Raw genomic sequence first — 115,343 nt, forward strand, 5'->3', positions numbered from 1 at the left:
TTGGCAGATACCATAAAGAAATTTGATGAAATGATCTTTTTCCACGTACCTGGCTCTCTGGATCCGGTTGAGATCATTAAATCATTTAAAAAATTCACTAAAGATTTTAAGGTAAACGCCAGGATATTAAACGAATATGAGCCCGGCAGCGTAGAAAAGGGAAAGGTTTATTTTACCCTAAACAACTCCGAAATATGGAAAATACTTAAAGATTGCGAGGCAAAACAGTTACAGCCTGGCAAAGACATAGGCATCCTGTCGCACAACGACGAGGTGGTTAAAGAAATCATTGGTGGTGGCATCACCACCTACTCTGCAGATTTCTCTTTAATGGGTATAAAAGTGGCGCAGGCGGTATTGAAAAAGGAAAAAGTACAGGAAACAATTCCTACCGTACTGATCAGAAGAAAATCGCTATAACCTGCAAAAATGAATGCGACAGCCTTTATCACCTTTATTGTTGTTACCTTTCTTGTAGGGGTGATTTCCTGGTTCAAAACCAGAAGGCATAAAATAACTACCTCTGCAGGTCTCTTTCTGGCCAACCGAACCTTAAGCTTTACCGCTGTAGGCAGTGCTTTGTTTTTTACGAACATCAGCGCCGCAGAATTTGTTGGCAGCAGTGAATCGGTATATGTGAACAACATGACGGTAATGGCCTGGGGAATAAGCTCAGTATTTGCCATGCTGGTTGTTTCTGAATTTGTGATCCCCGTTTATTTAAAGGGTGCCATGTCTACCACTCCCGATTTTCTGGAAAACAGGTATGATCCGGGAACAAAGAAATTGGTTTCCTTCCTGTTCCTGATCAGCTACATGGTAAATCTGCTTCCTATTGTGCTTTACAGTGGCGCTGTAGCATTGAATGGCTTGTTTCATTTTTCTGATATATGGCACATCAGTTATGGAAGCAGCATCTGGATTCTGGTATGGTGCATAGGTCTGGTCGGCAGTTTATATTCTATTCTGGGAGGTTTAAAGGCCATCGTGATCTCTGACCTGGTTTTAGGCATCTGTATGTTTACCGGAGCATTATTACTGGCTTACTTCGGACTAAGCCATGTAGGCAACGGTAACCTTCAGGAAGGCATACACACCATCCTCACTTCAAAAACGGAACATTTTAATTCCATAGGGACATCTGCAGATGCAGTCCCTTTTTCTACCATATTTACAGGCATGATCCTGATGAACCTCTTTTATTGGGGAACTGAACAGGTTATTGTGCAACAGGCATTGGCGTCGTCTGATCTCGAAACCAGCCAGAAAGGCATTGCCCTTGCCTGTGCCGGAAAGCTGCTTGGGCCCCTGCTTTTTATTTTGCCCGGAATAATTGCCGTTCATATGTACAGCAGCATGCAAAACACTACCGAGGTATTTTCAAGGGTGGTAAGTGATGTATCTCCGCCCATACTAAGTGGCTTTATTGCCGCAGTTATTTTTGGCGCTGCAATCACTTCCTTTTCGCCTGGTTTAAACAGCGCCAGCACCCTGTTCACCTTAAATTTGTACAAACCTTTTAAAGAGAAGAAAGGAAGAAMCGTTACAGAAGCCGATTTGCTAAGAAACTCTAAAAGATTTGAGATGTTTGCCTCTTTACTGGCTATGTTCATTGCCCCGCTAATCATTTTCTCAAGCGATACCTTCTACACCTTTATGCAGAAGATAAATGCGGCCTTCAGCATCCCCATTTTCACCATTATGTTTGTAGGCTTTGTAACTAAAAAAGTTCCTCCGATCGCTGCTAAAGTAGGTCTTGGATTTTGTTTTACCGGCTACATCCTTACTCAGATTGTATTCGATACAGGCATCCACTTCCTGCATATCTTGGCCATCCTCTTTTTACTAACAACCACCATCATGCTAATCATCGGAAAACTGTTTCCTATGGAAAAGGCTTATATGGCACAGAACAAACAGGTTGTAGATCTAAAACCATGGAAGAACCGCCACTGGGTTAACGGGCTGCTATTACTGATCATGATTCTTTTATTTGTGCTGTTCTCCAGATCAGGAATTGCAACCTAAATTAACGGTTTTCAACAGTCAGGTAAGCACTTCCACAGTAAGCAAACCGCCAAGAGAACTGCGCAACTGACTTAATGCTCTGGTCATATGGTTGTCAACCGTCTTTGTCGAATGTTCAGCCTTTGGGCAATTTCTTTGTGACTCAGGTTTTTTTCTTCCCTGCTGAGTTTATAAACTGCACTGCACTTCTCTGGCAAAATTCCCACAATTGAGTTGATCTGCTGAAGCAATTCTTTATGCGCTAAACTTCCATAGGCTGAGGGATCTCACACATTCCCGTTATCTCGACGTTAGGAAATCCCCAAGCCTTACTAATCAAAACAACACAATTACAGATTTATGTATATTTGATATACAAGCCCTAAACCAATGAACCACAAGTCATTAACCACAACCATCCAAAAGATCTTTATAATCCTGCTTTTGCTTGTCCCATACCTTTCTTTTAGCCAACAAACAGATTCAACCCATCTCGATCAGTTTATTGCAAAACAGGTAGCCGACTACAAAATCCCTGGCCTTGCCATCGGCATAATCAAAAACAATAAAGTAATCTTTAAAAAAGGATATGGTGTAACCAGCACAGCAAAAGGATTTCCGGTAAACACCCAAACTATTTTCCCCATATCATCCTGCACAAAAGCCTTTACCGCAGCTGCACTGGGCATACTTGTAGATGATGGAAAAATCAACTGGGATGACAAAGTCATTAAATACCTCCCGGATTTTAAATTGAGCGACCCATGGATTACCAAAGAAGTTACCATTACCGATATTTTAAGTCACAGATCTGGCTTAAAAACATTTGATGGCGACCTGCTTTGGTACGGCACAAAAAATACCAGACAAGATATCGCAAGGTTAATCCGTTACTCACCAATCCGAACCAATTTCCGCACAGATTTTGCTTACCAGAATATCATGTACCTTGTAGCGGGGCTTGTTGTTGAATCCGTTACCGGAAAAACATGGGACGAATTTTTAAAAGAAAGGATTTTCAACCCCCTCAAAATGACGGGCACCGCTACCAACAGGGATTCCATAACCAGCGAAAGTAATTTTGCCCTGCCACACATCCAGAATAAACCGATTAAACCACTCAACATGTACAACATCAGCCCTGCGGGCGGTGTAGATTCAAATATCGACGACATGCTGATCTGGATGCAGATGCTGCTTGCACATGGCCGAATTGATGACACCACCATATTAGCCGATGGCACCATTAATACCTTAACAAGTGTCAAAACACTGTTCTCCATTAATAAAGACGATGGCTATGGACTAGGCTGGTATATTAAACACACCAAAAACGGTAAAGTAATTAACCACAACGGTGGGATGCCGGGTTATATATCCAGCGTAGTGTTGCTTCCCGACAGCAGCTCTGGAATAGTCATCCTTACCAACAAAATATCTCAGATCAACGATGAGCTGGTCAAAGCAATTACCGGCTACATGACYCGAAATAACACATTTGACTGGAAAGAAGCCGACAAAGAAATGTCTGGAAAAAACACCGTTTTCGATTGGGATAAGAAAAGAAAACCTCAGCCTAAAAAGAGTGCTTCAATACCCAATTTTAGCCGCTATGAAGGGGAATACGAAGACATAGCTTATGGCAAAGCGGTGATCAGACGAGAAAAAGGAAAACCTTTTCTGGAATTGCTTCCCACAAAGGAGCTCTTTTCGGGCTTTTTACATCACATAGACGCAGATCACTGCAAAATCATCTTTAACGATCCCTTTGTACCCGAGGGTGAAGTAATTTTTATAAGGGATACGGAAAAAAAAAATAACCGGGTTCAAGCTAAACATCGATTCAAACGACTTCCTCTTTGACGATCTGGAATTTGATAAAATCCCTTAATTTTTCGCAAACTTGTCTGCTATTAGATTCAGATTGATGCCATGCTCCAGATAAGCCTTCAGCCCATCTACCACAGTAGTAAAGCCACCGCTTGCGCCGTTGATCTCTGCAAGCAGTTCATCACCGGTTGTCTGAAAACCATACTGCGTAATGGTAACATACGTAGTGCCTTCAGTCAATGCCTCAAATTCAAAATCTACGGGAGTTGAATATTGATCCCACTCAACAGCTATTTTTTTATTCGGCACAATTTCTTTAACCCGCACAGCGCTGGAAACACTATACATTTCCCATTCCCAGGTAATTGTTTTGCCCTGCTCTAGCCTGCCACTTCCTTTGGTAAACCAAAAATGCTTGGTGATCTCAGGATCAACAAATGCTTCAAATACTACAGCCACCGGCCTTCTGATTAGCATCTGCGCCTGTACGCTTGGTATTTTATTTTCCTTCTCCATATTATAAATATAACAATTATCCGCGCCAGGTCTGTAGAAAACTGCTTAGGTTTAAGAACAAAAAAATACTTGTCCTGTTTTCGGTTGTTCGCTACACCCAACTAAGCTAATTTTGAAGAAAAAGAAACAGAATGCTGACCAACGAAATCATGTACAACGCCATCCTTAAAAAAGACATCACTTTTGAGGGGACTTTCATAACGGCAGTTAAAACTACAGGCATATTTTGCAGACCTACCTGTACCGCAAGAAAACCAAAGGCAGAAAATGTGGAGTTTTTTAAAACGACCAGCGAAGCCATACGCAAAGGCTACAGACCTTGTAAAGTGTGCAACCCCCTTGAAAAAATTGGAGAGACCCCTGATTTTATTAAATCGATCCTCGACGAATTAAACGCAGATCCATCTTTAAAATTTAAGGACTGGGACCTCATTCAAAAAGGTATTGAGCCCAGCAAAATCAGAAGGTGGTTCCTTAAAAATCATGGCATTACCTTTCATGCCTACCAACGGATGTTTCGGATCAATTCTGCATTTAAAAGAATCCAGGATGGCCAAGCCATTACCACCGCCGCATTTGATGCCGGGTATGAATCGTTAAGTGGTTTTGGTGATTCCTTTAAAGCGATCTTTGGCGTTTCTCCTTTAAACAGCAAAGATAAACAGGTCATTAATATCACCCGATTAGAAACACCACTGGGAACTATGTTTGCCTGCGCCGTTAAACAAGGCATCTGCMTTTTAGAGTTTACCGATCGAAAAATGCTGGAGACGGAATTCAAAACACTCGCAAAACAATTAAATGCCACTATCATTCAGGGCAGCAACCACCACTTCGATCTGCTAAAGCAGCAGCTTGATGAATATTTCGCTGGCAACCGAAAACAATTTTCAGTGCCCCTGTTTTCACCCGGAACAGAATTTCAGCAGTCTGTATGGCAAATTCTGCAGGAAATCCCTTATGGCGCCACGCGCAATTATAAGCAACAAGCCCTGGCTTTAAATAAACCCGAAGCTGTTCGCGCAGTGGCAAATGCCAATGGAATGAATAGAATCTCAATCCTGATTCCGTGCCACAGGGTAATTGGCACTGACGGAAGCTTGACCGGCTACGGCGGTGGACTGGCCAGAAAAAAGTGGCTGCTCGAGCTCGAAAAATCAAACTCCTGATTTCTTAATTAAAAATGCATTTCGTTCATTCATATCAGAATGAGCGGGATCTGCCGTGCCTAAAAAAAAGACCAGACTATCATGAAAAAGAAAAAAAATAACTCAAAATGGCTTGCATTGGTAATCGTTTTAACCGCGCCAATGCTCTATGTAATAGATATTTTCATCATCAATATGGCAATACCGGGTATTAAAACCGGAGTGAATGCTAGCGACGGAGAAGTACAGCTGGTGATAGCAGGCTATTTGCTGGGAAGTGCGGCTTTTCTGATCATTGGCGGTCGCGCCGGAGACTACCTTGGCAAAAAGAAAGTACTGTTCTGGGGCCTTTTCCTCTTCACATTAACCTCCTGCATCTGTGGCATTACACAAACGGCCCTCCAACTTAACATTGCCCGCTTCTTTCAGGGCATCAGCTCCTCTATCATGGTTCCTCAATCCATTGCTTTTATACAAGTGCTGTTTACCGATCCTCAGGAGCGGGCAAAAGCAATAGGCTGGTACGGTGTTACCCTCAGTATTGCTGCTATTATAGGCCAGATATTGGGCGGATACCTGGTAGACAAATCTTTCTTGGGAATTGAGGGCTGGCGGTTGATCTTTTTGATAAACCTTCCCATAGGAATTGCAGCGTTATGGGCAATATCGAAGTATCTAACAGAGACAGTTAAAGACACCATGCAAAGCTTCGATTATTCCGGCGCAATGATTTTAACTGCAGGACTATTTTGCCTGATCTATCCGCTTGCAGAAGGCCGCGAAGCTGGATGGCCCTTGTGGAGTATAATCATGATACTGTCGTCGGCCCTTATTTTTGCCTGCTTCATTCGCAATCAAAAGAAAAGGCTGTTGCTTAACAGCGCTCCTTTAATAGATGTCTCGCTTTTTAAACTAAGGGAATTCAACATTGGCCTGCTCGCGGTATTGTTCCATTTCATGATGCATACGGCCTTTCTACTAATGAGCGCGGTGTATCTTCAGAACGGTCTTGGCTTATCTGCCTTAGATTGCGGTTTGTATTTCGTATTGCATGCAGTGCTTTTTATGATATCGGCAGTGCTGGCGTCTAAGCTGATCGTTAAATTTGGGAAACGCGTCTTGCAATTGGGCGTGGCCCTTATCATGGTATCCTTTATGCTCCAGATCCTGATTTTTAAACCGCAGGTAAGCGGGTTATACGTCATTTTACTCATTGGACTCTACGGTCTGGGCAACGGACTTGTCCTACCCTCTCTGCTTACCATTGCATTAGGAAGCATCCCAGCAAAATTTGCAGGCGTTGCTGCCGGCATCTTTTCCACCTTCCAGCAAACCGCTTCAGCCCTGGGGATCAGCATTTTGGGGGGTGTATTTTATTACGAAATCAGCACAAATAAGGCCAACCCCGATTACCTTAAAGCTTTCGATTATGGTATTGCCGCCAACATGGCCTGCCTTTGCTTAGTATTATACATGCTTTACCTCATCCCTAAACCCATTAAAGCCAAATAATGACGGGATAACCATTAATATTGATATCTTTGAGTAGGCAGCGATAAGTGTATCGTCGTCGAATTTGACTTCATGACCAGACTAAAAAAAACAGAACTCGAAATTTCTGATGATCAGTTCCCTGTAGTGGGAATTGGGGCTTCAGCAGGAGGACTAAAAGCCATAAGTCGATTTTTAAAGGCCATCCCGCCGAAGTCTGGAATAGCTTACGTATTTGTTCAGCACTTAAGTCCTGATCATGAAAGTTCCCTACCGGAATTGCTTCAGAAAATATCAAAAATCCCCGTACATCAGATAACAGACGACATCCATTTGGAACCGGACAACTTTTATGTTATCCCAGAAAACAAGATCGTAACCGCTACAGATGGAGTGCTTAAACTCTCATCACTCGACGATAAACGCTATAAAGTAAAAGTAATAGACCGCTTTTTCTCTTCACTGGCCATTGTGCACCAGGGTTATGCAATAGGTGTAGTCTTATCGGGCTCATTAAACGACGGCACCCTGGGTTTAGAGGCAATTAAGGCCTATGGAGGAATCACCTTTGCACAGGATGAAGATTCTGCAGAGTATAACGAAATGCCTGCAAGTGCGATAAAAGCTAAAACAGTAGATTTTGTATTAAACCCTGAAAAGATTGCAGTGCATCTTCTTACCATTAATGCACCTTTTTACAATAATCATATCAATCCCTCCGAAGATAAAGGTTCAAGGGACGAAGCGGTTTTCAAGCAAATACTTACATTACTTCGGGTACGCAGGGGGGTAGATTTTTCATTCTATAAGTCAAGCACTTTAAAAAGGCGCATTGTACGTAGAATGGCATTAAAGGGAACTGACAAACCGGAAGTCTATTTATCCGTTCTGCGCGAAAAAAAGGACGAACAGGACGCGCTATACAATGACATGCTCATTTCTGTTACTAATTTTTTCCGTGACCCGGACATCTTCGAAACCCTGTGTACCACTGTGCTCTCTTCGATCATAGATCAGAAGAAAAACGGTGAACCCTTACGGATCTGGATTGCAGGCTGCGCGACCGGAGAAGAAGCGTACTCTATGGCAATCTGTTTAACAGAACAATTGGGTGATAAAGCTTCTGCAATGAAAATACAGATCTTTGCTACTGATATTTCTGAAACGGCAATTAACAAAGCACGTACCGGCGTTTACAGACCTACCGATATTGAGGGTGTTTCGGAGTCTCGTCTGCGTCAGTTCTTTAATAAAATTGACGGCAACTATCAGGTCAGAAAAAGCATCCGGGACATGTGTGTTTTTGCACATCATAACTTCTTAAAAGACCCACCTTTCTCCAGACTTGACTTAATTGCCTGTCGCAATGTTTTAATCTATCTCGAACCGGTATTGCAGAAAAAAGCAATTACGGCCTTTCATTATGCCCTGGCCAATCATGGTTTTTTATTGTTGGGAAAATCAGAAAGTATTGGCAAAGACTCAGATCTTTTTCTGCCATACAACCATGCAAGCAAAATTTTTCAGCGGATCGGCATTCCCGGCAGGATTATGCAGGTAACCACACAGGGTAGTGAGCAGAATTTTAAAAATGTTGACACCAGTGCACGTAAAGGAGCCGAAGAACCGGATATTTCTAAACTTGCCGACCAGGTGGTACTGGCTAAATTCTCACCTTCTGGAGTGCTGGTAAGCGATAACTTCGACATTATTCAGTTTAGAGGAAAAACAGATGCCTGGCTCGCCCCGTCCCCTGGAAGAGCTAGCTTAAACCTGCTAAAAATGGCAAGGGAAGACCTGGTTTTTGAACTCCGGAATTTATTGCAGCAGGCAAAGAAAAATCAAACTCCTGTGGGAAAAAAGAATGTGATCTTTAACCTGAATGAACAGCAGGAATTTGTTGATATAGAGGTTACCCCGCTTATAAAACCTGAAAGTGTCCATTACCTGGTCTTGTTCCAAACCAGTTTTTCAGCGGTCCGTAAAAGGCCTTTATCAAAAGCCGGAAAACGGGTTGAAAGTGACAAAGACCTGAGGTTAAAGCAGCAGGAAATGGAGCTAACCCAGCTTAGGGCAGAAATGAGGAATGCAACAGAAGAACAGGAAGCGGCACATGGGGAACTGCAAAGCGCAAATGAGGAGTTGCTTTCTGGTAGTGAAGAGCTACAGAGCTTAAACGAAGAACTGGAAACTTCAAAAGAAGAGCTGCAAAGCACAAACGAAGAGATCAACATCATTAACAATGAACTCACCGGACGTAACCAGGAACTAAACAATGCAAGGGTATACACAGAAGCCATCATAAATACAATTCGTGATCCGTTGATTATTCTGGATAAGGATTTAAGGGTAAAAAGGGCTACGGATGGATTTTACACCAAGTTTCATGTCACTAAAAAAGAAACGGAAGGTGAATATTTCTATGATCTTGGTGACCGGCAGTGGAACATTCCACTACTCCGCGATCTGCTGGAGAACATCTTGCCGGAGAAAAAAATCTTAACTGATTTTGAGGTGAGCCATATTTTCCCAACAATTGGTCTGCGCATCATGAGTTTAAACTCAAGACTACTGGATGGCTTAATATTATTGGCAATTGAAGATATTACGGATAAACGTAAGGTTGAACAAGGCCTGGCTGAAGTGGAGTTGCTATTTAAAGAAAGTAAAGAACGGTTAAAACTTGCCGTAGAAGCCGCAGGTTTAGGCACCTGGGATTACAATACACTTACCGACGAATTGATATTTGATGGCAGGTCTAAAGAACTTTTCGGCCTTAAGCCTAATCATGACATCACTTATCAGCAATTCATAAATATGATCCATGTTGATGATCGTGCTGATGTAGACAAAACCCTGAAACAAGCGCTCACTGGCATCAATAATGGCGAGTACGAAAAGGAATTCAGAACATCAGAAAACCTAGATAAAAAACTCAAATGGGTTAAGTTTAAGGGTAAAGCGTATTTTAATGCAAAAAACGAGCCTTATCGCTTTGTTGGAACATCATTAGATATTACTCCCCAAAAGATGCATGATCAGGCGATAAAAGAATTGTTGCAACACAAAGATGATTTTATCAGTATTGCCAGTCATGAGCTAAAAACACCGCTGACTAGCTTAAAAGCATCGATGCAGCTGATCAACAGGTTAAAGGACGATTCCTTTTCTGACAAGCTGAATTCATTGATTGCCATGTCGACCAGGAGTTTAGACAAAGTAAGTATATTAATAGAGGACCTGTTAAATGCCAGCAGGATTAACCAGGGTCATCTTGAGCTTAACAAAACGCAATTCAATATTGCTAAAATGGTTGATGATTCGTGTTATCACATTCGTGCAGCAAATAAATATTCGATAATTACCACAGGTGATTTAACCCTGGAAATTTATGGAGATAGCGACAGGCTTAGTCAGGTAGTGATCAATTTTGTGAATAACGCCATTAAGTATGCCCCCGAAAGTAAAGACATTACCATTTCTATTGACAAACTAAAAGAGAACATTCGGGTTTCTGTAAGCGACAAAGGGCCCGGCATTCCTGAAGAAAAAATACCTCATTTGTTTGAACGGTATTACCAGATAGATGGCAAAAATGCCGCTTACTCTGGCCTGGGGCTAGGCTTATTCATCTGTACCGAAATCATCAAGAAACATGATGGAAAAATAGGCGCTGACAGTAACCTGGGCCAGGGCAGCACATTTTACTTTACACTACCTATAAAATAGCGTTAGCGAGTGTGCTGTAGCACACTCGCTTGCAACATGGCAACTTTACCCTAATGCCCGTGCCCGGCCTCTTCACTGTTTTTCAATTTCGACAGCAAATCATAAGTTCCTTTTAAAACCACCTTTCCATTTACAGCGACACCTTCCGGAATCTGGACCTCTAAATACCCGCCATCATTTACCCCAATACTTACTTCTACCATTTTAAAATAATACATCCCTTGTTTCTCCGAACCTTCTGAAACAAAGATGTATTTCTTACCTCCAAAATCAACTACAGCACTATTCGGCAATGCCTGCACTTTACTAGTACCCGTTTCAATATATGCTTTAAGGTATGCTCCCGGAATAAAGCTGGTGCTTCCTTTTGAAATGGCATGAACAGTAATCGTTTTATCGGAATTAATTTCCCGACCAACCAAATCTACCACTGCAATTTGCTCTTCCGTATCATTGGCCATAGAAAAACGAACCCGTTGACCTGCCCTAACTTTCGAAGCGTCTCTTTCAAATACATTCAATTCAACATGCAAATTAGCGCTATTTACGATCTCAAACATCGCATCATTCGGATTCACAAACTTTCCTGTATTCACATTTACTTTAGTTACATAACCCGTAATTGGCGAATAAATATTGATCTGGCTCCTAATATTAGCGGCCGACAAACTTGCCGGATTAATGTTGATCAGCTGCAACCTTTGTTTCAACGCACTTTCTCTTGMCAGCATACTTTGAAACTGCGCACGTGCCTGCTGCAATGTTTTCTTTGCATTTACATTCTGCTCTGCAAGTGTTTGTTGTCTCTTATATTCCGAATCGGCAAGTTCCAGCTGGCTCTTGCTTTCCAGGTAATCTTGCTGTAACAAGACATATTCCTGATTTTGCAAAACGGCAATCACTTGTCCTTTACTAACGGTGCTTCCCTGCAGCAACGGAGTCGATTTTACGATTCCTCCCATTTGCGTAGTAACACTAACCAGATTTTGTGGCGGCACATCAATAAAGCCATTAACCTTTAACAAGCCACTTAAATCTTTCATTTCCGGCGACCCTAGTGCGATGCCTGCAGTCTTATATTGTGCAGAGGTAAATTCCACGGTATTTTCATCCTCATGGTTTACGCTTGCTGTTTCTTTAACTGCTGTTGTTTCTTCTGATTTCGGTGTATTCCCTCCGCATGAGGTTAAAACCGCAGCAAATAGGACGTAAATGGTCACTTGAATAGTTCTTTTCATTTTCTTAATTATAAACCACTGAGGTATTGAAGTGTATAAACTGATTGATTGTATTGATTGATAGCCTGCAAATAGCTAAAATGTGTTTCCGAATACGTCCTTAATCCCTGAAGATATTCTACATAACCGATCTCTCCGTTTTGAAACGCGATTTGCGATTGCTTCAAAATCAGGTTGGCATTCGGCAGGGCACTTTTTTTATAATAATCGATGCTCCGTGAGTTTTTAAGCAATGCCTGATTCGCCTTATTGTATTCGCCCTGCAAATTGGTCTGAAAAAGTTCATACTGACTTTCCGTAACCTGTTTTTCTATTCTGGCTGCTTTTATACGGGCCGAAAAAGGTTTAAAGAATAACGGAATGGCCACTCCTGCCTGTACCCCCTGAAATCTTTTACCACCATTAAAGTACTGGTCCTGTCCGTTTACCGTTTGCGTACCGATAATGGACTGGTTAAAATAACCAACAGTAAAATCAGGTCCTGAACGGGCTTTCTCTACACCTAGTGCTTTATCGGCAATATCAATCTGCTGTTTTTGCAGGGCAAGTTGCGGGTTTGCACCAACACTATTGCCAGCTGCAACATTCCATTCGGCCTGCGTAAATTGATCCTTAACAATTTCAACGGGTTGCTGCGTATTCAGCAATCGCTGCAGTTCAGAAGTATAAGCCAGTATATCTGATTCATTTTCACTCATCTGATTTCTTACTTCATTATACTGCGTTTCGGCAGTGGTTTTCTCCAGCAGGTTCGTCTCGCCTGTTTCATACCTTAAGGAAGCGGCTTTTAAGAAATTGCTGTATACGGAATCCTGACTTTGATACAGATCTTTTAAAGCAATAAAATAAGCAAGGTGCATATAAGTACTTTTAACCTGATAGCTCAGTTCGTTTTGCGTAACGGCCACATTAATCTCTGCACCCTTGATCTGCGCATCATACAGATTACGCTGATTTTTAAACAGTCCGGGATTCGGAATACTCTGGGAAACACTAAAATTATTGTCCTTTTTAATTCCATTAATTTGTCCATACTGCACATCAAGATTGGTTTTTCCTAAGTCGGTCGAACTGCCTCTCAATGCCTGTTGCTGATTTACCTGAAGGCCTGAAGATTTCATGGCCTGGTTGTTTTTAAGAGCAGTTTGCACGGCCTGTTCCATTGTAAGCGGAATCCTTTTTAAAGACGTTTGTTGTGCATTTGCCGCAGCAGGTACGGTAAAAGTGAGCAAAGCAATAACGACAATTATTGCAACTGGAACACCTGTTTTAGGCTTACGTTTATAGCCTTCGAAATAAGTATATAACACGGGTAATACAATTAAAGTTAAAATAGTAGAGGTAATGAGACCACCGATTACAACGGTAGCAAGTGGCTTTTGAACCTCTGCGCCCGCCGCTGTTGAAATGGCCATAGGCAAAAAGCCCAACGAAGCCACGGTTGCGGTCATCAATACTGGTCTCAAGCGGATGGCTGTACCTTTAAGCACAATTTCATCCAATCCATATTTATTAAGTTTCCGGAGCCTGTTAAACTCGGTGATCAGTACAATCCCATTTAATACCGCAACACCAAAGAGCGCAATAAAACCAACTCCTGCAGAAATACTGAAAGGCATTCCACGAAGCAGCAGCGCAAAAATACCACCTATTGCCGCCATTGGAATGGCAGAAAATATAAGTACCGATTGCTTAACCGATCCAAATGAGAAATACAATAAAAGCAGGATTAGCGCCAGGGCAACAGGAACAGCAATAGAAAGCCTTTGAGTTGCTTCTTTCAGGTTTTCAAACTGACCGCCATAAGTGATGTAATAACCGGTTGGCAACTTGATCTGTGCGTTGATCTTTTCTTCAATCTCGGTTACCACACTGGCAATATCGCGACCTCTTACATTTAATCCAACAATGATCCTTCGCTTGGTATCTTCACGCTGGATCTGATTTGGCCCCACCTTAAATTCTACATCAGCAAGCTGATCAAGGGGAACCTGATTGCCGTTAGGTGCCGATACGTAAACATTTTTTACATCGCTGATGTCTTGCCTGTTCTGTTGCGACAAGCGCACCACCATATCATAGCGCTGCTCACCCTCGTAAACTACTCCGGCAGACTGGCCCGCAAAGGCGGTATTAAGGGCTTGGTTTACCTTATCAACGGTTAAGCCATACTGAGCAATCCTATCCCGGTTGATCTTTACAACGATCTGCGGAAGACCCGTAGCCTGCTCCAGATAAAGGTCTTTTGCACCCTCAACTGTAGAAACAATTTTGCCGATCTTTTGCGAAATATCGGTTAAAGCACTTAGGTCATCTCCAAAGATTTTTATTCCGATATCCTGCCTTACTCCCGAGATCAGCTCGTTAGAGCGAAGCTGAATAGGCTGAGAAAAACCAAAGCTTACGCCAGGCACATCCTCAAGGGCTTTACCCATAAGTTCGGCCAGTTCTACCCTGTCATTAGTGGTTGTCCAGTCTTTTTTATCTTTTAAAATAATGGTAAGATCACAGGCCTCCATAGGCATTGGATCGGTCGGAATCTCGGCTGCACCAATCTTTCCGATCACCTCTTTTACCTCTGGAAATCTCTTAACCAGGATATCAGATGCCTGATTTACTTTATCTATGGTCTGCGAAAGCGAGCTTCCGGTAAGCAAACGGGTTTCAACAGCAAAATCTCCTTCTTCGAGGGTTGGAATAAACTCTCCTCCCATTCTCAAAAACAGCAATATACTGATGGCTAAAAGTATTATAGACGACGCCACCACAGCCATACGTTTACGCAAAGCGGCACGTATAATCGGTGTATACTTCCTTTGAAAGAAATCCATCATACGGTCAGAAAAATTCCTTTTATGCGTTGCTTTTTTACTTAATACCAGCGATGATACCATGGGCACATAAGTAAGCGATAGCAGGAAGGCGCCAAGAATAGCAAATGAAACAGTTTGCGCCATGGGGCCAAACATTTTCCCTTCTATACCCACCAACGCAAGAATGGGCAGATATACAATCAGAATAATGATCTGACCAAAAGCAGCAGCACTCATCATACGCACAGAAGATTTCTCCACCTCTGCATCCATTTCACGTTGGGTATAGGCCCTGCCTAATTTATTGCCTGCCAAAATATGCATGGTGGCTTCCACGATAATTACAGCCCCATCTACGATCAGGCCAAAATCGATAGCACCCAGGCTCATCAGGTTTCCTGATACCCCGAAGAGGTTCATTAACGAAATGGCGAAAAGCATGGACAGCGGAATAACCGAGGCGACTACCAATCCGGCCCGGAGGTTCCCTAAAAAGAGCACCAATACAAAGATCACAATTAACGCTCCCTCTATAAGGTTTTTAGCTACGGTACCCATGGCACGGTCTACCAATGCACTTCTGTCTAGAAAAGGTTCAACAACAACCCCTTCGGGCAGGGTTTTATTGATCCGCTCTATTTTAGCTTTAACCTTTTTAACCACATCGTTGGCATTGGCACCTTTCAGCATCATTACGATACCGCCAACGGCTTCGCCATGGCCCTTGGAGGTTGCCCTGGTCAGTGCTCCATAACGGATAGAACTGCCCAACTGAACGGTGGCAATGTCGCGGATAAGCACCGGAATCCCATTGGCATTGTTCTTAACCACTATTTTATTGATATCATCTAAACTGCCAATTAAGCCCTCACTTCGGATAAAATAAGCAGTCGGTTTTTTATCAATATAAGCACCTCCTGTATTTTGGTTACTGGATTCTAAAGCGGTAAAAACATCAGCAATACTTAAATTAAGGCCTCTTAACTTATCAGGATCAAGGGCAATTTCGTACTGCTTTAATAAACCGCCGAAACTGTTTACTTCGGCAATACCGGGAGTTCCCAGCAATTGTTTCCTCACAATCCAGTCCTGAATACTTCGCAGGTCACGGGCATTGTATTTCTCTTCAAAGCCCGGTTTTGCATGGATTACATACTGATATATTTCGCCCAGTCCGGTTGATATCGGAGATATTTCGGGATTCCCCAATCCTGCCGGGATGTTGTTCTTTGCTTCGGCAAGCTTTTCATTAACCTGCTGGCGCGCCCAGTAAATATCCACATCATCATGAAAAACGATGGTTACTACCGATAAGCCGAATCTGGAAATAGAGCGTACCTGTTCAATTTCGGGTATGGTAGACATGGTTTGCTCCACCGGATAAGAGATGAGCCTTTCTACCTCCTGAGTAGCCAAAGAGGGGCTGAGTGTGATGACCTGTACCTGGTTATTTGTAATATCGGGTACGGCATCTATAGGTAATTGTTTTAGCGAATATACACCCCAGGCAATAAGCGCGAGGGTAAATAATCCTATAACTAATTTGTTCTGTATAGAAAACTGAATGATTTTTTTCAGCATTGAATTTTAAATTAGGTTAAAGAAAAAACAAGGCAATGCATAACGGAATCATTCCATGAGGATAGATCCGGTGCAATAAAACCTGAAATTTAAATTAACCTAACTTAGGTGGCTGCCAGACTGAAGGATCATTAGACGCGATATGGCCGGGAGCGATATCTGAATACTCTTTATCAATAATCAATGAAACCGTACTGGTTAATAATGTTTGCGTTACAACCGTTGGTGTACTGCAGCAACAGCATACGCAAAACGGAGAGCAATCGTCATTTGCCAGGCTGTTGTGATCATCGGCATGCCCTGCTTTTGAAACGCTGGTCTGTTCAGAAACTTTGGCGTTGGCGAAATCCTTGCAAGGCGTAAAGCTCACAACAATAATGATCAAACAAATAAGCCAACTGAAGAATTTCACAGCAAACAATTTTTCCAAAAGTATAAAAAATTCTAATATTCCGTATCTTATCCACAAATTCAAACCTGTTACTTTTTAAGAAGATATGATAAGATCAGTCATTTTTTGGAGTGTCGCCTGCATACTTGCAATATTGGCAAGCCTAAAATTTATGGGGTCAAAAACCAAAGCTACCCCACAGCCATCAGATCAACCCAATATCATTGTAATTATTTCCGACGACCATGCTTATCAGGCAATTGGCGCCTATGGCAATAAAATAGCACATACACCAAACATAGACCGGCTTGCCAAAGAAGGCGCATTGCTAACAAATCAGCTGGTTACCAATTCCATATGCGGACCAAGCAGAGCCTGCTTTTTAACCGGCAAGTACAGTCATATAAACGGCTACAAAGCAAACGACGGCAAGTTTAACGTGGATCAGCAACTGCTACCGCGACTATTGAGCAGTGCCGGCTATCAGACCGCATGGATTGGCAAATGGCATTTAGGTACTTTACCGGGCAAGGCATTTGACCATTGGGAAATTATGCCCGACCAGGGATTTTATTACAACCCTGATTTTATCAATAAAAACAACGATACCACCCGAACCGAGGGATATGTTACCAATATTATTACCGATAAGGCAACGCAATGGCTAAACTCACGTGATAAAAGCAAGCCTTTCTTTTTGGTAGTAGGCGAAAAGGCTACCCACAGGGAATGGTTACCAGATATTCAGGATCTAGGTGCTTATGATGATATAGATTTTCCGCTTCCCGCAACATTTTTTGATGAATACGAAGGAAGGCCCGCAGCCAAACAGCAGTACATGACCATTGCAAAAGCAATGGAACTTGATCGCGACCTAAAGGTTAATGTGGATTTTAACAATTTCAATCTTTATAAAAGGATGAACCCTACTCAACGTAAAGCCTTTGCAGATTATTACCAGCAAAAGGTCACCAAAGATTTTGAACAGAAAAAACCATCGGGCAAAGCCTTAGCCACCTGGAAATACCAGCGTTATATGAAAGATTATTATGCTACTGCAAATTCGCTGGACCGGAATATCGGTGAAATCCTTAATTACCTTGATAAAGCAGCGCTAAGCAAAAATACCATTGTAATTTATGCCTCAGATCAGGGTTTTTACTTAGGAGAGCATGGTTGGTTCGATAAGCGTTTTATGTACGAAGAATCTTTAAAAACACCCTTCATAGTAAGATATCCCGGTAAAGTAAAAGCAGGGAGTACCATTAACAATATAGTGGCCAACATAGACTGGGCACCTACTTTATTGGACATTGCAGGTGCTAAAGTACCAGCCGACATACAAGGAAAATCTTTCTGGCCTTTGCTTAAAGGCAACAAAACCGGAAAACCAGATAAGCCTGTTTATTATCACTACTATGAATACCCCGGTCCGCATTTGGTAAACCCTCACTTCGGCATCAGAACCAATCAATACACGCTGATCCGTTTCTATGGAAAGCTTAATTACTGGGAGCTTTATGATGTAAAAAAAGACCCCGGCGAATTGAAGAACCTGGCTGATCTTAAAGAATATGCACTGGTCATGGCCGATCTAAAGAAAAAGCTAAACTCAGCTACCCACGAATACAAGGACGAGGAAGCCGAACAAATTATAAAAAATTTATAATTTGACATTTATTTGATAATATTCCTTATATTCCGTTATTAAAGGGGAAATTATGAGGTTATTATTMATGTTTACATTTTGCCTGTTTGCTATAACTGCAGTAGGCCAAACCAGTCCGGTATCTGATAAAGTAAATGTTGTTTATGAAAAGGATGCTAAGAAGCTGCCAGCGGGAATCCAGCCTAAGTATTTTCTGGATAGTGTGCTAATCGGTTCCTGCCTTCCGCTCTTCAGTCAGGAAGAAATTAAAAACATTAATGTAAGTACTGATAGTAAAATCGGTGAAGTTTATGTAATGACTAAAAATCCCGGGGCATTCAGGTTCATGACCTTAGATGAGATCAAAAACAAATATGTAAAATCTCCATCGCCTGCCACCTTGTATATGATAGATAATGACCTGGTAAAGGGCAATATAGCCAACCTTAAAATTGATGAGAATTACATTCTAAATATTAATATTTTGTCTGAAAGTGATTTTGGTTCTTTAAAAGGAGCTGTAAAAGACATCGACATCATCAAGATCACCACTAAAAGCAAAGAAAACCTGGAGAGAGCAGGCCAGGTTTATATAAGAGGGACTGAGTTTCAGGCAGGGTTATAAAGCTGGGTTACCAGCTATCCGTCCTAAAGGGTTCAGCAGGCAATCCTTCTACGTTATACAAATTTCCCTCTGCTCTGTCTTTAAAGGCATATCTAACAGCGACCGGGCTTTTAACCGACTCACTGCTTACTACTACCGTTTTGCCTTTAATTAATGCTTCGGCTGGATAAAACACCTTATCAATACCGGCGATCTCGAAAGAAATCAGCTTCTGATCATAAGCGGTCAGTCCGTTGGGGATTTCATCAAAGCTCAGCACCGCCTTGTCGCCCGTTATTTCTAAAGATTTATAAACCGGCCCCCTGAATACAATGCCTTGTTTGCCATAAGTATTGTTAAGTGCCCAATAAGCCAGCCTTTTACTGATAATGGTTTTATCAGGCGGATGGATGGTAGTCATACTGCCCACATCAACACTAACCACCATTCCGGAGTTGGGTATCAGTTTCATTGCTCTTGATTGCGCTTCATACAAAAGCGGTATCTGATCCGCATGGTCCTTATACACGTTTGGTGCAATCTGCACATAGTAAAAAGGCCATTCACCGGAGTTCCATAGCTGTCGCCACTGCTTAACCATAGCCGCCATTTTTTTATCGTAAGTAAGTGGGTTCATCCTGTTATTTTCTCCCTGATACCATAATGTGCCTTTAATGGAATAACCAATAATCGGGTTGATCATGGCATTAAATAATACCCCCGGGTTGTTCTTGGCAATTTTAGCGGTATCGGCCGGAATTTTAAAATCATTGAATCCCTGCAGGCTGCTTGTGGTCATCCATGCTTCGATGTCTGTACCCCCAAATGCCGATTGGATAATCCCAACAGGGACTTTTAGTCTTTTCTGAAGTATCCTTGCAAATTGATAACCAACCGCACTAAACTCTTTAACTGAGGCTGCATCGGCACTTTCCCATTTGGCATCCAATTGTGTTTGCGGGGTTTTAGACATTTTCTTTTCTACTCTGAACAACCTGATGCCCGGCTCATCGGCATCCATTAATATCTCGTTAGAATTCAAAATTGGCTGATTGGCATATCCCTTCACGGGCATTTCCATATTTGACTGGCCAGAGCACAACCATACTTCTCCAATAAAAACATCATCCACTACCAGTTTACTGCCATCGTTAAAAGTAATTTTGTAAGGCCCACCGGCTTTAGGAGTGGCTACAGCCAGCCTCCATGTTCCTTCCTTTGTGGTGTTAACGTTGTATACTTTTTGGTTCCAGGAGGTCTGTACGGTTACTTTTGCATTGGCTTTGGCTGTACCCCATAAGGTAACATTGCTTTGCTGCTGTAATACCATGCCACTGGAAATGATGGCCGGCAAGGTTACATTTGCTTTAAGGACTGTGGTATTCCATAAAAGCATTACAGATACCAGGACAATAAAATGTTTTTTCATACCACTAAATTTATACATTATTCTTTTTTAGTTTCACCGCAAATAACGACCATGTGGCCAATAGCATTGCAACTGCTGAAACCTGATAAACAATAGAAAGATCAACCTGAGCATCTTTTAATGCACCACCAACATACACCATTAAACCACCAATAATTGTACTTAGAAAATTAAGGAATCCATAACCTGTGGCGATGTATCTTCCATCGGCCACTTGTCGTAATATCGGCATTAAATTCGCGTCATTAAACCCTCTTGCCAAACCAAAGACAAGCATGGCAATAATGGCGATGCTGAAGACATTTGTAGAGGCCATTAGAAACAAGAAAGGCGCACCAAGTGTAAAACCAATGATGAGCATGTACAAACGGCCCCTGTTATTTTTTCGGGTCCATCTATCGGCCAGAATCCCCCCCACAATTACGCCCACAAAGGAACCGATCTGGATATAACCTGTTGCCGAAATACCGGCCTGGCCAAGATTAAGGTTAAAATGGTCTTTTAGAAACGTTGGCAGCCAGCCATAAACAAGCCAGTTTACAATACCCAATATGGCAAAATAGAACAACAGGATAAAGAAAGAGGCTTCACTAAAAAGTACTTTTAAAGCTCCTGTAAGGCTAATTTTCGGCATTACCTCTTCTTCTCCTTCTGTAACCACAACAGGATCAGGCTTATGGTCCCTCAACACATACAACAGAATYAGGGAATACACAATACCTACAATTCCAAAAACATGGAATCCGGAACGCCAGCCCCACAATTCGGCAATATATCCGCCTAAGCCACCAAGTGCCAGACCTGCATATAAACCACTCATATGCAAGCCCGTTGCAAGGGAACGGGTTTTTCCTTTATGATAATCGGTAATTAAAGCCAGTGCCGCAGGGATATAGCAAGCCTCGCTTACGCCCATTAAAAAACGGGCAGCCAGCATTTCGTGAAATGAGGTGGTAAAGCCGGTCCATAAAGTAACCACCGACCAAACCATTACACTAAAAACAATTACCTTTTTTCTGCTGTACCTATCGGCAAAGTAACCGCCAAAAGGACTTAAAAAACCGTACGACCATAAGAATACAGAGGTAAGCAATCCAAATTGTGCATCAGTTAAATTGAAATCTGTAACAATAGGATCGCGCATCGAGGTAATTAAAATACGATCCAGATAGTTTAAAAAAGCCACTATCCATAGCATGGCTACAATGATCCACGAGTAGAAGGAGGTAGTTTGTCTGGAATTCTTCATTTGTAAGTTGCGATTAATACGTTAGGGGTTCTCACTGCAGGTCTGATTTCGCCACCGGGAATAATTACATTTCCGTTCCAGACTGTTAAAGTTGTAGTTACAGGCGGCCGGGTAGCAAATGCCTTTCCATCAGACGTCCAGGTATTGGTAAGCGTATTATAATTTAAAATTCTATTTGAAAAGCCAGGGTGTTTTTCTTTTAATACCACTGCGCTTGCGGCTAGTTTACCATCATCGCCACCAAATATTTGTAATGAGGATTGCCCTAAAGCATAAGCAGGCGTTGGAGCCGCCGCTACCGAAGTTGGAAGGTCTGCTATCTTCTTCCATCCTGTTTCGGGCTGATACCGATAAGCATCTTTTAAATACTCGCGGCTGCCATCGATCAGTGCTACCCCGCTAAACAGGTAAAATGCATCACCTTGTGCACCGGCAACGCTAAGCATTCGTGGGGCGCCCAGCCAGGTTGGCAATACCTTCCAGCCCTTTTCAATTGCATTAAGATCCAATGCCCAGAAATTAGCTCCGGCAACCTTATCATCTGGTTTCTCAATTCCGCCGGCAACATAAATTACACTTCCAACCAGCGCCGCCGATGTATTTGCAATTGCATGAGGCAGGTTTGGCAAGTTGACGGTTTCAATTTTCCCGTTCTTATAATTCAGCATAAACACTTCTGCACGGTGGCCTTTTTCATTACTGCCTCCAAGAATAATTACGGCATCTTTCCAGTTTATGGAAGCCCCGTAGCCTAATGGATAGGGTAATTTACCTGCTTCTTTCCATTTCCCTTTTGGGTTTTCGAGAACAAAAATATGATCATGCCATGCCTTGGCAGAGCCCGTCCACGGTGCACCGCCATCGGGGAAATTTGCACCACCGGCAACCAGTAATGCGCCATTGGAAACACCGGCAAAAGAACCTGCAAAACCAACGCGATCAGGAACCGGCGGCAGGCTGCTCCATAATAAGCCAGACCTGGAGACCTGCTGCGCCAGCCCTTTATTTAAGAGTATAGTCATAAAAAAAATAAGAAGAAGATTAAAGTACCTGTTCATCATCAGGATTGTTTAACGATATCGAAAAATCCGATCTCATCAAGGGATGTTTTAAATTGTGCCGCTTGTGCATCTGAAAGAGGCTCAAGAGGTAATCTGCAAGCACCTAACTCCAGTCCCTCCATTTTCATGATGGCCCGCTGTGCAGGAATTGGCGGATATTTAACCAAAGCGCGAACCATATTTACCGAATGCAGCTGCATGGCTGCTGCTTCCTCCTGCTTTCCTTCATTGTAAAGCTTTATTACTTTCAAATACAGTGGAGCAGCGAAGGTATAGGTGCTGCCAATAGCCCCCTTTGCCCCTACTGCAAGTGCAGGAAGCAACATTTCATCGTAACCAAAAAGGATATCAAATTTTCCGTTCTTATAATTCAGACAGGCCTGGTATTCATGCAAGGTAGAGGCGGTATACTTAATCCCGGCAAGGTTAGGAATTACCTTTTCTGCCTGCTCCAAAAAGGTGATCATATCCATACCTACCCCGGTAAGGGTTGGGATGCTATAGTAATAAAATGGTGTATTGGGTGCGGCTGATGCAATCTCCGCCATGCTCTTAACAAGATTATCAACACTTGTTGGTTTAAAATAAAAAGCGGCAACAGAAGAAATGGCATCGGCACCAATCTGCTCCGCATGAGCTGCAAGCTTGCGGCATTCCTGAATGGAGCTATGCCCTACATGCACCAGTACAAGGATACGTTTGGCCGCAGCCTTCACATAAGCTTCGGCAATAGCCATCCGCTCTTCAATTGTTAGGTTTGGCCCTTCGCCATTGGTGCCGCAAATAAAAACGCCAGATAATCCATCAGCTATCATTTTGTCGACTATCGTTGGGATAATGTCTAAATTAATTGTTCCATCTTCACGATAAGCCGCAAAAGTGGCGGCTATTAATCCGGTTATTTTGTTCATATATATTAGATTGTTTGTTGATTATTTATTTCTCGTTGGGAGTTGTAAGCCATTTAGCGTTAAACCTTTTAAGCACCATGGAATAATTAAAGTCGTTGCTGGTATTGGTTTCGTACAGGCAATAAATGGTTCCATCTGGTGTAACAGCCACATCAGAATAGCCTGATGAACCCGCATTGATCACTTTCTTTACCGCCCAGGTTTGTCCTTCATCATAACTAACTCTGGCAGTAAGGTTTTTGCGTGGCGGTTTAGGTACGTCTTTGGTATCTGGGTTGATAAAAAGCATACCGGATTTCTGTTTATCCTGCAACCTGATGATGGTAGCCATGCATATTGGCTCGTATAATTCTTCGTCAAATACAGGCTTTGTCCATCCGCTTATTCCATCATTGCTATAGCTGATTCCTCTGCGGTGCTCATCAGAAGTATTTCTGATGTTTACCATCACACGGCCATCATTAAGTTCAATTGCCATGGTTTCACTTGGGTTTTTAAACTCCGGGGTGTTGCCGGCAATGATGGCACCACGTTTCCAGGTCTTACCCAGATCATCACTATAAATTGTAGCAATGCAAGATGGCGCATGGCTTCTTCTTGGTGTAGTTTTAGCAGGATCGCTTAACCATACAGGCACCAGCAGCCGACCATTTTTTAACTGTATGCTGTGGCCCGGGCCAGGTGCCAGTACTTTCCAGTTATACTCTGGCTTGAAGGCCTCAAACGCATAGGTAATGTCTATTGCAGGGCTCCACGTTTTACCCTCATCTGTAGAACGGGTATAGTAAGCAGTAGCATAATCACGCTGATACAGCAGGTGAATGGTACCATCGCGATCTACAATTGGTGTAGCATTACTTGTTGGCTGTCCGCTTTTCCTTGCGGCAATCACTACATTACTTTCCCAGGTGCGTCCTCCGTCAGTGCTTCGGCGCATCAGTAGGTCCATATCAGCCCAATCGCTGGCTGTACCTATCCTTCCCTCACAAAATGCAAGCAATGTTCCTTTTTTGGTTGCTACCAATGCAGGTATCCGCATGGAGGCATATTCCCCTCCGGGTGAAAAGACCAGGGTACTGTCAAGCAATGCCCGATCGGCAGCGCCTTTTCTTGTTTTACATCCATTGCCAATCATGAGCAATACCAAGCTGGTACAAATTAGGATAAAGCAGTTTCTTAGTGTTTTTTGCATTTGGGAAAATATTAAACTTGGTTAGTAAAAACTTCAGGTAAAAGTTCAGCACATTTTTCTCTTACCGACAGTACCTCTGCCTGTGGTATCCATTTATAGGGCCAGCGCAGGCGGGTACTTATAGGCGTCCAACCACCTACAGCCGCCATAAATTTATCAACAGCCTGATTGGAGTATCCTTTATCTCTAATATAAGGAACAATACACTCCTCCATAAATTGCTGGATTCGGGCCTGCAGCTCAAAGGGATCTCCGCTGTGGTTTGCAATGTTATTATACCAGCGCTGTGCAAGCCCCGGATTTAAACAAGCTACATTGGAATAAGCACCATGGGCACCGTTTGCAATTCCCGTGGCCAGATGATGGCCGGGAATAAACACAGAAAACGGGATATTTATTGCATTCATTTCCTTGTACCACTGCTCATCGCCACCAGCAACTTTGCATCCTGCCAGAGGTATACCTGCTTCAAGTATTTCTGCAAATTCTTTCGGCAGAAGTTTTCTTTTGGCATGCGGGGGGTTGTATAAGATCAGCTTTATGGGATCGGCGGCCGCGCATATCACCTTTAAAAAGTCAATGATCTCTTCCATGGATGGCACAAACCAATCGGGCAAAATGATCTGTATGGCAGAGGGCTGCAGTGCCTTAGCGCGCTTAACCCTTTCCAATGATATTTTAGGGCTCATATGCGAGCAGCCAATTTGAAATGGCATACCTGCAGCATTACATTTTGTTGCAAGGATGCCGTTTACTTTATCAAATTCCTGCTCGGTCTGGTTATAGAATTCGCCGGCCGTACCATTAGAATAGATTCCATTTACGTTACTGGCAATCAATACATCAATTTCACTTTCCAGCTGTTCATAATTGATGCCGTCGTCATTGTTGATCGGAAGCAGCAAGGTTGCCCAATTGCCATAAATTTCATCTGCCTTTAGTGGAGTCATTTTATTCTGAATTGCTATAAATTAATATCCTTCTGTTTGTTTAATGTTAGGATTATTTGCAAATACCGTAGTATTTAGCGGCCAGAACAACGGAGTAGTTTTACCAACCAGGTTAGGAACATAGGTATACACATTAATGGTTCCCCCTTTATGAAAACGGACAAGATCGTACCAGCGCTTGTTCTCAAAAAACAACTCACGACCACGTTCATCAAGGATTTCACGCTCTACGTCGCTCTTAATGGTAGATGCTGTATAGTTCCCTGTATTGGCCCTTTGTCTTACTTTGTTCAGGTATTCAATTGCCAATGGTATGTTATTTAATCCGGCGTAAGCCTCTGCCTTCATCAAAAAGATATCCGACAAGCGATAGATGATCAGGTCATTATCAGAAACACGGCCATCGGCGTAGATGTTTCCGGAATATTTGGTGATCCATGAAATTTTCGGACCGCTTGCCTGCAGCTCCGTAATCCAGGTATATGGGATTCTTTTATCATCAGGGTTGGTAAATAAAGCTTTTGATTTTGGGCTAATCTGATAAGCACCCTGTCCATTTGCTGAGGTTTGCGCATAAGGGATTTTATMCAGATTCAATGCCCCATCAACCCCTGTTAGATAAGGAAGTGCATTTACACCATAATTGCCCCCAGCCTCATCCCTTTGAAAGTAAGCTGCCAGTGCCACCTCAGGATTGGTAGCTGCCCTTACCCCGGTTACATTTTTATAATCCTGGTTTAGGGTTAATCCCGATGCTTCTACCTCAGTAATTGCCGCAGCGGCAGCGGTAAGGTCAGCATCGCCACCACCAAGTACTTTTGCATTCCATAAGTATGCATCTGCCTTTAGTGCCATTGCTGATCCATATGCAAAGCGATATTTAGAAGGATAAGCGGTTTTTGAAAATCCACTTATAGCAGTAAAATTCTGGATGGCCAGATCCAGATCTGACTGGATCTGCTTCAAAACATCCACAGCTGTTGCCCTTGGCAGCAAAGGCACATTTTCATCTTCAACTGCGGTAAGCATTAAAGGCGCATCGCCAATGATGCGGGTAAGGTTAAAATAGAAATAGGCCCTTAAAGAATAGGTTTCTGCAAGGATCCTTCTCTTCGCATCCGGATTGCTTGCAAAAGAAAATCCTTCGATCTTTTTTAGCAATAAGTTGCAATGTCCGATGGCTTTGTACCAATCGTTATAATTAATTGCGCCTGAAGAAGGTGTAATGATCTGACTCCACGATACTCCAAACCTGGAATTAAGCGCAGCAACCAGTTCCTCGCTACGCTCAGTGCCGTACACAATATTATTGGCAAACAAACGCATATAAGTATAGATACCGGTAACGTATGGTTCAAAATCATTCTCATTTTTAAAGAATACCTCATCGGTGATACTTGATTGAGGATCTACTTCGAGCAGCTTTTTACAACCAGGAGATATGGCTGACAGAGATACTATGGCTATTATAATTAATGTAATCTTTTTCATAATTGGTTTTTTTAGAATTTCAATGTGGCCCCTAATAAAAATTGTCTTGGTCTTGGATAACCACCCGGATCAAAACCGGTATATACTTCAGGATTTAGCCCTTCATATTTGGTTAAATAGCCCACATTGTATACCGTAGCGAAAATATTAAGCCCCGAAGCTTTTATTTTTTCAAGTACTTTTTTTGGAACATCATAAGAAATTGAAATCTCCCTAAAGGCCAGGAAATCGCCTTTAGAATACATTGCAGATACATCTGAATTGTAACTATTGTTATTTCCAAGCGGCGCGTTGCGTAAGTAATTGCGCTGTCCGAAATCATAATCTGCAAAAGAGAAACGGGCATATTTTTTACCCTCATCACCTTGTTTMTGCCAGATATCCGGACCAATAGCGATTGATGGTGCACCTTCGTTAAATGCCCTGCCCTGGCCTAGTGAACGGGCTAAAGCGCCATTACTGATCAGGTGCCCCATGGCATAATCCACTGTAAACCTTAATGAGATGTTTTTATAACTAAAGGTATTTTGCATACCTCCCATTTTATTAGGATTTCTATAACCCATAAAAACCTGGTCTTTTGTATCAATCACCCCATCACCATTCACATCATCAAAAATATAATCGCCACCACGTTTCCCTACTGTTATCCCCTGCGGAGAAGCAAGGTTATCTTTTACCTTGGCATTCCAGGCTTTAGCCTCCTCGTCTGTAGCAAACACACCCGTTACCCGGTATGCATAGATTGGGTAAGGACGCTCCCCTTCTGCAAAACCTCCTGCTTCTACCAATGAATTGGAAGCCGGATCGAAGATCATATCACCACCTTGTCTGTTCTTCGCGCGACCATTATCAGGCAGTTTAGTAATTAAAGCCTGGTTGTATGCAAAAGAAAAATTAGCGTCCCATTTAAAATCATTTCCTTTAATGATGGCTGCACCAAGTTCAATTTCCACACCTCGGTTGCGCAGCTCGCCGTTGTTAAATGCGATTGACCCAAAAGGAGATTCCGATGGCAAAGGTTTAGAAGCCAGCCTGTCTTTGGTTCTTTTGTTATAATAATCTACAGTCAGGTTAATGCGGCTGTTTAAGAAAGAAGCATCAAATGCCAAATCAGTAGTTTCAGTTGATTCCCAACGCAGGTTATAGTTTGCCAGGTTGGACCTTAAAATACCGGAGCTTTGTCCATAATTAGCTGTTCTGTTATCCAGAACCGAAGCATAGCCCCCATAGGTATCAGTAATACTCAGGTCGCTAAGCCCCGCTGCACCCCAGCTTGCTCTTAGTTTTAAAGCATTAATCGCTTTTACGTTCCAGAAATCTTCTTTATGAACATTCCATCCAATGGAAGCCGAAGGGAAGAATGCGTATTTGTTTTCAATGGCAAAGTTCGAGAAACCATCGTAACGAAGTGAACCACTGAACAGGTATTTAGCTTTGTAATCATAGTTCACCTGTGTAAATGCACTGGCAGATCTGGATTCGCCAATGGTAGTAGCAAAGTTGGTAACATTACTCATCACCACCCCATTGATTACGGTTGTTGGTGGTTCGTTTATGGTATAGATATAATCGTTGCTTCCTCTTTGAGAACCTAAGCTGGCCACGTGATCTGTGTTCCTGATAAAATTAACCCCACCAAGGGCAGTAAAATTATGCACATCTTTTATACTAAAATCGTATTGCAAAACCTGATCGATCATCAGCTGTCTTGCGTTTTTGGTATAGTCATTTTTCTGACGCTGTGTGGACGGCTGCACCTCATCGGCAGGTGTTCCCTTTCTCATGAACAGTTCTTTATAATCATCTATCAGATAAGAAAAGGAAGGTTTAAAATGCAACCCTTTGGTGATGGTCAAATCGCCGGCAACCCTGGATACCAACCTTTCACTTGAGGTACGGGTATCATCATACATCAATGTATGGAAGCGGTTACGAACAGTATACAGCTCACCCGGCATTGGATTTCCATCGTCCTTAAAAGTACGGATCAAAGGCGTAATGCGTGTACCTCTAACCAGCTCATTTTGAAAACCATCTACATAATTAGGCATTACGTTCTGATAGTTTAACATCACATCGATGCGGAAATTATCTGCAGCTTTGAACCCGAAATTTCCAAGTCCATCATAACGTTTGTATTTGGTTCCCACAAAGGTACCTGCCTGATTGGTATACCCCATCGACAGGTTAAAGTCAGATTTTTCGCCACCCCCACTGATAGACAGGTTTTCGTTACTGCTCAAACCAGTGTTCCAAAGCATATCCTGATAGTTGTTATCCGCATATAATAGTTTTGTACCCGGGTTAATGGGATCGTCCATTACTTTCCAGCCTTTGGACAACAGGTTGTCTACGTAAGATTGTCCTTCTACAGATACGATATTATCATATAAGGCAGTAAGGTTAATGTTTTTACCATACTGGCCTTTTTGTGTATAAACACGAGTACCTGCAGAGAAACCACCATTGTTTAACAGGTTGTTTTTATCAAGTGCATCAGCAGTATTTTTAACTGTGGTACGCGCCAAACGCAGGTATTGTTCGGCATTCAGGTAATCGTAATCCCTTGCTGGCGTTTCCCATGTGGTTCTGTGGTTTAGCGCAATGGTCATTTTACTATTCGCTTTACCACCTTTTGTTTTGATTACAATAACCCCATTTGCACCCCTTGCCCCATATATTGCGGTTGAAGCTGCATCCTTCATCACCTGCAGTGATTCTATATTATCAGGATTCACATCATTCATAGACCTGAATACCCCATCAACAATTACAAGCGGAGAACTGCTGTCGGAAGCACCTGTTGAACTACCGCCATTGTTACCCAAACCAGAACCATAAGCGTTAGGTTTGGTACCACCCCTGATGATGATGTTTGTAGCACCTACCCCGGGCTGCCCGGTGGTAACCGGTACCGAAACACCTGCAATTTTACCCTGCAGGGCCTGTACGGGATTTGGACTGGCGATGTTTTTTAGCTCATCGGCACCAAGCTTTGAAATGGCAGCTGTGGTTTTGGTTCTCGACTGCTGTGTATAACCCACAATCAAGACTTCTTCCATTGAAGTTACATCAGATTCCAGCACCACGTCAATTTGTTTTTGCCCGTTTACAGGCACCTCCCTGGCTTTAAAGCCAAGATAAGAGAATACCAAAATCCCTTGATCTGATGGTATTCTAATGGCGTATTTACCGTTCACATCGGTAGATATCCCGATAGTACTACCCTTAAGTTTTACACTAACACCCGGTAGTGTTTCCCCCCCTGCACCCGAAGTAACCTTCCCGGAGATTTGCAGTTCGCGTGTCTGCCCAAAGAGGTTTTTAGTTGCGAAAAAGCAACAGAGAACGGATAGAAAAATAAAAATCCTTTTCTTCATAACTGGTTTAATTTTAATATTTGGTTTATGGTTGTGATGTGCTCAAGGGATGATAAAAACACATCGTATTTGGTTTTATGGTTCTGTACTGCCGTTTAAGRTCCAGGCGAGATTGAACTTGTTAAATTCAATAGATTTATTGCTGCTGGCTGAATCATGAACATTTTCATTGTATTCTACTAAGGCACCAATGCAGTAATCGGCGGTTTTTACCATGCTAGAGTAGCCACCGTAAGCTACAGTGCTGTTGGTATAATCGCAATTAGCAGTACTATAAAGTGCACGGCTTCTTGGCCAGGTAACCCCATCATCATAACTGATGCGCACGGTCATGTTACAACGCTGACCGGTTCCGTTGGGATTAAGGAATATGATCCTGTTCGGGTCGTCGGTATTATATCTTAACATGGAACCTTCGCACTTTGGATCGGGCAATGCAGTTACCGTTGAAAAAGCGGGGAAACCGCCGGCAATAGAACCCACTGATTTCCTTCTGGTTTTTGATAAATTCCACTCGGTAGTTCCCGGCCTGTCATTTCTCATCAGGCTTCCATTCATCAATTCCACTATGGTACTTTCATCTGTACCACCGGCAGTTAATTCATATTGCCATGTTGCACCATGATCATCACTATAAATATTTCTTCCGTATGCCGGAACAATCAACCTGCCGGGGTGATCGTATGCTGTTCTGATACCTATACCCGGACCAACACAATCCCATTTGTACGAAGGTGGCGTTAGGCTGCTCGTACGATCTAAGGGAACAGACCAGGTAACACCATCATCATCGCTATATGAAGTATGAATTTTTCTATCGCCCCATGCCTGAAAATCTGACCATTGGGCTTTAAACTCATCATTCCACTCCAGAAACAGCCAGATTCTTCCGTTTACGCCCTGAGTTGGGTCGTAAACAGCTGTTGGATTGCCCCATGTACCAGCGCCACTCCCAACAACTTCACCTAAGGTAGACCAGCTGGTTCCGTTGTTTACAGATCTTTTATATACAACATTGATATCGCCATAATCACTTGGGCTCCATCTTCTGCCTTCGGCAAAGGCAACCAGAGTTCCGTTCTTTGTTTTTATGATTGAAGGAATTCTGAAAGAATGGTATATACTTTCATTGCCTCCGTTAAATACGACCACACGCGTATTCACTGGAGCGGCCAGTACGGCAGCGGCTACCTTGGCTGTGCCTGAGGCTGTTGGTTTTTCAATGGTACTTGCACTTATTGAGTTTTTAGAACACCCGATGGCAAGAGAGACGATGAGAAGGAGACAGCAAGATACGATGACAAGATATTTGCTATCATTTTTTTTGAAGTGATTCATAGCGGTCATTTAATATTTGGTTATAAGCCCTTATGTAGGACATATCAAATGTGGGAACTATTTTTTATAAAAGCAAATATTTAAATTTCATTTATACAGGAACGGCCTCCAAATATAGTTTGAAGGCCGTTCCTGTATAAAGATGTAAAGCAAAAATTACTTTAACCGATCGAAATGAGGCTTAAGATGTGCCTCCATTCCCTTTTTAAAATCAGCTTTTGATCCTGTTTTCAGGATCTGAACCAGGTCCATATGGTTAATTTTTCCTCTTGTTGGCTTCTTTTCCAGGGTAACAACATAGTCGAAAATAGGAAGCAGCATGATTTGAAATCTTTTCAGTGTATCGTTGCCCGACATTTCGTAAAGCTTACCATGAAAAGCAATTTCATTTTTAATTCTGAATGAATTATCAAGGTTCACTTCTTTTTTAGCTATACTTTCCAATTCGGCAATATCCTTATCGGTTTTTCTGATGTAAATCAGATCAGCCAATCCCATTTCAAGTACAAGTCTGAGCTCAAAAATATCCTGAAGCGTTTCCTTATCTATTATCAACGGGTCAAGAACACGCTCAAACGTTCCCAGAATATCTGGTCTGGCCAGCACCATCCCTCTTTTCTTTTTAGTTTCAATCATGCCCAGCATACGCAGTCTGCTCAGTGCTTCTCGTAAAACATTTCTGCTTACACCTAAAGCTTCTGCCAGCTCCAATTCTTTTGGCAACGCATCGCCGGGCAGGAAGGACTTCTTTTTTAAATATTCTCTGAGTTTTACTTCAACAACATCTGCCATCGTAATTGACGCGATGGGAGCCAGATCTTTACTTAAATCGTTAATTGCCATAATGCATCAAAAATGAGATATTTTTTGTTAATATGTACTACAAGATAAAAATATTCTCACTCCACAATTTCGGCAAATTACTTTTTCTCAGCTTAATTTAAAGGCGGTGTATTCAGTGTAAGTATAGGCCAAACACCCGGTCTAGGGTAACTTACTCCTTTGGTTTCGCCTTTCGCAGCATCTGAACCAAAATAGTAGAGCGGATGACCTTTGTACGTTAGCTGATTTTTACCAACAGAAGTTATTACTGTAAAATCTGCTTTTTTTAGTACAGAGGGAATGTTTAAAATCTCCGATTCAAATATTGGCCATACGGCATTGTTACTAAGATCAGGCTTGGTAAAATTGTTTTTGTTAAAAGTATCGGGCGTAAAGGCATACAGTGTGCGGCCCTTTGCATCGGTTAGGTAAACGGTTATCCCCACTCCTTCTTTTGAATCGGCAGTATAATTTTTACCATCGTGACCAACTAATTGCTGGCTGGCCATCATGACAGAATAATCTGGTTTGGCAACAAACCAGATGCCACCTACCCCATCTCCTTTGATCTCGTCTTTGCCCTTATCGCCGGCATAATAATACAGTGGCCATCCTTTATAGGTAGTTTGTTTTGTACCATCGGCCCTTGTGATGGTGGCAATATCCGCAGCATTTAATCCTACGGGAGGGGTCGCATTTTCCGCATAATATACCGGCCATGTGATTAAGCAGCCATCAACACAAGTGGATGCACTATTGGCATCTTTTACAAAACAATAAAGGGTTTTACCTGTACCATCCGTAATAACACTACCGAAGGTTGCCGATGCTGCAAGTTTAAGGTCCAAAGAAACTTCTGGTTCTTTGATCACATCATCTTTTTTCTTTGAGCAGGCAGTAAAAAGTACTGCAGCTAAGCTAAACAGCACAACTTTTTTTTTGAATAAGGGTGACATAGTTGTTTTTTTTAAGGTGAATTAAAGAATTGATTGATAACTAATATGGATTACGGGAAGGCAGCATAAATGGTTGCGCAGAGATCAGAAAATAAATATTTATTTTTAAAGCAACCTATTGCGTAACTTCAACGTACTATAGTTAGTATAGGTGAAAATGGCCAATGTAAAATCGAAAAAATAGGTGCAGGAAATTATTGAAGGTTGCATCAGGAATGACAGAACAAGTCAGTATTTGCTCTATAAAGAATTTTATAGTTATTGTATGGCCATATGCCGACGGTACGCTTTGAATGACGATGATGCGGCAGATGTATTGAATAGTGGGTTCATGAAAGTGTTTACACATATTGAAAAATATGACCCCGAAAAGCCCTTTAAATCATGGCTTGGAAAGATTATAACCAATACCGCCATTGACCATTACAGGAAAAGCCTGAAGTTTTCAAATCACGACGAGCTGAGTGAACACGAAGACATGGGCGGGCCTGCGCAAGTATACGAGCAAATGGCCTATAAAGATCTGCTGGTACTGGTTCAGGGATTGCCCCCCGCATACAGAACTGTATTTAACTTATTTGCCATAGACGGATACTCACACGAAGAAATTTCGGAACTTTTAAATATATCGGTAGGGACATCGAAATCAAATTTATTTAAAGCAAGACAAAAGCTGCAAGAAAGGCTTAGTTCCGCGGGTGGAACCAGGTCTGGGGACGTATATTTTAATAACTTTAGTACTCAAAATGAAGTGCCTTTACAAAACAAAATAGCTGTAGATGGAAAAAGATAATGGAATAGATAAGCTGTTTAGAGATGGGTTGAATGATCCTGAAATCCCTTTCAATGAATTGGACTGGGCAAAGATGGAACAGAAACTGGACGCGGGTGCTAAGAAAAGGGTTATCCCATTTTGGTTGTATGCTACAAGTGGCATTGCCGCTGCATTGGTTGTTGGTTTGTTCTGGTATTTTTCGGGGTCAGACCATGTAATTAAGGAACCTAAAAAAACGGAAATAGTTGAATCAAAAAAAGAGAAACCTGCAAACAATAAGCCCTTAGGCACAGATACCGGCGTTGTTGTGAAAACAAATCCGGAAGCGGTTGCTGTTGAACAGATTATTAAGCCGCCTGTTAAAAATATAGATCATAACTACGTTGAGACCCCGCAGGTTATAAACCGCAGTCAGGATCTTATTATTACTCCTGACACCTCTTCAGTTAAAGAAAACAAGAAACGGGAACTCATTGCTGAGGCAGTAACACCAAAAAGAGAAGATAAACAAACTGTTACTCCGGTTGACAGCTTACCGACGGGCAAGAAAGCTGATGTTTTAGCGCAAACCAATGGGCCTGCTACAAAAACTGATACTCCTGAAAAGAAAGACAATAAGCCACTGCCACCAAGCTTTACCGCAAAACGAAGCGCACTTACATTATCTGTTATGGCAGCGCCAGATATTTCGACTTCGAATAGGAATGTGGATACCAAAGTAAGCTCCAACATAGGGGTGCTTGCCACTTATGCAGTTACCGATAAAATTAGCGTAACCACTGGCGCTGTTTATTCAAGAAAGCTATACAATTATGGCGGAGTTGGATCGGCAGGAACGACCTATATGAAAAATGCCTGGCAGGTCGATGCGGATTGTATTGTTTTGGATGTTCCGCTGAATGTAAATTATACGTTTTTAAAAAGAAGAAACTTTTCTGTTGGTGTAAACTCCGGGCTATCAAGTTATTTTATGCTTAATGAAAAATACAAATACTTTACCGGACCGCAGGGAGGGGCACAAAAGGTTTCTGAACTTGAAATCAAGAATCAGAACCAGCACATTTTTGGTGTAGCCAACTTATCCTTAAGTTTTGAGCGCAGAATAACCAACTCGCTGAGCTTTGGGGTACAACCTTTTATAAAGCTACCGCTTACGGGAATTGGAAATGGCAATGCCAGATTAAAATCTACGGGTGTTGCCTTTTCATTGAATCTGGGTTTATTTCCCAAATCCGGGCGCAAATAGAACTTACTTATCGCTATGATAAATGGTAGGCTGCTCTTTTGCCAATGTCATCTCCTCAATTACAGCTCAATCGGCCATAAGCCTATTTTATTTACACCGGATTACCTGCCGTAAAATCTAGGCTACCTAAGCCATATAATTTAATATAATTACTTATATTTAAAGCTCATCCCAGTTTATTATATGTTCTAAATTGTCACAAATCGCCCTTTAAAATGTCGTTTACGCACCGCATTAAATCTGCTTTTGCAATATAAATTTGCTGTATTAAATTGCTGCACTAAGCATTGAATCAGAATCAACCATCTCAAAATATGACTATATCTAAAACCGCCACAAATTCAAATAAGGTAAGTGCACACATCAAAAGATTAGAAGCACCCATAGCAGCCGCAACTCAATATATAAGGCAGATTATTTTAAGCACAGATAAAGAAATTGCAGAACAAATAAAATGGAATTCGCCCTGCTTTTATTATACAGGGCCAATGAAACCGTTCGATCCTAAAGAATATAAAAGAGATATCGTAGTGGTAAACCTCCATAAAGGCAATATCTTGCTGGTTTTTCCTACTGGGGCAAAAGTTAATGATACCAGTGGATTGCTTGAAGGAAATTTTACAGATGGCAGAAGACTGGTTAGGTTTAAAGATATGGATGATGTTAAAGCCAAACAGGATTCGTTAAAGACAATAATTACGGAATGGCTTAAGTTGGTAGAAACCAATTAGCATAAAAAGCGGGTGCATCCTGGTATGATACACCCGCTTTTAGGTTAAGTTATTACTTAGTAGAAAGTATATACTTTACAATTTTCTCGGCGTCGGCCTGAGTTACAGATGGGTGAGGTGCCATAGGGATTTCGCCCCATACTCCACTTCCACCTTTAATTACTTTTTTAGCAAGCAAAGTAACGTTTGCCTGTGTTGCAGGATATTTCTTTGCAACATCTGAGTATGCCGGTCCAACTAATTTTTCAGTTGGCTTATGACATGCAAAACAGTCTGATTTTGTAATCAGTGCTTTTCCCTGTGCAACATCTGCAGGTGATAAAACACTAGATGCCGGTTTAGCCCCCTTACCGGTTTTCTTAGTTTGTGCGTATCCGCTTGTGCATACTGCAAAAACAGAACAAATTAAAAAGACAAAGCTCTTTTTCATATTCAATACATTAAAATTAATTGAGTTCGGTTCATTTGATAATGCAAATAAACTAATTTTTATGATTTAAACGTGAAATCTGGCAAAGGAATTATTTCTCCACCCTTCATTGCCGACTCATGCGCCAAAATACCAACACAAGTGATGTTGGCAGATTCCTGAGCATCAGGATAGGGAGCCCTGTTTTCAGTTAAAGCTTTTAAAAACTCATTTACAAGATGTGGATGCGAACCTCCATGGCCAGACCCCTGGATAAACGATAGATGCTGGTTCTCCTCAGAATCATAAACACCAGCAGTGGTAAAATGCTGAATTTCCTCGGGAAGAAGATGCGCATAGTCTGGTATTTTAACTTTTTCAGGAGATTCACCGGTATGGATTACACTATCCTCATGTTCAATCAACGTCCACTCAAACGATTTTTTAGAACCATACACGTCAAAACTCTCTCGGTATTGTCTCGCGGTATTAAACAGCGATCTGGTAACTTCCGCAGACAAATCTGAATCACGGTATTTGATATGACAAGTTTCGATTGCAAATGGAGATCCATATTTTTCAATCAGATGATCATCAATTTTTCCAGAACCAAAACAAGAAACATATGCTGCCTGTGCTTTTGGTAAAGCCAGTACAGGGCCAACACAATGTGTTGCATAATGCATTGGTGGCAAACCTTCCCAATACCCCGGCCAGCCTGCCATTTCCTGCTGGTGGGAAGCTCTTAAGAATTGTATTTTGCCCAGGTCCCCCTTTTCATAAAGCTCCTTTACAAATAGAAATTCGCGACTGTAAATAACTGTTTCCATCATCATATACGTTAAACCGGTTTCTTTTACCGCTTCAACAATCTGACGACACTCCTCAACAGTAGTCGCCATTGGCACTGTACAAGCCACATGCTTTCCGGCCCTTAGCGCAGCAATAGATTGCTCTGCATGATTTTGTATGGGTGTATTGATGTGAACTGCATCTACATCAGGATCTTTAAGCAATTCCTCATAACTCACATACCTTTTTTCTATTCCGAATGCATCTCCTATTTCTTTTAACTTATCCGGATTACGCTGACATATTGCGTACATGTTTGCATTGGGATGTTTTTGATAAATTGGAATGAATTCTGCACCAAATCCAAGTCCAACAATGGCAATATTTATTTTTTTCTGACTCATATTATTAACTGATACAATGTTTATTTGATACGTTATTTACTCCAGTTTCTTAAAAATTTACCCCCTTCTTCGGCAAAACTATCCTGGCTTGGCGCAAGTGTACGCCAGATGCAAACCGCTCCGGCCAGTTCTTTTATCTCAGGGGTAAAACTTTCGATTGAAACCGCACCCTGGTAGTTTATCGCTTCTAATCCTCTTTTATAGGCATCCCACCGGGTTTGACCAGTACCTGGAGTACCTCTGTAGTTTTCAGAAACCTGTACATGCAAAAGGTCCTTACCTGCAAGCAAAATTGCCCTTTCAATATCAGGTTCTTCAATATTCATATGAAATCCGTCCAGCAATATCTTTGCTGTCGGATGATTGATATCTTTAATCAGGCGAACAACATCTTCGGCGGTATTGATCAGATCAGACTCGAAACGGTTCAACGGCTCTATGGCCAACTGAAGTCCTCTTTCCTGCGCCATTCCCCCTACTTTATGAAGATTGGTCGCCGCCCTGTCCCACTCTATTTTTTTCTGTTCAGGCGATACTAAACGTGCCTTACCTACTGCAGAATACATTGGCCCGGCAAAAAAACCGGCCCCAATTTCATATGCTATTTCCAGGCAAGATTCTATGTAATTAAAACTGGTATCATGATACTTTACATCTTCATTTGTTAAATCTCTGGTTGGTCCAAAAGCCCCACAAATGGCAGGCACTAAATCAAATTCTTTAAGTGCTTCTTTAACCCTTTTTGTGTCAATTAGTGCAGGATCTTCAATTGGTATTTCTACCATATCGTATCCCATACTCTTGATCTTCGAGAACAGTGAAATGGTGTCTGTTTTAAATGGCGATGTCCATAACCATGTACTAACACCTAACTTTATATTTAAACTCATAATGTACCGGCAGATATTTGATTGCTATTTATTTGGTTACTTTCATTACACCATTCATGATGCTCCAATGCCCCGGAAAAGTACACAGGAAAGGATAGTCTCCTGGCTTATCAGGTGCAGTGAACTGTAAGGTAACTTTTTCTTCCGGATTCAGCAACTTGGTTGCGAACAAGATCTCAGGAATAGCAGGCACATAATTCTTCTCTGCACCGTTAGGATCCTTCGCCATTTCATCTGCGGCCGCACCCACTTTTTTAAGTGTGCCGGGTTTAGAAATCACCATGTTGTGCTGCATAAAATCCGGGTTTTCCAGGTTAATGGTTACCGTTTGCCCTGCTTTTACCGTGAATGAGGTTTTGTTAAACTTCATTACATGCTCTACAACCTTGATGTTGATCACCACTTCATCAGAAGGCTTAGCAGAATGATGTTCTTTTTCAGCTGAAGCCACATCTTTGTTTTTCACATTCGGAAGGATGTCCTTAACTATCGTCTGAATATATGCAGATGGATTTGAGGCTGTTTTAGACATCGCCAGGAACCCTTCATGATGCAGTAATGCTGCTGTATACAATGCCTGAGCAATGTATTTATCTTTTGCATTTACCGAATCCGCAGCGGCTTCGTACAAAAGATGTCCAAGATGAACAGAAGCAGGTATATCTGATATGGCAAGTATAGCCGCCAGGCGAACACGAAGATCTTTGTCTTTAAGTAAACCTGATTTTTGGATTGAGCCAATCATTGCATTGTCTTTTGGAAGCGCTTGGATGGCAGCCTTTCTTACACCAGCTGCAGGATGATTTAAGGCCTCCTGCACTGCCTTTAAGGCTTCAGCATTAGATCCATCTAAGGCACCTAATCCTTGTAAGGTCCAGATCGCATTTACTGCAGGTCCGTTTAATCCTATTTCGTCTATTTTTTGATTGCTGATGATTTTGTAAAGTCCAGGAATAACTGACCGGTTTTTAGATTCCACGATTAAACGCTGAGCAGTCATTCTCCAGAATAGGTTATCGTTTTCTAAAGCGGAAAGTAATCCTTCAGGATGGTCTTTAGACAGCTTAATTGGGGTATATGCTTTCGCATTTTTATATTTAATTCTGTAGATACGGCCACGTACACGGTCACGTAGTGGATTGATGTATGCATTACCTTCTCCATTCTCAAATCCACGCGGCGTAGGGTTGTGCTGAATGATAAAATCATACCAATCTGCTACCCACACTGCACCATCGGGTCCCACTTCGGCGTGTACAGGACCCACCCATTCGTCGGAACTCGCCAAGAAATTCCAGCCGTCTTTTTCTATGAAACCGGCACCTTCTTTTTTAAGTAGGGCACTGTGAATTACTCTTCCGGTGGGTTCACAAACAAAGGCTGTGCTGTTCCAGTAACTTTTAGGAAAATTCCTTGCAGTATAGAAATTATGACCTGCAGCGGCGGTAAAACCACCATGCACATCTACCTGTCTTAAATTTGGAAATACCACATGCATTTCATAATGACCATCAATCTTTTGAACCGGTTGAACCTTAGAACCAGGTAATACTTTTTGCATATATTTTTCCGGCATCGAGAAAAATGCAGTATGCGTATTGTTGGCAGTAGAAATAAACACATCATTCTCTTCTGTAAAGGCTAATCCCCAGGTGTTGTTGCTGGTCTTACCTTTGAAATCAAAGTTTTTGCCATCAGGTGTAAAACTGTACACCCCCTGACTGAACTTCAGATTCTGATCGCCAATTTTACCTTCAAAGCCAGCATATCCCACCACTCCCCAGATCCGATTATCGAATCCGTATTTTAAATTTGAAGGGCCGGCATGGGTATCGCTTTTACCCCATCCGGTGATGATATTTTCACGAATATCAGCCTTATCATCGCCATCGGTATCTTTCAGGAAAATAAAGTCAGGGGCCTGTGCAACGATTACACCACCGTTTGAAAACATGATACTGGTAGGAATGTTCAAACCATCGGCAAAAATTGTAAACTTATCTGCTTTACCGTCTCCGTCAGTATCCTCACAAATCTTTATTCTGTCGTCGCCCTTGCCATTTTTATTTCTTATTGTATTTGGATAATCTATCGTTTCTATTACCCATAGTCTTCCTTTTTCATCCCATGCCATTGAAATTGGGTTAATAATATCAGGCTCTGATGCAAAAAGCTGTATGTCAAAATCTACAGGAACCTGCATACGCTTTTGGGATTCAGCAGCAGTAAAGGCATGCTGGAATCTTGGTGCCGGATCACGTTTTTCGTAATTAGGAATATTGGCATCAGAATACACGCCAACAGGAATTTTGTAATCGGCAATTTGCTTTTGCACTTTATCTCCCAAAGCCCAGATGACCCCATTACTGATCAGTTTTATAAAATCAGGTTGTTTCCAGGTGCTATCATTGTGACCACTTGCGGTATAAAATACCCTCCCTTTACCTTGTTTGCGAACCCAGGTATAAGGCTCATGTAAATCGCCCTCAACACGTTCCTGCAAAACAGTCATATCGGGATTAAGCTTGGTATGAACATAGGTTTCATCCCATGAGGAGAAAGGATTAACGCCTTTCATGACAGGGTGATTTTTATTCACCGTTACCGCCGAGAATACCCCTGTTTTATGGGTACTAAACTGTCCGCCAACGGCCTGAATATACCAATCAGAATTCTGAAAGCAGAAAGATGCAGAGTGAATAGGGATTAAAGCTTTCCCCCCCTCTACAAAATCTTTAAGTGCTTTTTCCTTGTCCGGAGTAATGGTATCATAGTTACCGTAAATAATGATACCATCGTATTTATTAAGTGTCTGAGTGTTTAACAAACTCGTATCAGTGGTATAAGAGACATTAATCCCCAGTCCGAAAAGAGGACTGATCAGCATCGGAGCAAKCTTTGATGAGTTATGATGCGTACTTTCGTTTCCTAAAAAAAGCACCTCAGCTCTTCGGGGATGCTGTTTCTCTGCATTTCCACCGACTACTCTTGTTTTATTTGAACAATACTGAAACAAGACACTACTTAATACGATTAGAAAAATAATCTTTCTCATTGGGTCATTATTATATTTGGAAATACAAATAAGCTATTTTTTATATCATTATTCTATCTAAATATTATCAGTTTCTAAGTGTATTTTGTCATTGCTCTATTTTTTTATACTTTCACATCAAATGAAAAGCATTGTTCAAAAATCTGCCATCCCTCATTCCAAATTACTGGTTGTTAAGAGACTGGAGGAATTAAACTTCGACCCCAGCCTCCACCAACACCCTGAGTATCAATTATTTTTAGTTCTAAAAGGATGGGGAACACGCTTTATTGGAGATAATATTAAACCATTTAAACCAGGAGACCTTGTATTTACAGGACCTAATCTTCCACATTTATGGAGAAATGACCCTGACACCAAAAAATCATCAAAAACGCTAGGCATAGTAATATACTTCCCTCAGAATTTTCTTAATGAAATTATAAGTTCAAAAGAAGAAATGGAGAACATCCGTTTACTATTTGAAAAAGCGGGAAGGGGACTGGAAATTTATGGCAAAACCAATAAGATGGTAAGTAAAATGATGCACGAACTCCTCAATGCAAAGGGGGTTTCGCGATTAATTATACTACTTCAGATTCTAAATACAATTGCAGACTCAACAGACTGCCATCCGATCACGCATGTCAACTACATTCCAATAAATAACAAAACCGAATCTGACCGGATGAATAAGATCTATAGGTACATTATGAAAAACTATAGAGATAAAATAAGTCTGGAAGTGATCGCCGAACTGATAAACATGACCCCCAGTTCGTTTAGCAGGTATTTCAAATCGAGGGTCAACAAATCCTTTTCAGATTTTTTAAAGGAGTTAAGGATAGATTATGCACGCAAACTTTTGAACGAAAACAAAATAAGCATCAACAGTGTGAGCTATGATTCCGGTTATACTACGCTTTCTAACTTTAACAAACAGTTCAAAGAAGTAACCGGAAAAACGCCACTTCAATATAGAAATGAATACCTTAAAATAAGGACAGAAAGTATCTAAAACGATCTTAAATTTGGGGATGAGGTGCCCGCTTACCTATAGTGCACTAAATGAACAAATTGAACAAATCCATACACGCTATCGATTTTCCCTTAATACAAATGGTTTTCTTGTCAAAAACCCATATTTTACCCATCTAAGTCAACAATTTAGCGCTTTCTTGCAGATTTCCCCTGCCATGGTTTTCTCACTTTTATTATTACTTTCGTTTTAGTGTTGGCCAACATAGGCGTATCCTGAAAAGCCTTTAACGAGTAAGGAATTTAACAATAACAACCCCCTATTATGAACAAGTTAGAATTAAACAATCTTGGTGTTCAAGAAATGAACACAACTGAAATGACAAAAGTTGAAGGCGGTGGTTTACTTGGCGGTATATTAGATAGTCTTTTGACTTCTGTAGTAGGAACCGTAAACTCTGTAGCAGCTGACACTTCAGCTTTCTTAAGCAAAACATTAACCAATGTTTTGAAACTGGTTTGGAGCCTGTAAGAAAAAATATCGGCAACTGTTATTCTGAAATTCAGAATAACAGTTGCTTTAATATCCAACTATATGCCCCTTTCTACCTATTCCGCCGAAACAATTTCAAGCACCTCACTTGTTTATCGATCACAAATCAGTAATTCAACCAAGCTCATATACCTGATTGCAGTTTTTGCAATCCTTGGAACTTTTGCCGCACTCCCATTTATAAAAACGCCAATAAGTGTAAAAAGCACTGGACTATTACAATCTTCAGTTGAAAAAACGGAGCTAACAATACCTGTAAACGGCAGACTTACGCTGCTTAAGCTTACAGACAATAAGAAACTTAAACAAGGCGATACGCTCTTAATCATTGATGGAGCACTACCCAAACAGCAGGGTGCTTTGGTACAAAACCGTCAGGGACAAATTGGACAGTTCCTGCAGGATATACATATGCTGTTAATTTACATTAATCGAAACGGATACAGCTACCCTAGCCTTCAAACAGGCCAATATAATGCTGCATGGCAACAATTTGCCCAAGAACTTGAAAATGCGCGAATAGCAAAAAAACAAGCAGAAAGCACCTTCAACAGATACAGCAAGTTATACCAGAATAAAGTGCTTACAGAATCTGAATACGATAAGTACAAATTCGAACTTGAACAAGCAGAATCTGCCTTTTTGATGGTAAGTACAAAATATAAAACCCAATGGCAAACCGAAGCAAACCAATTGCGAAATGAATTGCGTGAGCTTTCAGGTCAACAGGTAGAAATAAACGAACAAAAAAAACAATACATATTAAGGGCCCCTATTGCCGGATCTTTACAAAATTTGGTTGGTCTTCAAAAAGGAGCCTACGTTTTTGCCAATCAAAAAATAGGAGAAATATCTCCTGATACCAACCTAACGGCCTTTTGCTATATAAAACCAGCAGATATTGGCTTAATTAAGAAAGGGCAGGAAGTACGCTTTCAAATAGATGCTTTTAATTACAACCAATGGGGTTTGGCTGAGGGTAAAGTGCTCGATATTTCTGACGACATCATTATAATTAATAATAACCAACCTGTATTTAAAGTAAAATGCAGTTTGGACCAGAATTATTTAATGTTAAAAAATGGTTACAAGGGCTATTTAAAAAAGGGTATGAATTTTACTGCCCGCTTTACGGTAACCGAAAGAAGTTTATACCAATTGCTATACGACAAGGTAGATGATTGGGTAAATCCAAATGTTAGCGGAGCGATATGAGAAGGCTATGAGCATCAAAGTAAAACAACACGATATAACCGACTGTGGAGCAGCTTGCCTTGCTTCTATAGCATCCCACTATAAATTGGATTTGCCTGTTGCACGCATCAGACAATTGGCAGGCACCGACAAAAAAGGAACCAATGTACTTGGCATGGTAGAAGCCGCCGAGAAATTGGGTTTTGAGGCTAAGGGAGTTAAAGGCCCATTTGAAAGTTTGTTTAAAATCCCCAAACCGGCCGTTGCACATCTTATTGTGCATGATATTCTGCAACACTATGTAGTAATTTACAAGGTTACCAATAAGTATGTAGAGGTGATGGATCCTATTGACGGACAGATGCACCGCAAAAGTCACGAGCTGTTTAAAAAAGAATGGACCGGCGCTTTAGTACTGCTTCTGCCGGCTGAAGAATTCCAGTCGGGGAATGAAAAGGTATCTGTACAGGGCCGTTTCTGGAACCTGATAAGACCACACAAAAGCATCCTGATTCAGGCCTTGTTTGGCGCAATTGTATATACGATCCTGGGCTTGTCTACATCTGTATTTGTTCAAAAGCTGGTAGATTTTGTTCTTGTAGATGGCAACAGAAATTTACTCAACTTAATGAGTATTGGAATGATCATCATTCTAGCCCTGCAACTCTTTATTGGTACAGCAAAAACCATCTTTACCCTCAAAACAGGGCAAATGATAGATGCTCAGCTGATATTAGGATACTATAAACACCTGTTAAAACTGCCTCAACAATTTTTCGATACCATGCGTGTGGGCGAAATCATTTCAAGAATTAATGACGCGGTAAAGATCAGGACGTTCTTAAATGATGTGAGCATAAATTTTCTGGTAAATATCTTTATTGTGTTCTTCTCATTTATCATGATGTTTACTTACTACTGGAAGCTGGCCTTAATCATGCTAACAGTAATTCCTTTGTATTTGCTGATATACTATATAACCAATAAACTGAACAAAAAAGCGCAGAGAAAACTAATGGAAGATTCGGCTGAACTGGAATCACAATTGGTTGAAAGCTTAAATGCAATAGGAACAATAAAGCGCTTCGGGTTAGAAGGACATGCCAATGAAAAAACGGAAACACGCTTTATTAAACTGTTGCAAACTGGATTTAAATCGAACATTAACGCTGTTTTTTCTGGAACATCCTCTGAATTGGTTTCTCGTTTGTTAACCATTATATTGTTATGGGTAGGTGCCGGTTATGTACTGGAAAGTAAAATCACTCCCGGCGAGCTTTTATCATTCTACACCCTTATAGGTTATTTCACCGGGCCGGTATCTTCTTTGATTGGCATGAACAGGACCGTTCAGGATGCCGTTATTGCAGCAGATAGATTGTTTGAAATAATGGACCTGGAGCGGGAAAACGATGAAAATCAAATTGACCTTACTCCTGATAAAATAGGTGACATTCATTTTGAAAATGTTTCTTTCCGTTACGGAACAAGAGTTACCGTATTTGAAAACCTTAACCTTAGAATACCTAAAGGTAAATTTACAGCGATTGTTGGAGAAAGTGGTTCTGGTAAATCGACGCTGATGTCTATACTCCAAAACATCTATCCGATACAAAAAGGAAATGTGAGTATTGGCAAGTACGACCTCAAGTATATTCGCAACTCCTCTCTTCGGAATGTGGTTTCTGTTGTACCGCAAAAGATTGATCTATTTGCAGGTAATGTTATCGACAATATCGCTGTTGGAGATTATGAACCCGACATGCAAAGGATCATAGATATATCTACCCAGCTTGGAATTATTGACTTTATAGAAACTTTACCATCAGGATTTCAAACCTATCTTGGCGAAAATGGCACTACCCTGTCAGGCGGACAAAGACAACGCATAGCGATAGCCAGGGCCATATATAGTAATCCCGAGATTCTTATTCTTGATGAAGCTACCTCTTCATTGGATTCTGCGTCTGAACAGCATGTGCAAAGAATGATTGATCTATTAAAAGTTCAACATAAAACAGTAATTGTTATTGCCCATCGCCTAAGTACGCTGAACAATGCGGATAAGATCATTGTATTAGACAAAGGTCTTGTTGTTGAGGAAGGGACACATAATGAGCTTTTGTTCAACAAAAACTCTGCTTATGCAAACCTCTGGAAATTGCAAACTCCGCAATTAATAACACACGGATAGCTCTTTATTTTCCCACTCAAATGTTATACCTTACGCGGTCTAAAACATTTCTATAATTTATGGCAACATCCCGAAAGGCTGCGTTAAGTTTTATTTTTATTACCCTACTACTTGATGTTATTGGCATTGGCCTTATCATTCCCGTATTTCCTCAATTAATTGAACAGCTCATTGGTGGCAATATTAGCCAGGCCTCCCAATGGAGTGGTTGGCTTACCTTTGTTTACGCCATTATGCAATTTGTTTGCGCGCCTATTATAGGAAATCTTAGTGACAAATATGGTCGGCGGCCTGTTCTTCTCTTATCTCTTTTCGGATTCGGAATAGATTATATTTTCCTTGCCCTTGCACCTACCATCTGGTGGCTTTTTGTGGGCCGTATCATAGCTGGCATCTTTGGTGCAAGTATGACCACTGCAACAGCCTATATAGCCGACATTAGTACAAACGAAAACCGTGCGCAGAACTTTGGAATGATTGGTGCCGCATTTGGAGTAGGTTTTATTATCGGTCCGGCATTAGGAGGTTTACTTGGAGAAATCGGGCCACGTGTACCTTTTATAGCCGCCGCAATATTAACATTGGTTAATGTGGTTTATGGCTATTTTGTATTGCCAGAGTCTTTAGATAAAGAACACAGGCGTGCCTTTGAATGGAAAAGAGCCAATCCGCTTGGGTCATTAATGCAGCTTAAAAAATATAAAGGTCTTGGCGGCTTAATTATAGCGCTTGTTTTCCTGTACATAGCCAGCCATTCTGTGCAAAGTACCTGGACATTTGTCAATATAGAGAAGTTTAAGTGGAGCACCTCTATGATAGGAATCTCCTTAACGGTGGTAGGCGTACTTGTAGCCGCAGTGCAAGGTGGACTAATCCGGTTCATTAATCCCAGACTGGGCAATGAGAAGAGTATCTACGTGGGTTTCATATTATACGCCGTAGGCTTGTTTCTTTTTGCCTTCGCTTCAGAAACCTGGATGATGTTTGCTTTCCTTGTGCCTTATTGTCTTGGTGGAATTGCAGGCCCTGCTTTACAGGCAATTATGTCTGGCAATGTCCCTCAAAACGAACAGGGCGAATTACAGGGTGCATTAACAAGTTTAATGAGCGTAACCGCAATTATAGGGCCTCTATTCATGACAAACTTATTTGCATGGTTTACAAGCCCTGGCGCTGCAATTAAATTTGCGGGAGCACCGTTTCTTGCCGGAGCTGTATTAATGCTAATTAGTGTGTTAATTGCTTATAGAACAATGAAAGGTCATTCGTTTATGAACCGAAAGAATGCTTAGCTATTAATAGCTGCCCAAAGCATATCTTTTAATTCAACCAATCCCTTTTGTGCCACAGATGAAATAAATATGGAAGGAATATTTTTAGGAAGCTCCTTTTTCATTTCTGCTACCAATTCCTCATCAAGCATATCTGATTTGGTTATGGCCAGTAAATGTGGTTTTTGCATCAGCTCAGGATTGTAATCCTTAAGCTCTGCTTTAAGTATTTCATATTCTTGGGCTATGGTTCTTTGCGTATCCGCCGGTACCATAAATAGCAATACTGAATTACGTTCAATATGTCTGAGAAACCGATAACCTAATCCTTTACCTTTAGAAGCTCCCTCTATAATACCGGGAATGTCTGCCATTACAAAAGATTTGCTATCTCTGTAAGACACTATACCCAGATTAGGTACAATCGTTGTAAATGGATAATCGGCAATTTCTGGCTTAGCAGCCGAAAGTACAGATAACAAAGTTGATTTACCGGCATTAGGGAATCCAACAAGACCAACATCAGCCAGAACCTTAAGTTCAAGCACCATCCATTCTTCCTTGCCCGACTCTCCTGGCTGTGCAAAACGTGGAGTTTGCAAAGTAGGAGTTTTAAAGTGCCAGTTACCCAAGCCTCCTCTTCCCCCCGGAGTAAGTATCTTGGTTTCGCCATCCTGAGTAATCTCAAAAAGAACATTTCCGGTTTCGGCATCTTTGGCAATAGTACCCAGAGGAACATCAAGGATTTCATCTTTACCTTGTTTTCCTGTTGAGGTACCACTAGAGCCTGGCGCGCCGTCCTGAGCGATAATATGCTTACGGTATTTTAAGTGAAGCAACGTCCAGAACTGAGCATTTCCCCTTAATATAATGTGTCCACCACGACCACCATCACCCCCATCAGGCCCACCTGTAGAAGTTCTTATATCCCGGTGCAAATGTGCAGAGCCCGACCCTCCTTTTCCAGAGCGACAGCATATTTTAACATAATCTACAAAATTGGAACCTTGTGACATAACCTTCTATTTTTAAAAAAAATAAGCCTGAAAAAACTTTTCAGGATATATGAAAATAGCGGGAAGAACTAAAAATTCGCCCCGCTACTTGTATTATTATTGATCTAGTATTTATCTATTACAGCGCTTAAATCAGCAAAAATGTCATCGATCTTTCCGATACCATTCACCTTACTTAGCTTATTTTGTCCTTCATAATAAGGCAAAACATGAATCGTTTTGCTGAAGTACTCTTCTATACGTTTTTGCAATTTATCAGCCTGATCATCAACGCGACCTGTCTCAATTTGTCTTTGCGCAATACGCTTAGTCAGCTCCTGCTGATCCACATCAAGTGCAATTACGCCAGCGATTGAACTTCCTTTACTCTCAAGAAACTCATCTAAAGCCTCGGCCTGAGGAACCGTACGCGGGAAACCATCAAATATAAATCCTTTAGCATTTGGATTTTTATCAACTTCTTCCTCCAGCATAGCAATCGTAATTTCATCAGGAACAAGTTGCCCTTCTGCAATCAGGGCACTCACGCGTTGTCCTAAAGGAGATTGATTTTTGATATGGGCCCTAAAAAGGTCGCCTGTTGAAATGTGAATCAATTGATACTTCTCAATTAATTTTTCTGATTGGGTGCCTTTGCCTGCACCCGGTGGGCCAAAGAGAACAAAATTAAGCATTCGGGTTGTCTTTAAAGTTAAAAAGCCTTCTGCGCAAGCAGTAAGGCTTTTGGTTGTTATTTATACATTCACAGTTAAAAATCTCTAAGAAATTTATTGAAGATCTAATAAAATTAACTTCTACAAATAGAGATTTAACCATTCAAAATAATTTACTTATACCTATTAAATCAGTTGTGATAACTCTCCAGTTCTCAATTCATTAATCTCAACAAATACCGAGAAAAGAAGGTTACTTTTTAGCCTGCAAATATATAATTATTAATTTACTATATTGATTTTTTTACAAATAACCCTCGTCAAGGGTCAATGCAGGGCGGCCAAATCTTTATTAAAGACTATTGATAGGCCCCCTTGCTAATCAAATTATTCACAATACGAGTCTTCCCATCCTTGTCGGTTGTACCATTTATCTCAGCAGAAATAACTGTTCCGGTATTTTTTGCAGGCGAGGCAGATTTAAGATGAAAATMATAAATTAGTTTATTTACAAACAAAGGATCTGCCCCCCATAAAGAGCCAGCATCACCACCGCAAGCAGCTTTCCACAAATTAAAATCAGTATAAGGAACATTATTCCAGCGCCAAATACTTAACCCTTCTGAATAATACAGGTTGTCGCTAACAACATTATTTGTACCGCCAGTAACTTGTTTATTGATAAAAACGCCTCTATCTGGTCTCGGATAAATAATGTTATTTCTAATCACATTATCGTTGCAATTCTCTGTTAGTCTAATCTCTCCCTCAACTTCATTTGAGTAGCCCAAATCTTTGCTATTGTGATAGACAGTATTGTTCACTACATAACATTTATTGGTACCTCCCCCGGTATAACCTATATATCCACCCATATAAATTCCACCCAATGAACAATTGTATACTACGTTATTCCTGACGATGCACTCCTGAGTGGGAAAATTATCTGTTTCGCTAACAATCCCTATACCCCTGCCACTATCTCTAACCAGATTCCTTTCAACCAAAATATTTCTGGCACCATCAATATAAATGCCGATAGCACCGTTATGGTCCTTATAGGCGGGAATTGGTCCTGTCTTCCCATCTATATTAAAAACTTCATTGTCGGCAATTATACCATTGCGAACATAATTATACGAAGGGTTGGGATTTGCAGCATAACCGCCAGCAGCCACAATGCCTATATTTTCACCGTTGTAAACCTTATTTTTTCTGATCTCAAAACCATCCACGTATCCATTTATCGTCAAGTTTTCGCTATAACCCGTGTTACAGTCAAAAACCTCATTTTCCTCGACCAAAATCTTTGTAAGTGCCACATTAGTATTGCCTATAATATGAATACCATGTCCACTTCTACCCAATTCGGGGGCGGCATTATTTTCGATATTAAATACCCGATTCTTTCGTAGGGTAATATTACTTGAACCGCCTTTTACTACTATTCCATCAACATTGGCCCAGGCATTAGTGGTTTTAAAATCACAAATATCGAAACCGTCAATTACAATAAAGCTTACATTATTTACTGTAACCAGTGCTTCGTTACCAGACACAGAAAGGCCATCACCACTAATAATCGCTTTTTCTCCCTGATATGGCTTTAAAGTAATCAGCTTATCCTTTCTGCCAGATTTAGCAAAAGAGACTTTTTCCTTATAAGTACCACCTCTTACAAAAACCGTAAAACCGGGAGTAACCAATTCAAGTCCTTTATTAATCGTACTTACCGGAGCCTCCAATGTCCCGCTATTTGAGTCATTTCCGTTGACAGCCACATAGATGTCTTTTCCAGAAGCTTGTCCTTCTGGTTTATCCGAACCTGCTGAGGAACTTTTCTTACTGCATGCAGATAAAACACCATAATTCAACATGATGATCCCTAAAAAAAAGATGCGCTTAAAATACCCTAGCTTTGATGTATTCATAACTTAAATTCAAGAGCTAACCAATTAAAAGCTATTTACTTTTAATTGGTTAGCAAGTTTGTATGTTAAAATTAAAGGAGTTGTTTATTCCGAAACTATTTTTCGAATGCTATTGTTGTTTTTATCCAACACATATACGGTTCCATTCTTGTCCACAGCGACTCCGGAAGGCGCACTAAATGCTGCAGCTTTGCCAACAGCATTTACATTTCCCGCATTTGCAGATCCAGCGAAAGTACTTACTGAGTAAGTCAGGCCATCTACATAACGGATACTTTGATCTGGATTAGAAGTACTCCCGCCTCCAGAGCCATTTCCAGCTATGTACAAATTATTTGAGGCATCTATTGTCATACCCCATGGATAGGCAAATTTAGCGGATGAAGCTGGTCCATCTTCATAACCAACCGACCCAGATCCTGCTGCGGTTGTGCCGATCCAGTTAGAGGATTCGTATTTTTTAATGACCTGATCTCCATGTACAGTAACAAACAGATTCCCCGTATTATCAAAAGCAAGTCCTGATGGATAGTTCAACCCTGCAATAACCTGACTCGTTACGCCAGCTGGTGTCACCTGATATACATTACCTGGAGAATTGCAACTTGCATAAAAAATATTACCGCTCTTCTTATCGAAAACCACACTCCAGGGCTCTTGATTCGCCCAGGTCAAAAGACTAGCTGTACCATCAGGTGTTATTTTTCTAATGTCCCAATTCCCAGGATCAACACAATACAAATTACCTTCAGGGTCTATTGTAAGCCCATAAGGAATACTAAATTTAGCTGCAGTGCCTTTCCCGTCGGCATAACCGCCACTCGTTGGATTACCTACAAAAGTTGTCACGTTGCCATCCTTATCAATTTTTCTAATGCAATGGTTACCTACATCGGTTACATATACATTAAGCTGATCATCAACAACGATACCACTGGCCCTGTACCAGGATTCCCCACTAAAATTAAACATGGCATCTGTACCTTGCGCATTTGCAAATCCTGCAACTCCAGAACCGGCTAGTGTAGTTACAGTTCTTGTATATTCATAAGTAAAAGTACTTGTACTTGTCGCAGTTTTATCACCAATTTTTACGGTAATCGCACCTGAACCTGCCTTTTTAGGCACCACAACCATCAACTGTTTACCATTAACGCCAACTACTTTTAACGGCTTACCATTCAGTGTTACCCTAATCTTTGAGGTATCGGTAGTAAAATTACTTCCGTTAATTAATATTTCAGTACCACCACTACCTTTCTCAGGAAGTATTTTATCAATTGTTATTGGAGAGGAATCATCATGTTTAAATCCTTCATCCTTTTTACATCCTGCAATCACTACCAACAGGAAAGCGGCAATAAGTAAGCAAGCATTTATATATCTTTTCATATTCTTATACGTATTAATAAATGATGAATCCATTACCAACCCGGGTTTTGTACTAAAGATGAATTTTTATCAATATCATCCTGTGCAATAGGAAATAAGTACATCTTATCAGTCCAGGTTCTGTTTTGAAGCAAGGTTCTTTTGTTAAAATCAGCAAAAGCAAAACCCTGGTTACCATCGTTTGTAATGGTATTCATTCTATAAATGCTTTGCACTTTGGGATCCCCCATCATCAACCTTCTGATCAAGGTAAAGTACCTATCACCTTCAAAAGCCAATTCTATTTGCCTTTCCCTCAAAATCCATTTCCTCATTTCATCCTGATTGCCTACAGCTCCCGGATAAACAGTTTCCAAATTAGGCACACCTGCCCGCTGTCTTACCAGATTCACATATTTTAATATATCCGTGTTACTTGGCTCCACCTCATTCAATGCCTCTGCATAATTCAAATACATTTCAGCAAGACGCAGATGAATAAAAGGACGGTAGGTCACAGAACTGGTTCTTATATTAGAAGCAGGGCTCACATTTTTTAACACATCGTAACCGGTAATATCTCCATTATTGTTTACACCAACGCCCGATTTTCCTGAGTAGTAAAACTCAGCACGTCCGGTACCATCCTTATTTGCGTCTGAAGAGAAGAAATTCCTGTCATCCGCAGTAGGCGCAGGTAGAACTGGTTTACCATTGTATTGAATACTCACGTAAAACCGTGCTTCCCTATTAACGTACATATTTGAATTCCCTTTAACATAACCTCTGTTTAAGCCATCTCTGGATTTACCCCAGTTGGCCGGGTCATCGGACTGCACAAAACCTGTTTCCACATACTGAGCTTGTGGATCATCAATAGTCCTTCCGTTACGCATATAAAAGGCATCTACAACATTCTGCGTTGCATTTTGCATATCAAATCCACCTGGTTTAGGTGCACAACGCACCTCATGTCCCCATTGCCATGAACCAGCCATATTGGTAGAGAACAGTATTTCATTGTTCCAGTTTGTCAGGAACAGGTTACGGAAAGATAGGTACGGATCAAACTGAGCATCACCTTCATCAATATTTGTAAATAGTTTATAACCCTGCAGGTCAATTACCGCTTTAGCGGCATCAGCAGCTGCTCTCCATTTATTTGCATCATACTGCAACGGCGCTAAAGAAGTACCGTCATTATTTTTAAACCCTGCAAACTTTGGGTTGCCATTCCACAGCGGACTCGCTGCTAATAAGGTTACTTGCGATTTAACAGCAAGACAGGATGCTTTGGTTGCTCTGCCATAGTTTACCGAAGAAGACCAGGCATCAGGTAAATCAGCCGCTGCTCTGTCTAATAAGGAGTTGATGTGATCAACACATTCATTAAATGGACTACGAGGATATTTATTATAGTCGTCATTAAGACTCAATAATTCAGTCACCTTAACAAAAGGCCCATATTGTCTTAATAATTTCCAGTAAAACCAACCTCTTAAAAAGATAGCTTCTGCTTTGTATTGCTTTTTCAAATCTGCACCGATTAAACTCTCAGACATTTTATCAATATTTTGCTCAAATACAATACTTTGTCTGATACCGGCATAATTATCACCCCAGTAATACCAATAATTACTCTGAGCATTCCAATTTCCAGTAATCATTTTACGAACGGCAACCCCCTGGATACTACATGAGGTTTCATCACTTGCACCAAGCATACTATAGGTATCTGCTGGAATTGAAACATGACTATAAATCTGATTCAGATAGGATTCCGCATTTGCTCTGGTTTGCCAAAGCATATCAGAAGTAAGCAAATTATCAGGTGTTTTATCTAAATATTTACAACCAAGACTAAACAACAATATGCAAAGTGCAATACTGCCGATAGATAGAAAGTTTTTATATAAGTTATTCATTGTAATCATTTTAAGTAATGGTTATTAAAACTGCGCCCTTAAACCAAAAGTTACCATTCTTGTAATGGGATACTTTGCACCATTAGATCCCAATTCCGGATCCCATATTTTGAATTTACTGAAGGTCAGCAGGTTCTGACCTGATGTATAAAAGTACAATACCGGTACACCTGCTTTTTTCATAGATTCTGACGTAAGTGTATATCCCAGAGAAGCCTGTTTTAAACGGATATAAGAACCATCTTTAAGCCAGTGTGTACTGTTTAAATAGTTGTTATCGGAAAGACCACCCACAGTTAAACGAGGATAATATGCATCCTGACGAGGATTATCCGGGGTCCATCTATCTAAAACTTTAGCCAGGGTATTGTTTTGATATTGACCTAAGCCGGAGAAAGGTATCACACCTACCCCGTCTACGCCCATGCCATTTCCCCTAATCTCTGATCCATTTGCCATAATCCCTACATCAGCCACTCCCTGAAAAAATAACGAAAGATCGAATCGTTTATAAGCTAAAGAGAAACCAGCCCCATACAACCAGGAAGGGAAAGGCGACTTACCTAACCTTCTACTGTCATAGGCATCAATAACACCATCTCCATTCTGATCCAGATAACGAATGTCCCCTGGCTGCACTGTCCCGAATTTTTGTTCCGGACGTGAGTCTATATCATCCTGATCGGTAAAGTATCCGTCAGCAACATACCCCATAAATTCATTAGATGCATATCCTGCCGCGCTTTGGTAGGCAAACTTTCTTTTAGGCTCGTCTGCAAAAGTAATTTTATTTTTACTGTGGGTTACATTTCCAAACACACGCACACCTACGGCGCCTATCTGATCATTATACTCAATACTTGCATCTATACCCCGATTACTCATTTCACCTAAATTGGCAAAGATCGCAGTTGAACCGAAGCCGCCAATTGAAGAAATTGATTCTCTTCTGATTAAAATATCTTTACGTCTTTCATCAAAAGCATCAACAATTAGGTTGAACTTATTAAACAAACCGATCTCAAGTCCGATATCTCCTTTGTAAGACTTCTCCCAGGTTAAGTTTTCAATACCTATTAAATTTTCAGTTAAACTACCATAATATGTTCCATTTAATCCGAATCCGGTACCTCCACCTCCACCAATTTGTGTTAAATAAGGGAATCTATTCCCAGTACCTATATTATCATTACCCACAACACCATAAGAACCACGAAGTTTTAAAAGACTGAACGTCTCGGTAAATGGTTTAAAGAAACTTTCATTAGAGATCACCCAGCCTCCGGATACTGAAGGGAAAACTCCAAATTTCTTACCTTTTTCAAAATTCTCGGAACCCGTGTACCCCGCATTCACTTCAAGTAAGTATTTATCCATATAGCCATAGGTAATCCTTCCGGCCAAACTTTGATTACGGAATGGAATGGAGCCAATCACATCCTCAGCTGTACTTTTCAGCCTGTTCCTCATATTATATAAAAACATTCCGCCAAATCGATGATTTCCGAAGGTTCTATCATAATTAATATTCCCCTCTAAATACATCATCCGCTCACCAGCAGAAGATCGACCATAACCTAAAAATTGCTGTCCAATTCTCGTCTGTGTAAACATCAATTCGCCATTACCATCACGACCAATCGCTTGCCAATTGTCGTTTATACCTGATCTTCTGTTATCAAACTGTCCGTAACTGTCAAATGAAAATCTTGCATAAGACGACAAACCAGGAGTGACCACATCCAATTTTTGATTTACAGTAAATACGGATTGAACTGCAGGCCTAAACTCATCAGAGTAGCCATTGTTCTGAACCTCATTTAAAGGATTGGAACCACCATTTGTTGTGGGGCCTGCCCATTTACCATCAGGATATCTTGTAGGATAGGCAACTGGTGTGGTAGCATAAGACTGATACCATAAACTACCTGCAGAAATACCCGGGTAACGGGAATTTACCAACATTGCCCCAAGATTTAGCTGAAGCAAAGTACTTTTAGTCACATTTACATCAATATTACTTCTAAAGTCATATCTCTTAAAATCCAGATTGGGATTAAAACCATTCAAATTTGAAACTTTATATGGGCCCTTTTGATTATAAAAAGAGGTCGAAATGTAATATCGAACAGATTCAGTACCCCCATTTATGTTTAAGTGCGCATTAGTTAATGAAGAATGACTTTTGTATACCTCATCTATCCAGTTTACATTTGGATACAGATAAGGGTCAAGACCGCTCGCAGTTTTCTGAATAGTTTCCTCAGAAAAATTAGGCAGAAGCCCCATATTGGTTCTGGCTTCATTTAACAATTCCATATATTGAATTCCATCCAGCATCTTTGGTCTTTCCGTAAAACCGGTCAACCCATTTTCAGCTTTCAAAGAGATCTTAGGTTTACCCTCTACCCCTCTTTTTGTGGTAATGATCAATACGCCATTGGCGCCTTTTGCACCATACATTGCTGTTGAAGAGGCATCTTTAAGCAGGGAAATGCTGGAGATATCCTCAGGATCTATGTTATTAAATGAACCCCCAAAATCACTGTTCACATCATCTCGCTGAACACCATCCACGATGATAAGCGGCGAGGTGTTTCCACCGTTAAATGTTCCCAAACCACGAATAGTAAACTGTGAATTATCGTACCCAGGTTCTCCACTTGATTGCATAGAGATAATACCAGCTACTTTTCCGGCCAATGCGTTAGAAAGATTTGCAACCGGGGTTCTCATATCAGCCATATTCACAGAGCTGATGGAACCGGTTACCGTAATCTTTTTCTGGGTACCATAGCCCACTACCACAACCTCCGAAAGCTCATCAACTGCCTCTTTAAGCACCACATTTATGGCATTCTGACCGTTAACAGAAACTTCCTGAGTAATAAAACCAGTGTAAGAAAAAATAAGGATAGCATTAGGCGAAGTAACAGCAATGCTAAAATCTCCATTACTGTTGGTAGTCCCGCCGCCTGTTTCACCCTTTATCCGAACTGTTACACCAGGTATTCCTTTGCCCTGCGGATCCAGCACACGGCCACGTATGTCAATAGCCCGGGCAACAACGGGCTTTATTTTTAAAAGGCCGTTAACCTTTTCTCTAATCACAACAGTTCTGTCCTCAATAGTATAAGACAGGGGCTGGCCGCTGAAAATCTTTTCCAGTACCTCATTCAGTTCCACAGAATTAACTTTGATATCTACCGTCTTTGCGTTTTGCAATAGCTCCTCGGTATATAAAAAATCATAATTGCTTTGTTTTCGTATCTCCTTAAAAATACGCTTAAGGGTCGCTTTTTTTTCCGAAAGCGTGATCCTTTGCGCAAAACCTACTGCACTCACCTGCATCATGGTTGCTATTAATATTACGGTGGTTAGTCGCATAATCAGCAGTAGTTTATTGATATACTTTTTGAGCATACCAAGTTGGTTAGCATAATTTTTATACATTTGTTGGTCTGGTTATTAGCGAGTTGGTTATTGCACTTATTAAAGCTCAATAACAGGTTCGCTGGTTAAAGTTGATTGAATCGCAAGTTTGTTGACTTAGTAATCCAGGCATTAGCCAGTTGTGTTGCAAGCACTTCTGGCTTTTTTTTATTTTCTGTTAGCGAGGGCAGTTTTTACCAAAACAATTCGCTAAACCCAAGATTACTTTATTGATTTTATGTAGTTATTTGGTAACTGTAATCCTCCCTTCTTCAATTATAAAGTGAACCTTATTTGTATATTCTAATTTTCTGAGTACTTGTGACACATTCGCAAAACGACTCACTGTACCGCCAAATTTGTCTTTGGAAACATTTCCTTTAAATGCCACATCTATATTATACCATCGCGAAATCTTTCTCATTACCGATTCGATACTTTCACTATCGAACATAAAGTATCCATTTTTCCAGGCCAAAACCTCATCCATATTTGCCTCGACAATTCTTAACCCATCGTATCCATTTATAGCCTGACTTCCGGGTTTAAGTATTTGCTGTATACCTGAGGCCTTAACCAACACAGATCCTTCCACAAGCGTCGTTTTGGTCAATGGTTCATCAGCATAACTATTGATATTAAAATGAGTTCCCAGAACTTTTATCTCCTGATTTTGTGTCTTAACTATAAAAGGATGGCTTTTATCCTTCGCGACCTCAAAGTAGGCCTCACCTTTTAATTCCACTCGTCTTTCCCTCAGTGCAACGAAAGAGATTGGGTATGTCAATGAAGATGCTGCATTCAAAAACACTTTACTTCCATCTGGTAAAACCACTTGATATTGGCCCCCTCTTGGTGTTTCTATAGTGTTGGGGGCTGCATTTGCAACCTTACCTGGTTCTAAGGTATAAACAATTTTCCCATCGGCTAATTTAGTAACTGTAACACCGGATTGTGGGGGCAGCGCTCCGTTTTTAGCATCAGTAAGAACTATTTTCTTTCCATTCGCTAGGGTGAGTACCGCTTTATTTCCACCAGGAGCTACATCATGAACCAATTTATCAGACTTGGTATCTAGTCTGGACGAATAGTAAAAAGTACCTACACTTAAAGTGATCAGAATGATTGCTGCAGCAGCAAATTTTCTCCAATACAAATTCCTGTCCCGAAGAACAACAATTTTATGCCCTTCTTCACTAATGCTATCTTGTATTTTACCGTAAAGTCTGGTGATTTCATCTAAAGACATTTCTGCCCGATGGTCACTACCTACCAATCTGGAAGCTTCTTCTGCGAGCACAAAATCCCATTCACTTTTATTACTTCCTTCTTCAATGAGCTTAAAAACCCTTTCAAGTTCGGTTTTACTGCATTGATTATTTAAATACCTTGTAAACAGGTGTATGATTTCGTTGTTCAATTTCTCTCCTTTTGTAACTAATACAAATGGGAGTAACGATACATCTATCCTAAAAAAATAATTATTTTATTATTGCAGCCATTAGTACGATTACTGCACTGCGCATAGTGATAAATCCCCTTATTGATTTAAGCGCTTTTACCATTTGATTATTTACTGTGCTCTCAGAAATACCCAGTTCTGTTGCTGCCTGTTTATACGTTAATCCTTGTATGCGACAACGGATAAACACCTCTCTTCTCTGTTCTGGCAAACTTTTTATGGCTTCATTGAATATCGAGCTGCTTTCGCTATAGTCAAGCAGAAGCTCCGTAGCATTTTCCTCGCCAATTACGTTTTTCCGCATCTCCTCCACTATGCTTGTTTCATGTTGGGCCCGTTTTAACAGATTAAGCAGGTGTCTGCGCGCAATAGTATACAGATAGGGTTTAAATGGCTGTTCACAATCTATTTTATCTCTGTTTTCCCAAACCTTAATAAAAGTATCGTGAACAACATCTTCAGCAAGAAGCGAAGACTTTGCTGTTCTTAGCACAAAATATTTTAATTGTTTCACATACAAATAATAAAGACTGCTTAAAGCATCCGCATCACCCTCCCTAAGAAGTGTAACTAGTTTCTTTTCACTGTAATTATTATAAATGTTCATTCGGTTTGGTTCCCAAGCCGAAACTACAAAAAATTAACGCAAATTATATATGTTATTAATTCTCAACCACAACCCTTAACGAGCAGCCACTATTTCTGATGCTCCTGCAAATAACTGCTGTTTCTGGATTTTAAAGCGAAATCCTTTAACAATTCAATTTCCTGAGGGTCGTAAGGTGTAAAGTCACCCCGAAAAAGATCATGCTGCCATACTGCAGGAATAGGATCTGCAGGCCGATGCCCCCACGGCAAGTCTGTTTGCGTTTTACCATTTACAAGGCCCCATAACATACAGCCAACCTTCTCATTATAAAAAACAGCCAGATTATCTTTGATTACCGATCCATTAGGTCTGTTCATCCATTCCGTATTAAATAAGGGTCTGCCCTGCGTTTTAAGTTCCACAATTTGCTTGGTCAGGTCATTTTTATTACCATAATTATGAAAAGAAATAATATCTGAATTTGCAAGCGCAATATCATTCAACCGGTTATCGCCATTCCATATATCAATTGTTATTGGCTGTGAAGGATTGATTTCGCGTGCCCATTTAGCAACCTTTTTAAGCAAGGGAAAACTAGCAGACCCCAGTCCGCCATTTGTGGGTTCGTTGTACAAGTCCCAGATAAAAATGCGTTTATCATCCTTAAAGCGCCCAATTACAGCTTTAACATATTTTTCAATGCGGGGATGGGTAGTAGAATCAACAACCATGCTGTGACCCGGACTTGGCGACCACGCCCAGGCATACCAGCCTTTAAGCGGCTCCGGTTGCTTTCCTACTCTAGGATCATGCTCAATTCCAAAAACACAGTCATCAAACAAAGCAGGCATAAATTTAATATTATGCTTATTGCAAATCGCCAGAAACTTATCCAGGGTATTTAAAAAATATTCCGGATCATCTTCATAAACTGCATACTGAAGTACAGCCCTCAAACAATTAAGTCCGGTTTTCTCTGCCAGGGCAAGTTCCTTATCAATGGTCTTGGCATCAAAACTAGTCTTATCCCACATAGCAGTATAATTAATGGCATAAGCCGGGATATAATTAAAGCCACAATAAAATGGCTGCTTGTTGTACCAATCCCATATTTTCTGCTTTKGCCAGCGTTGATCTGTTTGGGCCGTAACCGGACAAACGAATAGTAACAGCAATAGTAAATTTATTGCATAAGCTATCTTTTTCATTACAAAGTTTAAAAAATTGAGAGCCTTCTATAGCACTAGTGGATTAATTTCTGACTTTACCAAATCGCCAATAGGTGCATTCATCAGCCAACGCTCACGGTCATTTACCTGCCAGCTATTTTTAGGTTCGGCCACCCGTGCGCCTTCAGCGACGTAAATAATAGTCATTACCTCACGCATAATGTCAGATTGGTTACCGGGAGCACTATGAATGGTATTGCCGTAATGCCAGGTTGCGTCTCCGGCCTTCATCGTCGATGAACGCATTATAGGGAAGTCATTATCCTTAACATATTTTTCATATTCAGCTTCCGATTCGTCAGAGATCTCGTAATTAAACACTACCCCTTTTTTATGAGAATCAGACGCAAATGTCAGCATCCCCATTTCTACATTAATATCTACCAAAGGCATCCACATAGTGACGGTATTATGCGTATCCAGTGGCCAATAATACTGATCCTGATGCCACGGAGTAGGTCCACCTCCAGGTTCTTTAAACAGGGCCTGATCATGATAGATACGTACATTTTCTACGCCAAGTAAATCTGCAGCAATTTTCCCCATACGTTTGGCAAGCGTAAATTTCTTCGCTTGTTCATCTACTTCCCACAGATTCATTATCTGCAAAAAAGCTTTACCGTAAGTATCTCTTTCGGCTAAATCTCTCTTTTCGGTATTGAACTTATCAGCAGCTTCTTTTATTACATCTCTGTAAATAAGCACTTCTTCAGCATCAAGTACATTTGGGATTAAAACGTGTCCGTTCTGACGGAATGCAGCAGCCTGTGCATAAGTTATTTCCCGATACTGATCTAATTTAGGCAATTCAATTGTCGACATGGCTCTATTTGATTTAGGTTTACATTTGGTGTTTTCAATTACTAAGTAACTGTTTATCGTTAGTCCGCAAAAGGAGTAAATTGGCCTTTTAATGGTTTTTTTTATCTATTTGCAAGAATAAACCGATAACTTTATGAGAATATGAAATAATTAACATGGCACGAGCCGCATTTGAAGCATTAGACCCATATAATGATAATTCCTTTCTCCTTCGTGAATTCACGGAGTTTACTGCGCCTTATCATTTTCATCCGGAACATGAACTTACACTTATTGTAAAAGGTAAGGGTAATCGTTATGTTGGCAATCATATGGATGTATACAGCTGTGGGGATCTGGTTCTTATAGGCTCAAATCTTCCCCATTGCTGGAAAATTGAAAATAATGAAGAACAAGACAAGGATGTTGCATCGGTAGTTGTTCAATTTAACAATGATTTTTTAGGTACAGATTTCCTGGCCAAGCCAGAGCTATCTCAAATATTACATCTGCTGGAGAGAAGCAAGCATGGAATACAGTTTTTAAATAATACTGCAGAAGAAATAACCAAAAGATTAATTCTTTTGGCCAAACAACCAAATTCTTTTAAGCGACTTATAGAATTTTTAGAAATCTTATATACCCTCGCCATTTCCAAAGAATACAAATTACTCGACAAACAAGAAACAAAGGCGCATCAGTCAGCGAAACCAGAAAGAATCAATATAGTTCTGGGTTACATCATCGACAATTACAAGGATGAAATTTTGCTTGATCAGGCAGCCGCGTTGGTAAATATGACGCCAAACGCTTTTTGCAAGTACTACAAAAAGACCACAAAAAAAACTTTTATAGAAACAGTAACCGACTATCGGATAAATTACGCCATTCAACAACTTGTAAATTCAGATAAATCTATCTCCGACATCTGCTTTGAGAATGGCTTTGGCGACTTATCGCATTTCTATAAACTTTTTAAAAGAAAGATGAAGCTTAGTCCTTTAAAATACCGCAAGGAATTCAGGAAAGATATCGCCTAATTGATCTTCCCATTAGCAGCATCCGGAGTTTGTTTTAAATAAATACGATACAATTCGAAAAAAGTTGGTGCATCCAATAATTCAATTTTAGGATCAATACGCTTTAACTCATCAACCACTTTTACATACCATCCGGGATCTTTTAAAATATTGCGAAACCAATGAAACGGAACCGGCCGTTTCCCTATTCTATCAAGAATATGCTTTGCCGCTTCGGCAGGATCATCCTCATTAACATCATCATCAGCACGCAGCACAGGCATATTCCCATGTAAAGAAGTTAATGGGGTTTTCTGTGGAACTATTCCGTTAGGACTAAACTTAGCATACGCATCCAGTCCTTTTTTATTAAGCCCGGGCGCCTGGCCATCAATAATAAACCCGGTAATGCTTAAGTCCCACTTATCATAATAAGGTTTGTTGTGTGCTACCCAGGCATCAAGGCCATCCGGTAATGCAGAAATTGGTCTGGGCTGCTGCAACATTCCGGGCATTAAGTACCCCGCACCATTATCAGCTGCAGCGAAATAATCATTTTTTGTTGCCGATTCCCTCCTGTATTCCATTGCCATTGGCACTCGCTGCTGTAAAACCGGACTAATGCACCACATCAATGGAATTTTACCGCGCTCGGGACTATCCCATAAAGTAGGCGTAGTTTGAGACACCCATGAAGATGCATCGTAATCACCAACATAGAAAATAAAGAAATTACGCCCTTTAAAATTAACTTTTCCGTCCTCAGTTAAATAACCTCTTTGCTTCAGTTCAGCCTGGGTAACCCACTTTTGTTCATATTTCTTTTTAAGTGGATAATGCTGCCAGAAAGAGGCATTTGCCAGTGCTCCGAAACCAATAGCATCAGCGTCTTTAAACGCGTTATAGGCGCTTATCACAGCAGAATATTCCCATTCGGTCGGCACATCATCGTGACTACCACCGGCATGTTTAGTATATTTAAAAGCCCATGGAGGGAAACCCCCAAGATATGCATAATCCATGCCCTTATTATGCTGATAAGCAGTAAGCAGTAATTCTTTAAGTGTGTTTAGGTCTGTCCCTGTTTTCTGAGTAGGATCATCAGTTGCAGGCTCATCACCCCAAGGGCTCAGGTCAAAGAAAAACCCGCGTTTACTCACAAAAAAATCATGATTGGTAAGCGTATGATGGTTTGGTCCGGCAGCATGCGGATTCTTCATCCACTGCTGATCTACATAATATGCCCCATACTTTGTATTGGTTTTGCCAGCCTTTGTATATTTCTCCATAAACCACAAGTAAGCATCATTTTTTGCCGAACCTGTGGATAAGCGCTTAGTTCCGGGAATATTACCTGATCCTGTAAATAACGACGATCCATTTTTATTTAATAACCAGACCTTAACAGGTAATTTAGGGCCTTGTAATACAAGTTGTGTGTATAAACTATTTTTAGCAGGATCGTAACGAATGGCAATTACATCTTCTTGCCCCGCAACAGAAGAGGCAACATTACTGGTTGCTGCTACAGTTGGATCATAAACCACCACGCCTTTAATCGCTGACCGGTATGCTTTAACTAAACTAATAACATCCTTATAAACCACAGTATCTCTACTGTTTAACCATTTGTCTTTTTGGCGATATTTATTCCACCAGTACCTGTCAATGTCTATTGACCCATTCTTTACCAAGTAAATATACAGTCTTGGCGATTTGCGGTTCACTATTCCTTGCAGTGTTGAAACTGTATGCACATCATCCCAAGCTGTTTTTACATCTTCAGCGTTACTTAGATCTTTTTCTAAGGTATATCCTAAGTCAAACACACCTATTTTTAGTGATTGAGATTTTACATAGGGAGAGAGCAAAACAAACCACCCCCCAAGGAGCATACTACTGGCTAATTTAAAGGCTGTCATCAGTTGTGTGTTAAACAGTGAATATAAAGAAGTTTTTCAAATTCAGATCCGCCCCGTCTCTTTTAAGTAGCTATCAGTGATATAATTAATGTTGTTTTTACCAGCAAGATTTTAAAGGAAATTTTTGAAGGCAGCAGATGAAAGGCTTTTCTTATCGGAATTTCTGCTTGAAAAAATTAATTGAGATATAATCAAGAATAACCTATATATTTATTTTAAAGTCTCAAAAATATTACAATGTAATGTGTTTTTGACAAATATTGAGCTCAGCCACTAACCAAATAAATTAAAGCTTTATGCCAAAATTCTATATCCAAATTGTAATTCTTTTTCTTCTGTTTTCCTGTACTGGATCAAAAAAAGACAATACAATCTCTGTTGCTGAAAACCCGCTCTTTATCCTACTCGATTCTTCCAATACCAATGTCATGTTTAACAATGTGCTCAAAGAAGATCTTGAAAAAAAAATCGTMGGCTTCTATCAGGGTTTCTACAGCGGTGGTGGTGTAGCTGTTGGCGACCTCAACAATGACGGATTAGATGACATTTACTTCTCTGGCAATATGACCGGAGACAAGCTTTATCGCAATCTCGGTAACATGCGGTTTGCCGATATTACTGAAATTTCAGGCGTAGCTGGACGAACCCCGGGATGGAAAACCGGAGTCAACATGGTAGATGTAAACGGTGACGGGTACATGGATATTTATGTATGTTATGCGGGCAGAGAAGCGGGTCCGGACTCAAAAAACCAGCTCTTTATTAACCAGGGATTAAACAAAGACAGCATACCTACATTTAAAGATGAAGCCGAAGCTTACGGATTGGCTGATCCATCCTACAGTACACAATCAGTCTTCTTTGATTATGACCGTGATGGCGATCTGGATCTCTTTCTTGTAAATGATAATATTAAGGTACTTAGTAATCTGGATGACATTACGATCGAAGAATTAAAAAAACAGGATGATCCGCTTGCGAGCTCTAAACTGCTCAAAAATGAAAATGGACATTTCAAAGATGTAACCAAGCAAGCGGGAATAAATATGTCTACTTTATCGTATGGTCTTGGCGGGGGTGTTGGTGACATCAATGGCGACGGATGGCCTGATATATACCTGTCCAATGACTATGCCATTCCTGACCGAATGTACCTCAACAACGGAAATGGAACATTTACAGATAAACTGCAGAACAACCTGGATCACATTTCATTGTTTTCTATGGGTAACAACATTAGTGATGTCAATAACGATGGCCTTCAAGATATATTCACGCTCGATATGCTTCCTGAAGACAATAAACGCCAAAAGTTATTATCGGGACTGGATAACTATGAAGTATTTAACATCAATTTACGTAACGGTTTTTATTATCAATATATGCGGAATATGCTTCATATAAATAACGGCAACGGCACCTTCAGTGAAGTGGGACAGCTGGCGGGCATCTCCAATACAGACTGGAGCTGGGCGCCCTTGTTTGCTGATTATGATAATGATGGCTGGAAGGATCTTTTTATAACCAATGGTTTTATGCGCGATTTCACTAATATGGACGTGCTTAAATACAATGAGAACTATATGAGAAGCCTCAATGGTCAGGTTGAAGCAAAGGATTTGATCRCTTTACTTAAGAAAGTACCTTCTTCCGATGTAAAGAATTATATCTATAAAAATAATGGTGACCTTACCTTTACCAATAAAGGATTTGACTGGGGAATAAATATACCATCGAACAGTAATGGTGCAGCATACAGTGACCTCGATAATGATGGAGATCTAGATATTATAGTCAATAACATCAATAAGGCAGCTTTCCTCTATCGAAACCAGGGTAGCCCCACAATGCACTACTTAAAAGTAAAGCTAAAAGGTTCAGGTAAAAATACCAGTGGTCTTGGTGCTTTAGTAACTATATTTAATAAAGGACGCCAGCAATGCCTAGAGCAGATGCCATCCAAAGGTTACTTGTCCAGCGTATCTCAAAACCTGCATTTTGGTTTGGGCAAAGAAAAAATGGTTGATTCAGTCAGAATCGTATGGCTTAGCGGAAAGTACCAAGTCCTCACCAATGTTGTAGCAAACAAACAGCTGGTACTTATAGAAAGCGATGCCAAAGACACTTACCAGAGACCAAAGCCATCAAAACCCTTGTTCACCGAAATACCTTCACCAATTGCATCTGCACAGGTTAAGAATGAAATTAATGATTATAAGCGTCAGCCCCTCCTTGTCAATGCACAGTCCTTCACCGGACCATGTATGGCCAAGGGCGACGTGAATGGTGATGGGCTAAGTGATATATTCGTTGGCGGCGACATCAATCAAGCCAGCGCATTATTCATCCAGCAAAAAGGAGGGAAATTCATGAAGAACCAAAAACCCTTTCTAGCCGATACGGCAAGTGAATGCACAGATGCCATATTCTTTGATGCTAATGGAGATAGTCACCCAGATTTGTATGTAGTAAGTGGAGGGTATGGGAGCTTTAAAGACAATGACCCGCTATTTCAGGACAAACTTTATATCAATGATGGCAAAGGCAATTTTACTAAATCAATCAATTCACTTCCAGAAATGCACGTGAGCAAGAGTTGTGCAAGAGTGGGCGATTTTAACGGCGATGGCAGGCCGGATCTGTTTGTGGGGGGCCGTAGCACGACCTCCAAATATCCTGAAACACCAAGGAGCTTTTTGCTGATTAACGATGGAAAGGGTCACTTTTCTAATCAGATTAGAAAAATTGCACCTGATTTGGAGTACATTGGTATGGTTACGGATGCTGGTGTTCTAGACCTAAATAACGATAAGATACAAGACCTTATAGTAATAGGCGACTGGATGCCGGTCACCGCATTCATCAATGATAATGGTAAGCTAAAGAACAGGACAGATAAATATTTTGACAAACAATACAGCGGTTGGTGGAACACCCTGAAGGTTGAAGATCTTAATGGCGATGGCAGGCCGGACCTTGTAGTTGGCAATCTTGGACTTAACAGCCAGTGCCGGGTAAGCGACGACGAACCGGCAGAGATGGTCTACAAAGACTTTGACGATAACGGAGCCATGGACCCGATCCTATGCTTCTACATTATGGGCAAAAGTTATCCTTACCTGACCCGCGACGAGATTCTCGATCAAATGAGCATCATGCGAACACGCTTCCCTGATTATAAAAGTTATGCCGATGCAGGTCTAAATGAAGTTTTCACTGCAGAAGAGCTCAAGGGTTCAAAGATTTTAAAGGCCAATTACCTCAAAACGGTATATTTTGAAAACACCAGTGATGGAAGATTCAAAGAGAAACAATTGCCACTACAGGCACAGTTCGCCCCGGTTTATACCATCACCTGCCTAGACTACGACGGCGACGGGAATAAAGACTTGCTTTTATGTGGTAATATCAACCAGTCTCGCATTCGCTTTGGAAAATATGATGCCAACCACGGTGTAGTGCTAAAAGGCAATGGAAAAGGCACATTTAAATATGTTCCTGAACTGCAAAGTGGTCTTAGTCTAAAAGGCGATGTAAGAAGTACCCTTACCATAAACAATACGCTACTAATTGGAATTAACCAGCAGAAGCTAAGGGCATTCCGGTTTAATCAAAACTAGCCAGCGTTGCGTGTACAAAAAAGTTCATACTATCGGCAAGTTTACCTCGGTATTTCTAAAACAAGTGACAGTGAAATAATTAATGAAATTTTGACAAAAACAGGCAATCCTTTATCAACTGGGGATTGCCTGTTTAATTAGAAAATACAAATTATTACCCTTTTACAGCAAATGCACCTGGCTGATAATCTCCTGCCGGAGTACGAAAAGCAATATTAAGGCGATTGTAACTGTTAATTGTATTTACTGCTATTGTCAAGTCTATCAGTTCCTCTTCAGTAAACTGCTGTATTGCTTCATTATATACTTCATCAGAAACATCACCTCCTGTTATCCTTGTTACTGCCTCGGCCCACGCCAATGCAGCACGCTCACGCGCGGTATACAGCGGAGCATCACGCCATGCATTCAACACATACAGTCGTTGCTCGGTTTCACCTTCTATGCGCAAATCTTTTGAATGCATATCCAAGCAAAATGCACATCCATTAATTTGAGATACCCTAAAATAAATCAAGTTTAAAAGTTTCTTTTCAACCGGAGATTTAGCAAGATAACTCCCTAAACCATACATTGCTTTTATAGCATTCTGTCCTTTTGCGAATAAATTGATTCTTTGTTCCATTTTCTTTTGATCTAAATTGTAATACAATAGTTGTTTTATACCGCTATGACAATTGAGATTTCAGAAATAGGACATCAAATAAAAAATATTTTCTGTTTTTATTATCTATACCCTCCATTTAGAAGATTAGCAAAGAAAACTGCATTTAAAAACAGCCTGCTTGTTCCTAGCCAATAGCCACGATAAGTTGGGTCATCAGCAAACAAAACCACTTCACCGCTTCCACTTGCCGTGGCAATAATGGCCGCAGAATTGGCTACTTTACCAATATTTGTTTTTGATGAATACCCATTAATAAAGGGCTTACTGGTGTACTGGGCCACTGTAGCATATTTGTTTGCGCTAGGTAGTAACAAGGTAGGTCCATTTTTATTGATGAATAACTTTCTATCAGTTATACCAAATGCTATCGGATGTGAAATATCAAGATCTGCCTGAAAAATTGCACCGTTAATTCGTCTCGATCCCTCTACATCTTCTTGTCTGGCATAATCAAGCCTTTCTACTTCTGGTTTGGCAGGAGCATCTTTAGCCCCTCCCGCCGGCGCCTTCTCTTTTACTATTGCCTGAGATGATACCAAAGGAGTTTCTCCTCTTCTTGTGAAAGCCTCTGTTTCTGATAATCTTTCTTTTACAATTTCATTCTGTACAGCCCATGCTGTTGCATTTTGAAAAGTAATTAATGTTCCTCCTTCATTTACCCATGCCTTGATCTTACCTACTGTTTCTTTGTCCCATGCACTATAATTACCACCGGGTAAAACCAAGGTATTATAACGACCTAAAGATGCTCTTGAAAAACTAGCCAGATCAATTTTAGTAACCGGCAAATTAAGTTGTTGATTAAGCAGGAACCATACCTGTCCGGCTTCAGATGAAGTTACCCCTTGCCCAAAAGCTAAAGCTACTTCCGGTTTTCTTACTGCTTTAATATTGCTGCTACCAAGATCTATCCCTTCTGCACTAAATCCACTTGTAACAGATAAAATGTTGATATTAGTTTCTGCAGCTACAGTCTGTAATGCACTATACAGAGAATCAGCTGAAAGAGTTTGCCCTACTACCGGAACAACTAACGACCCATTTCCAAATGCCCGCTTACCAGAAGGAGTATTTGCAGAAAAACCTTTAAAGGCTGTTTTAACGAGCACATTTTTCAGCTGCAATTGATAAAGTGCTTTGCTAGCATTGTAATCGCTGTAGTTAATCAAGTAAGCATAAGGAGACTTTCCGCCTTCAACAGCACCCTTGCCAGGGATTAAAGCAGTAACCTGATTACCTTTTGCAATTGCCACATTTAGTTTAGCATATTTTAAACCATAAGCATGAATAATGCTCCATCCTGTATTGTCATAAAAAATACTGTCTTTTAAAACGTTCTCTTCAAAAATAGAGTGTACCAGTAAGAAATTTGGTTGGGCTGATGGCACCACATAAGCCTTTCCTTTTTCAAATGTTTTGCCATCATGAGTGGTGTTATCGGAGAGTTCATAAACATTGATATGATGCTGCAGCAACAGGCCTAAAAACTTTTGAGTTAAATTAACATCCTTACTATCACCAAAAACAAATGTCTTTGCCGGATTTTTCTGTCCTTGCTCCAGCGCATACTTAAAAAAATCCTTTTGAACTTTAAATAGGCCCGCTTTCTCCGCAACAGAACCTCTTATTGTTGAAAAACTTGTGGCCAGATGATTTCTGATAGTGAAAGCAAAAGTAAGTGGGCCGTTGCTCGACTCCTGTAAGATCCCCCTGGAGCTTGCCTGCTCAAATGTAGCTGCAACAGAACCAAAGAATTTAGGATATGTAGAACCATAAATTGGCGAAAGATTATCATAATTTTCTTTGGTAAAGTAGAACGACCCAATATCATCTAAAGCTTTAGCATGGTATTTAGCTAAAACAACATTAAAATCGTAAATAAATTGGGGTATTACCGGGCTCTCGTGGCGCTTCGGACTTGGTTCAAAATAATAAGTTGCGTTTGTTCCCTGTTCATGAAAATCAATTTGAACATTCGGATACCATTTATGAAAAAACACAAGGCGATTGCGGCTCTCAATCTGAACAAGATTTAACCAATCTCTGTTTAAATCTGTAAAATAATGATTGGTACGCCCATTTGGCCATGCTTCTTGATGTTCCTTATCTATTGGATCGCCAACAGCTGGAAACGAGTGATAAGCATTGTGCCAATTTGCGGCCCTGTCTCTTCCATCTGGATTCAATGCCGGATCTATAAAAATAACCGATTCATCTAACCATTTTTTCGTTTCTGCATCCTGGCTTGCCGCTAAATAATATCCGGCAAGTAAGCTTACCTCCGTACTAGAAGTCTCGTTACCATGTACACCATAACCTAGATGCACTATCACAGGTGCATTACTACTTAGCGCAGGTTTTKAAGGATCTACCTGGTTCAGGTGATCCTGCCTTATTTGTTCCAGATTAGTATAGTTTGCCGGAGAAGTTATAGTTACTATAATTTGCTCTCTTTGTTCATATGTTTTACCTATAGATTCAACATGAACACGATCACTTATTTTTGCCAGTTCTCTGAAATAATCGACCACCCTTTCATATCTGGTAAAGTAAGATCCAATCGGATAGCCAAGGTATTGTTCCGGACTAGGTACTTTAGCATCTAAAGCAGTTGCTTTAGGAAAGTAATAATTATTTTGGGCAAATGTGTGTTGAACCAGCAGCATTAAAAATACGATCAATATCTTACTGGATTTATAGATTATTTTCATCATTATTTAAGTTAATAGATTAATTAATATCCTGGATTTTGTGTTACATCTGGGTCTGATAAAACATCAGAATACGGAATTGGAAACAACCAGTAGTTCTTATTGGTTAAACCCAATACTACTCCTGCCCTTTCGGTTCTTACCAGATCAAACCATCGATGAGCTTCAAAAGCAAACTCAATCCCATTTTCGTCTTCGATAGCTTTAATAAGATCTGCTTGGGTTACCGCTGTCGTTTCTGGTACATCAGCTCTTTTTCTTATCGCATTTAAATCTCCGGCTGCCCCTGTCAAATTATTTTGCTGTGCCCTTGCTTCGGCACGTATCAGATACAATTCTGCAATTCGAATTAAATATGATGGATCAGTACTTGTAGATGTTGTATTATACAACACGCCATATACCGTAGCCCCGCTACCAGCTATTAAGGCGTTGCGGGTACCGCCTATTGCCGGATTATTTAATTTTGCCACTAATGCATCCGAAGGCTTTAAAGTAAACTGTCCTCCGGCCGAACTTGGATACCATAAATTCCAGTAGCTATTCCGGTCGTTAACTGAGTAAGCAAGCTCAAATACCGACTCGGCACTTTGAAAAGGTGCTGTAAAAAACGACTTATATGGTTTTACCAAAGAATACTTCGTATTATCTATAACCAGCGTAGCATACTTCTCTGCATCGGCCCATTGTTTCCTATATAAATGGAGTCTGGCTCTAAGTGCTCTTGCAGTACTTTTTTGTGCCCGGTTACGGGTTGTCGCATCCTCCGGAAGAAGCTCTTCAGCTTTAACCAGATCTGCTAAAACCTGATCATAAGTTTGATCCAGCGTACTACGCTTAATGCCTTTCAAAACGGTAAGATCTGTAGTTGGCTTTAATTGGAGCTGAATGCCACCCCAGCCTCTTGCAAGATCAAAGAAAGACAATGCGCGAATAAAGTAAGCCTCTCCAAGAATTTTATTCTTTTCTGCAGCGGTCAGCAATGGGTCTGCTACCCCCGGCACGTACGTAATTACACTATTAGCAGAATTTATTGTTTTATAAATATTCTGATAAGCCGCTACCGTAATTACATTATCTGTAGGAACTGCATTTTGATCTAACTGGAGGTATTCACTTAAGGTTCCATTAAAGATAACATTGTCTGTGGTGATGGTACCTAGCGTTGGGTAGTTCGAGGCATAGTATCCCTGAAGACGATCATATGTACCAATTACGGCTGCACGCGCGGTGCTTACATCAGTAATAGAACTTTCTGTTGGCAAAGAGTTATTTGGTACTTCTTCCAGGTATTTTTTGCAAGATGCTAAAAAGAAAATAACAGCAATGAGGACTGTATTTTTGATATATGTTGCTTTCATTTTTTCTAGATTTTAATCATTAAAAGGTTACGTTGGCACCGATCTGGAAAGTGCGGGGCTGAGGGACAGTTGCCCAATCATAACCTGCCGTATTCTGGTTATTACTTTGAGAACTTACTTCAGGATCCAGACCGCCATAATTGGTAAAGGTTAAAAGATTGGTAGCCTGAGCATATAATCTGATCCTGCTTATGTTAATCTTTTTCAAAACCGCAACTGGCAAAGTATATCCCAGGGTCAGGGTTTTTAATCTGATGAACGAACCATCTTCAAGATACCTGGAACTTAAGCTTGCTACATTCCCGCCATAATTATTGGCTGCACCTCCATTTTCAGTAGGATTCGAACTGTATGTAGTCAATCTTGGAATATCAGTGATATCCCCTTCCTTTTGCCAGCGATCTAACTGACGCGGTAAAAAGCCAATATTAGCCTGAGTTCCTCCATGAACCATGAAGAAATCATTCATATTCATAATCTTGTTACCTTGCTGAAAATAAACGAAGAAGCTCAGATCGAAGCTCTTATAGCTTAAATTATTGGTTAAACCTCCGGTATATTTTGGCAATGCATTGCCTACTATTTGTCTATCGGCAGAAGTGATCAGACCATCCTTATTTACATCTTCATAAACGGCATTACCCGTTTTAGGATCAACGTATAACTGTTTGTACAACTGGAAGGAATTAACCGAATGACCTTGTCTTAGAATTGAAATATTTCTGCCCGAAGCGCCTAAGCTGATATCTGAAGCAAGTTTTTCGATCTTATTATTGTTAAAAGAGATATTAAAATTGGTTGTCCATTTAAAATCTGTTGATGCCACATTCGTGGAATTGATGCCCAATTCAAATCCTTTATTACGTACCGAACCATAATTTTGCAGGTAGCTGGCAAAGCCTGAGCGGTAAGGAACAGGAACGTTTAATAACAAATCATAGGTATATTTATTATAGTAATCTGCCACAATGCTTAGCCTGTTCTTGAAAAACCCGAACTCGGCTCCAACATTAAACTGACGAGTAGTTTCCCAGGTAAGGTCTGGATTAGCAAGTTGCGAAGGGGATATTCCGGGTTGCTCCAGGTAATTTGCTCCTGACGACCATAAACCTTGTGCTGCATAGGAGCCAATTCCGTTTTGATTTCCAGAAAGCCCAAGACTGGCCCTAAGTTTTAATTCATCAAATACATTCAGATTTTTAATAAAATCTTCCTGCCCAGCACGCCATGCTACACCTCCAGAGGGGAAATATCCCCAACGTTTGTTTATCCCGAATTTTGAAGATCCATCGGCACGGATACTTCCATCAATTGTATACTTCCCATTATAGGTATAACTTACCTTACTAAAGAAAGATAACAGTTTGGATTCAGCTCTGGAAGAAGTACCGGAGCGAGTTGCTGCAACAGAGACAGAACGAAGGCTGTTTGCCGCAAAACCAGTTCCGGTAGCAGCTGTGCTTTCATTTAATACCGTATTTATGGTATTACCAACCAATGCATTAATATTGTGCTTACCATCTTCACCAAAAGATTTCACAAAATTCAATACCTGCTCATTAGTTAAAACAAGGTTCTTTGTTTCTGTTGATGAAGCTGAACCATTAGCGGCAATACCTGCACTGATTAGTGTACTAGAATAGCTGTTGTCATATTCACTGCTATTATCTAAACTCCAGCTACTGCGTAATTTAAGTCCTGGAACTATTGAATACTCACCATAAACATTGCCAATAGTACGCCACCCTACCGCTTTACTATCGAGGTTTTCTATTAATGCAAGATGATTGTCAAAGCTACCATACCTGGCATATGTACCATCCTCTTTAAATATTGGAAGGTATGATCTCGGAAATAATGCCGAATTGATAACTCCTTGAGGATTGTTGTCACTTCCGCTCAAGTTCCTGTTTGATCTGGTAAAGTTAATACTGGTACCAATCTTTAATCTGTCGGTTAAATAATTATCATAGTTTAACCTGGCCGAATAACGGGTATAGTCTGATGGTTTTACTATGGATTCCTGATCTAAGTAACCAAGCCCAACATAATAAGTGCTTTTATCTGTACCCCCTTGTGTAGATACCTCGTAATTTGAGGTACGGGCAGTACGAAACAGACCACTGATCCTATCATATGTCGGTTGGGTTTCTGGATTCGGAAAAGGCAAAACCACTGCAGAAAGATCTTCGCCTTTATCAATAGCGGTATTAATTCTGGATTCATTAGTCAACAAGGCTACTTCCGGCCCTGTAGCTACTTCAAACTTATTGATAGCAGTCGACCATCCCTGAAAAGAATTTAAATTTATCTTTGCACTAGTGTTTCGCTTTCCTCTTTTGGTTGTTACAATAATTACTCCATTTGCCCCTAATGAACCATATATTGCTGTTGCATTCGCATCCTTTAGAATTTGTATGTCTTCTATATCAGATGGATTCAAATCAGCGATTGGATTGGAAGCCTGCTGGTTACCTAATCCTGCGGAGATAGGATCAGAATTACTTATAAATACGCCATCAATTATATAAAGTGGATCTACAGAAGCATTGATCGAATTGTTTCCCCGAACTCTAAAGGTAATACCACCACCGGGTACGCCAGAATTTGAAGACACCTGTACGCCTGTAGCTTTCCCTTGTAACAGCTGATTAAATCCTCCCGATGGCTGATCCTGGACAACACTCCCACTAACACTGGTAATCGAGCTTGCTATATATTTACGTTCCTGAGAACTGTAACCCGTAACTACTATTTCATTTAGTTCACTAAGGTTTTCTTTTAAAAGGATTTCTACAGGGCTCCCTTTAGCAGTAATTTCCTGTTGTACAAACCCAATAAAACTTACTACAAGTGTGTACGGAAAGGTTTGTCCGGTTACAAAACTGAATTTACCATTCTCATCTGCGGCAACAGAATGAGTAGTCCCTTTTATTTTTATTACAGCACCCGGAAGGGGTTGTTTTGTTGTGGCATCTAACACAATACCATTTAATTTTGATTTAATTGTTGGTGCACCTACCTGTGCGGCTGCAACATGTGCCCATAATACACAAATGAGCAGGTATGCGCTTCTTTTATATAAATGCTTCATTTTAAAAGTTTAAAAAAGTAATGACATGCGAGTCCCCTTACCTCCTCTTTGAGTGGCATAATTGTGGAATCTAAAAATTTAAAGGTGATCGAAAATCTGCCTAAACAATCAGGCGAAATCCCCTAACAACAACGGCAACACTTGGAGAAGTTGCCCGAAAATAATGATGCTGATTGAAGCCTCACCATTGGAAAATAATGATCAGATTTAGAAGTACTGAGCGACTTGTTTTGAAGTAAAATTGCGTTCATGATTAAATAGTATATTAAATCTATAGAATTAATATACAAATAAAGCAATAAATCATAACATCCGCAATTTTTTATTTAAACTATAGGAACATTAACTAAGAAGAATTGAGATTTATACGCTAAAAGTGTAAAATTTCTGAACCACAACATTCTTTTTATCGTTTCCAGCACAATAATTGTTGTCTTAAATTTTTAATTCAGTATCTTACTTAATCCGAAATTTATGCACAAAAAACTACCAGTACCTTTATGGACCATCTTATCTCCAATCGTTGCCTGGCTAGCCTATTTTGGCAGTTCATTGGATCTGGGGATTTTCTATACATTCTTTCTTGCAGCCGTACTCATTGCCGCAGTACTTGCCGCAGTCCATCATGCTGAGGTTGTTGCTCATCGGGTTGGTGAACCCTTCGGCACTTTGCTGCTTGCACTGGCCATTACCGTTATCGAGGTTGCGCTGATCGTTTCTTTAATGTTAACAGGTGGCCCCGATACCGCGGCACTTGCCCGCGATACGGTTCTGGCCGCTGTAATGATTATTTTAACTGGAATTATTGGTCTGTGCCTACTTGTAGGGGGAGCCAAGTTTAAAGAACAGGTGTTTAGTTTACCAGGGGTAAGTGCGGCTGTGGTTACCCTTACAGCAATACTGGTACTCACGCTGATTCTTCCAAATTATACCACAAGCAAGGCAGGTCCTGAATACACCCCTATCCAACTCATTTTTGTAGCTGTGGTATGTCTGGTGTTGTATGGTGCTTTTGTAATGGTTCAAACCATCAGGCATCGCGATTTCTTTTTACCTCCCGATGCAGATGGCGACGAAGAGGTGCACGCTGAACCGCCAACCAATAAAGTTGCTCTTTTAAGTACTTTCTTATTGCTTTTATGCCTGGGTATTGTAGTATTGCTCGCAAAGGCTCTGGCACCCGATATAGAAAATGCGGTCATCAACTTTGGAGCACCAAAGTCATTGGTAGGGGTCATCATTGCCGCAGTAGTGTTACTGCCAGAGGGGCTTGCAGCCTATCGCGCAGCCAGAAAGAACCGTTTACAAACAAGTCTTAACCTGGCGTTAGGATCTGCACTGGCCAGTATCGGTTTAACCATTCCGGCTGTGGCAATCGTATCCATGGTAACAGGAATGACCATTACTTTAGGAATTGACATGAAGGCTACCGTATTACTCTTGCTGGCACAGTTTACAATCATGCTTTCGCTGGCTACGGGCAAAACTAATATCTTACAGGGAGTGGTTTTACTGGTCATATTTGCGGTCTATCTTTTCACGATAATAGCCCCATAATTTATTTAAATGGGTTACCTTTTTAGGGCAAGGGTATTAATTAATGAACAAAACTTGTATCTAAAACAAAATTATTATGAAAACCCTATTCAAATTTGGCTTTTTAGCTTTAGCAATATCTTTATCAGTTGCCGCTTGTACTTCAGAAAAAAAAGCAGATGCTACAGATTCTACAATGACTGATACTTCTATGACCACAATGGACACTACTGTAACTGATTCAGCTGCTATCGATACCGCTGTGAAGACGCAATAAAAAAATAAGTTCACTACCTAAGCAAAAGCGCCTGCTCATTAATTGAACAGGCGCTTTTGCTTTAATTTAAATATCCACTCAACTAATTTATACCGGACCTATTTTTTCTTTTTGGAGGATTTGGCCAGCGGATTAAACTCCAGGCAGAGACTCAGCCAATGCCTCAGCTCCTGCTGCTTCTCTACATCAGTATCATCTACATACACAAAGTCTTTCATGGTTCGTCCATTGTTGATCATCTGCCTGCAATTGCTATCTTCCAATTTTTCCTCTGCTTTGCTTGCTCCAATGCGGCATAATAAACCTGAACTGGTTACACATATACACATCTTTTCATCAACCATAAAGCAAATCCCGCTAAACATTGCTTTTTCTGTCACGTCATCCCGATCTTCAAGTAACTCGCGGACACGGTTCGCTAATCGTTCATTATAACTCATAAACTATTTTACGTTTAACTCAATGGTAAAAATACCATTCCTTTACCTAAATCACAACGGTGCACAGACATGTTAAACCGAATGAATAAACGAGGATGAATTAAAGAGTACGCAGATAAAGAAGACAAGCACTCCAAAAGAATTGAACTCACGGCTAAAGGAGAACACGTATCCGAGTATGATATTACCGGACTAAAAAAAATGCAATCCTGATCATGAACGGGTTCACTGCAGATGACAAAGACTTATGTATTCAATTGTTAAAAAATGTTGAAATAAAATTCTCAGCCCTATGGTAAAAACATAAAGGGAAAGTGTTTGATGAGATATACAAAGAAATCATGGATATGGTTTGGAAATGCCGCTCATTTATATTTACGCGAGACAAATGTATATCCCCCTTCAAATGAATTAATGGTTATCTTTTGATCACACAATAAATTCCTCAGTTGGTTATATTTGTTTATGGACTTACTGATCAAAACCATTCAAAATTATATTCCACTTTCATCAACCGATGAGGAAATTATACGAAAACTATTTCGCGAGCGAAAACTGAAAAAAGGCGAACATTTACTGGAAGCCGGCAATGTCTGCAGAAATATTATTTTCATTGAAAAGGGACTGGTGCGTTACTACAACAATAAGGACGGGGAAGAGCAAACCGGTTATTTTAACAAGGAGGGGGAATTTGTTTGTGACTACCCCAGCTTTTTACCACAGCAGCCATCATTAACGAACATACAAGCATTGGAAGAAACCACTGTTTATACCATTAGCCATGCCAATATGCAGTTGTTTTATCAGCAAGTAGAGCATGGCGAACGATTTGGGAGACTGGCCATTGAATATGTTTTTGTGAATGTGATCAACCAGATTACCTCACTCTACAATGATCCTGCGGAGCTACGCTATCAGCAGTTTCTTTCCAGGTTCCAGGATATCGGGCAGCGCATACCGCAATATTATATTGCCTCCTATATAGGCATCAAACCACCGTCTTTAAGCCGAATTCGAAAACGTATGGTGGAGTAGCATTAATTAACCTGGGTGAATGAACCCAGCCATTTCATTGGTGAACTTTGTGTTATTAAATACTAAATAACATGAAAACAAAAAATGAAATCACCAGCTGGGGTATCCGCTCAGTATCCTACTGGATGACCATGCTGATTGCCCTGGGCATTATCTTTGTAGGCATCCGGTTTATTGCCATTCCCCAGACCGCCGCACAGGCATTTGGCATCCCTTTTTCCAACACTCAGGACCTCGTTTTTGGAAGAATAAAAGGAATCCGCGATATCTTTTCGGGGATAGTACTTCTGCCATTACTTTTATTACGCATGAGGGTAGCAACCGCTTATGTTTTTACTGTCGCCATCATTATCCCTGCAACAGACTGCCTACTGGTCTTGTTGACCAATGGACTGGATGTTCCGCATATGCTAATCCATGGCTTAACAGCAGTCTACATGGCCTTAACCAGCTTTTTACTGTTCAGTGCTAAACAAAAAGCAACAATCTGATATGAATACACTAATTTTAATGCAGGGCTTACTCATCATGCATCTCAGCGGCCTCACGCTGCTAGCAGGAACCACCGTTGCGGATTATGTTACCTTCCGTACTTTTTCCAGCCAGTTTAAAACCCAGGGCAAACCCTCCGACAGCCTGCTAAACCTGATGTCGAGGCTTGCGATAGTTTTAGCAATAGGCGGCAGTTTACTACTGGTTTCCGGTGTAGGTCTGATGGCGGTTACCCATGGTGTTTTCATGCATCAATTGTGGTTCAAAATTAAACTAGCTCTTATTCTGGTACTTGTACTCAACGGCTTCCTGGTTGGAAATAGGCAGCTCGAAAAGTTAAAGAAGGGTGTAAAGCAAAGCACCGCCCCTACGGATCAAATGGTGAAAGACGCTTCATTTCGGTTGAATATTTTCTATCTGCTGCAGCTGGCGATATTCCTGTTTGTCATTATCCTGGCCGTTTTCAAGATTAACTAACACTGCAGATTGCAGGGAGTATTTGAGAATAGCGCTAAAACAAATACAGATGTCCGGATTTGCCGGGCTAGTTCTTGCGAATCACCAAGTGGGCAAGTGCAGGATCACCCATCATTCGCTGTACCTCGGACCGGACAATGTCCTGCACCTCCTGTTTGATCTGCAGATAATTCTTTTGGACCATACTAGAATTGACCGTTCTGATCACAGGGATAGGGACATAAGCCTTCTCTTCCTTATTCAGGGCATCGAAATCATTCTGTATCTTGCCATGAAAGGCCTTTAAAATAATTTTTTGATCCGGGATATCGGCAACCATACCTACGAATTCCCCGCTGGAAAGGGACGCAATTCTGGAGGCCGGAACGGCAAATTCCAGTTGCTTGCTTTTGCTGATGGAAGTATCTCCACTATTAATTGACATGCTTTGGCGGTCCTGCATGATCTTACCAATGCGTTCACTCAGCTGCTTGGCGGTATCCCCGGTCACCTGCCCGGCAATGATGTTGCCCACCGTACTCATGATCACGTCGGCCTGTTCCCGGCCGTAATCCTTACGCAGCTGGCTGGCATCCTGAATGCCCAGACACACCCCGATTTTATTACTCCTGCCAGTCGCAATGGTAGGAATGATATCGGTAGTCAGCGTTGGAAACTCATCGAAGATCAGCATGGATTTTAGCTTATTCTTCTGATTGATGATTTTTAGCAAGCGGTTAACGTACAAGGAAAGCACTGCCCCGTAGGTCTGGATCTTCTGTGGATTGTTTCCCATACAAATGACCTTCGGATGCTCGGGATTATTGATGTCCAGGCTAAAATCATTTCCGGACAGCACATAGTAAAGCTGAGGAGATGATAACCTGGCCAGGGCAATCTTAGCCGAAGCAATCTGCCCTTCGAGTTGCTCCATGACATCATTCAGGTAGGCATTTACAAATGGGTTAATCAAAACTTCTATTTCCTTCTCCAGACGCATTACCGTAAACAAACTGTCATAATCCAGCTGAATCAATTCAATGGCATGTGGCAAAGTACAATAGGCGCCGTTTTGGTATTTACGTAAAAACCAAATGATTGCAGTCACAAAATTAATTGGGGACTCCACAAAAAAATCTCCTTGCTTTTTCTGCCACTCCCGGTTCAGTCCCAACAGAATGGTACGGGCAGATTCTGAGGCGTCGGTGATGTCAACCATTCCCAGCGGATCAAATACGTTTCCCCGATGACATCGCGACAAGTCATCAAAATTGATAAAAATACATTCGGGTTTACCCTGATAACGGTCCTTATGCTTCAACCAATGGTTGTAGGCAATTAATGATAGATCTGGAAATTTGAAATCGTAGACCAGCATGGAATAAGGTGAAGCTTTAGCCAATGCCTGAGTGATGAATTCCCGGATACAAAAAGCCGACTTACCTGAACCAGGATTGCCCAGCACAATGGTCGCCCTTGCCGGGGAGATCACATTGATATAGCCCTTTCGCTCCTTCCCTTTCAACTTATATCTGGTGGGCAAATTAATGGAAAACTCATTCACCAAAAGGCGCTCTTCCTGCGGAAAGCTCTCCTGATCGCTATTGAAAATATCTCCGCTTAGTTTGTCTTTGATCACCCTGGAAAATAGTGTCGCACCAGTCAGGATCAGTAAATACCCTATGGAAGTCAACCCGATATACAGCGTAGCCCGCCAATGCAGACTCAGCTCGCACGCCAGAACCAGGGCGCTGAGAAAATACAGCAGCAGGCCGGTGAACAAATAGGCAAGGCCGGTTTTGGGACTTAATTTTTCATCCTTTCTGCCACTTACCCCCAGTAAAGAAATGAACAGAAAGCCCAAAGCAACAAGCTTGGATCTATGGAAATCGTCAAACAACCCAGAATGCGCGATATTGACCATTACCCGGTCAGTGAAAGCACTGACAAAGCCCCAAAAATCAAAAGCTAAGTAGCCATAATAATAAAAGTGTAAAAGCAGGATACTGATAGAAATGAATCTGGTCATATCCAAGATCTTTCTCATTGCCTGCTCATTCTCTCCTGTTTGCATTGCCATAATTCCTCTTTAATGTTTAACCGCTCGCTTTCTTCCCCGCTGTTTCCGCTTCGTTTTTACAACAGAAACCGAAAGATGATCTTGTTGGGGCTGTATTTGCGATAGATCGACCAGCGCCGATGAACCATCCACAGGCAAATCATACTGCGAGTCACCAGCATGCACGCCCTGAACTTTCTCAAATTCCACAGCACGGTGAACATTATCGCCCAACCTGCTCAATATCCCTTCAGCACCATAGGCACTAGCTAAGTCTACTCCTTTGAATACACACTTATTCCGGTGATCAACATAAATCACGTCTTGCAATCTCTTATCCTGATCACCTTTAAATACCACATCGATTGCCTTTGTTTTCAGCGATGCCGAGAATGCTGCTGTATCACGAATTTTCACATTGTCTAGCACAAGATCTATTTCATAGAGAATTCTTCCTTCCAGGCCCAACTTAAGCGGCACATTCTTTTTAAATCTTTCTTCAAGGCGATTTAATCCAGGATTGAATGGTAAAGAACTGGCTTTGACCGGCACGCCTATCCGATTACCTGACCCGTCGAGTAAACGATAAATTAGTCCCCTATTTTTAAACAGCCTGGATCCTTCCTTACCCTGTTCCGCCCGAACATTATACAAGCCCAGGACTGTATTTAACTCTGCAAATGAGGTAAAAAGATATTCATTAAGCACGCTTTCCAACACGCGGGCAATACTACCGAACGTTGGCGATTTGCCATAGGTTAGTTTTGAAAGCTGCTGGGGGTACAAAGCGTCACCCGAGTCCTTTACTGCTGTGCTGGTAGTCAGCGCAAAACGGGTCCGGATCTGTTTAAGCAGCGACTGAAAATGGGGCGCTTTCGTATATAGATTAATTCGCTTACCATCAGCCTGTATATTGGTGGTTAAAATATGCAGGTGTGGATGTGCCGCGTCCAGATGTTCATATACCAAATAGGGCTGGTTCCCAAAACCAATCTCCTGCATATAAAATTTTGCAATCTCCTGCAAAAGACTCGGGCTAAGCTGGTTTGCCGGATCAAAGTTCAAAAAGATGTGCAGGCCATTTATTTTAGTGCGCGGGTTTAACGCAGCCATTTTTTCCAGCATTCCCAGTCGGTCAGACTGATTCAATTCAGAAAGTTTGCGCGGGTAATTTTCGGCCATCAGGCAGGTTGCAGCCCCCGAGCACAGCTTAAGCTCGTTGTAGTAGAAACTTCCACTTAAGGATTTAATCGTATTTATGAATGCAACCATTTCTCAGCAGTTGAATTGATGAATACATTTATTTCCTCAATGTTTTTCAACAATTTTCGTCGATCCATTTCATAATTTAAAAGCCAAGTTTGGAATTGCGGAATGCTGGCCATGGTATGCAGTTTTTGAACCGCCTGATCGAAGTGAATTGCCACATCATTTAAGCCCTGCCTTAAAGCCACCAGTTCAACAAAAATATCTTGCAGCGACTGGTTTCTTACGGCTGCAATCATGGGTTTCCCCAGTAAAATTGCCCGTGCATATTCACTAAAATTCCTGTGGGTTGTGCCCGCAAAATTTTTCTGCAGCAGGTCTTGTTCCCCTGCAGTTAACCGCACCGCACAGCGTTTGTTTCTATTATTTTTCTTGCTTCTCATTCCTACATTCTTAAACAACATTAAAAAACCATTATGGAGTTTAGCGCCTCTAACCTAAAGATTTCGCTAACTGAAGATCAGCCAACCCTTTTGCGTAGCATTTACGCTGGCTTATCACACAAAAGTAAGGTTGATAAATACCAGAAAACGACCCAGCATAAATTCTAAAGAGGATTAACCCCATATTAAAAATTAACATTGACGGCCAGAACAACGTCAGTGAGACTTTAGGCTAAGATTCAACCGTGGCCAAAAGAGAAATGAGGAAATAGCCAGGAGATGGTCGCTCATCCCTCTTGAATTCTAAATAGGTTATTCTCCAGGCAACAGATGACCTTTGCTGCTGCGAACCTAAAAGAAGAATTCAACTATGGGAGAATACATAAAATACAAAAACAGCGTCATCAAACTGGGTACCTGCGAAAGTCTCTATTATGCCTCGTATCCAAAATATGTCCAGGCACTGGAATCCGGTCAGCTCAAACAGGAGCCGGGAAACCTTCCCCCTGAAAAATACGCCGGGGCGGACATGGGTTTCCTTTTTCGCTTTCCTTTTCCAGATGAAGATCATTTGAAACTGGGAGAAGTAAAAGATTACAGGCGCGGGATCCCCGTAACCATTACAGATCCGACCATACTTGAAAACTCTTTCTCTTGCAACCAGCCAGCCTGTCCCAGGGAAATTGAGCTTACCCAGCAAAAGCTGGTACATCGGTATTCAGATGGCCAGCTTTGCCTGGTACTGGTTTACCGGGATCCTTACCTTGGCAGCTCTTTCCGTGTGGAAGAGGATGCGGTTATAAAGCAACTCCTCAAACAACTGATCAGAAACAACATTGTTATGGAAACGGATTCCCCAAAAAAAGTGTTTTACCGTCAGATCGCCCGTAGGATCATAGATGGATATCAACTTAACAAGCACAGCTTGAGGATCATCTATCCACAAAAAGATGTCCGGAAACCAAGAATTTCTACAGGTAGAAAAAAGCTAAACTGACCAGAGTTAAGGAGGCAGGAAAAGAGTATAAAAATGGCAAACAACCGGACTCTGTCTAATTCAGTTAAGGTAGTAAGCAATTGAAATGTTTCTTGAACCTATCCGCTATTGGATTGTTTTACTAATAGGACATTTTAGCAAAACAATAAATCAATTACCGCAGATCATGGAAAGAAATTCATTTGTAGAAGGATTGGTGATTGTTCTGGTGATGCTGCTGGTCATTTTCTTTATCAGTAAAAACCGGAGGAACGGAAAAATTTGAAGAGACACAAACAAGCCGGAAATTAAAAAAACATAATGTTTAGATCTCAATGTACGAAGGGGGAATAAATTAATCTGGAGAATTAAGCCAAGACAATTAGATGAGACCAATTGCCCTGGCTGAAATATCAGCTAGTACTCCTTAATCAAACGGATCATCTTTTCCATTGCACGAATGACTATATGTTTATCTACATCCTCCCCTGTATAGGCATTGCTCCGCAGACTTCCAGCAGAGACATTGCTCTGTCCTGAAGCCGTCACAACCAGAGGTGCCAGCTCCTCACATAAAGATTGAAAGGATTTGCTCTTGATTACTGACGCATCCAGCGCCGCACGGACAGCCATCCCCAATTGATCTACCGATAAACCAAATTGAGTTTGTACCTTTTTTTTCTTTGTCAAATTTATCACCTCAGAGGGGGCCAAATTGGGTTTATCCAAATCATTGATCTTTGCCAACACGTATTGGGTTATCAAATCACAAGCAAGGAACCTGGCAAAAAGGTAATCGCAGGAAGTTCGTGACATTCCTGGCAAGAAGGGTAATTCAGGGACAGTAACAAGCATTTTTATATCCGGAAGGAAATACAAGTGGTCTGTTTGGTTCATTCCGCTTCTAAAATAACTGTAATAAAATCCATACCGCTTCAAAAAGTAATCGAGTTGTTCCAATTCTGACTCATAAAAACACTTTATTCCCTGTTTTGCACCAAGAGGCTTATTCAAAATCAGGTGGTACCGTTCCAGATAAAACAGCCAAAGTGCTACAAATTTCGGGCGAATCTCCTTAAAAAATACGATCCGGGTAGTATCGGATAGGTCAACCACATCAGCAAATGAATTGTCCATCGTCTGAATATCTGCTTGAATCAAAGCCAAAGCGGCGTTGAGTATTTCAAGTGGGGTGCCGACTTCAATGTCCGTCAAGCGCTGCTGGAGATCCAGGTAAGTTAATTCAGAATTCTTTTCAAATAAAACCCAAACAGAAGTCAGGTCTGTGTTTTCTTTTTTCATCATAGGGAGAGAATGAGTTTAACAAAAGGTTCTACAAAGTCACCCGCCGTTGGGTAGACCTCAGGACAGGGATATACTGCCATGAAAGTGGATTTTAAAGACAAAAATATCAATAGGGGAAATCCCCTATTTTGTAAAATAAGGAGAAACCCTTAGCTGGACCCACATGCCAGTCACCAACGGTGAGTTACTCCAAAATGCATATCAGCCTTAGTATTCTCAGCCGCTAGCGATAATCAAATTACTGATCCCTGAACGGCCTTTTGATTTTTCTAGGTGCTACGAAATATCAAAAGGCCGTAAAGTCGTCACAAAAGAAAATTACGTAATTGACAATTATCTAAATGAGGTCGAGATCACAGCAGCCTTTGACAAAAAAATGGTTGTTGGGCCTATTGATGCATTGCCCCAGTTTGAGATGAGCTGTAACGGACAGCCGAACGCTTACTTTTCGGATTTGCTCAAAAATTTTGAAAAAAGGCCATTGGTAACGCCAAATAAAAAACTTAAATAAAAAATAAAAGAGCCGGGAATCATGATGTAAGGATGCCAAAAATACAGATACCGCCAACCATAGCCATGACTTTCATTTATATAACTATAAACCAATATTCCTACTGCCAAAGCAATCAATAGTAGCAGTCCAATCACAGCAAGCACTATGGTTTTGGCATTCCATTTCACCTCCTGCTCGTCTATTCCAATGGTATTGCCCACTTCAAAACGGCGTTCATACGGTTTTGAGTCCATAAACTCAAACTCTTCTGAAACCGCCCCTTTTCTTTTTTCACCACGCTCCAACAATCGAATAATACCATTTTTTTTTAAAAGAAGATTAATCAAAAATTCCTTGATGTAATAAATAAATACGATGAACCAAAGTGCCGTGCCCAGGCCAAGCAAAACGAATGCTTCGCTGGCAGATGTATGAATCATCTCATAATCGCTTAGATGATGATTTCCTGCGTAATGGAGAATGAGTGGTAGTCCGATTGCAAAAAACAACAAATAGATAATCCAAAATAGACTAAAAACATTCCAAAATTTCATAAAAACCAGTTTTTTAGTGATTGAAATAAAGCTTCATGTTACTTTTTTAAAGATAGGCAATATTTTATTCGAAGAGATTCATCAATTTATATTGATGAGTGGTGGAAAGCATATTATTGGATTCGTAATTCTCAATGAAGGATCACAGTACAGACCAAAAATGAAAATATAGATTCTTAAATCATTGTGAAAACAGGTAAGCGCGAAGATTTTTTTAATGAACTTAGTTCTATTTTTATTTGTTACACATGGTATATGCGTTCAGTTCACCAACATCTTGAGTAGTTTGTTTTTAGGTACTCCCCAAAAGTTTGTCAAATAGCAAAATAAATGACAAGCAATTTCGCTTTAAAAAAAGTCAAAGTCCTGAAAACTAAAGTAATCATAGCCCGAAAAAAGACAAGGAAGTACAACAGGCCACCCACCATAAAAATCAAACAAATCCGCATTGGGTATCAGCTTGGCTCAAAATGACGTGTCTACTATCTTGTTCTTCCCCACTCATATCTTTGAAATATACACCTAGCAGTTAAGTCTTTTAGTTGCATTTTGCAATTCAGTTAATTTTATTTACCATTGCGATGAGAGCGTTAAATTTTAAAAGCGATACAATTTAGCCCATATTGCATCACTTTATCTTCCTATAGCTCGGCTCCGACGACTACTTTACTATTGACTAATTCAAATGTCGGCGTTTGATAACTTCGATCCTATGGTTGTTCGAATCCTGACAAGTGCACTTCACGTAAATTCAATGTTAACTTGGTGGACAATAAATCAAACGGAACCAGAACAGGCAATTCAAGCCTAGTACTTTTTTATAAATAATAACGAACAATTCATTAAATTTTCCTGCCAGATTGGTATAGGTTGTACCATTCTATAGCTATTCCTTACTCATATCTTGAAATACACATCCAATGCATGAATCCCGTACGAAACCGCACATCAGTGCTCGAAAATGAACACATTGTAGCATTAAAAAGGGGACTGATTTCTAAGAATCGAGTATTTGAATACTGGCATTGAATTGGTTAGTTTTTAACCACCACCTTTTTATCATGAAGACTAATATGAAATTATCAATTCTATTTCTATCCGGAATCTTGTGTTCATTCCAAATTAATGCCCAATCGATAAAAGCAACCAAATCAGATTCAAGTAGCGAAGTTCAAATACCAATGAAGGCTGAATATTGGAAAAGTGACGCCGCTACAACTGAATTTACAACCTACAAAAATACGAATGTTATAAAAGGAAAAAATGGAAGTGCATTTCAGGTATTTTTAAAAAATCACAATTTCAGCAATGGTACAATTGAATTTGATGTAGAACTTAGCGGCATCGGATTTCCGGGAATTAATTTCCGCATGTCCGAAGACCATAAAAATGGCGAGAACTTTTATATCCGTTCTTTTGGTGCTGTAAAACCGGAAACCAGAACAACATTGCAGTATGCTGCCTTAATGGACGGCATGAGCATCTGGGACTTGACCGACGAGTATCAGGCAGGTGCCGTTATATATCAGAATAAATGGAATCATTTAAAATTGGTTATATCAGGCAAACAGATGAGGGTATATATAAATGAAATGACCAAACCTGCGCTCATTGTTCCCGAATTGGAAGGTGGACGTAACTCTGGCGGCATTTCGCTTTCTGGAAATGTTATATATGCCAATTTTACAATAAAACCAAATGCTACAGAGGGCTTAAGTCCCGAATCTGGTTATATCGCAACCACTGGCGATACAAGATACCTAAGAGATTGGATGGTAGCACCTGCGAAAGATTTTCCTTTTGGACAAGAAATAAAATTCTCTTTACCAAGTATGTATGGAAAACTAACAAATTCGGAGTTACCAGATAGTAATACAAAATGGTCACCGATAAAAGCTGAAGCGCGTGGAATTGTTAACCTTACCAGAATATATGGACTAAGAGAAAATGATGTCAGACGACTTACTTGGCTTAAAACTACAATCGATTCCGACAAGGATCAGGAAAGAATGCTAAATTTTGGCTTTAACGATGAGGTATGGCTCTTCTTGAATGGTGAAATTATATACGTTGATAAAAATTACTTTGGTACGCCAGCGCAAAAAAGTCCTGAGGGAAGATGCACTTTAGAAAATGCCAACATTAAACTTCCTCTGCGTAAAGGCAAAAACGAGATAATGATAGCACTAGCAAATTATTTCTATGGCTGGGGCATTATTGCCAGGTTGGATCATACTGACGGTATCAAACGCTAAGAAGCTCGATGCTACCAAACCTCAAACATGCTTGGGTTTAACTGTTTCTTATCGGATGTGCTAGCAAACAAACTATTTCCCGGCCAGGTTGGTACAGGTAATATCTTTCGGAGATAATGGATATTTCTCACTCGTAACTTTGAAATAGACTGATAACCATAGCTGTGGTTTAGCACTAACTGGGATTCATAGCCTTAAGCAGGAGCATTTCCCCAAGTTCACTGAACTTAATACCCTGAGCGTTTTGTCTGCCAATGTCGCTCATCTTAACCAGTGTTTTCTGAAGGATGCTGATCATCTTTTCTTCCGGTTGCGTTTTAATGAGTGCATCGTACTGGAATTCTAAAAACACAAGGCACAACGCATCTTCTATTATCTGTACCTCTGCGTCATTTTTTATTCCTTTTTTCAATATGATTTCCTTGACGCGCTTTATAATGCTTTCGTTATAGTCAATGGAACGAAGTATTTCTTCACACTTTTTTGAATGAAATTTTGAAAGATCACTTCTCCATTTTAAATAGCCGATCCGGCCCTCGGGGTAGGTTTTTCTTGCGATTTCCCAACGGCCAATATGTTGACATCTGGAGGCAAGCTGCAAGGCTTCACTAGCATTTGGTTCAAGTTTTAGTACCCATTGGTGAAGCTTTAATGCATAAAAATATTCAATTGGATAAGTCTTGCCCTGGTATGTAATACTTTCGGGAGACCTCTGGTTATATTGATCAAAAAGAGTATAGGCCTGTTGAATATTTGACATGTTTCACTTTAATTAGAATTTTTGCCAAGTGGCATTTGTTTTGGGATCAGCGATTATTTTATGGGCAATACAATAACAAGAACCCGGGCAGATGGATAAAAAGTTTGCTACATCACACTAACTATAGCAGCAGGTATCAGTAAGGCTTGTTTTAACTAGCATAGCTGAGTCTAATTTAGTGGAAAAAATCAATTGTAATAGAAAATAGTGAATTATTTAACCCTGTTTATATATTTAGGCGATAGTGGTTCAGGTTTCTCTCGTAATCCAATTCAACTTTGCTCGATGGAGGTTTAGATCGGACTTCGGGCTAACACCTATGTGGCCACTTCTTTCGCGGAACCTGGTTCTTCTGATCATTTAATAGGCGACATCAATTGTACTGTAAAATGTTCTGCTATCTGTTATGTGTGTAAACATAAAAGCCGCTAAATCTGCACGCGAGGTTATTGCATCCCCAGAAAGGACCATAAGTAGACATTCTTTAACTCTCAGCCCAAATACCGGCATCAACCAATGATCACAGATCTACTAGAAATCAAATCCTGAACCGTTCCTCCACTCGCATGATATCAATAATTGCAGATCAGCACTGGATCGCTTTAAGAAGTTTGCCGGACTGACTACCGCTCATTAAAATTTCATGAACCAAAAATCAAACGCAGTGTAATCAATAGGAATTTAAAACTTATAATCATGGTAAACCCGGAAGATAGAAACAATAAACTACTGCATCTGGAAATAAGAAACCTTACCAGGTTATTCCCCAAATATCTGTTTGCTCCCGATACACAAAGTTCCTGTAGAAACTCCCGGGTACACTTGACTTTTGTTAGGAAATGGATTTGGGTGGAGATTCCTGCAGACCGATTAACGGAAAAAGCAAAGCATTTCGCAGTTAACTTTGATTTAACCTCACAACATGAAATGAATCCTCCCTGAGTCTCCCAAAATTGACCGTATCGCCCGTCCCTTGTTGATCAAATGATTTATTAATCCTTTGAGGCCAAAATTATTTAGGTTTCTTTTGACCAGGCGATCGTAAAGGTAAAGAACTGTATGCGGTGCCTTACCGCCAGCACTGAGCCTATCCCGTGGCAGTTTGGTTATTGCTCAAAACAAATAATCGTTAAATCGAAGCGTTTACTTGTCGTATTTATCATTTCTTTTGACCTATTTATCATTAGCGCGTTTATTTGTGTAATTTCTTAGGATTTAAGTATTTTAGACTCTGAATTATGGCTGTCACTGCCATTATACTAACCAATTAATAACCTGTTATGAGCCTTTTTAAAGCCGCAAGCATCTTTGCCAAACGGCATATGTTATTTTTAATATGTTTGTGTCCGCTTTTAGGTATTGGTGCCGTACCCCCCTTAAAATTCACCAATATATCCAGCGATAACGGATTATCCAACGGCAACGTTAATTGTATATTGCAAGATAGCAAAGGCTTTATGTGGTTTGGCACTAAAGACGGGTTGAATAAATACGATGGCTACCAAATGGTAGTGTATAAAAATAACGCAAATAATAAGCTCAGTATCAGCGACAACTACATCAGACATATTTATGAGGACAGGAAAAAAAACCTGTGGATTGGCACCTCCAATGGATTAAATTTATTCGACCGGGAGAAAGGCACCTTTACATCCTATAAGCACCAGGTAAATAATCCAGCATCGTTATCTGACAACAGCATCAACCGTATTTATGAAGATCGTCGTGGCAACCTTTGGATAAGTACTTATAACGGCGGCCTGAATCTATTTAACCGGCAAACTAAAAAGTTTAGCTGCTATAGAAAGAATGCAACCAATGCATCATTAAACTACATTAATTACATCTTTGAGGATCGTGAAAATAATTTGTGGATTGCGGCCGGATCGGGCTTAAACAAATTTAACTACCGAAACAATACCTTTAACGAAGATTTGCTGAGCCCTAATTTTAAAGCCAAGATACGGGTAATGCAGCAAGCGCCCAATGGTGATTTTTGGATAGGCACCGAAAATGCGGGTATCTATGTAGTTAACCCTAAAACCAAACAAATAAAGCATCTTTATCATATTGAAACGGATGCATCAAGCATAGGCAGCAACTCGGTTACTGATCTGATTTTTGACAAAAAAGGAAATCTGTGGGCCGGTTGCGTAAACGGTGGCTTAAATTTACTTACCCCCGGCAGCAGTTCCTTTTATCATTATACCGAATACTATCTAAATAACCCCGGTACGCTGCCGCACCGAACCATATCTGCACTTTTTGAAGACAATCAAGGTAACATGTGGATCGGCACACACCGTGGAGGGATTAAATTATATGAGCCCAGATCACAGAACTTTGAACTTTTTCAACACGAGGAAAATAACAATAGCTTAAGCTATAATGATGTTAAGGCGTTTTATGAAGACAGTAAAGGCACGATCTGGATTGGCACCGATGGCGGAGGACTTAACAAATACAACCGCGCCGATAACTCCTATAAACATTACCGCTATAATGCGTTTGATAACAGCTCTATTAGCTCTGATGCGGTGCTTGATATTATAGAAGATAACCAGGGCAACTTGCTGGTCGCTACATGGGGCGGCGGTCTCAATATTTTTAACTCCAAAACCGGAACATTTAAACGGCTTTTAAACAATCCCAAGGATAATTTCAGCATTAGTTCTAACCATGTTTACAAACTGTTGAAGGATAGGAAGGGCAATATTTGGATAGGTACTTATAACGGGGGCCTGAACCGTTATAATCCGGACAATAACACGTTCACACGGGTAACTAAGGACCCGCAGAACAGAACCAGCTTTTTGGGTTACGATATTGTATCATTAAATGAAGATAAAAAAGGCAACATATGGATAGGCACAGACGATGCCGGACTTAACTGCCTTGACGAAACCACAAATTCTTTCAGGCATTATTTTTTAGGGCAGGAGAAAAACCCTATTATTGAAGTAATTTATACCGATAGCAAAGGCCGGGTCTGGGTAGGACAAGCCGGCCTTTATTTATACAATGAAACCAAAGATCAATTTAATCTATACACCAAGAGTGGTGTGCTGGCCAATGAGCTCATTAAGGGCATACTGGAGGATGAAAAAGGCCTGTTATGGATCTCAACCATTAACGGATTAATTAAATTTAACCCCGATAAAGGCACATACAAAAAATACAATAAGGCAGACGGCCTGCAGGGCGAAGAGTTTTCTGCTAATGCGTTTTTGAGGGCCAGGGATGGCAAGCTATTTTTTGGTGGTATAAGCGGGTTCAATTCCTTTTATCCTAAAAACATTATTACCAATAGCTTTATCCCACCGGTATACTTAACCGAGTTTCAGATCTTCAATAAAAAAGTTACGCCCTTTGAATATAACTCGCCCTTAAAAGCAGATATTAACATTGCTAAGGAAATTGTTTTAAAGCACAACCAGTCCACCTTTTCATTATCATTTGCAGCGCTTAATTATGCCGCCAGCAGCAATAACTCGTATGCCTACAAACTGGAAGGATTTGATAAACAGTGGAATTACATTGGGCATGATCGAAAGGCCTTTTATACCAACATAGATCCCGGCACTTACGTATTTAAAGTTAAGGGATCAAACAACGATGGAATCTGGAACAATCAAGTTACCACCCTTACTATTATTATTACACCCCCCTATTGGCAAACCCTGTGGTTTCGCATTCTAATGGGCATTATTTTTATAACAGGCATTTATTATGCCCTAAACTTTAAACGGCAGCTTGAGCTGGATAAACTCGAAAAGCAGAAAAAAGAGGAGTTACACCAAATTCAGCTTCAGTTTTTCACCAACATATCGCATGATTTACGTACCCCGCTTACGCTGATCATGGGCCGATTGGAAAAACTGATGAAAGAGGAAGTGAGCATAGCAACCGGCCGACATTTTTCATCGCTGTATAAAAATGCTAACCGGCTGATGAATTTGATCAATGAGCTAATGGATTTCAGAAAGGTGGAATCAGCGGCTTTATCCTTAAAGGTAGCTAAAGGCAACATCGACCTGTTTATTGATGAAATTACGGACGAGTTTGTCGAGCTTGCGCACGAGAAACAATTAAGCCTCTCTTTCAGGAAAAACTTAACCATAACCGATACATGGTTTGACCGTCAAATAATGGAAAAAATAGTTTTAAACCTGATTCACAATGCTATTAAGTACACCCCGGCAGGAGGAAAAATAATGGTGGATATAACCGAGCCGGAAAACATGATCATCAACAGCTATAAAAACGAGTTGCTGATTAAAAGCGATTATCAATCGAAAAAAAGCATGGCCATTAAAGTTACCGATACGGGGATCGGCATTGATAAGGACTCGTTAAAGCATCTTTTTGAGCGTTATTACAGGGTTTCGGAATCGCATCTTGGATCGGGCATTGGCCTGGCCTTTGTGAAAAGCCTGGTTACCCTGCACAAAGGTGAAATTTGCGTATCCAGCGAAAAAGAAAAAGGCACCGAAGTAATTATTAAAATACCTTGTTTAAAGGATGACTACGACGATTCCGAAATTTGGAACGAAACCCTGGATGAAAGCACTGTTCGGCTGGAAAGCGTGATACCCGTCCTGCAATATACAACCGATGCAAGCAGCACGGCCGTTGACGATTTAATGGAGGAGATTAATACCGGGGCCATTAAAAAGCACATTTTAATAGTTGATGACAACCCCGAAATAATTGAGTTGATCAAAGATAGCTTAGGCAGCTATTACCAAATTTCGGTAGCTACAGATGGTGCAGACGGGATTATTAAAGCTAAGGAGGAACATCCAGATCTCATCATTAGCGACATTATGATGCCGAGGATGAATGGTATTGATTTTTGCCGGCTGACTAAGGAAGACCTGGAAACCAGCCATATTCCTTTTTTATTGCTGACAGCTAAGGATAATATCGAATCGAAAATTGAAGGAATCGGATCGGGCGCCGATTACTACTTTTCCAAACCCATTAACTTTAAGCTGCTAGGTTTAACCATTAAAAATATTTTTGAGCAGCGGCAAAAGCTAAAAAACCATTATGCTAAAGATCACCAGATTGAGGTCAGAGAACTGGCACATTCTACCCGAGATAAAGAATTCATAGACAAACTCTTATCCTACATTAACGCAAACATGACTGACACCTACCTCGATGCCGATTTCCTCTCTGCAGAGATGTGCATGAGCAAAACCAAGTTGTACAACAAAATTAAAAGTATTACCGGCCAATCTATTGGTGAATTTATCCGCACCATACGACTGCAAAAAGCTAAAGAAATCATGATTCATGAAGATATTTTTATTACTGATGTGATGTACCGTGTGGGTATACAAACACAGTCCTACTTCACCAGAGCCTTTAAAAAAGAATTTGGCATTCCCCCCACCCAGTTCATCCAGAAAATAAAACCTACCAACGTGTAACATGGTCTGAATTCCAGGCCAACAAAAACACACTTTAGCGTAAAGAAGGCCGCTCCTGTTATCGGGGCGGTCTTCTTCAATCATAGGTAGTGTTTTTAGTTCCAGTCGTTGCTGATATCCTTTGCAACATTTGGGTTTGCATTTTTCTCCGAGATAGGGATGGGCAGCAGCACATTTTTATCCTGAAAAGGTTGCGTACCATCTTCAATCTGTCGCTGGGCGTTTATGGTTTGTTTGGCAATACCCCAGCGGATCAAATCGAAATAGCGCGATTGTTCGCCGGTAAGTTCCAGTTGCCTTTCGCGCATGAGGATATTGAACGCATTAGTCTGATTGCCCAGTGCTATGTACGCTGGTGCGCTTACCCTGGCCCTTACCTGGTTAATCAAGTCAAGTGGTTCAGTACCGGTATTCCCTTGCTGAATGTAAGCTTCGGCCAATAATAGCAGCACATCGGCATAACGAATTACCTGGCCGTTTATACCACTTTGCGGACCGCCATAAACTGCTATCAAATTATAGTACTGGTATTTTAAATAGTGATAGCCTTTAGCCGCAAACGGATAAGCAACTGGTCCACCGACACATTGCTGGCAATATTGCGTTTGCCCCCCACTTGCCGCATCGCCATAAAAAGTGTAGGCCGCTCGTGGATCGGTGTAGGAGACACCAGTTTGCGGGTTAGGATAGGTAAAGGCCTTAACAGCAGTTGTGGTGATAAACACATTGCTCCAATCATTAAAACCATATTCCTGTGCCCGATCTGAGTGGGTTGCCTTGCCGTTAATTTCCTGGCCGCCGAATACATAATACTGGCTACCAATACCCCAGTCGGTCCATACCTGGTTCATGATCTGGAAAATATTTTCCTTATTATTTTGATTGGTGGTATTAAACAAATCATTGTAATTCGTTGATAAGGTATAGGTATACGGTGCCTGTGTCAGTTTGATTAGTTCGGAAACGGCCAAAGCATATTTCTTCTGATAAAGGTATGCCTTGCCTAAAAGTGCTGTGGCAGCACCTTTGGTAGCGCGCCCTAAATCGGCATTCGCAAAGGCTACCGGTAAATCGGCCTGAGCTTCCTGCAAATCCTTTTCAACAAAGGTCCAGATTTCGGCGACAGTGGCTCTTGGCTGCTCCAGATTATTGGTGGTCTGTTCATAGCTTACGCGCAAGGGTACCCTGCCGTATAAACTTACCAGGTTAAAATAGGCGTAAGCCCGCAAAAATTTGGCTTCGGCAATGTACTGTTTCTGGTGAGCTATTTCTGTAGCTGTAACAGGGTTCCACACACTAGCTCTGTCAATCAACACATTGGCACGAAAAACCATGCGATATAGCGATGCCCACATGGCATCTAAAGTTGGCTGGTTATTGCCAAAGTTATATTGCGCCAGGTTTAGCAAATCGCCGGTCAGGGGTTGATCATTTTTTGCTTCGTAACCTAAAAGATCAAAAATAAAATACCATTCCCTGGCCCACATCCCGTTGTGCAATAAGGTTGCATAGGTGGCTATGGTTGCCTGGTTCAATACGTTATCGCTGGCAAAATAAGTATCATAGGTATAGGCATTTTTATTTTGTACGTCCAGATTTTTTTTACAGCTGCCTGCGGTTAGTAATAAGCCCGCACTCAGCACATATTTCATATATTTTTTCATCACCTTAATCATTAATTTTTAAAATCCTACTTGTATTCCTGCTATAAAGGTTCTTGGTTGCGGTACTTGTCCGTTATCTATCCCACGGCCAAAAATAAAGTCACTGCCACTTACTTCAGGATCATAACCCTTGTAGTCGGTGATGGTGAACAGGTTTTGCGCTGCTGCAAAAACTCTGAATTTGCTAATTACCGTGCCTGTAAGTGATCCCAACGTGTTTTTAGAAAAAGTATAACCCAGCGTAAAATTGCGTACACGCAAGTAAGCGCCGTTCTCGATAAAAAAGTCGGATGGACGTAAGTTGCCTGATGAGGTAACACTCTGTCCAGCTCTTGGCAAGGCTGCCACATCACCGGGTTTGCGCCACCGGTTTAATATAGCTGTGGTAGCATTATGCCCTGTTGAGGCATTCTCGGTAAAAAATTTAAGTGCATTGCCCAGCTGAATAACCGTTACCCCGGATACAACCAGGTTAAGATCAAAATTTTTATAGTTGCCGCTTAAGTTAAATCCATAAATAAATTTAGGGATGGCGCTGCCGAGCACCTGTTGATCTGCCACATTTACAATACCATTACCATCTAAATCTTTAAACAAAAAGTCGCCCGGTTTTATGCCTGCTTGGTATACAGCTGCTGCATTACCTGATTTTTGCTTCGCGATCGTGTTAAGCGCATCGATCTCGGCCTGTGTGCTTGCCACATGATCAACGCGGTAACCGTAAAACGCACCAATTGGCGAGCCCTGCCGCGTTAAGGTAAGTCCATTTAAATTATTAAAAACACCACTGATAATTGGCGATTGCGATAGATTACCTAACGAAAGTGTTTTGTTTTGGTTATACGCACCATTTGCGCTGATGGAATAGTTAAAATCATCTTTGTTTTTGCTTTTGTAAGTAATCTGCAACTCAAATCCTTTATTTTCGGCATCGGCAGCGTTTGATGTTACTACGCTTTGGATGCCATTTATACCACCAATACCCACACTGGTTGGTACCGGAACGTTAACAATTAAACCACGGCTTTTACGTTTGTAATAGCCTGCGTTTAAGGTTAGCTGGTTATTCAGAAACCCCAGATCAAGACCAATATCGGTTTGATCGGTCTGCTCCCATCTCAGATATGGATTGGAGATGGTTGCTACGGTAACACCGCCAACAAAGGCTTCGTTTGTACCTAAAGAGTAAACCAGGTTACCATTAGGATAACCGCTATAGGTAAATACATCGGTCACACCCAGGTTAAATTTATTGTTACCTGTACGTCCCCAACCGGCACGCAGCCTGCTATCGGAAAGGAAGGGTAAGGCCGACTTAACAAAGCTTTCTTCCGTAAATCTCCAGGCAAAACCTACGCCCGGAAAGTTACCATAACGGTTATTGACACCAAAGTTCGATGAACCATCGCGACGGATACTGCCAGAAAGAATATACCGGTCATTAAACGTATAAATTAAACGGCCATACCATGATTGCGCACGACCAAATTGGGTACCATAGCCCGAACCATTGCCCGTAGTGGTCACGGTAGGTGCAACGCTGATATCCTTAATGTTATCGTTTGTTAAGCCTGTACCTAAAACGGTAAGCGCCTTGTTGTAACCGGCATCAATATAACTTGTACCTAATGTGGCCGAAAAGTTATGCCTGTCAAAGGTCTTGTTATAGGAGAAATAATTTTCGAAAGTATAGGTAAATGAACTACCGAATGAGCGGCCAACTTGTCTCCCATAGGCCAGGTTGTTGGAGGCGACATACGGATACTGGTAGGAATCGGAATTACTGGTATTGTAGGTTGCCGAAAGCTGCGACCTGAATGATAGACCGCTGAGTAGTTTTACCTCGCCAAAAACCTGAGGGTATAAGGTCAAACTATTGCTCTTTCCGTACTTAACCCCTAAATCCTGTAGGGGATTGCCCACATTGCTGTTGTCATCAACATTGGTTACTATAGAGTAGCCGCCGAGCACGCCCGGGTCAAGTATGGGTTTATAAGGTGCATAAGTAATACCGCCAATAAGGCTGGCGGCCTGTCCCGCTCCACGGTTATATCTTAAATTTAAGGTTTGGCCAAAATGGAAACGTCCTAGTGTTTCATCCAGCGAAAAACGGGTAAATAAACGGTCAGTACGGGATTTTTTAATGATCGCATCCTGTGTAATATAGCTCATAGACAAGTTATACAATACCTTGTCACCTCCCCCGCTCACATTCAGATCACTCTCTGTAGAATACGCAGATTTGAATACTTCTTTTTGATAATCGGCGCGGTCAATAAGTACATCTGCGGTATTCAGCTTAGCAGGCACGGCAATATTGGTTGTAGCTGCAATATCTTTAAGCAAGTCCACGTAATCCGCAGCCTTTAAAATATCCAGTTGTCGCCATGCTTTTGAGGTACCCGCCTGCATGTTAAAGCTTACTCGTGTTGCACCTGCTTTTGCTTTTTTTGTGGTGACAATTACTACACCATTGGCTGCCGCCACACCGTAGATGGCGGTTGAAGATGCATCCTTTAAAACAGTGATCGTTTCAATATCCTGCGGACTTAGGGTGGTAAATACGTTACCATCGCCTTGTATGCCATCAATAACATACAGCGGATCAACGCTGGTAAAAGAACCTGTTCCCCGGATAATGATCTGCGAGTTAACGACCTGTACACCGGGCATTTTACCTACAAGTAATTGCGCCGGACTCAGGGCTGTATTGGCACCCGCTTCTTTGGCAGATACGGTATTGACCGCGCCAACAAGATCCTTCCGGCGGGCAGTGCCGTAGCCAATTACCACTACTTCGTTCAATGCCTTATTATCTGGTTGCAGGGTAATATTAACCTCGCTTTGACTGTCGACAACAACTTCCTGCGGCACGTACCCAACCATGTTAAAAACTAATATAGCACCGGCATTGACATTGATGGAGAACAAACCGGCAGATGATGTTGCAATGCTATTTTGTTTTCCCTTTTCAGTAATGGTAGCTCCCGGTAAAGGTTGGTTATTATCACCCGAGATCACCTTGCCTTTAACATTTACGGATTGCGCAAACGCCTGCCCGCAAATAAAGGTTACCATAATGGGTATTACATAATACCTGATCTTTTTGAGGAGATTTTTTTGATTAGTAATTTTTAGTCTCATAATTAATTGATTTGGTTTTAAGTATATATAATATTGGTTTTAAGCACTCACTAAACACAAGCGAACCCTCGAAAACAGCATCAACAATAAAAAGACGCAGGAAACGCCAGCAACATATTACCATTGGTTTATTGATGACTACATATTTTGTACTTAGCAAATCAACTACTTATCACGTTGTTTTATTTGTCCTATTTATCATTTCTTTTTACCTATTTATCATAACAAATCGGATACTACGCTTGTGGCTGATCAGCGTCCGCTGGATATTTAATGAAGTGAAAGACCAGTCCGACGCCTGGGCTTACTATATCTACGGCGGGTGATCATCCTAAGGGAGTATTAAATGTTTATGTTGACAATGGGAGAAGCTATCGTTGACTGATTCGGCAATACGACAGACATACCGAACGGATTCTTCAAACCACTAGGCTTGAAGGCCAGCACAGCGGAGAAAAACCTAGTATGCTCACTTATGACATTCATACCGGAAATTTGCTGGATTGGGCGGAAATTTCTGTTGTTTTCTGCAAGCGTAATTACTGCCAGTTTGCCTGTTACAGGGTTTTGCGTTGGCGGGGAAGAAGAAAAGGGAATTAAGCTTATTGATTTTGAAGGTAAAACAGGGCTTGCTTACTGTTCTATTTGAATTTGGAACCTTGGATGATAAAGCTGATAGTTAGCTTGCTTTGTATAATCGGTACATTTTATAAATTTACATTCAATATTAATACTAAATGATAATTCCAGAATCACAGTTTGAAAAAGGTATTTACAGTATCCGTCAGCTTCTAGAAGGCGAAGCCAATCTTTATAAATCCATGCGCTTAGAAGCCATCCAAACTGAGCCAGCCATGTTCAGGTGTACCACTCCTGCAGAAGTAGAACTTACCGATGCGCAATGGCTGGAGCGGATAAAAGATCCAAGAGCGGTTTTTGGCCTTTTTGCAAATGACGAACTTGTGGGCATGACAAGCATTTTGCTGCTAAACGAAGAGCAAGGTTACATGGGCCAATCTTATGTCCGCAAAGAACACCGGGGAAAGGGGCTCTCCGTTCTTTTTTATAAAATAAGAATGGCCTGGGCATTGAACCGAAAGTTAAAATATCTGAGCGTAAGTCATCGGGAAAGCAACCTAATTTCCAAAGCCGCAAATCAGCGTTTTGGTTTTCGATACACTCACAGGGAACCATGCAACTGGCTTGATGGCACTACCGAGGACGTACTATATTATCTGCTTGTCTTATAGGGTTCCCGATCTGGGCATTTCGGCAAAAATGGTTGTTTCCCACTCATATCTTTGAAATATACAGTCAGGCATCAAAGATAAGCCCGCCTGTGAGCACCTGTTATAAAAATGGGGTGCTTTTGTTTTCGTAAAAATTTTGGCTACTTGCAACCTTTTATAAGGTAAGTTCGTCTTTTCTGAACCATAAAGAAATTGACTAGTAAAATGAATATTCTTGCAAACATTAAATTAGAAATATCAGTTGTATGCAGCATGCTGATTGGCCAAGTTGCACTTTGCCAGACAACTGCCTTTAAAACGGATAATCCACTCAAAACCTATTTGGACAGCCTGGTACAGCAAGCGGCATCAGTTTACCTGCAGGCACCCGCTACGTTTGACCTATCCATCGGCATATATTCCCAGGGACGTCCCTATCAATATAACTACCACAAAGGCGACGGCAGTCTGCCAACGGGCAACAGCTACTACGGCATGGGTTCAATTGCCAAGACATTTGCAGGATGGATGCTGGCCAATGCAGTGACTGAGGGAAAATTAAAACTAAATGATGATATCCGCAAATACTTGCCCGGCAGCTATCCCAACCTGGAATATAAGGGACATCCGGTACGCATAGTTGACCTCTCCAATCATACAGCAGCAATGCCGGCTATGTCAAAAGACTATTCAGATAAATTTATTGACAGCATCTCTAAACTGAAACCCGAAAAGCTCGCCGTTTTTTTTAAAGAATATACCGCCGACAGTCTTTTTAAAGACATGCACCACTTTAAATTAGATACCATACCCGGAACAAAGTATCAATACAATGGAAATGCGGTTATGGTACTGATAGCCATACTTCAGCGTATTTATCACCGGCCATATCCCGAGCTGGTCACTGCTTATCTTAAACGGAATGGAATCGACCACACCAGACCTGCGCTAACAAAAACGGAAGCGAAAGGCCTGCTCATGGGGCATGATGAAAAGGGTAATGCTTCACCTTTATCCGTGGATGAAGGTTTCAGAGCTGCCCCATCCATGGTTTCCACGCCCAATGATATGTTGAAATACATCAAAGCTAACCTCAACGAAAACAATCCGGTCATTAAGTTAAGCCATCAACCCACATTCACCACACCAGGTGGCATGAAAATGGGCCTTAACTGGATGATGGACAAAGAAGACAACGGACTGCCATACATTATGCATACCGGCCGTGACGGAGTTGGCTTCACCGCCTTATGTTATCTTTATCCGGACAAACAAACCGGCATCGTGATTTTAGTGAACGATGGAACCGGTGAGGATAAAGTATCCGCATTGAAAAATAACATCATTGCAAATTTGTTCCATTGACCTCTGTCCGATACTGAAAAATGTTTACAGTTTTTGAGGTTGGTAAAAACTTAAAAATTGTAATCCTGATACGAGTTGACAATTACGTTTCTTTTGCTACTTTCTTTACAAAGAAAGTAGTTCGGACATTTGTGACCTTATTGATTTAACTACGATTACATTGCATCAAAGATCTGCAAATCGATTATTAAGCAAATGATATTAGTCGTGTTGTGAGATGAACTATGTTCAACAGGTACAGAAATCGAACCTATTAGACAACATGTAAATTATTCTACCTTCAATTGTTCTGGCAATTAGTTAACTATGTCCAGTCTGTGTAGCAACCCTAAATTCGGCATGACTATCATACTTCGTCACCCAAAAGGAGTCAAATTAAAGCATCAACAGGCCAGTTGATTCAATTATCAAAAAAATGATTTCATATCTTGAATTATCGAACTAACATTTGCTCCTGTCAACAAAGGATAGCTGAACATTATCTTTGATTTCCAAAATTTTTTACTGATATATCTCAAACTATGGTTGACGGTGATAAGCTGATACCTATTAAAAATGAAGATAATTGCGAAATGAGCTCTAACGGTGTAGAACATACGAGTCAAAGATTATGAGTCTTCTAGCCTAACCGCCCTAACAACAGGCAAAATGTGCCTTTCTGGCTTACAGAAGCAATTTACGAGTTATTCATGGAACCGAAAAATTTTGCTCCGTTACGTATTTGTTACGTTTATTTAAAAATCTGAATTGATCTTCTCCTCTGCAGATATACTTTGTAAACATTAAATCTAGAATTCACTAATATTGGTAGGGATGTAATAGTAGGCACCCATGTTAGGTGTTCTTTTTATGTATACTACTCCGAAATATTGCAATCAGTTTGCCTTAGAGCAATGGCACAATAGAAGGCAATGTATAGTAGGGCAAGTTTCGAATTACTTAGAAAGAGATTAGTACTCAAACCGACTTAACCACCAAAATTGGGGAAGAACCATTTTGGACCGTAATATGAGGCGCGTGTCCGCGAAAGAGGGGCCGTATACGGAATAATCCCCACTCATAGTAATGATGCTGCTTCAACCTAGTTATTTTTATGACTCCCGTTGAAAGGCGACACGTGTGATTATCATTATACATGCCTGACAAACAACTCCGGATAGACATTCGCACATTATAGGAAATTACATTTAGTGCGCAATGAAACTAATTTAACGCATGGTATCCTTCAGTTTTAGATGTCCGTACAGAAAATCTAAGATTTCATTTCCGTCCACCCTAAGTGCCAAAGCTATTAGGTAAATTTCATCCCCTCGGATTTTAGATGTTGGATTAATACTAAGCTCGCTTAATCTCGATTCACTAAGACCAGTGTTGCGCGATAACTCTGCCCTATTAACGAATTTTTTAGCCAAGTACAGACCAAGTTTTGTCAAGTCAGATTTACTTTTAGATTTCACCATTGTCAGTGAAATTAAAACTCATTCTTCATTTTTATAAATCCAACACGATTTAGCTAGATTTTCTTTATAAAAATATAGAAAATCTATATTTTTATACATATATTTGAATTAAGGAAATGAAAAGTAGATTATTTACTAAAACATTATTCATGAAATAAGTTAAATTGCGATCACTAAATATCCAATGATATTGAGGTGTTCACCCAAGAGCCTCGTTCGAGTTATGTAGGAGTTTCAAGAACGCGAGGGATAAGTGAGCACCCGGTACTTAATAGCATTTGCTATTAGGCCGGGGCAGCTTATTGATTGCGTTCAGATTAGCGTTTGCTAATCCCCGTCCTACACGGGAACTCGGGCAATTTCAATGAGAACTTCTGTCCCGGGCCTGATAGCATTCATCCCCAAAAACATCTCAAGAGGCTCATATCATGTTCAACTAACGTAGAATAAATATGAGAACCAGAACTGCTAACCAAGTAATTTCCAGCAACATCTTTAAACTCATTATCAGGGCACCGCAATAGTATGTCATTAATTTTTTGCAAGGTGGGCGGGTTGTGCAGGGAGGCATGGCTTTGCCTGCTTTGCACCTTAATACTTTTTGACTAACTATTTTCTTAAAAAACTGATAATGAAAAAAACGATACTCACTATCGTCCTGGCCATGTTATGCCTAATCCTTAGCCTACAAAGTCAGGACCAGGACACCATTACCGGAACCATATATACACAAGACCGAAAACCATTAGCTGGTGTCACCATTAAAATCATAGACACCGACATCAGCACCATAACAGACGAAAACGGCAAATTTTCCCTCGTCAGCAAGACAAAAAATGGAACCGTGACCTTCTCCTACACCGGATATGAAACCCAGTCCATGGACTATATCATGGGCAGAGAAGACAAATTCAAAATCTTCATGCGGGAACTCCGGAGCCAGCTGCAGGAAGTCGAAATCAATGCAGGCTACTACACCGTGAAAGAGCGCGAACGGACAGGCTCCATTTCTCGAATCGGCGCAGAAACCATAGAAAAGCAACCCATCAATAATCCCTTACAGGCCTTACAGGGACGCATTCCCGGTGTTACCATCACACAACAAACAGGATTACCAGGAGGAGGCTTCTCTGTTCAGATCAGGGGACGCAACAGCATCGCCAGTGGCAATGATCCTTTATACATTATAGATGGTGTATCCTATCCCTCAACCAACATTTCTTTCAACTACGGGGGTAATATCCTTGGCGCTAACGGAGCAAACCCACTAAGCTTAATAAACCCTAATGACATTGAAAGTATTGAAGTTTTAAAAGACGCCGATGCCACAGCAATCTACGGCTCAAGGGGCGCCAACGGAGTCATACTCATCAAAACAAAAAAGAACAAAAGCGGAAACAGCCAGCTAAATGCCGTTTTCTCACAGGGTGCCGCGGCAGTAGACCGAAGAGCCAAAATGCTGAACACCGAGCAATACCTAGAAATGCGCCGGGAAGCCTTTAAGAACGACGGCTTAACCCCCACTTCCAGAGATTTTGATGTGAACGGCACCTGGGCAGCAGACAAATATACCGACTGGCAAAAAGAAATGATTGGCGCCGCCGCGCCCATGACCAATGCCGCGCTCAACCTCAGCGGCAGCTCCGGAAAGATCAGCTACCTGCTGGGTGGAAATTACTACCGCGAAGGAACGGTATACCCCGGATCATTTGGCTTTAACCGTGGCGGCATGCATTCCAGTCTGGATATCGGGTCACCAGAAAGTCCTTTCCAGGCCAGCTTCACTGCAAACTATTCTCGTACCAACAGCCTGCTGCCCAGAAATGATTTCACACAATTCATGGCCCTTGCACCCAACGCTCCAGATGTGTATGATGCCTCCGGCAATCTGAACTGGGCAAACAATACCGTATACATCAACCCCATGGCCTTAATGCAGCGCACAAACAAAGCGGCAACAGATAACCTGGTCGCAAACCTAAGCCTGAGTTATAAACTGTGGCGGAATCTAGAACTGAAGGGTTCATTTGGCTACACCACGCAGAACAGAGAAGAATTAAACAAAATCCCGCTTGCTTCTTTTGCACCTGTCAACAATGCAACCTCGGCTAATAGGACCAGCTATTTTGCCAATGCCAGCAACAACACCTGGCAGGCAGAACCGCAGCTGAATTACAGTACAAAACTCGGCGCCGGACGCCTGGAAGCATTAGCAGGTTTAACCTTCCAGGAAAATAAGAACGAAATGAAGGCACTGGAGGCCTCCGGCTTCAGCAGCGACGAGCTCATGGAAAACATCCTGTCTGCAGCCAACATCCTGCCCTACCAGGTCACCTATTCCCAATACCGCTATACCGCAATCTTTGCCCGTTTGAATTATAGCCTGGCAGGGAAATACTTTATCAACCTGACCGGACGGCGCGACGGATCAAGCAGGTTCGGACAGGACCGGCAGTTTGCCAATTTCGGGGCCATCGGCGCCGCCTGGATATTTTCCGAAGAAAAACTGTTTAAAGAAAACTTCCGGTTTTTGAGCTTCGGCAAGCTGAGAGCAAGCTATGGGATCACCGGAAATGACCAGATTTCCGACTATGGCTACCTGCAGCTATGGTATTCCGGAAATAGCTACCAGGGAAACGCTACCGTCAGGCCCAACACCGGCCGCGTGGGCAACCCGGACTTTGCCTGGGAGACCAACCGCAAACTGGAAGCCGCCATCCAACTCGGATTCTGGCATGACAAGATCAACCTGGAAGTTTCCTGGTACAGAAACCGCTCCTCAAACCAGCTGATCGGAGATCCTCTGCCTTTGAGTACAGGAAGCTCCACCATCACCGCCAACCGCCCGGCTACCGTTGAAAATTCAGGACTGGAGATCGGAACAAATTTTAAACTGGTCAACAAAACCAACTTAACCTGGTCGGCTGCTATTAACATGACTATCCCCAAAAGCAGGCTCATTGCCTATCCGGGGCTGGAAAGCTCAAATGATGCCTACAATTACATTATCGGGCAACCCTTATCTATCCGCAAGATTTATCAGGTAAATGGGGTTAATCCACAAACAGGATTATACGACATCGAGGATTATGATGGTAACGGAACGTTAGACGATGCCGACCGCTATCGCCATAAATTTACCGGCCAGTATTTTTTCGGGGGAATCCAGAACACCTTGCGGTATAAACAGCTCAGTTTAGATTTCCTTTTTTCTTTTGTGAAGCAAAACGGCAACAATTACATGAGCACGACCACCTTTACACCCGGCATATGGACGCCGGAAACCCCGTACGGCAATCAGCTCACCGCCGTCCTGAACAGATGGCAACAGCCCGGTGATCAGTCTGGAGTCCAAAAGTTCAGCACCACAAACAATACCAACTACATTTTCAGCGATGCAAAGAACGAAGGGGGCATGGCCATTCAGGATGCTTCCTATATCCGGCTAAAAAATATCTCTGTTTCCTATACTTTACCAGCGAAACTCCTTTCGGCGATCAGGGTCAAACAGGCAGCGCTGAATATACAAGGGCAGAATGTACTCACCTTCAGTAAATACAAAGGATTGGACCCGGAAACGCTGAGCATGTACAGTCTGCCACCCCTGCGCGTATTTTCTGTTGGTTTAAATCTAACTTTTTAATACTAAGGTCATGAAAAATATTAAACTAATTTACCTCATCGCTGGTGCCATCATTTACCTGCAAACTTCCTGTAAAAAGTTCCTGGAGATAGATGCGCCAAAGAACAGCCTTTCCTCAGCACAAATATTTAAAAATGACGAAACCGCAACCTCTGCTGTTACAGGAATTTACAGCGGCATGGCAAATTCAGGATATGCCTCGGGTGGAAATACCAGTATCACCTCCCTATGCGGCCTCTCAGCAGATGAATTTGAAAACTACAATTTTAGTCTGGTGGAATTCTATGAAAACGCGCTCCATCCTCAAAACACGAGTATCAGTTCTCTTTATGCGTTACCCTATACCCATATCTATACCGTCAACGCGATCCTGGAAGGGCTGAGTGCTTCAAAAGGCATTAGTCCCCCAGTCCGTTCACAACTGGAAGGAGAAGCACATTTCATAAGGGCCTTCTGTTATTTCTACCTCGTCAATCTTTTTGGCCCGGTACCACTACAGCTAAGCTCCGACTACCGTGAAAGCCGAAATCATCCCCGCGCAGCAGAGGCAGCGGTCTATCAGCAGATTATTACTGACCTGGAAACAGCTGAAAGTCTACTGACCGACGACTATGTAAGCGGGGAACGCGTCCGGCCGAACCGTGCGGCAGCTCAGGCCCTGCTGGCCAGAACTTACCTGTATACTAAAGACTGGCAGAATGCGGAGAAATATGCTTCACTGGTCATCGGTAAAACCGGCATCTACGACCTGGTCGGCCTGGATGAAATCTTTATAAAAAACAGCAAGGAAATCATCTGGTCCATTTTTCCGTCCGCAAACACCAACAGCCAGGACGGCAATTTGTTTATCCTTCAAGCTACTCCCGATTACGTATCCTTAAGAAAAAACTTTGCCAGTACAGCCTTTGAGCCAAATGACAAACGAAAAACTGCCTGGATCGGAAATTACACAGATCAAACCGGAAGTTATGACTACCCATATAAATACAAAGTCAAATCCTCTACGACCATTACAGAGTATTCAGTAGTCTTCCGTCTGGCAGAGCAATACCTGATCCGGGCCGAAGCCAGGGCGATGCAAAACAAACTAACCGAAAGCGCGGGCGATCTGGATCAGATCAGACGCAGGGCCGGGCTTCTTGCAATAAAAGACACCCATCCGGATATTAGCCAGATCCAGTTGTTAAACGCCATTCAGCATGAACGGCAGACAGAACTTTTTGCAGAATGGGGTCACCGATGGTTTGACCTGAAACGGAGCGGACTGAGCACTGCCATCCTCTCCCCTTTAAAATCCGGCTGGAAGGCAACCGACATCCTCTACCCGATTCCAGTGGAGGAAATCAGCAGAAATCATCAGATCACTCAAAACCAGGGGTATTAAACCTATGTGTACACTTAAGCAGCGCCTCAAAATGCGCTGCTTAATAAAATTCTTATTATGAAAACCATATCTTACATGAGCCTGATCACCGGCCTATTATTACTGTTCACTGTAAAGTCAAACGCGCAGTACATTCCGCAAGAGGCTACCTTTTCAGGTACATTTAAATACAGCAAAAAAAAGCAACCTGACAGCGTATTGGTCTGGACCTATCCCAATGCGAATTTTTGGGATTCCTCGGTTGATTACAAAGCCAAAGTCAACCATGACGGAACCTTTAGTTTCACAATCCCGGCATTAGGTAAGCCCCTATTTTTTGTGATCAAAGTCCCCCGGTCCGGGAGCGTGGAGACCCTGGGATGGTTTTCCCTGGCCTGGTATGCGGAACCAGGGGACGACATCCATATTGCCATCACAGAAACCACAGGAGACGATATTTTATTATTCAGCGGAAAAGGTGCTGCCAAATACAACCTCATTACGGCATTGCAAAAAGTAAAAGATAATTTTACCAGCCTGTACACTGAACTCAAAGCATCGGATACATCAACAGAGGTCCGGCAAAAGCTGGATCAGCTGGCCAGATTGATTAAAACAAACCTGCAGAAAAAACAACAACTTATCGACAGTTCCACTGCGCAGCTCAGCCCTTCAATGCGGAAATTGATTGCTGACCAGTTTGCCAGGTACCATACAGAATGGGGCGACTACATCAATGACGGTTATCGCTTAGCTTATCAAAAAAAGCAACCAGAGGCGCAGCAGCTCCTTAAGGCAGCTTTTAAACAAACCTTTTTTGATACTGAACAAGAGCAGGATACGATTAGCCTTTTAAGCCCGGAGCATTTCAGCGGGCTGCTAAGGCACTATAAAACCAAAGCTTTGCTGAAGGGCTCCGGAAAAGATGCTGACCTTCGGACATTTTATGAGATGCTGAAATACCATACGAGTCAACCTGAAATCAGGGAAAGGCTGCTGAGCCAGTTCCTTATGGATGGAAAATCATTGCAATACATTGCCCGTTACGATCCCATAACTTATGATTCCCTGGTCATGGATGCCACTCCATTGCTAACTTCTAAGCTGGGAAAGGAAATCATGGCCAAAAAAACCAAACTGGCCAAAGGAAGACCATTCTATGATACGGACTTTACCGATCTCCGCGGCAATATCTTTAATACCTCGGCACTGAAAGGCAAAGTATTTATCATTGACCTGTGGGGGACCGGCTGTAGTGGCTGCGCACAGTTTCATCATCTGTTTGAATCCCAAGTCTGGCCTTCTTTAAAAGACCAGCAGGAATTCAAATTTTTAAGTGTCAACACAGACAAGGACAGAAAAAGATGGATGGAAAGCCTGAACAGTGGAACCTACACCTCAAAAGCCTATCTGAATGTGTTCACCGGATTGGGCACTGGCTTGCTTGACCATCCCCTGTCAAAATATTATGAGGTTAATGCCGCCCCCTTCGTGTTGCTCATAGATAAACAACATCGAATCGTTGCTAAACTAACCGGTTATTTTACTTCAAAAGAGTTGCTTCGGCTTATCAATGATGCCCTTGCAGAAAAATAGATTTTGGAAGATCATTCCAAACGATATATCACCAAAAACTGATCATAAATGGCAATTAGGTTTTGGCTAGCTACCTCAAACTGACGCATATTTAGCCCTTTATACTTTGGCAGGTAGAAACTATGAAGATACCTGCCACTGTTTCCTTCATAAACATCAATTGATTCCTCTTTCCGGCGGCTGGCAGCACTTTCATTATCAGCCCTTAGTCCGGACTGGATGTAAACACAGTTTCCGCTGACGGTAAAATATTTATTGACTGTAGTTGGTAAACCAGCCGGAGATTTTCGCAATATGCCCGTACCGTTTTTGAGCCGCTGGTTATACATATTAACCCTGATCTTTGCCCACTGCACCGTATCAACGGTCTTCGCTTTATAACGTAAATTCAGGTTCGTATCCAGGCACAAAAAAGTACCCCGGTAAAAATACATGTAGTACAGGCTGGCGGCTCTTGCATCATAATGGAGCCAGCCATCAGCACAAAAAATGCCATCCACTTGTGGGGGTAATCGATAATGCTGCCCGGGCGATGCCTGCTGGGCGAGCGAGATCTTTAGCAATTCAAGATGGCTTTCCGATTTATTTTTCACAAATGATCGTACCACTAGCGTACCTGCTGAAAGCGACCTGGGCTCATCAAAACGCTGCCCAGACAACATCCAAAACTGGTTTCGGGAAGAGGACATCGCAGCGATTTCACCAATCCCATTGGTCATATGAACGGTCGTATTCCATCGGTCAAAATTTACATTGCCGCCCTGCATGTTGAAGCTACCTGGCACAGCTAACTTAATTTTTCTGACAGATCCTTCTACCGGATCTATGACATACTGCATTACCGGATTGTTGTAATCTTTCAGATAGATCAGACTGTCCGGCTTCCAGGAAAAGCCGAAGCCAGCGCCAGGGAACTGGAATACTCCGGCTATCCTAAATTTTTGCACAATGAATTTTCTGTTGAACGCGTTTGGTGTATTTTGATGGCTTCGCTGAAAGAATAGGATCAACATTACGATACAAAAAGACATGACAAACAGGATAATACCGATCTTTTTCATGGTTTAAAATTAAAACCCAGGCCCAGGCAATCGCCTGAGCCTGGGTTTGGTATTACTAATTAAACTTTTCTGTTGCAGGAAGCTGAGAAACCCTGATTTTGGTCCCTGATTCTCCAGGTTGTGTCCAAACGAATTGCTGAGGAATAGCGGTGCTACAAAGCGTTACTGCTCCATTACAATTGTAAGGGGTGTTGTTCGGATTTGGGCCATAATAAGTGTTTGCATTAGTACTTAATGCTCCGCCTATAGCAACTGTTGCTAATAAAGCGGCAAAAAATAATTTTTTCATGTTTTTAATTTTAATATTAAGCACCTACTCTGTTACAGGTTTTCGGTTCCTCCTGATTCATGCGCATAGAATATGTTTTAAGGGCAAGCCCTATTTATTTTGAGATTTAGAATGTAATAGAATACMGACGATGGAAAGGATAACAAAAACCAGATTAAAGACAAGATGCTGCTGCCAGCTCATGTGCTCCAGCACCCCGCCGCAGCTACAGGGAATACTTTCACTAAAGTTCAGGATCGCGATGATGTAAGCGGTAAACAGCGTCATCAATCCAAGCGCAGCAAACAATCCCAGGGACGTGGTTTTCGGAAACATGAGCAGAATGGCAATGACAATTTCAACTGCCGGGACCAGCCAGACGAGTATGCCGGCGAAGTCCGTCAGTATGGGCGACTTTGCAATCTGCAGCTCAAATTTCTGATGATCCAGCAGTTTGGCTGCAGCAGCATAAACAAATAATAGGATAAAGCTATAGCAGATGATATCGGTTAGCATTTGCCGGATTCTGGCTAGCCCCTGGGATGGATGACTTCGAGCGGTGGATTTCATAAGGGATGATTTGATTAGTCCTAAATTGACTATTCACATCCTAAAATCACCCGGTTTTAGCGTCTAAAAAAGCAGTTATTTAATGGATAAAAAGCAGTTAAAAAAAGGATTTCTTTCGCGCCGGGTTACCATTTCTTTGTAAATAAGCTAATTCTCCTTTCGTAATTTCCCTAACCTGTCCACGGACATACCCATATATTCAGCAATATATTGCAGCTTTGCGTGCGGAAATATTTCATTCAGCATTTCCCGTTCTTCCAGGTACCTTTCCCTGGTGTTAAGGTTCCTGATGTTGTCGCCATGTATTAATCGCATCATTTCATTATCCGCCCTGATCTTTTCGGTTATCGTTTCAGTTTCTTTAAACGCTGTCTTTAAATCCGACAAGTTCTGGTAGCTCATAAGCACCGCCCTGCAATCCTTTATAACCTCGATTGTACTATGAGAGGGCTCCTGGCTAAAAAAGCCAGGACTAGTATACAAGAAGCTTCGCTCCCTCCAGAACCAGGCTGTACTTTCGCTGTAACTAATTGCATTCACTCTGATCTCGCGAGCAATGCCACCTATCGTAAACCAGATCAATTGCTGGACTTCGTTGAAGTTGAGTATTCTGCTTCCCCTTTTGTATTCTGTTTCAAACAATATGGGTTTGATTAGTCGCTTAAACCTTGTGCTTAGTGGCTGCATCTTTTCCATTGTATCGATTAACAGTTCAAATGCTTCGTCTGAAACAGGCTTCATGGATTGTACCTTAGATGGTGCTCAAACCCAACCTCTTCCTGCCAGCCTGTTGTCAGCCCTAATAGCTGCAGCAGTTCGATCTTGTTTCTGGAATTGGTCTTTAAAAAGATCTTGCGGATATGGGCATCCACGGTTTTCCGGGAAATAAAAAGTATCCGTCCCGTTTCCTCGTAAGTAAGTCCCTGGCACAGCAACCTCGCAATCTCTTGCTCACGGACACTAAGCCGGTAGTCAGCACATTTTTTTCGGAAACTATAGACTTGTCCCATTTCATTGGCGAGTTGCTTTTTATATTCCGAGCGATCCCTGTCAATGGATCGCTTCAGAGATAATATCATAACGAAAATAAACCCAGCGTTGGTCACCAATGCTTCGGTCCATTGATTGACGCTAAGATAGGCAAACACCGACAGGCAGACCCACGGCGCAACCGCGAAGTACACACCTAGCACTTCCATCTTC

At 41.2% G+C, this 115,343-nt stretch carries 82 protein-coding genes (2 of these 82 only partly in view); 33 read left to right on the plus strand and 49 right to left on the minus strand.

Annotated elements, in window-relative coordinates:
- The 3 genes from AC1DDK_RS03240 to AC1DDK_RS03250 all read left to right on the plus strand — a co-directional run.
- A protein-coding gene (locus tag AC1DDK_RS03240) for a GntR family transcriptional regulator (RefSeq protein ID WP_172660813.1) crosses the window boundary here: on the plus strand, positions 1-420 show its 3' end. 597 nt of this gene lie to the left of the window's left edge; 420 of the gene's 1,017 nt are visible here — the last part of the coding sequence; its start codon lies beyond the left edge, outside the window; its stop codon occupies positions 418-420.
- Positions 421-429: 9 nt separating this feature from the next.
- Positions 430-2,028 (plus strand): solute:sodium symporter family transporter, encoded by a 1,599-nt coding sequence (locus AC1DDK_RS03245; protein WP_477633832.1) that lies wholly within the window; start codon positions 430-432, stop codon positions 2,026-2,028.
- Positions 2,029-2,397: 369 nt separating this feature from the next.
- Positions 2,398-3,870 carry a serine hydrolase gene (locus AC1DDK_RS03250; RefSeq protein ID WP_337715726.1) on the plus strand — a complete coding sequence of 491 codons (1,473 nt, stop codon included), beginning with the start codon at positions 2,398-2,400 and terminating at the stop codon, positions 3,868-3,870.
- A gap of 24 nt (positions 3,871-3,894) precedes the next feature.
- Here AC1DDK_RS03250 and AC1DDK_RS03255 read toward each other — a convergent pair whose 3' ends face one another.
- Complete coding sequence (locus AC1DDK_RS03255) at positions 3,895-4,353, minus strand: SRPBCC family protein (RefSeq protein WP_288879896.1); 459 nt, start codon at positions 4,351-4,353, stop codon at positions 3,895-3,897.
- A gap of 131 nt (positions 4,354-4,484) precedes the next feature.
- Here AC1DDK_RS03255 and AC1DDK_RS03260 point away from each other — a divergent pair, with 131 nt between their 5' ends.
- The 3 genes from AC1DDK_RS03260 (at position 4,485) to AC1DDK_RS03270 (ending at position 10,721) form a co-directional block, all read left to right on the plus strand.
- The gene (locus AC1DDK_RS03260; protein ID WP_477633833.1) at positions 4,485-5,522 is read left to right on the plus strand and encodes a bifunctional transcriptional activator/DNA repair enzyme AdaA; all 1,038 of its coding nucleotides are present in this window, start codon (positions 4,485-4,487) and stop codon (positions 5,520-5,522) included.
- Between the two features lie 81 nt (positions 5,523-5,603).
- Positions 5,604-7,013 (plus strand): MFS transporter, encoded by a 1,410-nt coding sequence (locus AC1DDK_RS03265; protein WP_288879892.1) that lies wholly within the window; start codon positions 5,604-5,606, stop codon positions 7,011-7,013.
- A gap of 72 nt (positions 7,014-7,085) precedes the next feature.
- Positions 7,086-10,721 (plus strand): CheR family methyltransferase, encoded by a 3,636-nt coding sequence (locus AC1DDK_RS03270; RefSeq protein ID WP_288879891.1) that lies wholly within the window; start codon positions 7,086-7,088, stop codon positions 10,719-10,721.
- Between the two features lie 50 nt (positions 10,722-10,771).
- Here the strand turns inward: AC1DDK_RS03270 and AC1DDK_RS03275 are convergent, their stop codons facing one another.
- The 3 genes from AC1DDK_RS03275 to AC1DDK_RS03285 all read right to left on the minus strand — a co-directional run bounded on the left by AC1DDK_RS03275 (position 10,772) and on the right by AC1DDK_RS03285 (position 16,765).
- The gene (locus AC1DDK_RS03275; protein WP_477633834.1) at positions 10,772-11,959 is read right to left on the minus strand and encodes an efflux RND transporter periplasmic adaptor subunit; all 1,188 of its coding nucleotides are present in this window, start codon (positions 11,957-11,959) and stop codon (positions 10,772-10,774) included.
- Positions 11,960-11,967: 8 nt separating this feature from the next.
- Positions 11,968-16,353, minus strand: a complete 4,386-nt coding sequence (locus tag AC1DDK_RS03280; protein WP_337715730.1) for a CusA/CzcA family heavy metal efflux RND transporter — start codon at positions 16,351-16,353, stop codon at positions 11,968-11,970.
- A 94-nt stretch (positions 16,354-16,447) separates the two neighbouring features.
- Positions 16,448-16,765 carry a hypothetical protein gene (locus AC1DDK_RS03285; protein WP_172660821.1) on the minus strand — a complete coding sequence of 106 codons (318 nt, stop codon included), beginning with the start codon at positions 16,763-16,765 and terminating at the stop codon, positions 16,448-16,450.
- A 151-nt stretch (positions 16,766-16,916) separates the two neighbouring features.
- On the opposite strand from AC1DDK_RS03285, the gene AC1DDK_RS03290 reads away from it, so the two are divergent.
- Positions 16,917-18,413: a sulfatase family protein gene (locus AC1DDK_RS03290; protein WP_288879884.1), complete on the plus strand. Its 1,497-nt coding sequence runs from the start codon at positions 16,917-16,919 to the stop codon at positions 18,411-18,413.
- 52 nt (positions 18,414-18,465) lie between these two features.
- On the plus strand, positions 18,466-19,017 hold the full coding sequence (locus tag AC1DDK_RS03295; protein ID WP_477633835.1) for a hypothetical protein: 552 nt from the start codon (positions 18,466-18,468) through the stop codon (positions 19,015-19,017).
- A gap of 7 nt (positions 19,018-19,024) precedes the next feature.
- On the opposite strand, the gene AC1DDK_RS03300 is transcribed toward AC1DDK_RS03295, so the two are convergent.
- The 11 genes from AC1DDK_RS03300 to AC1DDK_RS03350 all read right to left on the minus strand — a co-directional run bounded on the left by AC1DDK_RS03300 (position 19,025) and on the right by AC1DDK_RS03350 (position 33,778).
- Positions 19,025-20,425: a sialate O-acetylesterase gene (locus AC1DDK_RS03300; protein WP_288879882.1), complete on the minus strand. Its 1,401-nt coding sequence runs from the start codon at positions 20,423-20,425 to the stop codon at positions 19,025-19,027.
- Positions 20,426-20,435: 10 nt separating this feature from the next.
- Positions 20,436-21,674 (minus strand): MFS transporter, encoded by a 1,239-nt coding sequence (locus AC1DDK_RS03305; protein ID WP_288879880.1) that lies wholly within the window; start codon positions 21,672-21,674, stop codon positions 20,436-20,438.
- The gene (locus AC1DDK_RS03310; RefSeq protein WP_288879878.1) at positions 21,671-22,696 is read right to left on the minus strand and encodes a galactose oxidase; all 1,026 of its coding nucleotides are present in this window, start codon (positions 22,694-22,696) and stop codon (positions 21,671-21,673) included. Before AC1DDK_RS03310 ends, AC1DDK_RS03305 begins: the two co-directional genes overlap by 4 nt.
- 38 nt (positions 22,697-22,734) lie before the next feature.
- Positions 22,735-23,646, minus strand: coding sequence for a dihydrodipicolinate synthase family protein (locus AC1DDK_RS03315; protein ID WP_288879877.1), 912 nt, complete (start codon positions 23,644-23,646; stop codon positions 22,735-22,737).
- Positions 23,647-23,671: 25 nt separating this feature from the next.
- Positions 23,672-24,838, minus strand: a complete 1,167-nt coding sequence (locus tag AC1DDK_RS03320) for a sialidase family protein (protein ID WP_288879875.1) — start codon at positions 24,836-24,838, stop codon at positions 23,672-23,674.
- Between the two features lie 11 nt (positions 24,839-24,849).
- On the minus strand, positions 24,850-25,788 hold the full coding sequence (locus AC1DDK_RS03325) for a dihydrodipicolinate synthase family protein (protein ID WP_288879873.1): 939 nt from the start codon (positions 25,786-25,788) through the stop codon (positions 24,850-24,852).
- Positions 25,789-25,809: 21 nt separating this feature from the next.
- Complete coding sequence (locus AC1DDK_RS03330) at positions 25,810-27,279, minus strand: RagB/SusD family nutrient uptake outer membrane protein (protein ID WP_477633836.1); 1,470 nt, start codon at positions 27,277-27,279, stop codon at positions 25,810-25,812.
- An 11-nt stretch (positions 27,280-27,290) separates the two neighbouring features.
- Entirely contained in the window at positions 27,291-30,662 is a 3,372-nt protein-coding gene (locus AC1DDK_RS03335; protein WP_477633837.1) for a SusC/RagA family TonB-linked outer membrane protein, read from the minus strand.
- A gap of 75 nt (positions 30,663-30,737) precedes the next feature.
- A complete protein-coding gene (locus tag AC1DDK_RS03340) occupies positions 30,738-32,000 on the minus strand; it encodes a sialidase family protein (protein ID WP_477633838.1) in 1,263 nt (420 codons plus the stop codon).
- A gap of 156 nt (positions 32,001-32,156) precedes the next feature.
- Positions 32,157-32,843, minus strand: a complete 687-nt coding sequence (locus AC1DDK_RS03345) for a FadR/GntR family transcriptional regulator (RefSeq protein WP_172660832.1) — start codon at positions 32,841-32,843, stop codon at positions 32,157-32,159.
- Between the two features lie 92 nt (positions 32,844-32,935).
- Entirely contained in the window at positions 32,936-33,778 is an 843-nt protein-coding gene (locus AC1DDK_RS03350; protein ID WP_337715734.1) for a hypothetical protein, read from the minus strand.
- Positions 33,779-33,962: 184 nt separating this feature from the next.
- On the opposite strand from AC1DDK_RS03350, the gene AC1DDK_RS03355 reads away from it, so the two are divergent.
- The 3 genes from AC1DDK_RS03355 (at position 33,963) to AC1DDK_RS03365 (ending at position 36,530) form a co-directional block, all read left to right on the plus strand.
- On the plus strand, positions 33,963-34,571 hold the full coding sequence (locus tag AC1DDK_RS03355; RefSeq protein ID WP_288879864.1) for an RNA polymerase sigma factor: 609 nt from the start codon (positions 33,963-33,965) through the stop codon (positions 34,569-34,571).
- Positions 34,558-35,799: a hypothetical protein gene (locus tag AC1DDK_RS03360; RefSeq protein ID WP_337715736.1), complete on the plus strand. Its 1,242-nt coding sequence runs from the start codon at positions 34,558-34,560 to the stop codon at positions 35,797-35,799. The genes AC1DDK_RS03355 and AC1DDK_RS03360 overlap by 14 nt, the downstream gene beginning before the upstream one ends.
- Before the next feature lie 314 nt (positions 35,800-36,113).
- Complete coding sequence (locus AC1DDK_RS03365; RefSeq protein ID WP_172660835.1) at positions 36,114-36,530, plus strand: DUF1801 domain-containing protein; 417 nt, start codon at positions 36,114-36,116, stop codon at positions 36,528-36,530.
- 52 nt (positions 36,531-36,582) lie between these two features.
- Here AC1DDK_RS03365 and AC1DDK_RS03370 read toward each other — a convergent pair whose 3' ends face one another.
- The 4 genes from AC1DDK_RS03370 to AC1DDK_RS03385 are packed head-to-tail and all read right to left on the minus strand — an operon-like array spanning position 36,583 to position 42,080.
- Positions 36,583-36,960 (minus strand): c-type cytochrome, encoded by a 378-nt coding sequence (locus AC1DDK_RS03370; protein ID WP_048904159.1) that lies wholly within the window; start codon positions 36,958-36,960, stop codon positions 36,583-36,585.
- Positions 36,961-37,019: 59 nt separating this feature from the next.
- Complete coding sequence (locus AC1DDK_RS03375) at positions 37,020-38,135, minus strand: Gfo/Idh/MocA family protein (RefSeq protein WP_172660838.1); 1,116 nt, start codon at positions 38,133-38,135, stop codon at positions 37,020-37,022.
- A 32-nt stretch (positions 38,136-38,167) separates the two neighbouring features.
- On the minus strand, positions 38,168-39,025 hold the full coding sequence (locus tag AC1DDK_RS03380) for a sugar phosphate isomerase/epimerase family protein (RefSeq protein WP_337715738.1): 858 nt from the start codon (positions 39,023-39,025) through the stop codon (positions 38,168-38,170).
- Between the two features lie 28 nt (positions 39,026-39,053).
- The gene (locus tag AC1DDK_RS03385; protein WP_477633839.1) at positions 39,054-42,080 is read right to left on the minus strand and encodes a PVC-type heme-binding CxxCH protein; all 3,027 of its coding nucleotides are present in this window, start codon (positions 42,078-42,080) and stop codon (positions 39,054-39,056) included.
- Between the two features lie 121 nt (positions 42,081-42,201).
- Between AC1DDK_RS03385 and AC1DDK_RS03390 the strand changes: the two genes are divergently transcribed.
- The 5 genes from AC1DDK_RS03390 (at position 42,202) to AC1DDK_RS03410 (ending at position 48,270) form a co-directional block, all read left to right on the plus strand.
- Positions 42,202-43,077 (plus strand): AraC family transcriptional regulator, encoded by an 876-nt coding sequence (locus AC1DDK_RS03390; protein WP_172660841.1) that lies wholly within the window; start codon positions 42,202-42,204, stop codon positions 43,075-43,077.
- Positions 43,078-43,362: 285 nt separating this feature from the next.
- Entirely contained in the window at positions 43,363-43,569 is a 207-nt protein-coding gene (locus tag AC1DDK_RS03395; RefSeq protein ID WP_048904154.1) for a hypothetical protein, read from the plus strand.
- 63 nt (positions 43,570-43,632) lie between these two features.
- Positions 43,633-44,805 (plus strand): HlyD family secretion protein, encoded by a 1,173-nt coding sequence (locus AC1DDK_RS03400; protein WP_288879857.1) that lies wholly within the window; start codon positions 43,633-43,635, stop codon positions 44,803-44,805.
- A 7-nt stretch (positions 44,806-44,812) separates the two neighbouring features.
- Positions 44,813-46,978: a peptidase domain-containing ABC transporter gene (locus tag AC1DDK_RS03405; RefSeq protein WP_172660843.1), complete on the plus strand. Its 2,166-nt coding sequence runs from the start codon at positions 44,813-44,815 to the stop codon at positions 46,976-46,978.
- 59 nt (positions 46,979-47,037) lie between these two features.
- On the plus strand, positions 47,038-48,270 hold the full coding sequence (locus tag AC1DDK_RS03410) for a TCR/Tet family MFS transporter (protein WP_337715744.1): 1,233 nt from the start codon (positions 47,038-47,040) through the stop codon (positions 48,268-48,270).
- Here the strand turns inward: AC1DDK_RS03410 and obgE are convergent.
- The 10 genes from obgE to AC1DDK_RS03460 form a co-directional block, all read right to left on the minus strand.
- Entirely contained in the window at positions 48,267-49,265 is a 999-nt protein-coding gene (gene obgE / locus AC1DDK_RS03415; RefSeq protein WP_172660845.1) for a GTPase ObgE, read from the minus strand. The two genes, AC1DDK_RS03410 and obgE, sit on opposite strands and share 4 nt — an antisense overlap.
- Before the next feature lie 104 nt (positions 49,266-49,369).
- Positions 49,370-49,939 carry an adenylate kinase gene (locus tag AC1DDK_RS03420; RefSeq protein WP_172660846.1) on the minus strand — a complete coding sequence of 190 codons (570 nt, stop codon included), beginning with the start codon at positions 49,937-49,939 and terminating at the stop codon, positions 49,370-49,372.
- Positions 49,940-50,277: 338 nt separating this feature from the next.
- The gene (locus tag AC1DDK_RS03425) at positions 50,278-51,849 is read right to left on the minus strand and encodes a right-handed parallel beta-helix repeat-containing protein (RefSeq protein ID WP_477633840.1); all 1,572 of its coding nucleotides are present in this window, start codon (positions 51,847-51,849) and stop codon (positions 50,278-50,280) included.
- Between the two features lie 84 nt (positions 51,850-51,933).
- Entirely contained in the window at positions 51,934-53,241 is a 1,308-nt protein-coding gene (locus tag AC1DDK_RS03430; RefSeq protein ID WP_337715748.1) for an IPT/TIG domain-containing protein, read from the minus strand.
- Between the two features lie 32 nt (positions 53,242-53,273).
- Positions 53,274-55,145, minus strand: coding sequence for a RagB/SusD family nutrient uptake outer membrane protein (locus tag AC1DDK_RS03435; protein WP_337715750.1), 1,872 nt, complete (start codon positions 55,143-55,145; stop codon positions 53,274-53,276).
- A gap of 24 nt (positions 55,146-55,169) precedes the next feature.
- Entirely contained in the window at positions 55,170-58,598 is a 3,429-nt protein-coding gene (locus tag AC1DDK_RS03440) for a TonB-dependent receptor (protein ID WP_216854371.1), read from the minus strand.
- 223 nt (positions 58,599-58,821) lie between these two features.
- Entirely contained in the window at positions 58,822-59,997 is a 1,176-nt protein-coding gene (locus tag AC1DDK_RS03445; protein ID WP_337715752.1) for a FecR family protein, read from the minus strand.
- 61 nt (positions 59,998-60,058) lie between these two features.
- Positions 60,059-60,646 (minus strand): RNA polymerase sigma factor, encoded by a 588-nt coding sequence (locus AC1DDK_RS03450; protein WP_337715753.1) that lies wholly within the window; start codon positions 60,644-60,646, stop codon positions 60,059-60,061.
- A gap of 89 nt (positions 60,647-60,735) precedes the next feature.
- A complete protein-coding gene (locus tag AC1DDK_RS03455) occupies positions 60,736-61,836 on the minus strand; it encodes a glycoside hydrolase family 2 TIM barrel-domain containing protein (RefSeq protein ID WP_477633841.1) in 1,101 nt (366 codons plus the stop codon).
- A 27-nt stretch (positions 61,837-61,863) separates the two neighbouring features.
- A complete protein-coding gene (locus AC1DDK_RS03460) occupies positions 61,864-62,679 on the minus strand; it encodes a phytanoyl-CoA dioxygenase family protein (protein WP_337715755.1) in 816 nt (271 codons plus the stop codon).
- A 155-nt stretch (positions 62,680-62,834) separates the two neighbouring features.
- Here AC1DDK_RS03460 and AC1DDK_RS03465 point away from each other — a divergent pair, with 155 nt between their 5' ends.
- Positions 62,835-63,698: an AraC family transcriptional regulator gene (locus AC1DDK_RS03465; protein ID WP_337715758.1), complete on the plus strand. Its 864-nt coding sequence runs from the start codon at positions 62,835-62,837 to the stop codon at positions 63,696-63,698.
- Here AC1DDK_RS03465 and AC1DDK_RS03470 read toward each other — a convergent pair.
- A complete protein-coding gene (locus AC1DDK_RS03470; RefSeq protein ID WP_337715760.1) occupies positions 63,695-65,599 on the minus strand; it encodes a GxGYxYP domain-containing protein in 1,905 nt (634 codons plus the stop codon). The genes AC1DDK_RS03465 and AC1DDK_RS03470 overlap by 4 nt on opposite strands.
- Positions 65,600-65,895: 296 nt before the next feature.
- Here AC1DDK_RS03470 and AC1DDK_RS03475 point away from each other — a divergent pair, with 296 nt between their 5' ends.
- The gene (locus AC1DDK_RS03475) at positions 65,896-69,219 is read left to right on the plus strand and encodes a VCBS repeat-containing protein (protein WP_477633842.1); all 3,324 of its coding nucleotides are present in this window, start codon (positions 65,896-65,898) and stop codon (positions 69,217-69,219) included.
- 154 nt (positions 69,220-69,373) lie between these two features.
- Here AC1DDK_RS03475 and AC1DDK_RS03480 read toward each other — a convergent pair whose 3' ends face one another.
- The 4 genes from AC1DDK_RS03480 to AC1DDK_RS03495 all read right to left on the minus strand — a co-directional run bounded on the left by AC1DDK_RS03480 (position 69,374) and on the right by AC1DDK_RS03495 (position 77,052).
- The gene (locus AC1DDK_RS03480; protein WP_337715764.1) at positions 69,374-69,844 is read right to left on the minus strand and encodes a carboxymuconolactone decarboxylase family protein; all 471 of its coding nucleotides are present in this window, start codon (positions 69,842-69,844) and stop codon (positions 69,374-69,376) included.
- 101 nt (positions 69,845-69,945) lie between these two features.
- The gene (locus AC1DDK_RS03485; RefSeq protein ID WP_477633843.1) at positions 69,946-72,600 is read right to left on the minus strand and encodes a M14 family zinc carboxypeptidase; all 2,655 of its coding nucleotides are present in this window, start codon (positions 72,598-72,600) and stop codon (positions 69,946-69,948) included.
- Between the two features lie 20 nt (positions 72,601-72,620).
- Positions 72,621-73,958: a RagB/SusD family nutrient uptake outer membrane protein gene (locus AC1DDK_RS03490; protein WP_337715768.1), complete on the minus strand. Its 1,338-nt coding sequence runs from the start codon at positions 73,956-73,958 to the stop codon at positions 72,621-72,623.
- Between the two features lie 19 nt (positions 73,959-73,977).
- Positions 73,978-77,052, minus strand: coding sequence for a SusC/RagA family TonB-linked outer membrane protein (locus AC1DDK_RS03495; protein ID WP_337715770.1), 3,075 nt, complete (start codon positions 77,050-77,052; stop codon positions 73,978-73,980).
- Positions 77,053-77,526: 474 nt separating this feature from the next.
- Between AC1DDK_RS03495 and AC1DDK_RS03500 the strand changes: the two genes are divergently transcribed.
- Together AC1DDK_RS03500 and AC1DDK_RS03505 are read left to right on the plus strand one after the other, a co-directional pair.
- Positions 77,527-78,609, plus strand: coding sequence for a calcium:cation antiporter (locus tag AC1DDK_RS03500; RefSeq protein WP_172660860.1), 1,083 nt, complete (start codon positions 77,527-77,529; stop codon positions 78,607-78,609).
- A gap of 76 nt (positions 78,610-78,685) precedes the next feature.
- Entirely contained in the window at positions 78,686-78,865 is a 180-nt protein-coding gene (locus tag AC1DDK_RS03505; RefSeq protein WP_172660861.1) for a hypothetical protein, read from the plus strand.
- A gap of 98 nt (positions 78,866-78,963) precedes the next feature.
- On the opposite strand, the gene AC1DDK_RS03510 is transcribed toward AC1DDK_RS03505, so the two are convergent.
- Entirely contained in the window at positions 78,964-79,305 is a 342-nt protein-coding gene (locus AC1DDK_RS03510) for a TfoX/Sxy family protein (RefSeq protein WP_337715772.1), read from the minus strand.
- A 465-nt stretch (positions 79,306-79,770) separates the two neighbouring features.
- Between AC1DDK_RS03510 and AC1DDK_RS03515 the strand changes: the two genes are divergently transcribed.
- From AC1DDK_RS03515 to AC1DDK_RS03525, 3 genes are all read left to right on the plus strand, one after another.
- Entirely contained in the window at positions 79,771-80,340 is a 570-nt protein-coding gene (locus AC1DDK_RS03515; RefSeq protein ID WP_337715774.1) for a Crp/Fnr family transcriptional regulator, read from the plus strand.
- Between the two features lie 71 nt (positions 80,341-80,411).
- Positions 80,412-80,831, plus strand: a complete 420-nt coding sequence (locus AC1DDK_RS03520) for a DUF4267 domain-containing protein (RefSeq protein WP_337715776.1) — start codon at positions 80,412-80,414, stop codon at positions 80,829-80,831.
- Position 80,832: 1 nt separating this feature from the next.
- Entirely contained in the window at positions 80,833-81,309 is a 477-nt protein-coding gene (locus tag AC1DDK_RS03525) for a hypothetical protein (RefSeq protein WP_337715778.1), read from the plus strand.
- Positions 81,310-81,376: 67 nt separating this feature from the next.
- Here the strand turns inward: AC1DDK_RS03525 and mobC are convergent, their stop codons facing one another.
- Genes mobC through AC1DDK_RS03540 form a run of 3 tightly spaced genes read right to left on the minus strand, consistent with a single transcriptional unit; the run spans position 81,377 to position 84,996 of the window.
- Positions 81,377-83,362, minus strand: a complete 1,986-nt coding sequence (mobC, locus tag AC1DDK_RS03530; protein ID WP_477611799.1) for a conjugal transfer protein MobC — start codon at positions 83,360-83,362, stop codon at positions 81,377-81,379.
- 15 nt (positions 83,363-83,377) lie between these two features.
- On the minus strand, positions 83,378-84,619 hold the full coding sequence (locus AC1DDK_RS03535) for a relaxase/mobilization nuclease domain-containing protein (protein ID WP_477611750.1): 1,242 nt from the start codon (positions 84,617-84,619) through the stop codon (positions 83,378-83,380).
- A complete protein-coding gene (locus AC1DDK_RS03540) occupies positions 84,604-84,996 on the minus strand; it encodes a plasmid mobilization protein (protein WP_477611751.1) in 393 nt (130 codons plus the stop codon). Before AC1DDK_RS03540 ends, AC1DDK_RS03535 begins: the two co-directional genes overlap by 16 nt.
- A 370-nt stretch (positions 84,997-85,366) precedes the next feature.
- Between AC1DDK_RS03540 and AC1DDK_RS03545 the strand changes: the two genes are divergently transcribed.
- Entirely contained in the window at positions 85,367-85,993 is a 627-nt protein-coding gene (locus tag AC1DDK_RS03545; protein ID WP_477611752.1) for a hypothetical protein, read from the plus strand.
- Positions 85,994-86,389: 396 nt separating this feature from the next.
- On the opposite strand, the gene AC1DDK_RS03550 is transcribed toward AC1DDK_RS03545, so the two are convergent.
- Together AC1DDK_RS03550 and AC1DDK_RS03555 are read right to left on the minus strand one after the other, a co-directional pair.
- Positions 86,390-87,277, minus strand: a complete 888-nt coding sequence (locus tag AC1DDK_RS03550; RefSeq protein WP_477611753.1) for an RteC domain-containing protein — start codon at positions 87,275-87,277, stop codon at positions 86,390-86,392.
- A 441-nt stretch (positions 87,278-87,718) separates the two neighbouring features.
- Entirely contained in the window at positions 87,719-88,324 is a 606-nt protein-coding gene (locus AC1DDK_RS03555) for a hypothetical protein (protein WP_477611754.1), read from the minus strand.
- 1,061 nt (positions 88,325-89,385) lie between these two features.
- Here AC1DDK_RS03555 and AC1DDK_RS03560 point away from each other — a divergent pair.
- Positions 89,386-90,579, plus strand: coding sequence for a hypothetical protein (locus AC1DDK_RS03560; RefSeq protein WP_477611755.1), 1,194 nt, complete (start codon positions 89,386-89,388; stop codon positions 90,577-90,579).
- A 175-nt stretch (positions 90,580-90,754) separates the two neighbouring features.
- Here the strand turns inward: AC1DDK_RS03560 and AC1DDK_RS03565 are convergent, their stop codons facing one another.
- Positions 90,755-91,339, minus strand: coding sequence for a DUF4202 domain-containing protein (locus tag AC1DDK_RS03565; protein WP_477611756.1), 585 nt, complete (start codon positions 91,337-91,339; stop codon positions 90,755-90,757).
- 696 nt (positions 91,340-92,035) lie between these two features.
- On the opposite strand from AC1DDK_RS03565, the gene AC1DDK_RS03570 reads away from it, so the two are divergent.
- Both AC1DDK_RS03570 and AC1DDK_RS03575 read left to right on the plus strand, forming a co-directional pair.
- A complete protein-coding gene (locus tag AC1DDK_RS03570; RefSeq protein ID WP_477611757.1) occupies positions 92,036-92,281 on the plus strand; it encodes a hypothetical protein in 246 nt (81 codons plus the stop codon).
- 338 nt (positions 92,282-92,619) lie between these two features.
- Complete coding sequence (locus AC1DDK_RS03575) at positions 92,620-96,777, plus strand: hybrid sensor histidine kinase/response regulator (protein WP_477611758.1); 4,158 nt, start codon at positions 92,620-92,622, stop codon at positions 96,775-96,777.
- 95 nt (positions 96,778-96,872) lie between these two features.
- Here the strand turns inward: AC1DDK_RS03575 and AC1DDK_RS03580 are convergent, their stop codons facing one another.
- Entirely contained in the window at positions 96,873-98,441 is a 1,569-nt protein-coding gene (locus AC1DDK_RS03580; RefSeq protein WP_477611759.1) for a RagB/SusD family nutrient uptake outer membrane protein, read from the minus strand.
- A gap of 18 nt (positions 98,442-98,459) precedes the next feature.
- Entirely contained in the window at positions 98,460-101,585 is a 3,126-nt protein-coding gene (locus tag AC1DDK_RS03585; protein WP_477611760.1) for a SusC/RagA family TonB-linked outer membrane protein, read from the minus strand.
- Between the two features lie 475 nt (positions 101,586-102,060).
- Here AC1DDK_RS03585 and AC1DDK_RS03590 point away from each other — a divergent pair, with 475 nt between their 5' ends.
- The 3 genes from AC1DDK_RS03590 to AC1DDK_RS03600 all read left to right on the plus strand — a co-directional run bounded on the left by AC1DDK_RS03590 (position 102,061) and on the right by AC1DDK_RS03600 (position 104,179).
- The gene (locus AC1DDK_RS03590; protein ID WP_477611761.1) at positions 102,061-102,234 is read left to right on the plus strand and encodes a hypothetical protein; all 174 of its coding nucleotides are present in this window, start codon (positions 102,061-102,063) and stop codon (positions 102,232-102,234) included.
- Positions 102,235-102,322: 88 nt separating this feature from the next.
- The gene (locus AC1DDK_RS03595) at positions 102,323-102,835 is read left to right on the plus strand and encodes a GNAT family N-acetyltransferase (protein WP_477611762.1); all 513 of its coding nucleotides are present in this window, start codon (positions 102,323-102,325) and stop codon (positions 102,833-102,835) included.
- A gap of 204 nt (positions 102,836-103,039) precedes the next feature.
- A complete protein-coding gene (locus AC1DDK_RS03600; protein ID WP_477611763.1) occupies positions 103,040-104,179 on the plus strand; it encodes a serine hydrolase domain-containing protein in 1,140 nt (379 codons plus the stop codon).
- A gap of 1,208 nt (positions 104,180-105,387) precedes the next feature.
- Here the strand turns inward: AC1DDK_RS03600 and AC1DDK_RS03605 are convergent.
- Positions 105,388-105,639: a helix-turn-helix domain-containing protein gene (locus AC1DDK_RS03605; RefSeq protein ID WP_477611764.1), complete on the minus strand. Its 252-nt coding sequence runs from the start codon at positions 105,637-105,639 to the stop codon at positions 105,388-105,390.
- A gap of 631 nt (positions 105,640-106,270) precedes the next feature.
- Here AC1DDK_RS03605 and AC1DDK_RS03610 point away from each other — a divergent pair.
- The 3 genes from AC1DDK_RS03610 to AC1DDK_RS03620 are packed head-to-tail and all read left to right on the plus strand — an operon-like array spanning position 106,271 to position 112,241.
- Positions 106,271-109,282 (plus strand): SusC/RagA family TonB-linked outer membrane protein, encoded by a 3,012-nt coding sequence (locus AC1DDK_RS03610; RefSeq protein ID WP_477611765.1) that lies wholly within the window; start codon positions 106,271-106,273, stop codon positions 109,280-109,282.
- A gap of 10 nt (positions 109,283-109,292) precedes the next feature.
- Positions 109,293-110,666: a RagB/SusD family nutrient uptake outer membrane protein gene (locus AC1DDK_RS03615; RefSeq protein ID WP_477611766.1), complete on the plus strand. Its 1,374-nt coding sequence runs from the start codon at positions 109,293-109,295 to the stop codon at positions 110,664-110,666.
- Between the two features lie 57 nt (positions 110,667-110,723).
- Positions 110,724-112,241 (plus strand): TlpA family protein disulfide reductase, encoded by a 1,518-nt coding sequence (locus tag AC1DDK_RS03620; protein WP_477611767.1) that lies wholly within the window; start codon positions 110,724-110,726, stop codon positions 112,239-112,241.
- A gap of 11 nt (positions 112,242-112,252) precedes the next feature.
- Here AC1DDK_RS03620 and AC1DDK_RS03625 read toward each other — a convergent pair whose 3' ends face one another.
- The 5 genes from AC1DDK_RS03625 to AC1DDK_RS03645 all read right to left on the minus strand — a co-directional run.
- A complete protein-coding gene (locus tag AC1DDK_RS03625; RefSeq protein WP_477611768.1) occupies positions 112,253-113,302 on the minus strand; it encodes a hypothetical protein in 1,050 nt (349 codons plus the stop codon).
- A 55-nt stretch (positions 113,303-113,357) separates the two neighbouring features.
- Positions 113,358-113,591 carry a hypothetical protein gene (locus tag AC1DDK_RS03630; RefSeq protein ID WP_477611769.1) on the minus strand — a complete coding sequence of 78 codons (234 nt, stop codon included), beginning with the start codon at positions 113,589-113,591 and terminating at the stop codon, positions 113,358-113,360.
- A gap of 90 nt (positions 113,592-113,681) precedes the next feature.
- Entirely contained in the window at positions 113,682-114,140 is a 459-nt protein-coding gene (locus AC1DDK_RS03635) for a MauE/DoxX family redox-associated membrane protein (RefSeq protein ID WP_477633844.1), read from the minus strand.
- Between the two features lie 147 nt (positions 114,141-114,287).
- Positions 114,288-114,881, minus strand: coding sequence for a cyclic nucleotide-binding domain-containing protein (locus tag AC1DDK_RS03640; RefSeq protein ID WP_477611771.1), 594 nt, complete (start codon positions 114,879-114,881; stop codon positions 114,288-114,290).
- Positions 114,878-115,343, minus strand: partial view of a helix-turn-helix domain-containing protein gene (locus AC1DDK_RS03645; RefSeq protein ID WP_477611772.1) — the final stretch only. The gene runs 509 nt beyond the window's last position; only the last 466 of its 975 coding nucleotides appear in the window; its start codon lies beyond the right edge, outside the window — the gene reads right to left on this strand; the stop codon is at positions 114,878-114,880. Before AC1DDK_RS03645 ends, AC1DDK_RS03640 begins: the two co-directional genes overlap by 4 nt.

This window comes from Pedobacter sp. 05T44 (assembly GCF_056395985.1).

Excerpts from the sequence above, each read along its gene's own strand:
- AC1DDK_RS03255 (WP_288879896.1), bottom strand. The coding sequence starts at position 4,353 with ATGGAGAAGGAAAATAAAATACCAAGCGTACAGGCGCAGATGCTAATC.
- AC1DDK_RS03265 (WP_288879892.1), top strand. The coding sequence starts at position 5,604 with ATGAAAAAGAAAAAAAATAACTCAAAATGGCTTGCATTGGTAATCGTT.
- AC1DDK_RS03270 (WP_288879891.1), top strand. The coding sequence starts at position 7,086 with ATGACCAGACTAAAAAAAACAGAACTCGAAATTTCTGATGATCAGTTC.
- AC1DDK_RS03280 (WP_337715730.1), bottom strand. The coding sequence starts at position 16,353 with ATGCTGAAAAAAATCATTCAGTTTTCTATACAGAACAAATTAGTTATA.
- AC1DDK_RS03290 (WP_288879884.1), top strand. The coding sequence starts at position 16,917 with ATGGGGTCAAAAACCAAAGCTACCCCACAGCCATCAGATCAACCCAAT.
- AC1DDK_RS03300 (WP_288879882.1), bottom strand. The coding sequence starts at position 20,425 with ATGAAAAAACATTTTATTGTCCTGGTATCTGTAATGCTTTTATGGAAT.
- AC1DDK_RS03310 (WP_288879878.1), bottom strand. The coding sequence starts at position 22,696 with ATGACTATACTCTTAAATAAAGGGCTGGCGCAGCAGGTCTCCAGGTCT.
- AC1DDK_RS03315 (WP_288879877.1), bottom strand. The coding sequence starts at position 23,646 with ATGAACAAAATAACCGGATTAATAGCCGCCACTTTTGCGGCTTATCGT.
- AC1DDK_RS03320 (WP_288879875.1), bottom strand. The coding sequence starts at position 24,838 with ATGCAAAAAACACTAAGAAACTGCTTTATCCTAATTTGTACCAGCTTG.
- AC1DDK_RS03325 (WP_288879873.1), bottom strand. The coding sequence starts at position 25,788 with ATGACTCCACTAAAGGCAGATGAAATTTATGGCAATTGGGCAACCTTG.
- AC1DDK_RS03345 (WP_172660832.1), bottom strand. The coding sequence starts at position 32,843 with ATGGCAATTAACGATTTAAGTAAAGATCTGGCTCCCATCGCGTCAATT.
- AC1DDK_RS03350 (WP_337715734.1), bottom strand. The coding sequence starts at position 33,778 with ATGTCACCCTTATTCAAAAAAAAAGTTGTGCTGTTTAGCTTAGCTGCA.
- AC1DDK_RS03360 (WP_337715736.1), top strand. The coding sequence starts at position 34,558 with ATGGAAAAAGATAATGGAATAGATAAGCTGTTTAGAGATGGGTTGAAT.
- AC1DDK_RS03365 (WP_172660835.1), top strand. The coding sequence starts at position 36,114 with ATGACTATATCTAAAACCGCCACAAATTCAAATAAGGTAAGTGCACAC.
- AC1DDK_RS03370 (WP_048904159.1), bottom strand. The coding sequence starts at position 36,960 with ATGAAAAAGAGCTTTGTCTTTTTAATTTGTTCTGTTTTTGCAGTATGC.
- AC1DDK_RS03375 (WP_172660838.1), bottom strand. The coding sequence starts at position 38,135 with ATGAGTCAGAAAAAAATAAATATTGCCATTGTTGGACTTGGATTTGGT.
- AC1DDK_RS03380 (WP_337715738.1), bottom strand. The coding sequence starts at position 39,025 with ATGAGTTTAAATATAAAGTTAGGTGTTAGTACATGGTTATGGACATCG.
- AC1DDK_RS03390 (WP_172660841.1), top strand. The coding sequence starts at position 42,202 with ATGAAAAGCATTGTTCAAAAATCTGCCATCCCTCATTCCAAATTACTG.
- AC1DDK_RS03395 (WP_048904154.1), top strand. The coding sequence starts at position 43,363 with ATGAACAAGTTAGAATTAAACAATCTTGGTGTTCAAGAAATGAACACA.
- AC1DDK_RS03400 (WP_288879857.1), top strand. The coding sequence starts at position 43,633 with ATGCCCCTTTCTACCTATTCCGCCGAAACAATTTCAAGCACCTCACTT.
- AC1DDK_RS03405 (WP_172660843.1), top strand. The coding sequence starts at position 44,813 with ATGAGCATCAAAGTAAAACAACACGATATAACCGACTGTGGAGCAGCT.
- AC1DDK_RS03410 (WP_337715744.1), top strand. The coding sequence starts at position 47,038 with ATGGCAACATCCCGAAAGGCTGCGTTAAGTTTTATTTTTATTACCCTA.
- obgE (WP_172660845.1), bottom strand. The coding sequence starts at position 49,265 with ATGTCACAAGGTTCCAATTTTGTAGATTATGTTAAAATATGCTGTCGC.
- AC1DDK_RS03420 (WP_172660846.1), bottom strand. The coding sequence starts at position 49,939 with ATGCTTAATTTTGTTCTCTTTGGCCCACCGGGTGCAGGCAAAGGCACC.
- AC1DDK_RS03430 (WP_337715748.1), bottom strand. The coding sequence starts at position 53,241 with ATGAAAAGATATATAAATGCTTGCTTACTTATTGCCGCTTTCCTGTTG.
- AC1DDK_RS03435 (WP_337715750.1), bottom strand. The coding sequence starts at position 55,145 with ATGAATAACTTATATAAAAACTTTCTATCTATCGGCAGTATTGCACTT.
- AC1DDK_RS03440 (WP_216854371.1), bottom strand. The coding sequence starts at position 58,598 with ATGTATAAAAATTATGCTAACCAACTTGGTATGCTCAAAAAGTATATC.
- AC1DDK_RS03450 (WP_337715753.1), bottom strand. The coding sequence starts at position 60,646 with ATGAACATTTATAATAATTACAGTGAAAAGAAACTAGTTACACTTCTT.
- AC1DDK_RS03460 (WP_337715755.1), bottom strand. The coding sequence starts at position 62,679 with ATGTCGACAATTGAATTGCCTAAATTAGATCAGTATCGGGAAATAACT.
- AC1DDK_RS03465 (WP_337715758.1), top strand. The coding sequence starts at position 62,835 with ATGGCACGAGCCGCATTTGAAGCATTAGACCCATATAATGATAATTCC.
- AC1DDK_RS03470 (WP_337715760.1), bottom strand. The coding sequence starts at position 65,599 with ATGACAGCCTTTAAATTAGCCAGTAGTATGCTCCTTGGGGGGTGGTTT.
- AC1DDK_RS03480 (WP_337715764.1), bottom strand. The coding sequence starts at position 69,844 with ATGGAACAAAGAATCAATTTATTCGCAAAAGGACAGAATGCTATAAAA.
- AC1DDK_RS03490 (WP_337715768.1), bottom strand. The coding sequence starts at position 73,958 with ATGAAAGCAACATATATCAAAAATACAGTCCTCATTGCTGTTATTTTC.
- AC1DDK_RS03495 (WP_337715770.1), bottom strand. The coding sequence starts at position 77,052 with ATGAAGCATTTATATAAAAGAAGCGCATACCTGCTCATTTGTGTATTA.
- AC1DDK_RS03500 (WP_172660860.1), top strand. The coding sequence starts at position 77,527 with ATGCACAAAAAACTACCAGTACCTTTATGGACCATCTTATCTCCAATC.
- AC1DDK_RS03505 (WP_172660861.1), top strand. The coding sequence starts at position 78,686 with ATGAAAACCCTATTCAAATTTGGCTTTTTAGCTTTAGCAATATCTTTA.
- AC1DDK_RS03510 (WP_337715772.1), bottom strand. The coding sequence starts at position 79,305 with ATGAGTTATAATGAACGATTAGCGAACCGTGTCCGCGAGTTACTTGAA.
- AC1DDK_RS03515 (WP_337715774.1), top strand. The coding sequence starts at position 79,771 with ATGGACTTACTGATCAAAACCATTCAAAATTATATTCCACTTTCATCA.
- AC1DDK_RS03520 (WP_337715776.1), top strand. The coding sequence starts at position 80,412 with ATGAAAACAAAAAATGAAATCACCAGCTGGGGTATCCGCTCAGTATCC.
- AC1DDK_RS03525 (WP_337715778.1), top strand. The coding sequence starts at position 80,833 with ATGAATACACTAATTTTAATGCAGGGCTTACTCATCATGCATCTCAGC.
- mobC (WP_477611799.1), bottom strand. The coding sequence starts at position 83,362 with ATGCAAACAGGAGAGAATGAGCAGGCAATGAGAAAGATCTTGGATATG.
- AC1DDK_RS03535 (WP_477611750.1), bottom strand. The coding sequence starts at position 84,619 with ATGGTTGCATTCATAAATACGATTAAATCCTTAAGTGGAAGTTTCTAC.
- AC1DDK_RS03540 (WP_477611751.1), bottom strand. The coding sequence starts at position 84,996 with ATGAGAAGCAAGAAAAATAATAGAAACAAACGCTGTGCGGTGCGGTTA.
- AC1DDK_RS03545 (WP_477611752.1), top strand. The coding sequence starts at position 85,367 with ATGGGAGAATACATAAAATACAAAAACAGCGTCATCAAACTGGGTACC.
- AC1DDK_RS03550 (WP_477611753.1), bottom strand. The coding sequence starts at position 87,277 with ATGATGAAAAAAGAAAACACAGACCTGACTTCTGTTTGGGTTTTATTT.
- AC1DDK_RS03555 (WP_477611754.1), bottom strand. The coding sequence starts at position 88,324 with ATGAAATTTTGGAATGTTTTTAGTCTATTTTGGATTATCTATTTGTTG.
- AC1DDK_RS03560 (WP_477611755.1), top strand. The coding sequence starts at position 89,386 with ATGAAGACTAATATGAAATTATCAATTCTATTTCTATCCGGAATCTTG.
- AC1DDK_RS03565 (WP_477611756.1), bottom strand. The coding sequence starts at position 91,339 with ATGTCAAATATTCAACAGGCCTATACTCTTTTTGATCAATATAACCAG.
- AC1DDK_RS03570 (WP_477611757.1), top strand. The coding sequence starts at position 92,036 with ATGGTAAACCCGGAAGATAGAAACAATAAACTACTGCATCTGGAAATA.
- AC1DDK_RS03575 (WP_477611758.1), top strand. The coding sequence starts at position 92,620 with ATGAGCCTTTTTAAAGCCGCAAGCATCTTTGCCAAACGGCATATGTTA.
- AC1DDK_RS03580 (WP_477611759.1), bottom strand. The coding sequence starts at position 98,441 with ATGAAAAAATATATGAAATATGTGCTGAGTGCGGGCTTATTACTAACC.
- AC1DDK_RS03585 (WP_477611760.1), bottom strand. The coding sequence starts at position 101,585 with ATGAGACTAAAAATTACTAATCAAAAAAATCTCCTCAAAAAGATCAGG.
- AC1DDK_RS03590 (WP_477611761.1), top strand. The coding sequence starts at position 102,061 with ATGACATTCATACCGGAAATTTGCTGGATTGGGCGGAAATTTCTGTTG.
- AC1DDK_RS03595 (WP_477611762.1), top strand. The coding sequence starts at position 102,323 with ATGATAATTCCAGAATCACAGTTTGAAAAAGGTATTTACAGTATCCGT.
- AC1DDK_RS03600 (WP_477611763.1), top strand. The coding sequence starts at position 103,040 with ATGAATATTCTTGCAAACATTAAATTAGAAATATCAGTTGTATGCAGC.
- AC1DDK_RS03605 (WP_477611764.1), bottom strand. The coding sequence starts at position 105,639 with ATGGTGAAATCTAAAAGTAAATCTGACTTGACAAAACTTGGTCTGTAC.
- AC1DDK_RS03610 (WP_477611765.1), top strand. The coding sequence starts at position 106,271 with ATGAAAAAAACGATACTCACTATCGTCCTGGCCATGTTATGCCTAATC.
- AC1DDK_RS03615 (WP_477611766.1), top strand. The coding sequence starts at position 109,293 with ATGAAAAATATTAAACTAATTTACCTCATCGCTGGTGCCATCATTTAC.
- AC1DDK_RS03620 (WP_477611767.1), top strand. The coding sequence starts at position 110,724 with ATGAAAACCATATCTTACATGAGCCTGATCACCGGCCTATTATTACTG.
- AC1DDK_RS03625 (WP_477611768.1), bottom strand. The coding sequence starts at position 113,302 with ATGAAAAAGATCGGTATTATCCTGTTTGTCATGTCTTTTTGTATCGTA.
- AC1DDK_RS03630 (WP_477611769.1), bottom strand. The coding sequence starts at position 113,591 with ATGAAAAAATTATTTTTTGCCGCTTTATTAGCAACAGTTGCTATAGGC.
- AC1DDK_RS03640 (WP_477611771.1), bottom strand. The coding sequence starts at position 114,881 with ATGAAGCCTGTTTCAGACGAAGCATTTGAACTGTTAATCGATACAATG.